At 73.8% G+C, this 112792-nt stretch carries 103 protein-coding genes, 1 pseudogene and 1 riboswitch (2 of these 105 running past the window's edge); of the genes and pseudogenes, 51 read left to right on the forward strand and 53 right to left on the reverse strand.

The window, feature by feature from the left end; genetic code table 11:
- Positions 1 to 60, forward strand: the final stretch of a protein-coding gene (locus IE287_RS18665; RefSeq protein ID WP_189850210.1) for an anthranilate synthase family protein. The gene continues 1833 nt to the left of window position 1, outside the view; 60 of the gene's 1893 nt are visible here — the last part of the coding sequence; its start codon lies off the left edge, out of view; the stop codon is at positions 58 to 60.
- Here the strand turns inward: IE287_RS18665 and IE287_RS18670 are convergent.
- The 4 genes from IE287_RS18670 to IE287_RS18685 form a co-directional block, all read right to left on the reverse strand.
- The gene (locus tag IE287_RS18670) at positions 57 to 1067 is read right to left on the reverse strand and encodes a 2-hydroxyacid dehydrogenase (RefSeq protein WP_189850211.1); all 1011 of its coding nucleotides are present in this window, start codon (positions 1065 to 1067) and stop codon (positions 57 to 59) included. The two genes, IE287_RS18665 and IE287_RS18670, sit on opposite strands and share 4 nt — an antisense overlap.
- Positions 1068 to 1146: 79 nt before the next feature.
- The gene (locus tag IE287_RS18675) at positions 1147 to 1794 is read right to left on the reverse strand and encodes a response regulator (RefSeq protein WP_189850366.1); all 648 of its coding nucleotides are present in this window, start codon (positions 1792 to 1794) and stop codon (positions 1147 to 1149) included.
- A 53-nt stretch (positions 1795 to 1847) separates the two neighbouring features.
- A complete protein-coding gene (gene macS, locus IE287_RS18680) occupies positions 1848 to 3077 on the reverse strand; it encodes a MacS family sensor histidine kinase (RefSeq protein WP_189850212.1) in 1230 nt (409 codons plus the stop codon).
- A 37-nt stretch (positions 3078 to 3114) separates the two neighbouring features.
- Complete coding sequence (locus IE287_RS18685) at positions 3115 to 3846, reverse strand: lysophospholipid acyltransferase family protein (RefSeq protein WP_189850367.1); 732 nt, start codon at positions 3844 to 3846, stop codon at positions 3115 to 3117.
- 189 nt (positions 3847 to 4035) lie between these two features.
- Between IE287_RS18685 and IE287_RS18690 the strand changes: the two genes are divergently transcribed.
- The gene (locus IE287_RS18690) at positions 4036 to 4818 is read left to right on the forward strand and encodes an alpha/beta hydrolase (RefSeq protein ID WP_189850213.1); all 783 of its coding nucleotides are present in this window, start codon (positions 4036 to 4038) and stop codon (positions 4816 to 4818) included.
- Positions 4811 to 5482 (forward strand): hypothetical protein, encoded by a 672-nt coding sequence (locus IE287_RS18695; RefSeq protein ID WP_189850214.1) that lies wholly within the window; start codon positions 4811 to 4813, stop codon positions 5480 to 5482. The genes IE287_RS18690 and IE287_RS18695 overlap by 8 nt, the downstream gene beginning before the upstream one ends.
- Before the next feature lie 18 nt (positions 5483 to 5500).
- On the opposite strand, the gene IE287_RS18700 is transcribed toward IE287_RS18695, so the two are convergent.
- The 6 genes from IE287_RS18700 to IE287_RS18725 all read right to left on the reverse strand — a co-directional run bounded on the left by IE287_RS18700 (position 5501) and on the right by IE287_RS18725 (position 10442).
- Positions 5501 to 6262: an endonuclease/exonuclease/phosphatase family protein gene (locus IE287_RS18700; RefSeq protein WP_189850215.1), complete on the reverse strand. Its 762-nt coding sequence runs from the start codon at positions 6260 to 6262 to the stop codon at positions 5501 to 5503.
- An 88-nt stretch (positions 6263 to 6350) separates the two neighbouring features.
- Positions 6351 to 7292 (reverse strand): ROK family glucokinase, encoded by a 942-nt coding sequence (locus tag IE287_RS18705; RefSeq protein WP_189850216.1) that lies wholly within the window; start codon positions 7290 to 7292, stop codon positions 6351 to 6353.
- A 67-nt stretch (positions 7293 to 7359) separates the two neighbouring features.
- Positions 7360 to 7863 carry a DUF5304 domain-containing protein gene (locus IE287_RS18710; protein ID WP_189850217.1) on the reverse strand — a complete coding sequence of 168 codons (504 nt, stop codon included), beginning with the start codon at positions 7861 to 7863 and terminating at the stop codon, positions 7360 to 7362.
- A 55-nt stretch (positions 7864 to 7918) separates the two neighbouring features.
- Entirely contained in the window at positions 7919 to 9082 is a 1164-nt protein-coding gene (locus tag IE287_RS18715; RefSeq protein ID WP_189850218.1) for an ArsA family ATPase, read from the reverse strand.
- A gap of 60 nt (positions 9083 to 9142) precedes the next feature.
- Entirely contained in the window at positions 9143 to 9583 is a 441-nt protein-coding gene (locus tag IE287_RS18720) for an SRPBCC family protein (protein ID WP_189850219.1), read from the reverse strand.
- 91 nt (positions 9584 to 9674) lie between these two features.
- Entirely contained in the window at positions 9675 to 10442 is a 768-nt protein-coding gene (locus IE287_RS18725; RefSeq protein WP_189850220.1) for a metallophosphoesterase family protein, read from the reverse strand.
- Positions 10443 to 10699: 257 nt separating this feature from the next.
- Here IE287_RS18725 and IE287_RS18730 point away from each other — a divergent pair, with 257 nt between their 5' ends.
- A complete protein-coding gene (locus IE287_RS18730) occupies positions 10700 to 12496 on the forward strand; it encodes an AMP-dependent synthetase/ligase (protein WP_189850221.1) in 1797 nt (598 codons plus the stop codon).
- A gap of 53 nt (positions 12497 to 12549) precedes the next feature.
- Here the strand turns inward: IE287_RS18730 and IE287_RS18735 are convergent, their stop codons facing one another.
- The gene (locus IE287_RS18735) at positions 12550 to 13692 is read right to left on the reverse strand and encodes a glycosyltransferase family 4 protein (protein WP_189850222.1); all 1143 of its coding nucleotides are present in this window, start codon (positions 13690 to 13692) and stop codon (positions 12550 to 12552) included.
- 96 nt (positions 13693 to 13788) lie between these two features.
- Between IE287_RS18735 and IE287_RS18740 the strand changes: the two genes are divergently transcribed.
- Positions 13789 to 15066 carry a glycosyltransferase 87 family protein gene (locus IE287_RS18740; RefSeq protein ID WP_189850223.1) on the forward strand — a complete coding sequence of 426 codons (1278 nt, stop codon included), beginning with the start codon at positions 13789 to 13791 and terminating at the stop codon, positions 15064 to 15066.
- Here IE287_RS18740 and IE287_RS38590 read toward each other — a convergent pair.
- Entirely contained in the window at positions 15027 to 15677 is a 651-nt protein-coding gene (locus tag IE287_RS38590) for an MATE family efflux transporter (RefSeq protein WP_229883572.1), read from the reverse strand. The genes IE287_RS18740 and IE287_RS38590 overlap by 40 nt on opposite strands.
- Positions 15678 to 15720: 43 nt before the next feature.
- Here IE287_RS38590 and IE287_RS38595 point away from each other — a divergent pair, with 43 nt between their 5' ends.
- Positions 15721 to 16215: a PadR family transcriptional regulator gene (locus IE287_RS38595; RefSeq protein ID WP_229883587.1), complete on the forward strand. Its 495-nt coding sequence runs from the start codon at positions 15721 to 15723 to the stop codon at positions 16213 to 16215.
- Here IE287_RS38595 and IE287_RS18750 read toward each other — a convergent pair.
- From IE287_RS18750 to IE287_RS18770, 5 genes are all read right to left on the reverse strand, one after another.
- Entirely contained in the window at positions 16212 to 17435 is a 1224-nt protein-coding gene (locus tag IE287_RS18750; RefSeq protein ID WP_189850224.1) for a hypothetical protein, read from the reverse strand. The two genes, IE287_RS38595 and IE287_RS18750, sit on opposite strands and share 4 nt — an antisense overlap.
- 60 nt (positions 17436 to 17495) lie before the next feature.
- The gene (locus tag IE287_RS18755) at positions 17496 to 18521 is read right to left on the reverse strand and encodes a C40 family peptidase (RefSeq protein WP_189850225.1); all 1026 of its coding nucleotides are present in this window, start codon (positions 18519 to 18521) and stop codon (positions 17496 to 17498) included.
- Between the two features lie 189 nt (positions 18522 to 18710).
- Positions 18711 to 19757: a C40 family peptidase gene (locus tag IE287_RS18760; RefSeq protein WP_189850226.1), complete on the reverse strand. Its 1047-nt coding sequence runs from the start codon at positions 19755 to 19757 to the stop codon at positions 18711 to 18713.
- 264 nt (positions 19758 to 20021) lie between these two features.
- Positions 20022 to 21386, reverse strand: coding sequence for an NYN domain-containing protein (locus IE287_RS18765; protein ID WP_189850227.1), 1365 nt, complete (start codon positions 21384 to 21386; stop codon positions 20022 to 20024).
- Between the two features lie 34 nt (positions 21387 to 21420).
- Positions 21421 to 21663, reverse strand: coding sequence for a hypothetical protein (locus tag IE287_RS18770; RefSeq protein WP_189850228.1), 243 nt, complete (start codon positions 21661 to 21663; stop codon positions 21421 to 21423).
- A 160-nt stretch (positions 21664 to 21823) separates the two neighbouring features.
- Here IE287_RS18770 and IE287_RS18775 point away from each other — a divergent pair, with 160 nt between their 5' ends.
- From IE287_RS18775 to IE287_RS18805, 7 genes and pseudogenes are all read left to right on the forward strand, one after another.
- Entirely contained in the window at positions 21824 to 22558 is a 735-nt protein-coding gene (locus tag IE287_RS18775; RefSeq protein WP_189850229.1) for a rhomboid family intramembrane serine protease, read from the forward strand.
- A complete protein-coding gene (locus tag IE287_RS18780) occupies positions 22555 to 22836 on the forward strand; it encodes an Lrp/AsnC family transcriptional regulator (RefSeq protein ID WP_030497568.1) in 282 nt (93 codons plus the stop codon). The genes IE287_RS18775 and IE287_RS18780 overlap by 4 nt, the downstream gene beginning before the upstream one ends.
- A gap of 164 nt (positions 22837 to 23000) precedes the next feature.
- Positions 23001 to 23282, forward strand: a complete 282-nt coding sequence (locus IE287_RS18785; protein ID WP_189850230.1) for a small hydrophilic protein — start codon at positions 23001 to 23003, stop codon at positions 23280 to 23282.
- A 59-nt stretch (positions 23283 to 23341) separates the two neighbouring features.
- Positions 23342 to 24694: a sensor histidine kinase gene (locus IE287_RS18790; protein ID WP_189850368.1), complete on the forward strand. Its 1353-nt coding sequence runs from the start codon at positions 23342 to 23344 to the stop codon at positions 24692 to 24694.
- 25 nt (positions 24695 to 24719) lie between these two features.
- Positions 24720 to 25379, forward strand: coding sequence for a response regulator transcription factor (locus tag IE287_RS18795; protein ID WP_189850231.1), 660 nt, complete (start codon positions 24720 to 24722; stop codon positions 25377 to 25379).
- Between the two features lie 80 nt (positions 25380 to 25459).
- On the forward strand, positions 25460 to 26890 hold the full coding sequence (locus tag IE287_RS18800; protein ID WP_189850232.1) for an SLC13 family permease: 1431 nt from the start codon (positions 25460 to 25462) through the stop codon (positions 26888 to 26890).
- Positions 26887 to 28088, forward strand: a pseudogene (locus IE287_RS18805) (glycerate kinase family protein); the annotation flags it as partial. The gene IE287_RS18800 and the pseudogene IE287_RS18805, both read left to right, overlap by 4 nt.
- Here IE287_RS18805 and IE287_RS18810 read toward each other — a convergent pair.
- The 6 genes from IE287_RS18810 to ctaE all read right to left on the reverse strand — a co-directional run bounded on the left by IE287_RS18810 (position 28049) and on the right by ctaE (position 35225).
- Positions 28049 to 29452: an aminotransferase class V-fold PLP-dependent enzyme gene (locus IE287_RS18810; protein ID WP_189850234.1), complete on the reverse strand. Its 1404-nt coding sequence runs from the start codon at positions 29450 to 29452 to the stop codon at positions 28049 to 28051. The pseudogene IE287_RS18805 and the gene IE287_RS18810 overlap by 40 nt on opposite strands.
- 200 nt (positions 29453 to 29652) lie before the next feature.
- A riboswitch (SAM riboswitch) is annotated at positions 29653 to 29769 on the reverse strand.
- A gap of 85 nt (positions 29770 to 29854) precedes the next feature.
- Entirely contained in the window at positions 29855 to 30919 is a 1065-nt protein-coding gene (gene trpD / locus IE287_RS18815; RefSeq protein WP_189850235.1) for an anthranilate phosphoribosyltransferase, read from the reverse strand.
- 130 nt (positions 30920 to 31049) lie between these two features.
- Positions 31050 to 32675: a cytochrome bc1 complex cytochrome b subunit gene (gene qcrB / locus IE287_RS18820; RefSeq protein WP_189850236.1), complete on the reverse strand. Its 1626-nt coding sequence runs from the start codon at positions 32673 to 32675 to the stop codon at positions 31050 to 31052.
- Complete coding sequence (gene qcrA / locus IE287_RS18825) at positions 32672 to 33724, reverse strand: cytochrome bc1 complex Rieske iron-sulfur subunit (protein ID WP_189850237.1); 1053 nt, start codon at positions 33722 to 33724, stop codon at positions 32672 to 32674. Before qcrA ends, qcrB begins: the two co-directional genes overlap by 4 nt.
- Positions 33721 to 34530: a cytochrome bc1 complex diheme cytochrome c subunit gene (gene qcrC / locus IE287_RS18830; protein ID WP_189850238.1), complete on the reverse strand. Its 810-nt coding sequence runs from the start codon at positions 34528 to 34530 to the stop codon at positions 33721 to 33723. Before qcrC ends, qcrA begins: the two co-directional genes overlap by 4 nt.
- 74 nt (positions 34531 to 34604) lie before the next feature.
- Entirely contained in the window at positions 34605 to 35225 is a 621-nt protein-coding gene (gene ctaE, locus IE287_RS18835) for an aa3-type cytochrome oxidase subunit III (RefSeq protein ID WP_189850239.1), read from the reverse strand.
- A 202-nt stretch (positions 35226 to 35427) separates the two neighbouring features.
- Here ctaE and IE287_RS18840 point away from each other — a divergent pair, with 202 nt between their 5' ends.
- Positions 35428 to 35829: a DNA-binding transcriptional response regulator gene (locus IE287_RS18840; protein WP_189850240.1), complete on the forward strand. Its 402-nt coding sequence runs from the start codon at positions 35428 to 35430 to the stop codon at positions 35827 to 35829.
- 6 nt (positions 35830 to 35835) lie between these two features.
- On the opposite strand, the gene IE287_RS18845 is transcribed toward IE287_RS18840, so the two are convergent.
- The 4 genes from IE287_RS18845 to ctaC form a co-directional block, all read right to left on the reverse strand.
- The gene (locus tag IE287_RS18845; protein WP_189850241.1) at positions 35836 to 37089 is read right to left on the reverse strand and encodes a L,D-transpeptidase; all 1254 of its coding nucleotides are present in this window, start codon (positions 37087 to 37089) and stop codon (positions 35836 to 35838) included.
- 112 nt (positions 37090 to 37201) lie between these two features.
- Positions 37202 to 37600, reverse strand: coding sequence for a cytochrome c oxidase subunit 4 (locus tag IE287_RS18850; protein WP_189850242.1), 399 nt, complete (start codon positions 37598 to 37600; stop codon positions 37202 to 37204).
- Entirely contained in the window at positions 37597 to 39330 is a 1734-nt protein-coding gene (ctaD, locus tag IE287_RS18855) for an aa3-type cytochrome oxidase subunit I (protein WP_189850243.1), read from the reverse strand. Before ctaD ends, IE287_RS18850 begins: the two co-directional genes overlap by 4 nt.
- On the reverse strand, positions 39327 to 40292 hold the full coding sequence (gene ctaC / locus IE287_RS18860; protein WP_189850244.1) for an aa3-type cytochrome oxidase subunit II: 966 nt from the start codon (positions 40290 to 40292) through the stop codon (positions 39327 to 39329). The genes ctaD and ctaC overlap by 4 nt, the downstream gene beginning before the upstream one ends.
- 356 nt (positions 40293 to 40648) lie before the next feature.
- Between ctaC and IE287_RS18865 the strand changes: the two genes are divergently transcribed.
- A complete protein-coding gene (locus IE287_RS18865) occupies positions 40649 to 42034 on the forward strand; it encodes a cysteine desulfurase/sulfurtransferase TusA family protein (protein WP_189850245.1) in 1386 nt (461 codons plus the stop codon).
- 267 nt (positions 42035 to 42301) lie between these two features.
- Here the strand turns inward: IE287_RS18865 and IE287_RS18870 are convergent, their stop codons facing one another.
- Complete coding sequence (locus tag IE287_RS18870; RefSeq protein WP_189850246.1) at positions 42302 to 43276, reverse strand: carbohydrate kinase family protein; 975 nt, start codon at positions 43274 to 43276, stop codon at positions 42302 to 42304.
- A gap of 130 nt (positions 43277 to 43406) precedes the next feature.
- On the opposite strand from IE287_RS18870, the gene IE287_RS18875 reads away from it, so the two are divergent.
- Both IE287_RS18875 and IE287_RS18880 read left to right on the forward strand, forming a co-directional pair.
- A complete protein-coding gene (locus IE287_RS18875) occupies positions 43407 to 43613 on the forward strand; it encodes a hypothetical protein (RefSeq protein ID WP_189850247.1) in 207 nt (68 codons plus the stop codon).
- Between the two features lie 67 nt (positions 43614 to 43680).
- Positions 43681 to 45159, forward strand: a complete 1479-nt coding sequence (locus tag IE287_RS18880; protein ID WP_189850248.1) for a hypothetical protein — start codon at positions 43681 to 43683, stop codon at positions 45157 to 45159.
- A 118-nt stretch (positions 45160 to 45277) separates the two neighbouring features.
- Here the strand turns inward: IE287_RS18880 and erpA are convergent, their stop codons facing one another.
- Positions 45278 to 45634, reverse strand: coding sequence for an iron-sulfur cluster insertion protein ErpA (gene erpA / locus IE287_RS18885; protein WP_189850249.1), 357 nt, complete (start codon positions 45632 to 45634; stop codon positions 45278 to 45280).
- 235 nt (positions 45635 to 45869) lie between these two features.
- On the opposite strand from erpA, the gene nadA reads away from it, so the two are divergent.
- Entirely contained in the window at positions 45870 to 47051 is a 1182-nt protein-coding gene (nadA, locus tag IE287_RS18890; protein WP_189850250.1) for a quinolinate synthase NadA, read from the forward strand.
- Between the two features lie 96 nt (positions 47052 to 47147).
- On the opposite strand, the gene IE287_RS18895 is transcribed toward nadA, so the two are convergent.
- The 5 genes from IE287_RS18895 to IE287_RS18915 all read right to left on the reverse strand — a co-directional run bounded on the left by IE287_RS18895 (position 47148) and on the right by IE287_RS18915 (position 53573).
- Complete coding sequence (locus tag IE287_RS18895) at positions 47148 to 50294, reverse strand: efflux RND transporter permease subunit (RefSeq protein ID WP_189850251.1); 3147 nt, start codon at positions 50292 to 50294, stop codon at positions 47148 to 47150.
- A gap of 158 nt (positions 50295 to 50452) precedes the next feature.
- A complete protein-coding gene (locus IE287_RS18900) occupies positions 50453 to 51133 on the reverse strand; it encodes a response regulator (RefSeq protein ID WP_189850252.1) in 681 nt (226 codons plus the stop codon).
- Positions 51130 to 52344 carry a sensor histidine kinase gene (locus IE287_RS18905; protein ID WP_229883588.1) on the reverse strand — a complete coding sequence of 405 codons (1215 nt, stop codon included), beginning with the start codon at positions 52342 to 52344 and terminating at the stop codon, positions 51130 to 51132. The genes IE287_RS18900 and IE287_RS18905 overlap by 4 nt, the downstream gene beginning before the upstream one ends.
- 139 nt (positions 52345 to 52483) lie before the next feature.
- A complete protein-coding gene (gene pspAA / locus IE287_RS18910) occupies positions 52484 to 52762 on the reverse strand; it encodes a PspA-associated protein PspAA (protein ID WP_189850253.1) in 279 nt (92 codons plus the stop codon).
- Between the two features lie 13 nt (positions 52763 to 52775).
- Positions 52776 to 53573 carry a PspA/IM30 family protein gene (locus IE287_RS18915; RefSeq protein WP_189850254.1) on the reverse strand — a complete coding sequence of 266 codons (798 nt, stop codon included), beginning with the start codon at positions 53571 to 53573 and terminating at the stop codon, positions 52776 to 52778.
- Between the two features lie 273 nt (positions 53574 to 53846).
- On the opposite strand from IE287_RS18915, the gene IE287_RS18920 reads away from it, so the two are divergent.
- The 3 genes from IE287_RS18920 (at position 53847) to IE287_RS18930 (ending at position 56552) form a co-directional block, all read left to right on the forward strand.
- Positions 53847 to 54449 (forward strand): DUF3043 domain-containing protein, encoded by a 603-nt coding sequence (locus tag IE287_RS18920; RefSeq protein ID WP_189850255.1) that lies wholly within the window; start codon positions 53847 to 53849, stop codon positions 54447 to 54449.
- A 65-nt stretch (positions 54450 to 54514) separates the two neighbouring features.
- Positions 54515 to 55291 (forward strand): class I SAM-dependent methyltransferase, encoded by a 777-nt coding sequence (locus tag IE287_RS18925; RefSeq protein WP_189850370.1) that lies wholly within the window; start codon positions 54515 to 54517, stop codon positions 55289 to 55291.
- A gap of 178 nt (positions 55292 to 55469) precedes the next feature.
- Positions 55470 to 56552, forward strand: a complete 1083-nt coding sequence (locus IE287_RS18930; RefSeq protein WP_189850256.1) for a S1C family serine protease — start codon at positions 55470 to 55472, stop codon at positions 56550 to 56552.
- Between the two features lie 42 nt (positions 56553 to 56594).
- Here IE287_RS18930 and IE287_RS18935 read toward each other — a convergent pair whose 3' ends face one another.
- Complete coding sequence (locus IE287_RS18935; protein ID WP_189850257.1) at positions 56595 to 56804, reverse strand: hypothetical protein; 210 nt, start codon at positions 56802 to 56804, stop codon at positions 56595 to 56597.
- A gap of 91 nt (positions 56805 to 56895) precedes the next feature.
- Between IE287_RS18935 and IE287_RS18940 the strand changes: the two genes are divergently transcribed.
- From IE287_RS18940 to IE287_RS18955, 4 genes are all read left to right on the forward strand, one after another.
- A complete protein-coding gene (locus tag IE287_RS18940; RefSeq protein WP_189850258.1) occupies positions 56896 to 58098 on the forward strand; it encodes a bifunctional adenosylcobinamide kinase/adenosylcobinamide-phosphate guanylyltransferase in 1203 nt (400 codons plus the stop codon).
- An 89-nt stretch (positions 58099 to 58187) separates the two neighbouring features.
- Entirely contained in the window at positions 58188 to 59267 is a 1080-nt protein-coding gene (cobT, locus tag IE287_RS18945; protein WP_189850371.1) for a nicotinate-nucleotide--dimethylbenzimidazole phosphoribosyltransferase, read from the forward strand.
- Positions 59268 to 59377: 110 nt separating this feature from the next.
- On the forward strand, positions 59378 to 61138 hold the full coding sequence (locus tag IE287_RS18950; RefSeq protein ID WP_189850259.1) for a phosphatidylglycerol lysyltransferase domain-containing protein: 1761 nt from the start codon (positions 59378 to 59380) through the stop codon (positions 61136 to 61138).
- A complete protein-coding gene (locus IE287_RS18955) occupies positions 61135 to 61848 on the forward strand; it encodes a hypothetical protein (protein ID WP_189850260.1) in 714 nt (237 codons plus the stop codon). Before IE287_RS18950 ends, IE287_RS18955 begins: the two co-directional genes overlap by 4 nt.
- Here the strand turns inward: IE287_RS18955 and IE287_RS18960 are convergent.
- On the reverse strand, positions 61785 to 62552 hold the full coding sequence (locus IE287_RS18960) for a hypothetical protein (protein WP_189850261.1): 768 nt from the start codon (positions 62550 to 62552) through the stop codon (positions 61785 to 61787). The genes IE287_RS18955 and IE287_RS18960 overlap by 64 nt on opposite strands.
- A gap of 77 nt (positions 62553 to 62629) precedes the next feature.
- On the opposite strand from IE287_RS18960, the gene IE287_RS18965 reads away from it, so the two are divergent.
- Entirely contained in the window at positions 62630 to 63394 is a 765-nt protein-coding gene (locus IE287_RS18965) for an adenosylcobinamide-GDP ribazoletransferase (RefSeq protein WP_189850262.1), read from the forward strand.
- A gap of 9 nt (positions 63395 to 63403) precedes the next feature.
- Here the strand turns inward: IE287_RS18965 and IE287_RS18970 are convergent, their stop codons facing one another.
- Genes IE287_RS18970 through IE287_RS18990 form a run of 5 tightly spaced genes read right to left on the reverse strand, consistent with a single transcriptional unit; the run spans position 63404 to position 69898 of the window.
- Positions 63404 to 64195 (reverse strand): endo alpha-1,4 polygalactosaminidase, encoded by a 792-nt coding sequence (locus IE287_RS18970; RefSeq protein WP_189850263.1) that lies wholly within the window; start codon positions 64193 to 64195, stop codon positions 63404 to 63406.
- Positions 64192 to 64812 (reverse strand): spherulation-specific family 4 protein, encoded by a 621-nt coding sequence (locus IE287_RS18975; protein WP_189850264.1) that lies wholly within the window; start codon positions 64810 to 64812, stop codon positions 64192 to 64194. Before IE287_RS18975 ends, IE287_RS18970 begins: the two co-directional genes overlap by 4 nt.
- A gap of 12 nt (positions 64813 to 64824) precedes the next feature.
- Positions 64825 to 66240 (reverse strand): hypothetical protein, encoded by a 1416-nt coding sequence (locus IE287_RS18980; RefSeq protein ID WP_189850265.1) that lies wholly within the window; start codon positions 66238 to 66240, stop codon positions 64825 to 64827.
- Positions 66237 to 67775 (reverse strand): GT4 family glycosyltransferase PelF, encoded by a 1539-nt coding sequence (pelF, locus tag IE287_RS18985; protein ID WP_189850266.1) that lies wholly within the window; start codon positions 67773 to 67775, stop codon positions 66237 to 66239. The genes IE287_RS18980 and pelF overlap by 4 nt, the downstream gene beginning before the upstream one ends.
- Positions 67776 to 67801: 26 nt before the next feature.
- Positions 67802 to 69898, reverse strand: a complete 2097-nt coding sequence (locus IE287_RS18990) for a hypothetical protein (protein WP_229883573.1) — start codon at positions 69896 to 69898, stop codon at positions 67802 to 67804.
- A gap of 295 nt (positions 69899 to 70193) precedes the next feature.
- Here IE287_RS18990 and IE287_RS18995 point away from each other — a divergent pair, with 295 nt between their 5' ends.
- From IE287_RS18995 to IE287_RS19020, 6 genes are all read left to right on the forward strand, one after another.
- Positions 70194 to 71702, forward strand: a complete 1509-nt coding sequence (locus tag IE287_RS18995; protein WP_189850267.1) for a leucyl aminopeptidase — start codon at positions 70194 to 70196, stop codon at positions 71700 to 71702.
- 312 nt (positions 71703 to 72014) lie between these two features.
- Positions 72015 to 73403, forward strand: coding sequence for a dihydrolipoyl dehydrogenase (gene lpdA / locus IE287_RS19000; protein ID WP_189850268.1), 1389 nt, complete (start codon positions 72015 to 72017; stop codon positions 73401 to 73403).
- A 62-nt stretch (positions 73404 to 73465) separates the two neighbouring features.
- Positions 73466 to 75247, forward strand: a complete 1782-nt coding sequence (gene sucB, locus IE287_RS19005) for a 2-oxoglutarate dehydrogenase, E2 component, dihydrolipoamide succinyltransferase (protein WP_189850269.1) — start codon at positions 73466 to 73468, stop codon at positions 75245 to 75247.
- 132 nt (positions 75248 to 75379) lie between these two features.
- Complete coding sequence (locus IE287_RS19010; RefSeq protein WP_031014059.1) at positions 75380 to 76003, forward strand: GntR family transcriptional regulator; 624 nt, start codon at positions 75380 to 75382, stop codon at positions 76001 to 76003.
- 262 nt (positions 76004 to 76265) lie between these two features.
- Complete coding sequence (gene aceE / locus IE287_RS19015; RefSeq protein ID WP_189850270.1) at positions 76266 to 78977, forward strand: pyruvate dehydrogenase (acetyl-transferring), homodimeric type; 2712 nt, start codon at positions 76266 to 76268, stop codon at positions 78975 to 78977.
- A 36-nt stretch (positions 78978 to 79013) separates the two neighbouring features.
- Positions 79014 to 79979, forward strand: coding sequence for a helix-turn-helix transcriptional regulator (locus IE287_RS19020; RefSeq protein ID WP_189850271.1), 966 nt, complete (start codon positions 79014 to 79016; stop codon positions 79977 to 79979).
- On the opposite strand, the gene IE287_RS19025 is transcribed toward IE287_RS19020, so the two are convergent.
- Positions 79970 to 80890 (reverse strand): SDR family oxidoreductase, encoded by a 921-nt coding sequence (locus IE287_RS19025; RefSeq protein WP_189850272.1) that lies wholly within the window; start codon positions 80888 to 80890, stop codon positions 79970 to 79972. The two genes, IE287_RS19020 and IE287_RS19025, sit on opposite strands and share 10 nt — an antisense overlap.
- A 99-nt stretch (positions 80891 to 80989) precedes the next feature.
- On the opposite strand from IE287_RS19025, the gene IE287_RS19030 reads away from it, so the two are divergent.
- The gene (locus tag IE287_RS19030; RefSeq protein WP_189850373.1) at positions 80990 to 81517 is read left to right on the forward strand and encodes a DUF4240 domain-containing protein; all 528 of its coding nucleotides are present in this window, start codon (positions 80990 to 80992) and stop codon (positions 81515 to 81517) included.
- A 60-nt stretch (positions 81518 to 81577) separates the two neighbouring features.
- On the opposite strand, the gene IE287_RS19035 is transcribed toward IE287_RS19030, so the two are convergent.
- Positions 81578 to 82372 (reverse strand): SDR family NAD(P)-dependent oxidoreductase, encoded by a 795-nt coding sequence (locus IE287_RS19035; protein ID WP_189850273.1) that lies wholly within the window; start codon positions 82370 to 82372, stop codon positions 81578 to 81580.
- A 118-nt stretch (positions 82373 to 82490) separates the two neighbouring features.
- On the opposite strand from IE287_RS19035, the gene IE287_RS19040 reads away from it, so the two are divergent.
- Positions 82491 to 83150, forward strand: coding sequence for a TetR/AcrR family transcriptional regulator (locus IE287_RS19040; protein ID WP_229883574.1), 660 nt, complete (start codon positions 82491 to 82493; stop codon positions 83148 to 83150).
- Here the strand turns inward: IE287_RS19040 and IE287_RS19045 are convergent.
- Positions 83143 to 83643 carry a GNAT family N-acetyltransferase gene (locus tag IE287_RS19045; protein WP_189850275.1) on the reverse strand — a complete coding sequence of 167 codons (501 nt, stop codon included), beginning with the start codon at positions 83641 to 83643 and terminating at the stop codon, positions 83143 to 83145. The two genes, IE287_RS19040 and IE287_RS19045, sit on opposite strands and share 8 nt — an antisense overlap.
- Before the next feature lie 58 nt (positions 83644 to 83701).
- On the opposite strand from IE287_RS19045, the gene IE287_RS19050 reads away from it, so the two are divergent.
- Both IE287_RS19050 and IE287_RS19055 read left to right on the forward strand, forming a co-directional pair.
- Complete coding sequence (locus IE287_RS19050; protein WP_189850276.1) at positions 83702 to 84616, forward strand: TIGR01777 family oxidoreductase; 915 nt, start codon at positions 83702 to 83704, stop codon at positions 84614 to 84616.
- A 277-nt stretch (positions 84617 to 84893) separates the two neighbouring features.
- A complete protein-coding gene (locus tag IE287_RS19055) occupies positions 84894 to 86234 on the forward strand; it encodes an FAD-dependent oxidoreductase (RefSeq protein WP_189850374.1) in 1341 nt (446 codons plus the stop codon).
- Positions 86235 to 86256: 22 nt separating this feature from the next.
- Here the strand turns inward: IE287_RS19055 and IE287_RS19060 are convergent, their stop codons facing one another.
- Complete coding sequence (locus IE287_RS19060; protein ID WP_189850277.1) at positions 86257 to 87795, reverse strand: NsdA family TPR-like regulatory protein; 1539 nt, start codon at positions 87793 to 87795, stop codon at positions 86257 to 86259.
- Between the two features lie 589 nt (positions 87796 to 88384).
- Here IE287_RS19060 and lipB point away from each other — a divergent pair.
- From lipB to IE287_RS19080, 4 genes are all read left to right on the forward strand, one after another.
- The gene (lipB, locus tag IE287_RS19065; protein WP_189850278.1) at positions 88385 to 89218 is read left to right on the forward strand and encodes a lipoyl(octanoyl) transferase LipB; all 834 of its coding nucleotides are present in this window, start codon (positions 88385 to 88387) and stop codon (positions 89216 to 89218) included.
- Positions 89219 to 89320: 102 nt separating this feature from the next.
- The gene (gene lipA / locus IE287_RS19070) at positions 89321 to 90289 is read left to right on the forward strand and encodes a lipoyl synthase (RefSeq protein ID WP_189850279.1); all 969 of its coding nucleotides are present in this window, start codon (positions 89321 to 89323) and stop codon (positions 90287 to 90289) included.
- A 242-nt stretch (positions 90290 to 90531) separates the two neighbouring features.
- Positions 90532 to 90753 carry an SCO2195 family GlnR-regulated protein gene (locus tag IE287_RS19075; RefSeq protein WP_189850280.1) on the forward strand — a complete coding sequence of 74 codons (222 nt, stop codon included), beginning with the start codon at positions 90532 to 90534 and terminating at the stop codon, positions 90751 to 90753.
- Between the two features lie 10 nt (positions 90754 to 90763).
- A complete protein-coding gene (locus IE287_RS19080) occupies positions 90764 to 91474 on the forward strand; it encodes a DUF4191 domain-containing protein (RefSeq protein WP_189850281.1) in 711 nt (236 codons plus the stop codon).
- Positions 91475 to 91655: 181 nt separating this feature from the next.
- On the opposite strand, the gene IE287_RS19085 is transcribed toward IE287_RS19080, so the two are convergent.
- Positions 91656 to 92123, reverse strand: coding sequence for an RDD family protein (locus IE287_RS19085; protein WP_189850282.1), 468 nt, complete (start codon positions 92121 to 92123; stop codon positions 91656 to 91658).
- A 245-nt stretch (positions 92124 to 92368) separates the two neighbouring features.
- Here IE287_RS19085 and glnA point away from each other — a divergent pair, with 245 nt between their 5' ends.
- Complete coding sequence (gene glnA, locus IE287_RS19090; RefSeq protein WP_189850283.1) at positions 92369 to 93790, forward strand: type I glutamate--ammonia ligase; 1422 nt, start codon at positions 92369 to 92371, stop codon at positions 93788 to 93790.
- Between the two features lie 169 nt (positions 93791 to 93959).
- On the opposite strand, the gene IE287_RS19095 is transcribed toward glnA, so the two are convergent.
- Entirely contained in the window at positions 93960 to 94235 is a 276-nt protein-coding gene (locus IE287_RS19095) for a hypothetical protein (RefSeq protein ID WP_189850284.1), read from the reverse strand.
- 123 nt (positions 94236 to 94358) lie between these two features.
- Between IE287_RS19095 and IE287_RS19100 the strand changes: the two genes are divergently transcribed.
- Positions 94359 to 94721 (forward strand): ArsC/Spx/MgsR family protein, encoded by a 363-nt coding sequence (locus IE287_RS19100; RefSeq protein ID WP_189850285.1) that lies wholly within the window; start codon positions 94359 to 94361, stop codon positions 94719 to 94721.
- 52 nt (positions 94722 to 94773) lie between these two features.
- On the opposite strand, the gene IE287_RS19105 is transcribed toward IE287_RS19100, so the two are convergent.
- Complete coding sequence (locus IE287_RS19105; protein ID WP_189850286.1) at positions 94774 to 95682, reverse strand: Gfo/Idh/MocA family protein; 909 nt, start codon at positions 95680 to 95682, stop codon at positions 94774 to 94776.
- A 230-nt stretch (positions 95683 to 95912) separates the two neighbouring features.
- On the opposite strand from IE287_RS19105, the gene IE287_RS19110 reads away from it, so the two are divergent.
- From IE287_RS19110 to IE287_RS19125, 4 genes are all read left to right on the forward strand, one after another.
- A complete protein-coding gene (locus IE287_RS19110; RefSeq protein ID WP_189850287.1) occupies positions 95913 to 97319 on the forward strand; it encodes a hypothetical protein in 1407 nt (468 codons plus the stop codon).
- Positions 97316 to 98518, forward strand: coding sequence for an ARPP-2 domain-containing protein (locus IE287_RS19115; protein WP_189850288.1), 1203 nt, complete (start codon positions 97316 to 97318; stop codon positions 98516 to 98518). The genes IE287_RS19110 and IE287_RS19115 overlap by 4 nt, the downstream gene beginning before the upstream one ends.
- 187 nt (positions 98519 to 98705) lie before the next feature.
- The gene (gene glnII / locus IE287_RS19120; protein WP_189850289.1) at positions 98706 to 99737 is read left to right on the forward strand and encodes a glutamine synthetase; all 1032 of its coding nucleotides are present in this window, start codon (positions 98706 to 98708) and stop codon (positions 99735 to 99737) included.
- A 376-nt stretch (positions 99738 to 100113) separates the two neighbouring features.
- The gene (locus IE287_RS19125; RefSeq protein WP_189850290.1) at positions 100114 to 100644 is read left to right on the forward strand and encodes a winged helix-turn-helix domain-containing protein; all 531 of its coding nucleotides are present in this window, start codon (positions 100114 to 100116) and stop codon (positions 100642 to 100644) included.
- A 7-nt stretch (positions 100645 to 100651) separates the two neighbouring features.
- On the opposite strand, the gene IE287_RS19130 is transcribed toward IE287_RS19125, so the two are convergent.
- Positions 100652 to 102166 (reverse strand): PepSY-associated TM helix domain-containing protein, encoded by a 1515-nt coding sequence (locus IE287_RS19130; protein ID WP_189850291.1) that lies wholly within the window; start codon positions 102164 to 102166, stop codon positions 100652 to 100654.
- A gap of 63 nt (positions 102167 to 102229) precedes the next feature.
- Positions 102230 to 102844 carry a hypothetical protein gene (locus tag IE287_RS19135; RefSeq protein WP_229883575.1) on the reverse strand — a complete coding sequence of 205 codons (615 nt, stop codon included), beginning with the start codon at positions 102842 to 102844 and terminating at the stop codon, positions 102230 to 102232.
- Positions 102845 to 103360: 516 nt separating this feature from the next.
- Between IE287_RS19135 and IE287_RS19140 the strand changes: the two genes are divergently transcribed.
- The 4 genes from IE287_RS19140 (at position 103361) to IE287_RS19155 (ending at position 108627) form a co-directional block, all read left to right on the forward strand.
- The gene (locus IE287_RS19140) at positions 103361 to 104161 is read left to right on the forward strand and encodes a tyrosine-protein phosphatase (RefSeq protein WP_189850293.1); all 801 of its coding nucleotides are present in this window, start codon (positions 103361 to 103363) and stop codon (positions 104159 to 104161) included.
- 137 nt (positions 104162 to 104298) lie between these two features.
- On the forward strand, positions 104299 to 106485 hold the full coding sequence (locus IE287_RS19145) for a hypothetical protein (RefSeq protein WP_229883576.1): 2187 nt from the start codon (positions 104299 to 104301) through the stop codon (positions 106483 to 106485).
- A 196-nt stretch (positions 106486 to 106681) separates the two neighbouring features.
- A complete protein-coding gene (locus IE287_RS19150) occupies positions 106682 to 107566 on the forward strand; it encodes a metal-dependent hydrolase (RefSeq protein WP_189850294.1) in 885 nt (294 codons plus the stop codon).
- Positions 107566 to 108627 carry a PDR/VanB family oxidoreductase gene (locus IE287_RS19155; RefSeq protein ID WP_189850295.1) on the forward strand — a complete coding sequence of 354 codons (1062 nt, stop codon included), beginning with the start codon at positions 107566 to 107568 and terminating at the stop codon, positions 108625 to 108627. Before IE287_RS19150 ends, IE287_RS19155 begins: the two co-directional genes overlap by 1 nt.
- Positions 108628 to 108641: 14 nt before the next feature.
- On the opposite strand, the gene IE287_RS19160 is transcribed toward IE287_RS19155, so the two are convergent.
- Positions 108642 to 109190, reverse strand: coding sequence for a hypothetical protein (locus tag IE287_RS19160; RefSeq protein WP_189850296.1), 549 nt, complete (start codon positions 109188 to 109190; stop codon positions 108642 to 108644).
- Positions 109191 to 109227: 37 nt separating this feature from the next.
- Here IE287_RS19160 and IE287_RS19165 point away from each other — a divergent pair, with 37 nt between their 5' ends.
- Positions 109228 to 109947, forward strand: coding sequence for a TetR/AcrR family transcriptional regulator (locus IE287_RS19165; RefSeq protein ID WP_189850297.1), 720 nt, complete (start codon positions 109228 to 109230; stop codon positions 109945 to 109947).
- Here IE287_RS19165 and IE287_RS19170 read toward each other — a convergent pair.
- Together IE287_RS19170 and pulA are read right to left on the reverse strand one after the other, a co-directional pair.
- Positions 109932 to 110264 carry a 5-carboxymethyl-2-hydroxymuconate Delta-isomerase gene (locus IE287_RS19170; RefSeq protein ID WP_189850298.1) on the reverse strand — a complete coding sequence of 111 codons (333 nt, stop codon included), beginning with the start codon at positions 110262 to 110264 and terminating at the stop codon, positions 109932 to 109934. The genes IE287_RS19165 and IE287_RS19170 overlap by 16 nt on opposite strands.
- 103 nt (positions 110265 to 110367) lie before the next feature.
- Positions 110368 to 112792, reverse strand: partial view of a pullulanase-type alpha-1,6-glucosidase gene (pulA, locus tag IE287_RS19175; RefSeq protein ID WP_189850299.1) — the 3' portion only. 2870 nt of this gene lie beyond the right edge of the window; the window shows 2425 of its 5295 coding nt (coding positions 2871-5295); its start codon lies beyond the right edge, outside the window — the gene reads right to left on this strand; the stop codon is at positions 110368 to 110370.

Consider the following 112792-nt stretch of genomic DNA (forward strand, 5'->3'; position numbering starts at 1 on the left):
GTGCTGACGCTGGAGGGCGCGGCGGTGACGGCCTCGCTGCTCGCCGGGGTGCTGGTCTAGGAGGCCCGGGAGGTGAGCCGCGGCACCAGGACGTTCTCGCCGCGCCTGCCCCGGGTGTAGTCGAGGACGTTCTGGACCGTGGTGTCGATGATCTGGCCGACCGCGTCGGTGGTGTAGTACGCCTGGTGGCTGGTGACCACCACGTTCGGGAAGGTCACCAGGCGGGCCAGGGTGTCGTCCTCGACGCCCGCGAGGGACCGGTCGAGGAAGAAGAGGCCGGCCTCGGCCTCGTAGACGTCGAGTCCGACGCCGGCGAAGCGGCCGGCGCGCAGTTCGGTGACGAGGGCCTCGGTGTCGACGAGGCCGCCGCGGCTGGAGTTGATCAGGAGGGCGTCGTCCTTCATGGCCTTCAGGGCGGCGGCGTCGATGATGTGGTGGGTGGCGGGGAGCAGCGGCACGTGGAGGGTGACGAGGTCGGCCTCGGCGAGGAGCCGGTCCTTCTCGACGTACTCCATGCCGAGCTCGACGCAGGCGGGGTTCTCGGCGACGTCCCAGCCGAGGAGCCGCATGCCGAAGCCGTGGGCGATCCGGGCGAAGGCCTCGCCGATCTTGCCGGTGCCGAGGACCCCGGCGGTACGGCCCCGCATGTCGCGGCCCATCAGCCCGTCGAGGCGGAAGTCGAAGTCGCGGGTGCGGTTGGAGGCGCGGACGATCCGCCGGTTGACGGCCATCGCGAGGGTCCAGGCGAACTCGGCGACGGAGTAGGGCGAGTAGTACGAGACGCGGGCGACGGTGAGGCCCAGGCGCTCGGCGACCTCCAGGTCGATGTTGTTGAAGCCGGTGGAGCGCTGGGCGATCATCTGCGTGCCGCCGGCCGCGAGGGTCTGGAGGACCCGGTGGTCGAGGATGGCGTTGACGCTGGTGGAGATGATCTCGTAGCCGGCCGCGATGGGGGCGGTGTCCTCGGTGAGGAAGACGTCGAGGCAGCGGACGTCGTGGTGCCCCTCGAACGCCTTCTCGATCATCGGCTTCTCGTCCGCCTGCACGCCGAATGCCAGGATCTCCACGCCAGTCCTCTCGCCGGAAGGCCGCATATGCGCCTGAATATACGGCTCCGTCCCCCGGCGCGCCCGGCGTCCGGTCCGGTCAGCCCTCGTCGAGGCCCCGCTCGATCGCGTACCGGACCAGCTCGACCCGGTTGTGCAGCTGGAGCTTGCCCAGGGTGTTCTGGACGTGGTTCTGCACGGTGCGGTGCGAGATGACCAGCCGCTCGGCGATCTGCTTGTAGCTGAGGCCCTTGGCGACCAGGCGCAGGACCTCGGTCTCGCGGTCGGTGAGGCGCGGCGCCTCCGGCTCTCCGGCGCCCGCGGCGGGGGCGGGCTCGGAGGCGAGGCGGCGGTACTCGCCGAGGACCAGGCCGGCCAGGCCCGGAGTGAAGACGGGGTCGCCGGCGGCGGTGCGGCGGACGGCGTCGATGAGCTCCTCGGCGCCGGCCGACTTCAGCAGGTAGCCGGTGGCGCCGGACTTCACGGCCTCCAGGACGTCGGCGTGCTCGCCGCTCGCCGAGAGGACCAGGACCCGCAGGCCGGGCAGCGTCCCGACCAGTTCCTTGCAGACCTGGACGCCCGGCTTGGCCGGCAGGTTCAGGTCCAGGACGAGGACGTCGGGTGCGGCGGCCGGGGCGCGGCGGACGGCCTGCTCCCCGTCGCCGGCGGTGGCGACGACGTCGAAGCCCGCCTCGGCCAGGTCGCGGGCGACCGCGTCCCGCCACATGGGGTGGTCGTCGACGACCATCACCCTGATCGTCCGCGGCGGCTCCGCGGAGCCCGTGGTGTGCTGTGCCTCGTTCACTTCCGTCCTGCCTTCCCCCGTGCGCCCCGCGGCGGTCGCGGGACCTTCAGTTCGACTTCGGTGCCCTGGCCGGGGACCGAGATCAGCTCGGCCGTGCCGCCCAGGTCGCGCAGACGCCCCCGGATGGAGAGCGCGACGCCCATCCGGCCCTCGCCCTCCGCCTCGGCGAGCCGGCCGTCCGGGATGCCGGGCCCGTCGTCCCGGACGGTGACGACGACCTCGTCGTCCCAGTCCTCGACCAGGATCCAGGCGCGCGCGTCCGCGCCCGCGTGCGCCCGCACGTTGTCCAGGGCGGCCCCCACGGCGGCGGCCAGCTCCCGGGCGGCGGCGGTGGGGAGCGGGACGGGCACGCCGGGGTCGGAGAGGGTGATCCGGGCACCGGCCCGCGGGGCGAGCAGGGTGCGCAGGTCCACCGGGGCGTCGGCGGCGGGCTCGTCGTCGACCTCGACGACCCGGACCACCGCCCCCTCGGACTCGTCCTCGGAGACGTGGCTGGTGCGGGTGAGGCCGCCGGCGACCAGGGTGCGCAGGGCGACCTCCTGCTCGCCGGCCATCCGGCCCAGCTCGGCGGCCTCGCCGCCGAGCGCGGTGCCGCGCCGCTGCACCATGGCGAGGACCTGGAGGACGCTGTCGTGGATGTCGCGGGCGAGCCGCTCGCGCTCCCGGGTGGCGGCCTCGATCTCCAGGGCGCGGGCGAGGGTGCGCTCGGAGGCGCGGGCGACCTCGACGACGTAGCCGATGGCGATGGAGGCGACCCAGACGAGGATCACGTTGTGCACGGTGTCCCGGCTGGGGTGGGCCCGCTCGACGATGTTGGCGGCGGCGACGAGGGAGGAGGCGAGGGCCGCCCAGCGCCAGCCGCCCTTGATGGCGTAGGCGAGGACCGAGCCGGCGGTCCATATGGACGGGAGCGTGGGCCCGTCGACGGACTGGGCGTGGGCGTCCGCGAGCGGGGTGAGGAGGATGCCGGTGAGGGCGAGGGCGAGGTCGGCGACGAGGAAGCGCTTGGTGCAGCTGGCCGCGTTCGCCACCTTGGGGAGGGTGGCGAGGGTCCAGACGCAGAGCACCGCCAGGTAGCCGACGGCGATCCAGGGCCGCTCGTAGCGCTCCCGGTCGGCGGCGAAGATCAGCACCGCGTAGACCATCGTCAGGACCCGGTAGCCGGTCAGCGCGCGCCACAGCGGCTGCTCGACCGACATGCGCACGACACGCTCGCGCTTGGCCATCTCCCCCACCCCCCGCCGGCACTCCCTGACGGGAGGGTCAGGCGCCGGACTCTTCCCGTGCGGCGATCTCCGCCTTCACGGCCTCCTTGGCGGCCTTCTCGGCCTCCGCGAGCTGCCGCTTGGCGGCGGTCGCGTAGATGTCCACGTACTCCTGGCCGGACAGCTTCATGATCTCGTACATGACCTCGTCGGTCACCGAGCGCAGGATGAAGCGGTCGCCGTCCATGCCGTGGTAGCGGGAGAAGTCCAGCGGCTTGCCGATCCGGATCCCCGGGCGCATCAGCTTCGGGACGATCTTGCCGGGCGGCTGGATCTTCTCGGTGTCGATCATGGCGACCGGGATGACCGGGGCTCCGGTGGCCAGCGCCACCCGGGCGAGCCCGCCGGGCTTGCCGCGGTAGAGGCGGCCGTCGGGCGAGCGGGTGCCCTCGGGGTAGATGCCGAAGAGGCCGCCGCCCTCGATGACCTCGATGCCGGCCTTGATGGCCGCCTCGCCGGCGCCGCGGGCGCCCGAGCGGTCCACCGGGAGCTGGCCGACGCCCTTGAAGAAGGCGGCGGTCAGCCGGCCCTTCACCCCGGGCGTGGTGAAGTACTCCGCCTTGGCGATGAAGGTGACCTTGCGGTCGAGGACGGCGGGCAGGAAGAAGGAGTCCGAGAAGGACAGGTGATTGCTGGCCAGGATCGCGGGACCCTCGGCGGGCACGTTCTCCAAGCCCTCCACCCAGGGCCGGAAGGCGAGCTTCAGGGACCCTCCGAGGGAGAACTTCATTGCGCCGTAGATCAACTCGCCATGCCTTCCGTGTGCCGTCGTCCCGACTTTATCCCGTGCCGACCGGCCGCCCCCGCTGCGGCCCTGGTCGGTGTCGGTCCGGTCGCGTACCGTGAAGGTCCTTCCCCCATCGCCGTACGACTCCGGCGCCCACGACGCGCCGGAGCCGCAACCGAACAGGAGACCCCGGTGCCGGTCCTTCCCGGAGCCGAGCCGTACCGCCATGAGGGCGGAGAGGTCGGCGTCCTTCTCTGTCACGGATTCACCGGTTCCCCGCAGTCGATGCGCCCGTGGGCCGAGTACCTCGCGGAGCGCGGTCTGACGGTGTCGGTGCCCCTGCTGCCGGGGCACGGCACCCGCTGGCAGGACATGCAGCTCACCACCTGGCACGACTGGTACGCGGAGGTGGACCGGGCGCTGCGCGAGCTGACCGCCCGCTGCTCCACCGTCTTCGTCTTCGGTCTCTCCATGGGCGGCGCGCTGACCCTGCGGCTCGCCGCGAAGCACGGCGACGCCGTCCGCGGCATCGTCCTCGTCAACCCGGGGAACAAGGTGCACGGCCTCGCCGCGCACGCGCTGCCGGTGGTGCGGCACCTCGTCCCGACGACGAAGGGCGTCGCCAACGACATCGCGAAGGAGGGGACTACCGAGGTCGGGTACACCCGGGTCCCGTTGCACGCGGCGCACTCGCTGCGGCAGTTCTTCCGGCTGGTCGACGGCGAGCTGCCGCAGGTCACCCAGCCCCTCCTGCTGCTGCACAGCCCGCAGGACCACGTGGTGCCGCCGGCCGACTCGGCCCGGGTGCTCAGCCGGGTCTCCTCGACGGACGTCCGGGAGGTCCTGCTGGAACAGAGCTACCACGTGGCGACGTTGGACCATGACGCGGAGCGGATCTTCGCGGAGAGTCTGGCGTTCGTCGAGCGTCTCGCCCCGGGTCTGGTGGGCGGGAAGGGGAGCAGGAGCGGTGGCTGACCAGCAGGACGGCGGCGAGCGGGAGCCGCAGCCCATCGACGAGGAGGCCGCGTGGGCCGCGATCGTCGCGGGGTACGGCGAGGAGCCCTCGGACCCGCCGGGGGCGCGGCCCTTCCGGCCGATCGAGAACCTGAGGCTGCCCGAGCCGGAGGAGCTGGAGGCCCGCGAGGCCCGGGCCGCCTCGGGCGGTGACGTGCCGAAGCCGGACAAGTCCCGGCCGGAGCCGAAGCGGGAGACCGCGCCGGCGGCCGAGCCGGAACCGGAGCCGGGCCCCGAGGCGGGCGACGGCGACGGGAAGCCGGCCCTGGGCAGTTCGGTCGTCTTCGCGCCCGGGGTGCGCCCGAGCGGCGGTCCGCGCGACTACAGCCTGGCCGAGCCGGAGGAGACCGGAGGGGGCCGCTCGGAGGAGGGGCACTTCGTGCCGCCGGAGCCGCCGCCGCTGCCGGAGGCCGACACCACCACCAAGTTCGCCTGGCTCGCGGTGGTCGGCGGCCCGGTCCTGATGCTGGTCGCGGTCCTCTTCCGGTGGGACATGACGTGGTGGCTGACCACCCTGTGCATCGGCGGCTTCCTGGGCGGCTTCGCGACCCTGGTGGCCCGGATGAAGGGCGACGACGAGGACGGCGACGGCTACGACGACCCGGGCCGCGGCGCGGTGGTGTGACCCGCCCGTCCGCGCTCCTCAGGCCCCGGCCGGAGCCCGCAGCCTGACCGCCGCCAGCACCGGGAGGTGATCGGTGGCGGCGGCCAGGTCGGCGGGGTCCGGTCCGTCCGGGACCCCGCAGCCGAGGAACTCGACGCCCTCCGTCGCGAGGACGGCGTCGATCCGGCGGCGCGGGGCGGAGCCGGGGAAGGTGTTCCCGACTCCCAGCGGTCGGGCCTCCCAGCCGTCGCGGAGGGTCCCGGTGAGCCGGGTGAAGGCGGGACCGCCGGGGTCCTCGTTGAGGTCGCCGGCGACGACGGTGTACGGGGTGCCCAGCGCGGCGACCCGGTCGAGGACCAGCCCCGCCTGGGCGTACCGCTCCTCCTTCGACAGGCTCAGGTGGCAGCTGACGAGGCCCAGCCGGGCGGCCCCGAAGCGGACGACGGCGGTGGCGAGGCCGCGCCGGTGCAGGCCGGGGGTGCGCGGCAGCAGCACGTCCTCGGTCCGCTCGACGGTGGCCCGCAGCGAGCAGAGCAGCAGCGGTCCCGCGGCGGTGGCGCCGCCGGAGAGGACGACCAGCTCGCTCCTGGCGGCGAGCCGGGCCGCGTGCTTGCGCCAGCGGAAGAAGCGCGGGGCCTCCTGGGCGAGCACCACGTCGGGGGCGCAGGCCCGGATCACCCGGGCGAGGGCGTCCTCGTCGTCGCGCATCGAGCGCAGGTTGTAGCTGAGGATCCGGACCACGGCCGAACCGTCCGGCTCGGTACGGGAGGCGGGCAGCGCGCCGATCGCGTCGAGAGCCATGGACCCAACATAGGCCGGATGCCCGCCCCGCCCCAGAGGGCGCGGCGGGCATCGACCGGTATGGACGACGGCCCCGGGGGCCGCCGGGTCAGCCCTGGCGGGCCAGGTCCGCGGCGCCGACCAGACCGGCCTTGTTGCCGAGCTGGGCGGCGAGCACCTGGGCGTGCGGACGGTAGGTGCCGCCGATCAGCCAGCGCCGGAAGGACTTCCGGATCGGGTCGAGGACGAGCTCGCCCTCGTCCGAGACGCCGCCGCCGACGATGAAGGCGGAGGGGTCGAAGAGCGAGGCGAGGTCGGCCAGGCCGGCGCCGGCCCAGCGGGCCAGCTCGCGGAAGGAGTCGATGGCGACCGGGTCGCCCGCGCGGGCGGCCTCGCTGACGTGCTTGCCCTGGACGCCCTCGGGGGTGCCGTCGCCGAGCCCGAGGAGGACCTCGGCGTTCTCGGGGGTGGCGGCGGCGCGCTGCCGGGCGTAGCGGACCAGGGCGCGGCCGGAGGCGTACTGCTCCCAGCAGCCCTGGCTGCCGCAGCCGCACAGCAGGCCGTCGGGGACGACCCGGATGTGGCCGAACTCGGCGGCGACGCCGAAGCGTCCGCGGCGCAGCTTGTTGCCGATGATGATGCCGCCGCCGAGGCCGGTGCCGAGGGTGATGCAGATGACGTCCTCGTGGCCCTGGCCGGCGCCGAAGCGGTACTCGCCCCAGGCGGCCGCGTTGGCGTCGTTCTCCACGACGACGGGGAGGCCGACGCGCTGCTCGACCTTGTCCTTCAGCGGCTCGTGCCGCCAGTCGATGTTCGGCGCGAAGAGGACGGTGGCCCGCTTGTCGTCGACGTAGCCGGCCGCGCCGATGCCGACGGCCTCGATCGCGTGCCCCTTGCCGGCCTCGGAGACGGCGGAGGAGATGGCGTCGACGATGCCCTCGGGGGTCGGCGGGGTCGGCACCGTATGCGTGTCGAGGATGTTGCCCTCCTCGTCGACCACGCCGGCCGCGATCTTCGTGCCGCCGATGTCGACGCCGATGGTGAGTCCCATGAATCCCTCAGTTTTCGGTCGAGCCCCGCTAGGGCCCACCGTACCCGAGGGGGAGGCGCCTTACTGATCAGTCCAGATCGATGGGGCGGCCGGTGACGGGGCCGTCCCCGCGGTCGTCGGGGTCTTCGCGGGGCCCGTCCGGGGTGTCGGCGGGGGTGTCGGCGGCCCTGCGGGGATCGTCCTCGGCCAGGTCGGGGCCCCGGGTCCAGCGGGTCTCGTGGGCCTCGACGGCAGAGCGGTAGGCGGCGAGGAGCTCGCTGCCGGCGGCGGCCAGGTGGTCGAAGACCTGCGGATTGCGCTCGATGACCGGCTCGACGGCGGCCTTCGCCTGGTTGACGAGGCCCTTGACGGTCTCGGCGGCCCGGTCGGCGGCCGCGGCCGCGTTCTGCCCGCCGAACAGCGGGGCGGCGGCGCCGAGTCCGCCGGTCAGCTTCTCGGCGACGGCCTCGAAGAGCCTGCGGAACTCCTCGGCGGGCGAGCCCGGCTCCTCGCCGTGCTCGGCGCGGCGGCGGGCCTTCTCCGCCGCCAGGTCCTCGGCGCACGCGTCGGCCCAGGCGTCATCGCTGCTCATGGCGTACTCCTCCGTCGCTTCCCTACCTTTCGACGGTACACGCCGGGGGCGGAGGTCAGGAGGGCCTGGGCCAGAGTCCGGGGTCGGGGGCGAAGCGGATCGCGAGGTCGCCGTCGACGAGGCCGGCGCCGGTGACGGTGCAGCGGCGCAGGACGGGCGGGAGGGGCAGGGTGCGGCGGAAGGGTCCGGCGCCGAGCAGCAGTTCGTCACCCCTGCGGACGAGGGAGAGCTCCTGCTTGACGGCGCCGGGCAGCGGCAGGTGCCAGACGAGGACGCCGTCCTCGGCGCGCCGGTCCTCGACGGACGGCGCGGGGGCCGCGGCGGGCGGGAGACCGGGGCCCGCGGCGAGCAGGGCGAGGTCCTCGGGGCCGCGGGGGTCGCGTCCGAGGTGCGGCAGCTCGTGCAGGAGGTCCCCGGCGCCGGCGCGGAGCTCCGCCAGGTGGCGGTGCTGCTGGGCGGTGAGGGCGGCGAGCCAGGGGTCCTCGGAGGCGGCGGGGAGCAGCCGGTTGGCGATCACCGCGTCGAGGGCGAGGCCCTGGAGGGCGAGGCCGAGGCGGGCGTCGCGGAGGGTGGCGGCGGCGGCCGGGCCGGGTTCGACGACGAGCCGGACGGTGGTGTCCGGGGACTCGACGACGGCCTGGACGGCGGCGAGCTCCCGCTCCCAGCGGGCGGTGGTCTCGTACAGCCACTGGGCGGGCATGGGGACGCCGGCGAGCTGGGCGAGCATCGGACGCAGCGCGCGGGCGGCCTGCCGCTCGGGCGGCAGCAGGCGGCGCAGGTAGCGGCGGAGCTGCTCGGGGAGGGCGAGGACGGTGAGCGCCTCGCGCAGCGGCGGCAGGTCGACGACGGCGAGGTCGTGGTCGCCGGCGGCGGCCTCGCGGACCGCGCGGAGCAGGGCGAACTGGCGGCTGCCGGGCAGTTCGGTGAGCTCGGCGTCCTCGAACGGCGAGGCGCCGAGGAGGTCGAGGACGGTCCCGGAGCGGGCCTGGAGGGCGAGGAACTCCCGCCGGAAGTCGCCGGCGGGGTCGGGCCGCAGGACGGTGAGCGTCCCGGGTCCGGCGGCGCGGGCCGCACCGGCGGCGGGTCCGGGGCGCGCCGGGTCCGCGTCGCCGGGGACGAGCAGCACGCGGCGGCCCGCGTGGGCCTCGGCGAGGGCGGTCGCGGTGGCGACCGTGGTGCGCCCGGCGCCGCCGGCTCCGGTGACGAGGATGATCCGCATGCGGGTGACGCTATCGCGGTCCCGCCGGGGTCCGGGCCCCGGTCCGCGGGCGCCCGGGGCTCAGGCCCGGGACTCCACGCGCTTCTTCAGGCCGGCGAGGGCGCGGTCGATGATGACCTTCTCGGCCTTGCGCTTGATCATGCCGAGCATGGGGATCTTGACGTCGACGGTGAGCTGGTAGGTGACCTCGGTGCGGTCGCCGCCGAGCGGGGTGAGGCGGTAGGAGCCGTCGAGGGAGCGCAGCATCTGGGACTTCACCAGGGTCCAGCTGACCTCGTCGGACCCGGTCCAGGTGTACGCGAGGGTGTGGTCGTCCTTGATGGCGCCGGCGTCGAGGACGAGGCGGACCTTCTCGGCGCGGCCGGCGTCGTCGGTCTCCAGGACCTCGGCCTGGGTGACCTCGCCGGTCCAGTCGGGGTAGCGGGCGAAGTCGGCGATCACACCCATGACGTCGGCCGGCGCCGCCTCGATGGTGATGCTCGAGCTGGTGTGTTCGGCCATCGCGGTGGCTCCTCCACTGTGCGGTCCGGCGGGCGTACATCGGGGCACACACGTGCCGACGGAAGGCTATCGCGCCCCCGTGTCGCCCCCGTCACCACTCCAGGGCGAAGGGCCGTCCGGTGGCGGCGAAGTGGCCGACGTTCACGCATTCGGTGGCGCCGATCCGCATCCGGCGGGCCAGCGGCTGGTGGACGTGGCCGAAGAGGGCGTAGCGGGGCCGGGTGCGGCGGATGGCGTCGAGGAGGGCGCGGCTGCCGCGCTCGAAGCGGCGGGCGACGGTGTCGTAGGTGAGGTCGGGGACGTCCGGCGGGATGTGGGAGCAGAGGACGTCGACCTCGCCGAGGGCCTCGACCTTGGCGGCGTACTCCTCGTCGGAGATCTCGTAGGGGGTGCGCATGGGGGTGCGCAGGCCGCCACCGACGAAGCCGAGGACGAGGCCGCCGAGCTCGATCCGCTGCCCGTCGAGGACGGTGGTGCCGGGGGCGGCGTACTCGGGCCAGAGGGCGGGGATGTCGACGTTGCCGTAGGTGGCGTAGGTGGGGGTGGGGAAGGCGGCGAAGAGCTCGGCGTACTGGCGGCGGACGGCGGTCTCGATGGCGGTCTCGCGGTCGACGGCGAGTCCGGCCCAGAGGCTGCGGCCCAGGTCGCGGGCCTCGTCGAAGCGGCGGGCGGTGCGCAGCTCGACGAGGCGGTCGGCGTTCGCCACGCCGAAGAGGTCGGGGAAGATGCCCCTGCTGTGGTCGGCGTAGTCGAGGAAGAGGACCAGGTCGCCGAGGCATATGAGGGCGTCGGCGCCGTCTCCCGCCCGGGCGAGGGCGTCGGAGTTGCCGTGCACGTCGCTGACCACGTGGACTCGCATGGCACCCACCTTAGGGCGTCGGACCTGCGGTTACTTGGGAGTCGGGAAAGCTGTGGATTACTGTGCGGAGAGCGCCGTCACGCTGGTGTGACGCACGGAACATCTGGCCGGGACCCCCTATCGGGAACCACGTACTGGTGGGTAACGTCCGGGCAGTCCACAGTCGTGCTCACCCCCACGAGCACCTGCCCGATCATGGACCGCACCGGTGCGTCACACAGAGCCGTGGCACCGGAGCCCGATGAGGAGCAGCAGTCTTGCGCGAGTTCAGCCTTCCGGCCCTGTACGAGGTCCCTTCGGACGGCAACCTGACGGATCTCATCCGCCGCAACGCCTCCCAGCACCCAGACGTCGCCGTGATGGGCCGCAAGGCCGACGGCGTGTGGACGGACGTCACCGCCAAGGAGTTCCTCGCCGAGGTCCGCGGTGCGGCCAAGGGCCTGATCGCGGCCGGCGTCGGGGTCGGCGACCGGGTCGCGCTGCTCTCCCGCACCCGCTACGAGTGGGTGCTCCTCGACTTCGCGATCTGGAGCGCCGGCGGCGTGACCGTGCCGGTGTACGAGACCAGCTCGCCGGAGCAGATCCAGTGGATCCTCGGCGACTCGGGCGCCTCGCTGGCGGTCGTGGAGTCGGCGGCGCACCAGGCGGCCGTGGAGTCCGTGCGCGGCGAGCTGCCGGCGCTCGGGGGCGTGTGGCAGATCGAGGACGACGCGATCGCGTCGCTGACGGCGGCCGGCGCGGAGGTCGCGGACGAGACGCTGGACGCGCGGATGTCGGCGGCGAACGCGGACGACCCGGCGACCATCGTCTACACCTCGGGCACGACGGGCCGCCCCAAGGGGTGCGTGCTGACCCACCGGGCGTTCTTCGCCGAGTGCGGCAACGTGGTGGAGCGCCTGAAGCCGCTCTTCCGCACCGGCGAGTCCTCGGTCCTGCTCTTCCTCCCGGCGGCGCACGTCTTCGGCCGGCTGATCGAGGTGGCCTCGGTGATGGCCCCGATCCGCCTGGGCTGCCTCCCGGACATCAAGACCCTCACGGACGAGCTGGCCTCCTTCCGCCCGACGCTGATCCTGGGCGTGCCGCGCGTCTTCGAGAAGGTCTACAACTCGGCGCGGGCCAAGGCGCAGGCCGACGGCAAGGGCAAGATCTTCGACAAGGCCGCGCACACGGCCATCGCCTACAGCCGCGCCCTCGCCACCCCGCAGGGCCCGTCCTTCGGGCTGAAGCTCAAGCACAAGGTCTTCGACAAGCTGGTCTACTCGAAGCTGCGGGCGGTGCTCGGCGGGCGGGGCGAGTACGCGATCTCCGGCGGCGCGCCGCTGGGCGAGCGGCTCGGCCACTTCTTCCGGGGCATCGGCTTCACCGTCCTGGAGGGGTACGGCCTGACGGAGTCGTGCGCGGCGACCGCCTTCAACCCGTGGGACCGGCCGAAGATCGGCACGGTCGGCCAGCCGCTGCCGGGCTCGGTGGTGCGGATCGCCGACGACGGCGAGGTGCTGCTGCACGGCGAGCACATCTTCACGGGGTACTGGAACAACGGGGCGGCGACGGCCGAGGCGCTGGCGGACGGCTGGTTCCACACCGGTGACATCGGCACCCTCGACGAGGACGGCTACCTCGCGATCACCGGCCGGAAGAAGGAGATCCTGGTGACGGCGGGCGGCAAGAACGTCGCCCCGGCGGTCATCGAGGACCGGATCCGCGCCCACGCCCTGGTGGCGGAGTGCATGGTGGTCGGCGACGGGCGTCCGTTCGTCGGCGCGCTGGTGACGCTCGACGAGGAGTTCCTGGGCCGCTGGGCGAGCGAGCACGGCAAGCCCACCGACGCCGGCGCCCGCGTGCTCCGGGAGGACCCCGAGCTGCTCGCCGAGGTCCAGCGGGCGATCGACGACGGCAACGCGGCGGTCTCCAAGGCGGAGTCGGTCCGCAAGTTCCGCGTCCTGGCGTCCCAGTTCACCGAGGAGGCGGGCCACATCACCCCGTCGCTGAAGCTGAAGCGGAACGTGGTGGCGAAGGACTTCGCGGACGAGATCGAGGCGATCTACAGCAAGTGAGTCCACGGGGGAGGGGCCCGGCGCGTGCGCCGGGCCCCTCCCCCGTGTCCGGGTCACAGCAGTTCTCTGAGCCGTTCCGCCAGCAGGTCCCAGCGCCACTTCTCCTCCACCCAGGCGCGGCCGCGCTCACCCATGCGGGCGCGGAGCTCCGGGTCGAGCAGGAGGGTGGCGACGCGGTCGGCGGTGTCCCCGGCGGACCCGCCGCGGACGACCCAGCCGGTCTCGCCGTCGAGGACGGCGTCGGGGGCGCCGCCGGAGTCGCCGGCGACGACCGGGAGGCCGGTCGCGGAGGCCTCCAGGTAGACGATGCCGAGCCCCTCGACGTCGAGGCCGCCGCGGCGGGTGCGGCAGGGCATGGCGAAGACGTCGCCGGCGCCGTAGTGGGCGGGCAGCTCCGACCAGGGGACGGCGCCGGTGAAGCGGACGGAGGCGGCGACGCCGGTCTCGTCGGCGAGCCGGCGCAGCTCCTTCTCGTACGGGCCGCCGCCGACGATCAGCAGCACGGCGTCCGGCACCCGCCGCAGGATCTCGGGCAGGGCCCGGATCAGGGTGTCCTGTCCCTTGCGCGGGACGAGGCGGGAGACGCAGACCACGACCGGGCGGTCGGTGAGGCCGAGGCGGGCCCGGACCCCGTCGCCGCCGGAGCCGGGGTGGAAGGTCTTCTCGTCGACGCCGGGCGGCAGCTGCACCATCCGGTCCGCGGCGGCCGGGGTGAGGGCGGAGGCGATCCGGGAGCGGGTGTACTCGCCGAGGTAGGTGATCGTGTCCGTGCCCTCGCCGATCCGGCGCAGCAGCTGCCGGGCGGCGGGCAGCTGGGCCCAGCCGGCCTCGTGCCCGTGGGTGGTGGCGACCAGCCGCTCCGCACCGGCCCGGCGCAGCGCCGGGGCCATCAGTCCGAGGGGCGCGGCGGCGCCGAACCAGACCGACGTGCAGCCGTGCTCGCGCAGCAGCGCGGTCGCCCGGGCGGTCACCCGTGGTGTGGGCAACAGCATGGTGGTGCGGTCCCGGACAACCGTGAAAGGCTGTTCCGCGTCGAACAGAGCGGTGGCCTCCGCACCTTCGCGGCCTCGCTTCCACGTGGAGGCGTAGACCACGAGCCGGTCGGGGTCCAGTCGCAACGCCATGTTGTGCAGGAACGCCTGGATTCCGCCGGGACGCGGCGGGAAGTCGTTGGTTACGATCAGGGTCTTGTGCATCGCGACAGACAGTACGTGATGGCACGCGACCGCACCCTTCGCCCGGCACCACCCCTCTCCGCGCGAGCGGACCGACAGGACAGGAACAGGACAGGTATGACGGGCGCAGTGGAGATCGGCTCGCGCACGGCTGGGCGGCTGCGGGAATTGCGTCTTCCGCTGGGTCTGTGGGCCCTGACCAGGATCATCCTGCTGGTGTGCGTCTTCAAGATCGTGGTCGTGCCCGGGCCGGACGTCACCAGCGACGTGGAGCAGATCTACCAGAGCTGGTACGAGGTCCTGAAGACCGGCACGTACCCGCAGGACGACGTCACCTGGCAGTACCCGCCGGCCGCCGCCCTCGCGATCCTCTCCCCCGCGCTGCTGCCCTTCCTCGGCTACTCGGCCGCGTTCTTCGTGCTGGCCTTCCTCTGCGACGCCCTGGTCTTCGGGCTGCTGGTGTACACCGGCGGCCGTCCGGGCCGTTCGATGCGGGGCGCGTGGCTCTGGCTGGCGGCGGTGCCGCTGATGGGCCCGACCGCCTACGCGCGCTACGACATCATGGTCACCGCGGTCGCCGTGGCGGGCCTGCTCGCCGCGATCCGCAGCCCCCGGGTGCTGGGGGCGCTCGCCGGATTCGGCGCGGTGCTGAAGGTGTGGCCGGCGCTGATCCTGGCGGGCACCCCGAAGGGCCGGGCGACCTGGCGCTCCTGGCCGGTGGCGGCCGGGACGGCGGCGGGCGTGCTGGCGCTGTGCATGGTCTGGATGCCGGGCGGGCTGGCCTTCCTCTCCTTCCAGAGCGAGCGGGGCACCGAGGTCGAGTCGCTGGGCGCGATGGTCTTCCACGTGGCCCGGCACTTCGGCTGGGACGGCGAGGCGCGGATGAACTACGGCTCGATCGAGTTCCTCGGCCCGTACGTCTCCTGGGTGTCGAAGGGCGCGATGGCTCTGACCGCGGCCGCCTTCGGCTGGCTGCTGCTCTGGCGCTTCAAGGCGCGCCGCTTCACCTCGTCGACGGTGGCGGACGCGGCCTTCGTGGCGGTGCTGCTCTTCACCGCCACGAGCCGGGTGATCTCCCCCCAGTACATGATCTGGCTGGTCGGTCTCGCCGCGGTCTGCCTGGTGTACCGGTCGAGCCGGATGCGGACGCCGGCGTACCTGATCCTGTGGGCGACGGCGGTGACGCAGTTCGAGTTCCCGGTCTGGTTCTCGCACGTGACGCAGAGCGACTGGCTGGGCATCGGCGTGCTGTTCCTGCGCAACGGCCTGCTGATCGCGGCGACCCTGATGGCCTGCCGGATCCTGTGGAAGCACACGGTCACCGAGGCCGGCACGGTCATCCCGGTCCCGGAGGGTCAGCCGGAGCCCGAGAGGGTGCTGACCCGCTCGGCCTGAGCGGCGCGGACGGCACGGCGGTGCAGCAGCGCCATCGCGCCGCCCTGCGCGCCCATGGCGAGCGTCATGGCCAGGCACACGCCGGGGAGCCCGAGCCCCGACAGGGCGAGGGCGAGCGGCAGCTGGAGGAGGACGCCGGCGACGGTGATCCCGGCCGGGCGGCGGCCCGCCCCGGCGCCCTCGAAGACCCCGGCGGCGGCGATGAAGCCGCCCATGAGGGGCAGGTACCCCACGAGGCAGCGCAGGAAGAGCGCGCCCGCCGCGGCCACCTCGGGTCCGGCCCCGAAGAGCCGCATCACCCCGTCCGCCCCGGCCCAGAGCGCCGCCGCGAAGCCCGCCCCGAGCCCGGTCCCGAGGAGGGCGGCCGCGCGGGCGACGGCCCGCCGTCCGTCCGTCCCCGCGCCGCGCAGGTGGGCGGTGTGGATGGCGGCGGCCTGGCGCACGGCGTAGAAGGCCATGGTGGCGACGTACATGCCCTTGGTGGCGATGCCGTAGGCGGCGGTCTCGGTGACGCCGAGCCGGGCGACGACGGCGACGAGGGCGAGCGCGCCGCCCATCCGGACGGTGAAGTCGGCCGCCATCGGCAGTCCGGTGGCGGCCGTGCGGCGCACGGCCGCGGCGAGGCTCCCGGCCCGCGGGGCGGCCCGGGCGGCCCTGAGCAGCGGGTGGGCGGCGGAGCGCGGCCGCTCCGGCGGCGAGGGCGGCGGTGCGGCCGAGGACGGCACCGGCGCCGCCCCCCGCCGCACCCTCTCGCTCACCCCCGGCGGCCGCGCCGAGCTGCTCGCCCGGCTCCGCTCCCCCAAGGACGCCGAGATCACCGACGGCCAGCGCTTCTTCACCGTGCTGACCTTCCTCGGCCTGCTGCCGGACCCGGCCGCCCAGGCCGCCGTCCTCCGCCGCCGCCAGGCCTTCCTGCTCACCCCGGCCAGCTTCTTCTACGAGGACGGCGCCCCGGCCACCGTCGAGGCGGAGCCCGACCTCTTCCGCCGCGGCATGCTCCGCGTCGCCCGCGCCACCGGCACCGAGGAGAAGGCCTGGCTCGCCGAGGCCCTCGCCGAACTCGACGCCCGGACCGCCGGCCCGTCCGGGACCCAGGCCGTCCCCTCCGGGTCCCGCGGGCCGGGCAGGGCCCGGAAGGGGACGGTCTAGCCCAGCTCCTCGCGCAGATACGTCCGCCAGTCGGCGGTGAACTCCTCCGCGCTCGTGTCCAGCACCTTCCGCAGCGCGCTCTCCACGGCGCCGTCCCGGCCCGGGTGGGCGCCGACCTCGCGGTAGAAGGCGGCCAGCCGCTCCTCGCCCCAGCGGTCGGCGATCATCGCGCAGGCCAGCCAGCCGGTCTCGTAGGCGCGGGCCAGCGCGCCGGAGTCGCCGGAGAAGGCGAAGTCGGCGTCCTCGGGGAGGGCGGCGGGCGGATCGCCGGCCTCGACGGCCCGCCGCAGCTCGGGGGCGGCCTGGGCGGGGGTCCGGTCGCCGCCGCGGTAGGCGACCCAGTCGGCGAAGCCCTCGGAGAGCCAGACCGGGGTGGACGGCGAGGTGTGGGCGCGGGTGGCGACGTGGACGGTCTCGTGGGTGAGGATCAGCCCCCGGCCGAAGTCGCCCAGCACCCCGTACGCCTCCGGGTTGACGATCACCCGGTCCGCGGGCGAGGTCGCCCGCCGCTCGGTCTCGCCGGTGGTGACCGCCGCTATCCCCCGGTACTGCGAGCCGTCCTGCGCGAGGAGGCCGCCCATGTCGTCGAGGGAGGCGGGGACGAGGACGAGGACCCGGCGGGCCCACTCGGGGCTCCAGACCGCGTCGACGGCGGGCACCGCCCGGTCCGCGAGGCGGGCGATCTCCGCCAGCCGGTCCCGGTCCTGGCCGACGCCGAGGACCAGCGAGCGGGCGCCGCGCACCGCCGTGACCTCGCCCTGGTCCCAGAGCCGCACCGGGGCGCCCTCGGCGGCCCGCTCCCCCGTCACGTACCAGCGCCCGTCGCGCTCGGCCAGCTCCACGACCCGGTCGGCGCCGAGGACGCCCCGGTCGTACCCCGCGATCCGGTGGCCGCGCTCGACGCGGGCGGTGATCCGGCCCTCGCCGGTCCGGTCGACGCCGGTGACACGGTACTCCCAGCCGGCCAGCGGCACCCCGGCGAGCCGGCGGAACTCGGTGCGGGCGGCGGCCGTGTAGGAGGGCGCGGCGGCGGCGAGCCAGGCGGTCTCGTCGCGGTCGAGGAGCGCCTCGGCGTGCCGGTCCAGGAGGGCCTGGACCTCGCGGAGGGCCGGGTCGGCGGGCCGGGCTGCGGTGCCGCAGCCGACGAGGGCGGCGAGCGCGAGGAGCAGGGCGAGCAGCGCTCCCCCCGGCCGTCGCGCGCCGCACCCCTGTTCCACCACGCCTCAGATCGTACGGAAGGGTGACGGCGTCACGCCTCCCGGAGCCGCGGGGCGGCGGGCTCAGAGCCGGGTCACCGTCACGTGGGACATCATGTTCACCGGGTCGTAGCGGACCCGGGCGCCCGGGTAGGGGGCGTGGATGACCTGCCCGTTCCCGGCGTAGATGGCGACGTGGCTGGCATCGCCGCGGTAGGTGACGAGGTCGCCGGGCCGGGCCTGGGAGAGCGGCACCTGCCGGCCGGCGTACCGCTGGGCGGACGAGGTGCGCGGCAGGCTGACGCCGGCCTGCCGGTACGACCAGACCATCAGCCCCGAGCAGTCGAAGCCGGAGGGGCCGGTCGCTCCCCAGACGTACGGCTTGCCGACGGCGCTGCGGGCGGCCATCACCGCGGCCGCGCCGCGCGGGTCGCCCGGTCCGAGGTCGGCCGGCGGCGGCAGCTCCTCGCCCGGGCCCGCGGAGCGGCCGCCGGAGCGGGACGCCCGCTCGTAGTCGGCGCGCTCGGCGGCGGTGAGGGAGGCGAGGACCCGGCGGGCCTCGGCGAGCTTCCGCTCCACCGACCGCTTGTGGCGGGCCACCTCGGCGCGGCTGCGCTCCAGCTCGCCGAGGGCGGTGCGGGCCTCGGCCCGCTCCTGGTCGAGCCGGCGGCGCTCCCGCTGCAGCTCGGTGAGGGCGGCGCTCTGCCGGGCGGTGGCCCGGTCGAGGGCGGAGGCCCGGTCGAGGTAGCTGTCGGGGTCGGAGGAGAGCAGCAGGACGAGCGCCGGGTCGAGCCCCCCGGAGCGGTACTGGGCGCCGGCGAGCGCGCCGAGCGCGCCCCTCATCCGGTTGATGCGCTCCTGGCCGCGGGCGAGGCTGTCCTGCGCCCGGCCGACCTTGCGCCGCAGGGCGTCGGCCTTCTCGTCCGCCTGGTTGAAGCCCTCGGCGGCGCGCTCGGCCTCCTCGTAGAGGCGGTCGACCCTGGCGCGGGTGGCCTCGGTGCCGGCGCCCGGGTCGGCGCTCGCGGGGACGGCGCCGAGGGAGGCCGCCGCGGTGGCCACGGCGGCGGCGGTCAGGACGGTGACCCGGGCGGGTCGGCGGTGGGAGGCCACGGCGCGCGCTTCCTCTCGTTCGTCTCGTGCGACTGGCGCGGCAGACAGTAGCCGCTCACCAGGTCGCGTCCAACGAAGGCGCCGGGCACACAAAATGACGCCCCGCCGGAGATCACGAGGTCACCGGCGGGGCGTCAGGTCAGCGAGAGGTGGGGCGAACCACCCGTTCGGGCGGCACGTCCGGGCGGGTCAGCCGCCGATGCGGACACCGAACTGGAAGGTGCCCATGTAGTCCATCGACTCGTAGCGGACGCTGGCACCCGGCTTGGGGGCGTGCAGGATCGTGTTGTTGCCCGCGTACAGGCCGACGTGCGACAGGCTGTTGAAGAAGACCAGGTCGCCCGGCTTGAGCTGGCTGCGGCCGATCTTGGTGCCGTCGTTCTGCTGGGTGTAGGTGACCCGGGAGAGCTTGACGCCGGCCTTGCCGTAGGCCCACTGCGTGAGGCCGGAGCAGTCGTAGGCGTACGGACCCTCTTCGCCGGACTGGTACGGCTTGCCGATCTGGGTGGCGGCGGCGGCGAGGGCGGCGGCGCCCAGACCGTTGGCGGCGACCTCGTTGCCCAGGTCGACGCGCTCGCCGGCGGCGCGGCTGGCGCGCTGCGCCTTCTCCTGCTCCTCCTGCTGGATTCGGGCGCGCTCGGCGGCGGTGAGGGTGCCGAGCAGCTTGCGCGCGTCCGTGAGCTTGCTCTGGATCTTGGCCTTCTTCTCGCCGAGCGTCTTGCGGACCTCTTCGAGGTCGGCGAGCTTGGCGGTGGCCTCGGCGCGCTGCTGGGCGAGGGTGCGCTGCTTGTCCTGGATGGTGGCGAGGACGTCGGCCTGCTGGTCCGTCACGCGGCCGATGGCGGACGCCTTGTCCAGGTAGTCCTCGGGGTTCGAGGAGAGGAAGAGCTGGAGCGCCGGGTCGATGCCGCCGGAGCGGTACTGGGCGCTGGCGACCGAACCGATCTGGTCCCGGAGGGTGTTCAGCTCCTGCTGACCACGCGCCACCCGGTCCTGGATCTGGCCGATCTCCTTCTGCAGCTTGCCGCGGCGCTCCTCGGCGAGGCTGTGCTGCTCCGTGGCCTCCTCGGCCTCGTGGTACAGGTCGTCGACCTTGGCCTTGACCTCGTCGATCTTCGGCTTGGGGGCCGCCTGGGCTCCGGTCTGGGCGGAGAACGCGACGGCGGCGGCCGCGGTCGCGGTGAGCACGGTCACGCGGGTGCGGCTCGGCTGCTTGGGTCGACGGTGGGACGCCACGAAGGCGAGCTCCTCTTCCTCGAGCCGCCCGGCCGGTCAGGGGCAGGCGGTTCCTCCACGGATCGCCCGGGTGGGTGATCAACCGCGCGAAGGTTCGAGGCTCGACCCTAGTGACCAAGTTGTGATCAGTTCAAATCCCGCTGGCAAAAAACTCGCCCACGCAGCACTTTATTTACACGCATCACACGGCGCGTGACGGGCACTTGACGGTCCGCCGTCCATAAAACGGGCATAGGGCGCAAGAGTTGCGACCCGGGCGAGTCGTTACGAGAGACGTGAAAGGCGCTTCAGGAGCAAGGCCGACGCCACCGGTCGCGCACCGGCCTTCGCGACGCCGTCCGCCACCTCGCGGTCGGTCGAGACCACGACCACCGGCCGCCCCGGCGGCTCCGCCCGTACCAGCTGGCGGATCAACTCGTCCGCCGTGACACCGGGCTTGGAGAAGAGCACCCGCACCCCGCGCGGCGGCGCGAGGAGGACCGGCGCGGCCAGCTCCGCCCCGTCGAAGACGCAGGTGACCTCGGCGCCCGAGCGGGCCGCGAGCGCGGAGAGCCCGCCGAGCAGCCGCAGCCGCTGCTTCTCCAGCGGCATCGTCGGATAACCGGTCTTGGTGACGTTGTAGCCGTCGACGACGAGATGGGTCTGCGGCAGCGTCAACAGCTGGTCGAGCAGGGCGGGATCGGTCTCCGACAGCGCGCGGGTCGCGATGTCCTTCGGGGACATCCGCCCCGGCTCCACCGCGTCCACGGTGTCGGCGGGGTGCACCGACACCGGGGGCAGGGCCAGTTCGCGCCGCAGCCCCTGGGCCGCGTCGAGGACCGTGTCGAGCAGCAGCCGCAGCCGCATGTCCTCCACCGAGCGCCCCTCGCGGGCGGCCCGGCGGCTCGCCTCCAGGGCCGCCTCCACCTCGCCGAGCCGGGCCTTCAGGCGCCGCGACTCGCTCTCGGCGGCGGACACCTGGGCCGCCGACTCGGAGCGGGCGGCCTCGAACTCGGCCTGGAGGCGGCGCACCGCCGCCTCGCCGCGCTTCACGTCGCTCTGGGCGCTGCGCAGCTTGCGGTGAAGCGATTCGGCTTCCCTGCGGGTGGCCTCCAGGTCGTGGCGGAGCTGCTCGGTCTCGCCCCGGGTCCGCTCGCGGGCGGCGGCCAGCTCCTCGCGGAGCCGCTCCACCTCGCGCCGGCCCGCCTCGTCGGCGCGCTCGGCGTCGGCCCGCTGGACCTCCTCGCCGGCGGCGGCCACCAGCTTGGCCCAGCCCGGCGGCCGGAGCACGTACGCCGCCGCGGCCACGTCGACGGGGTCGGCGGCGGCGGGCGGGGTGCCGGTCTCGACGGAGGCGGCCAGTTCCGGCTGGGCCTGCCTGAGCCGTTCCCCGATCCGCTGCCGGAAGAGCGGATCGCCCTCCAGGGCGGCGGCCATCGCGTTGCCGGCGAACTTGGCGCGCCGGCTCGCGGTGAAGCGGGCGTACTGGCGCAGGGGGGCGGGCAGCTCGGCGACGGTGAGGCCGCCGAAGGCGTCGGCGACCAGCGCGATCACCCGCCGCCGCACCCCCTCCGGCAGGGGGTGGTCGAGCGTCTCGGCAGCGTCACCTGCCGCGCCGGCCGGTTCGCCACCGTGCGCGGGCTGCTCCACGATCCGTCACCCCTACTGTCGTCGGCGCCGTCCCTCAGGACTCGACGCCCGGCTTGTCCACGAGTTCGATCTGGTCCACCGCGTTGCACCAGCGGCAGCGGACCGACTCGATGGTCTCACTGAGCACCTCGCGCTCCTCGACCTTGGGCTCCCCGGAGAGGTCCAGATGGACGTACTCGACGACCTTGGACGAGCGCGTGACGTCGAAGCGGGTCAGGTTGCCGCAGAGGGTGCAGCGCCAGCGGGTGTCGGCGGTCGGCAGGGGAACCGTCGTCATGGTGGCCGTCCTTCTTCCTGTCGTGGTGGTACCGGTGCGGGAGCCGCGGTGCGCCGTCGGACTGCGGTGCTCGATCCCGTAACCCTACGGCCTCACCACAGGCCCCCCGGCCCGGCGAGGCGCTCTGTCCACTTCGTCCCTTCTGGGCCATGATCTGTCCATGATCGACTGGCGAGGCACGGCCCTGGGCGCCTACAGGGGCGTCCGTACCGGACCCGCGGTGACCTACGGGCTGATCGCCGCCTGCTGTCTCCTCTTCATTGTCAGCCCGGTCTCCGGACTCAACCCGTCGTACGGCACCGGCGACGAGCTCCTCTCGGCGCAGAGCGCCTACTTCCGGAGGTGGGGGGTGGTGCCGGCCGAGCTGATGCGGGGCGACCCGGGCGCGCTGCTCACCCCCTTCACCGCCCTCTTCGTGCACGGCGGCTGGCTCCACCTGCTCGGCAACATGCTCTTCCTCTGGGTCTTCGGGGCGATGGCCGAGGAGCGGATGGGGCACGCCGAGTTCGCCCTCTTCTACCTGGGCACCGGCTACGTGGCGCTGCTCGGCTACGCGGCGGCGCACGCCGACAGCGAGCAGACCCTGGTCGGGGCCTCGGGGGCGATCTCCGCGGTGCTCGGCGCCTTCCTCTTCCTCTTCCCCCGGTCCCGGGTGACCAGCCTCTTCCCCTTCCTCTTCTTCCTGCCGCTGCGGTTCCCGGCCTGGGCGGTGCTCGTCTTCTGGTTCACGCTCCAGTGGCTGGCCGCGCGGACGGCGGGCGCGGGCCCGGGGGTCGCCTATCTGGCCCACGTCGTGGGGTTCTCCGTCGGCTTCCTCTACGCCTGGGTGCGGTTCCGGGGTGGGGATAGAGTGAAAACCCCAGCAGCGGCGACCGAGGGAGACAGCCAGCCGTGATCACCGCGATCGTCCTCATCAAGACCAGCGTGGACCGCATCCCCGAGATCGCGGAGTCGATCGCCGCGCTCGAGAACGTCAGCGAGGTCTTCTCGGTGACCGGCACCTACGACCTCATCGCGATGGTCCGGGTGCCGCGCCACGACGACCTGGCCGAGGTCATCCCCGGCCGGATCAGCAAGATCCCGGGCGTCGAGGCCACCGACACCCACGTGGCCTTCCGCACCTACTCGCAGCACGACCTGGAGGCGGCCTTCGCCATCGGCCTGGAGTCCTGAGGCCGGGCCCCGCACCGGGGGCTCCGTGCCCGGGACTCCGTGCCCGGGACCCCGTACGGAGGACACCGCGTCACCGCGCCGGGGGGGGCGGCGCGGCGCCCGGATGAAGGAATCCTCATCCGGGCTTCATCCGGGCGCCCGCCTCCGGGCCCCACCCTGACGCCATGTCCTTCACCCACCGCATGGCCGGCCTCGTCGCCGTCGTCGCCGTCCCGCTCGGGATCGCCGCGACCAGCTACGCGCTGACCGACGAGCCGGAGGCACCGCGGGTCCCGCCCGCCGTGCACCTCTCCACCACGCCGACCCCGGCGGGAACCGCGCCGACCGGTCCCGCGACCCCGACGGCCTCCCCCGCGTCGCCGTCCTCCCCGACGCCGCCGCCCTCCGACTCCGTCGTGCCCGGCCCCTCCGCCACGGGCGACGACGACGATGACGACCACGAGTGAAACGCTCCGAACACCGCCTCTCCGCCCGCGTCCGCATCCTGCTCTGGCTGCTGCTCGTCATGGGCGTCGCGCTGGCCGCGGTCGCCGTGGTGACCCGCACCCTGCTGCTGCGCGACGCCGACCACCGCATCAACCAGCTGCTCACCCAGGAGACCGGGGAGTTCGCCAACTTCGTGGCCCAGGGCGTCGACCCGGACACCGGCCGCCGCTTCACCGACCCCGAGGCGCTGCTGCGGGTCTTCCTCCAGCGCCAGTACTCCGACCCGGACGAGGAACTGCTCGGCCTGGTCGGCACCGGCGGGCCCGCCCCGCGGGTCGTCCGGCAGTCCCGCGACCTGCCGAGCGGCCTCCCCCTCCACCGCGACCGGCCCTCGCTCGTCGCCGTCGCCGCCGCCCGGGAGCCCTCGGGCCGGATCGACCGGCGGCAGGGCGAGGTGCGGTGGGCCAAGGTGCCGATCGAGACCGGCGGGCCGCCGTCCGCCTTCGTCGTCGCCTTCCACGCCGACCGGCAGCAGGCCATCGCCGACGAGGCCTTCCGCATCCTGCTGGCCATATCGGGAGTGGCGCTGCTGCTGACCACCGGTGTCGGCTGGGTGGTCGCCGGCCGCATCCTCGCCCCCGTACGGGTGGTGCGGACGACCGCCGCCGAGCTGACCGAGCGGGACCTCACCCAGCGGATCCCGGTCCAGGGCAAGGACGACATCGCCGCGCTCGCCGAGACCTTCAACGCGATGCTCGACCGGCTGGAGCGGGCCTTCGCCGGACAGCGGCAGTTCGTGGACGACGCCGGGCACGAGCTGCGGACCCCGATCACCATCGTCCGCGGGCACCTGGAGCTGATGGGCGACGACCCGGCCGAGCGGGCGGAGACGGTCCGGCTCGTCACCGACGAGCTCGACCGGATGAGCCGCATCGTGGAGGACCTGCTGCTGCTCGCCAAGGCCGAACGGCCGGACTTCGTGCGGACCGGGCCCGTGCAGCTCGGCGAGCTCACCGCCGACGTCTTCGTGAAGGCCCGGGCGCTGGGCGACCGCGACTGGGTGCTCGACGGGGTGGCCGACCGGGAGGTCTCGCTCGACGCCCAGCGGATCACCCAGGCGATGGTGCAGCTGGCGCAGAACGCCGTCCAGCACACCGTGCCGGGCGACCGGATCGCGATCGGCTCGCGGACCGCCGGCGGCCGGATCGAGCTGTACGTGGCGGACCGGGGCCCCGGCGTCCAGGAGCAGGACGCCGCGGTGATCTTCGAACGCTTCCGCCGGGGCACCGCCCGGCGCGGGGCCCGCACCAGCGGCGCCGGGCTCGGACTCGCCATCGTCCGGGCGATCGCCGAGGGGCACCGCGGCGGGGCGGTCGAACTGCGCCCGACCGAGGGCGGCGGCGCCACCTTCGCACTTGTCTTCGAGGAATGAATCCTCGGTTCCCAGAGGAGGGACCATGAACCGCGTCCTGATCGCCGAGGACGAGGAGCGCATCGCCTCCTTCGTCGAGAAGGGCCTGCGCGCCAACGGCTTCACCACCACGGTGGCCGCCGACGGCGACGCCGCGCTCGCCCTGGCGCTCACCGGAGGCTTCGACCTGATGGTCCTGGACATCGGCCTGCCCGGCCGGGACGGCTTCACCGTCCTGCGGGAGCTGCGCGAGGCCCGGGCGACCCTGCCCGTCCTCGTCCTGACCGCCCGCGACTCGGTCCGGGACACGGTCGCCGGTCTGGAGGGCGGCGCCGACGACTGGATGACCAAGCCCTTCCGCTTCGAGGAGCTGCTGGCCCGGATCCGGCTGCGGCTGCGGACCGCCGCCCGCGCCCCCGAGGTCACCGTGCTCCGCAGCGGCGACCTCGGCCTGGACCTGCGGACCCGCCGGGCCCGGGCCGGGGAGCGGACGGTGGACCTGACCGCCCGCGAGTTCGTGCTCCTGGAGCTGTTCCTGCGCCACCCCGGGCAGGTGCTCTCGCGGGAGCAGATCCTCTCCCACGTCTGGGGGTACGACTTCGACCCCGGCTCCAACATCGTGGACGTCTACGTCCGGGCCCTGCGGAAGAAGCTGGGCGCGGAGCGGCTGGAGACGGTGCGGGGCATGGGGTACCGGATGCCGTGACGGCTCCGGCCGGAGGTACGTGAACCTTCCTTCATGGAGGGCTCATCGACCGCTCACCGGCCGGCCGGAGGGTGGTTCCCGTGAACCCCTCCCTCCGACAGACGGTGTGGCTCTGCCTCGCGCTCGGCGCCTGCGCGGTGCTCGCCGTCCCCGGCACCGCCCCCGGCCTGGGCGGCGAGGCCCGGCTGACCCTGGCCGTCTTCGCCCTCGCGACCTGCGCCTGGATCGCCGCCCCGGTCGACGACACCCACATCGCGCTGGGCGCCGGACTCGCCCTCACCGTCACCGGGGTGATCAGCGCCGACACCCTCTTCGCCACCCTCGGCGACGCCACCGTCTGGCTACTGATCTGCGCCTTCGTCCTCGCGGCGGCGGTGACCCGGACCGGGCTCGCCGGCCGGGCGGCCGCCTTCCTCGTCACCGGGGCCCGCTCCGTGCGCCGGCTGGTCCACCTCACCACCGCCGCGCTCGTCGTCACCGCCTTCGCCGTGCCGGCCACCTCCGGGCGGGCCGCGCTGGCCCTGCCGGTCTTCCTCGCCCTCGCCCACGCGCTGGCCGGACGGCGCCGGCTGGTGGTGATGCTGGCCCTGCTCTTCCCCACCGTCGTCCTGCTGTCGGCGGTCGCCACCCTGATCGGCGCGGGCGCCCACCTGATCACCGTCCGGGTGCTCCTGGAACAGACCGGCGAGTCCCTCGGCTTCGCCCGCTGGCTGGTGCTCGGCCTCCCGCTCGCGGTGGCCGCCTCCCACCTGGCGGCCGAGACCGTGCTGCTCACCGCCACCCGCCGCGAGGAGCGCCGGGAACCCGTCCGGATCACCGTCGCCGCGCTCCAGGAGCACTCCGCCACCCCGGTGTCGGGCCCGCTCTCCCCGCCCGAGCAGCGCTGCCTCCTGCTGCTCTGCACGGTGGTGGCGCTCTGGTGCTCCGAGCCGCTGCACGGCGTCTCGCCCGCGGTGGTCGCGCTGATCGGCGCGGTGGTGGCCTCCTCCCCCGCGCTCGGCACGGTCCGGATGAAGGACGGGCTGCGGTCGGTGCCCTGGGCGATGCTGCTCTTCATGGCGGCGACCACCGCGATGGGCGTGGCCCTGGTCGACTCCGGCGCGGCCGGGTGGCTGGTCGGCGGGATGCCGGTCGGGCTGCCCCCGTGGGCGTTCCTCGCCGTCGTCGTCGCCGTGAGCACCGCCGCCCACCTGGTGCTCCAGTCCCGCTCGGCCCGCTCCTCGGTCCTGGTGCCGCTGGTGGTGGCCGCGGCGGTGGGCGCCGGGATCAACCCGGTGGCCGCCGCGCTCGCCTCCACCGCCGCCGCGGGCTTCTGCCAGACGCTGCCGGCCTCGGCGAAGCCGGTCGCCCTCTTCGCCGAACCGCCGGACGGGGTCCCGACCTTCACCCCGCGCCACCTGCTGCGGCTCTCCGCCGTGCTCGCCCCGCTCAGCGCCGCCCTGGTGCTCTGCTTCGCCCTCGTCGTCTGGCCGCTGCTCGGCGTGCCCGTCCTTCAGGAGTCCCGGCCGTGAGCCTTCACATCGCCGTCGCCCCCAGCGGCTTCAAGGAGTCCCTCTCCGCGCCCGAGGCCGCCGAGGCCATCGCCGAAGGGCTGCTCCGGGTCCGCCCGGACGCCGTCGTCGACCTGATACCGCTGGTCGACGGAGGCGAGGGCACCGCGCAGGCGCTGGCCGCCGCGACCGGCGGCAGGCTGCTGCCCCGGATCGCGACCGGCCCCGTCGGCTTCCCGGTCCGCACCCACTTCGCGCTGCTCGACCGCTCCTCCGCGGTGGTCGAGATGGCGGCCGTCGCGGGCCTCTCCCTGGTGCCGGCCGACCGCCGCGACCCGGGTTCCACCACCACGTACGGGGTGGGCGAGCTGGTCCGGGCCGCGCTCGACGCCGGAGCCCGCCGCATCCTCGTCGGCTGCGGCGACTCCGGCACCTCGGACGGCGGCGCGGGTGCGCTCCAGGCCCTCGGCGCCCGGCTCCTGGACGCCGAGGGAGTCGAACTCCCCCTCGGAGGAGTCGCGTTGAGGCGACTCGCACGGATCGACCCGGCCGGGCTCGACCCCCGGCTCGCCTCCTGCGAGCTGCTGGTGGCCTGCAATCCGTACAACGTGCTGTGCGGCGAGCGGGGCGTGGCCCGGGTCTTCGGTCCGCAGAAGGGGGCGGGCCCCGAGCGGGTCGAGGAACTGGCCGCCGCCCTGGACCACTGGGCCGCGCTGCTCGTACGGGACCTGGGCGCGCCCGCCGGGCTCGGCGGGGCTCCGGGGTCCGGGGCCTCCGGCGGACTCGGGGCGGGCCTCGCCGCGCTCGGCGCCCGGCTGCTCCCCCGCTTCGAGGTGCTGCTCGGCCACGTCGACCTGGACGCCCGGCTGGCCCGCGCCGATCTGGCGATCACCGCGGAGGGCGCCCTGGACGGGCAGACCGTGCGGGGCAAGGTCCCGGCGGAGGTGGCGCGCCGGGCCCGGGCCCACGGGGTGCCGGTCCTGGCCCTGGCCGGGACGCTCGGGCAGGGCGCCCACGAGGTGCGGGCGGTGGGGGTCGACGCCTACGGCTCGATCCTGCCCGCGCCGGTGGCCCTGCCCGAAGCCCTGGACCGGGGCGCCGAGTTCCTCGCGGACGCGGCCGAGAGGGCCCTGCGGATGGTGCTGGTGGGGACCCGGCTCGCGGCCTGACCGGTCCGGCTCAGCCGCGGTCGGGGACGCAGCGGCCGTCCTCCGTGCGGTACTTCCACTGGGCGCCGTCGCGGACGAGCTCCTTCACGGCGCCGACGAACCGCTCGACGTGCTCGTCCGGGGTGCCGGCCCCGAAGCTGACGCGGATGGCGTTGAGGGAGCGCTCGCCCGGGGCGGCGGGCTCGGGGGCGCCGCACTCGCCCGGGTCCTGGGCGTCGGAGCCGAGCAGGGTGCGGACGAGCGGGTGGGCGCAGAAGAGGCCGTCGCGGACGCCGATGCCGTACTCGGCGGAGAGGGCGGCGGCGAAGTGGGAGCTGTTCCAGCCGTCGATGACGAAGGAGATGACCCCGACGCGGGGGGCGTCGTCGCCGAAGAGGGAGAGGACGCGGACCTCGGGGACCTCGGCGAGGCCGGCGCGGACGGTGTCGATGAGGTGCTGCTCGCGGGCGACGAGGGTGTCGAAGCCGGCCTCGGTCAGCGCCTTGCAGGCGGAGGCGATGGAGTAGACGCCGATGACGTTCGGGGAGCCGGCCTCGTGGCGGGCGGCGGTGGTGTGCCACTCGACGTCGACGCCGCCGTCGGCGCGGCGGGCCACGGTGCGGGAGGCTCCGCCACCGGCCAGGTAGGGCTCGGCGGCCTGGAGCCAGTCGGCACGGCCGGCGAGGACGCCGGAGCCGAAGGGCGCGTACAGCTTGTGCCCGGAGAAGGCGACCCAGTCCACGTCGAGCTCCTCGACGGAGACCGGGTGGTGGGGGGCGAGCTGGGCGGCGTCGAGGACGATCCGGGCGCCGTGCGCGTGGGCGGCGGCGGCCAGTTCGCGCACCGGCCACAGCTCGCCGGTCACGTTGGAGGCGCCGGTGACGCAGACCAGGGCGGGGCCGTGGGGGTCGCGGTCGGCGAGGGCCCGCTCCAGGGTGTCGACGGCCTGGGCCGGGGTGCGGGGCGCGTTCAGGTAGGTCACCTGGGCGTCGCGCCAGGGCAGCAGGGAGGCGTGGTGCTCGGTCTCGAAGACGAAGACCTGGCAGTCGGCGGGGACGACCTGGGCCAGCAGGTTGAGCGAGTCGGTGGTGGAGCGGGTGAAGACGACCTGGTCGCCCTCCCGGCAGCCGAGGAACTCGGCGACGGTGGCGCGGCTCTGCTCGAAGAGGTCGGTGGAGAGCTGGGAGAGGTAGCCGGCGCCGCGGTGGACGCTGCCGTAGTACGGGGCGTAGGCGGCGACGTCGTCCCAGACCCGCTGGAGGGCGGGGGCGCTGGCCGCGTAGTCGAGGGCCGCGTAGCTCACCTCGCCGCCGGTGACGAGGGGGACGGTGACGTCGCGCCCGAGGACCGGCAGCGGGCCGGTGCAGCAGGCGTCGGCGGAGTCGGCGGCGGTGGCGGTGGCGGTCTCGGTGGCGGCGTGCGGGCGTGCGGACATGGCGGATTCTCCCGGGAGGGCGGGGCGAGTGGCGTGAAGGCCCGCAGGACGGCACGAAGGGGCCGGTCGCGTACGGGTGTTGCCTCGACGCGCGACGAGAAGGGTGCCGCACGGAGGGGAAGAGGGGCCGGAGGCCCTAGCGCATTCGCTTGCTCACGAGACCGCTCCCTCGAGGACCAGGACCCCAGGGATGGCGCAGGGGTCCGCGCTTGCCGAGGACCTTGCTGTCCACGGCCTGGTCTTCACCCGGGGCACCCCGCCACGGACGGAGGGTTGCCGGACAGCCAGCCGGGGCTTGAGGGCTGTCACTCATGACCTGTTGCAGAACGTATGCCACCGCTCGCGATCCGCGCAACCCCGTCCGCATTCCGGGACGGGACCGCGCGGACCGCGCGGCGCGCGTCAGGCGTTGCTGGCGGCGATCCAGCGGTCCAGGGCCGCGCGGGCGGAGCCGGAGTCGATCGACTCGGCGGCCCGCGCCATCCCGGCCCGCAGCTGCTCCGCGAGGGTGCCCTCGCCGGGCTCCAGCGCGGTGAGCGCCGCCGCCGCGTTGAGCAGCACCGCGTCCCGTACCGGACCGGTCTCGCCGGCCAGGAGGCGGCGGGCGACGTCCGCGTTGAAGGAGGCGTCGGCGCCGCGCAGCGCCTCCAGGGGCGCGTACGCGAGGCCGACGTCCTTCGGGTCGAAGACCTCCTCGCGGACGGAGCCGTCGCGGACCACCCACACCCGGGAGGTGCCGGTGATGGTCAGCTCGTCCAGGCCGTCGTCGCCGCGGAAGACCAGGGCGGAGTTGCCGCGCTCGGCGAAGACCCCGGCGACGATCGGCGCCATCCGCGGGTCGGCGACGCCGACGGCCTGCGCCTTCACCCGGGCCGGGTTGGTGAGCGGGCCCAGCACGTTGAAGGTGGTGCGGATGCCGAGCTGGCCGCGGGCGGGGGCCACGTGCCGCAGCGAGGGGTGGAACTTCACCGCGAAGCAGATGGTGATGCCGGCCTCCTCGGCGACCTCGGCGACCCGGCGCGGGGTGAGGGAGAGGTTGATGCCGAGCTTCTCCAGGACGTCGGAGGAGCCGGAGGCGGAGGACGCGGCCCGGTTGCCGTGCTTGACGACCTTGGTGCCGGTGCCGGCGACGACGATGGAGGCCATCGTGGAGATGTTGACCGTCTTGGCGCCGTCGCCGCCGGTGCCGACGATGTCGACGGCCGGTCCGGGCACCTCGATCGTGTTGGCGTGCGCGTACATCGTCCGGACGAGCCCGCTGATCTCCTCGACGGTCTCGCCCTTGGCCCGGAGCGCGACCATGAAGCCGGCGATCTGGGCGTCGGTCGCCTCGCCGCTCATGATCAGGTCCATCGCCCAGGCGGTGTCGTCGGCGGAGAGGTCCTTCCCCTCCAGCAGGCCGTTCAGGAGGACGGGCCAGGAGCGGCCCGCCGTGGTAGGTCCTCCAGCGGGGGTCACAGCGCTCATGGCAGCTCCTGATGATCGTGCGTCGGATACGGGGTCCAGCCTATCGATCCGCGGGAACGGCAAAGAGCCCCGTCCATCGAATGGACGGGGCTCTCGCCGTGGCGACCTGCGTCAGGAGGTCGGGAGGGTCTCAGTGGTGGCCGTGGCCGCTCTGGATCTCCTTGTACTCCTCCAGGGTGGGCTTGGCGACCTGGTTGTCGTCGCCGTAGTAGCCCTTGTTGAGCTTGACCCGGAGCTTCTCCAGCGCACCGACCTTCCGCTCGACGCCGTTCTCGTCGACGGCCGGCGGCAGCGCGGCGGGCTCGTACTGCTCGTGCGCCGTGAGGCGGTACAGCTCGCCCTGGCTGAGCGGCTCGTGGACCTCGACGAACTCACCGTGCGGCAGGCGCTTGATGATGCCGGACTCGCGCCCGTGCAGCACCTTGTCCTTGTCCCGGCGCTGGAGGCCGAGGCAGATCCGCTTGGTGACGATGAACGCGATGACCGGGCCGGCGAAGAAGAAGATCCGCACGAACCAGGTGATCGAGTTGATCGACAGGTGGAAGTGGGTCGCCCAGAGGTCGTTTCCACCACCGATGAGCATGATCATGTACGCGGTGATCCAGGCGACGCCGAAGGCGGTGCGCGTCGGAGCGTTGCGCGGGCGCTGCGCGATGTGGTGCTCGCGCTTGTCGCCCGTGATCCAGGACTCGATGAACGGGTAGACCGCGATGGCCGCGAGGACCGCCGGGAAGATCGCCAGCGGGATCATCACGCCGAGGACCAGCGTGTGGCCCCACAGGTTGATCTCCCAGCCCGGCATGACACGGATCAGGCCCTCGGCGAAGCCCATGTACCAGTCGGGCTGGGCGCCGGTGGACACCTGGTCCGGACGGTACGGGCCGAGCGCCCAGATCGGGTTGATCGAGGCGACCGCCGCGATGACCGCGATGACGCCGAAGACCAGGAAGAAGAAGCCTCCGGCCTTCGCCATGTACACGGGCAGCAGCGGCATGCCGACGACGTTCTTGTTCGTCCGGCCGGGGCCCTCGAAGTGCGTGTGCTTGTGGACGAACACCAGGATCAGGTGCGCGACCACCAGGCCCAGCATGATGCCGGGGAGCAGCAGCACGTGCGCCGAGTAGAACCGGGCGACGAAGTCGCCGCCGGGGAACTCGCCGCCGAAGAGGAACATCGACAGGTAGGTGCCGACGATCGGCACCGACAGGATCGCGCCCTGCATGAAGCGGACACCGGTGCCGGAGAGCAGGTCGTCCGGGAGCGAGTAGCCGGTGAAGCCGGTGAACATGCCCAGGAAGAACAGCAGGAAGCCGAACAGCCAGTTGATCTCGCGCGGCTTGCGGAAGGCGCCCGTGAAGAAGACGCGCATCATGTGCACGAACATGCCGGCGAGGAAGATCAGCGCCGCCCAGTGGTGGATCTGCCGGATGAGCAGACCACCGCGCACCTCGAAGGAGATGTGCATGGTCGAGTTGAACGCCTCGGACATCAGCTGTCCCTGGAGCGGGACGTACGAGCCGGCGTACTCCACCTCGTTCATCGACGGGTGGAAGAACATCGTCAGGTAGACGCCCGTCAGGATGATGATGAGGAAGCTGTAGAGGCAGATCTCGCCCAGCATGAAGGACCAGTGGTCCGGGAAGATCTTCCGCATGTTGGCCTTGGCCAGCGTGTAGATCCCCAGGCGTCCGTCGGCCCAGTCGGCGACCCGCTCACCGGCGGGCGCCTTCTTCTGCGTGTTGGTCACAGTGCTCATCCGCGCTCCCAGAAGGCGGGACCGACGGGCTCGTCGAAGTCGCCGTGCGCTTCGAGGAAGCCCTTGTCGTTCACGCCGATCCGCAGCTGCGGGAGGGCGTGACCGGCCGGGCCGAAGATGACTCGGGCGCCGTCGGACAGGTCGAAGGTGGACTGGTGGCACGGGCAGAGCACGTGGTGCGTCTGCTGCTCGTACAGCGAGATCGGACAGCCGACGTGGGTGCAGATCTTCGAGAAGGCGACGATGCCCTCGTGCGACCACTCGAGCTCGCGCTTGTCCTTGATGTCCTCCGGCTGGATCCGGACGATCATCAGGGCGGCCTTGGCGATCTCCACCTGGAAGTTGTGGTCGTGCTCCGAGAGGCCCTCGGGCATCGCGAAGGTCAGCGAACCGACGGCGACGTCCTCGGGACGCAGCGGCTCGTGCGTGTTCATGTTGATGAGCAGCTTGCCCTTGGCCCACAGCGTCGTGCGGAGCTTCTTCTCGGGCAGCGGACCCATGTCACGCAGCAGCACGACGCCGGAGAGCGGCACCATGGCCAGCGCGCCGAAGAGCGTGTTGCGGATGAGCTTGCGACGGCCGAAGCCGGACTCGGCGGCACCCTGGGCGAAGTCGGCCATGACCTGCGCCTTGACCTCGGGGGTGGCCGCGATCGGGTGACGCTCGTCCGCCATCTCGACGTCGGACATCAGGGTGCGGGCCCAGTGGACCGCGCCCGCGCCGATGAAGAAGAGGGCGAGGCCGAGGGTCCAGCCCAGCGCGAAGTTGAGCGCGGACACGTGGCCGAAGGGCCAGATGTACACGTTCTTGTCGACCGGGAAGATCACGTACGAGGCGATGAAGCCGACGGTGGCCAGCATCGACAGGATGAACATGTACGCGACGGCGCGCTCGGAGCGCCGGGCGGCCTTCTCGTCGATGTCCTGGACACGCGGCTTGTGGGGCGGGAGGCCCGGGTCGGCGAACGGGTTGTCCGCGACCTTCACCGCGCCGTGCGCGGTGTCCTGCCCTGCCGGCAGGTTCTCTTCTGGAATCTCTTGGGTACTCATGACTTCTTGGCCTTAGCGGTGTGGGCCGCGACCCAGATGGCAACTGCGATCAGCGCACCCAGGCCGAAGACCCAGGCGAACAGGCCCTCGGAGACGGGGCCGAGACCACCGAGCGAGAGGCCGCCCGGGCTGACGGTCTTCTCGCCGTTGACGGCCTGGACGTACGCGATGATGTCCTTCTTCTCCTTCTCCGGCATGGTGGTGTCCGGGAAGGAAGGCATGTTCTGCGGGCCGGTCTGCATGGCCTCGTAGAGGTGCTTCGGGCTCACGCCCTCAAGGCTCGGGGCGTACTTGCCGTGGGTCAGCGCGCCACCCTCGCCGGTGAAGTTGTGGCACTGGGCACAGTTGGTGCGGAACAGCTCGCCGCCCTTGGCGACGTCGGCGCCCGCGGGGTCGACCTGGCTGTCCGTCGGCGTGATCGGGCCGGCACCGAGGGAGGCCACGTACGCCGCGAGCTGGTCGATCTCGGCCTGCGAGTAGATGACCTTCTTCTTCGGGACCTGGGCCCCAGGCTGCTGCGCCGGCATACGGCCGGTGCCGACCTGGAAGTCCACGGAGGCGGAGCCCACGCCGACGAGGGACGGGCCGTCAGAGGTGCCCTGACCGCCGGTTCCGTGGCAGCTGGCGCAGCCGACGGAGTAGAGCTTCTTGCCCTCCTCGATGGCGAGGGACTGGGCGGTTTCATCGGCCTTCGCCGTGCCCGCGGGCGCGAACGCGGCGTACAGCCCCCCCGTGGCCGCCAGCGCGAGAAGTAGGACGACGACCGCCGCCAGCGGATGGCGTCGTCGTGCGGAGAGCTTTTTCACGGATTACCCCGGTGTCAGGATCTTCTGCGTCGATGCTTGCTGGATGTCGGGCCGCCGCGACGGGCGGTGACCGACTACTTGATCATGTAGATCGTGGCGAAGAGGCCGATCCAGACGACATCGACGAAGTGCCAGTAGTAGGACACGACGATGGCGGCGGTTGCCTGCTCGTGAGTGAACCTCTTGGCGGCGTACGTCCGGCCGAGGACCAGCAGGAAGGCGATGAGACCGCCCGTCACGTGCAGGCCGTGGAAGCCGGTGGTCAGGTAGAACACCGTGCCGTACGGGTCGGACGAGAGCGAGAGGCCCTCGTGCTTGACCAGCTCGGTGTACTCCAGGACCTGGCCGCCTACGAAGATCGCACCCATCACGAACGTGATGATGAACCACGTCCGGAGCTTCTTCACGTCGCCCCGCTCGGCGGCGAAGACGCCGAGCTGGCAGGTGAGGGAGGAGAGCACCAGGATCGTGGTGTTGGTCGCCGAGAACGGGAAGTTCAAGGCGTCGGCCTTTTCCGTCCAGAACTCGGGACCGGTCACCGATCGCAGGGTGAAGTACATCGCGAAGAGGGCCGCGAAGAACATCAGCTCGGAACTCAGCCAGATGATGGTTCCGACGCTGGTGAGGTTCGGTCGATTGACCGACGGGTGCGCGTGCCCGGTATCTACTGTCGTTACTGTCGCCACGACCGACATTATGTCGGTCGCTTATCCCGCCCTCACTCCGGGGGGTGCCGTTCGGAGTGTCAGGGGGGTGTGTCCAGCCCGAACGGCCCATCGCGGGGGCCTCCCGACACCCTTCGAACAGGTGTTGAACGGGTGTTGACGGGGTGTGGACCGGAGTAGCATCCCGCGCACCGGTCGAGGACGGCCGGCCCGCCTTCCGGACGGAGGAACGATGCAGTCGAGTGCCACGGTCCTGGTCTACAGCGACGACGCGAACACCCGGGAGCAGGTCCGGCTCGCCGCCGGGCGGCGGCCCGCGGCGGACGTGCCCCCGGTGGAGTTCGTGGAGTGCGCGACGCTCCCGGCCGTGCTGAAGCGGCTGGACGAGGGCGGGATCGACGTCTGCGTGCTGGACGGCGAGGCCGTCCCGGCGGGCGGCATGGGCGTCTGCCGGCAGATCAAGGACGAGGTCTTCCGCTGCCCGCCGGTGCTGCTGCTGATCGGCCGCCCGCAGGACGCCTGGCTGGCGACCTGGAGCCGCGCGGACGCCGCGGTCACCCTTCCGGTGGAACCGGTCGAGTTCGCGGCGTCCCTGGCGGGCCTGATCCGCTCCCGCCTGTCGATCGACGCGTAGCCGCCCCTAGAGGGTCGGCCGGAGGCGCGCCTTGGCGTCCTCGGTGGCGGTGGGGTCGCCCTTCTCCGCCACCAGGGCGCTGCCCCGGCGCCACTTGTCCCAGGACAGGTTCCAGTCGCCGAAGCCGTTGCCGAAGGGGTCCATCGTCTCGCCGATGCTGTTGACGGTCTTGACGATGTCGCCGGGGCGGACGGTCTCGTAGAACCAGGCGGCGTTGCCGGTGGACATGCCCACGCAGCCGTGGCTGACGTTGGCGACGCCCTGGGAGCCCACGGACCAGGGGGCGGCGTGCACGTACTCGCCGCTCCAGGTGACCCGGGTGGCGTAGTACACCGGCAGGTCGTACGACTCCGAGCTGCCCTCGGCGATGCCGATGCTGGTGCCGCGCATCCGGACGTAGTACTCCTTGCCGAGCACCACCTTGATCCCGTTACGGGTGGAGAAGCCCGGTTTTCCGGTGGTCACCGGAATGGTATTGATCACTTCTCCGTTGCGGCGGACCGTCATGTGGTGCGACCCGGCGTCGGCGACGGCCTCGATCCGGTCGCCGATCTTCAGCCGGAGCGGGGCGGACGGGCCGCCGTAGAGCTTGTCGCCCACGCGCAGCCCGTCGAGGTTGCCGCTGACCGAGACGAGCGTGCCGGCCGGCCAGTACTCCTTGGGCCGGAAGTGCAGCGTCTTGTCGTCCACCCAGTACCAGGAGCCCTCGACGGCGGGGGTGGAGCGGACCTTGAGGGCCCGTTCGACGACCGCGCGCGCGGCCCGGTCCTTCACCGGGAGGCTGAGGGCGGCGGTGATCGGCTGTCCGACGCCGTAGGTGCCCGCCTCCGGCCCGAAGGTGGCGGTCAGGGCCCTTTTGGCCGGGGCCGTCTCGAACGTGTACGTACGGGCGCCAGGGGCCCCGCCCTCGTCCTCCGTGGCCACCCTGACGGTGTAGCGGGTCCCGGCGGCCAGGGAGGCCGTGGAACGCCACGTGCGCCCGTCCGCGGTGAGCTCGCCCGCCAGGTGGCGGCCGGCCGCGTCGGTGGCGGTGACGTCGGTGATCCGCCCGTCGTCGCCCTTCGCACTGATCTCCAGCGGCTTCTCGGGGTTCAGCCGGGTGCCGTCGGCGGCCGCGAAGGCGATCTGGTCGGCCGCGTCGTAGGGGCTCTCCGACAGCGGATGCCCGTCGGAGCCCGCGCACGCCGTCACACCGGCGGTCACGGTGAGGGCCAGAAGAGTGCAGCTCAGAACAGTCCGAATGCGCGGCGTGTCGTTCATGACCTCACGCTAAGGACAGTTCCGCCCGCGGGCGCGCCGAGCGCGGCAAAAGAGGGGCCCGGCCGCTTCGCGTACGAAGTGACCGGGCCCCTCGGGGTGTTGCGGGGTGCTGCTACTGGTTCTGGTTCTCACCGCGGTAGAACTCGAAGACCCAGCCCCAGATGCCGACCAGGATCAGCGGGGCGGAGAAGTACATGATCCACCAGCCCATCGCGACCGACAGGAAGGCGAGCGCTCCGCCGGCGGCCAGCGAGAGCGGCTGCCAGCTGTGGGGGGCGAAGAAGCCCACCTCGCCGGCCTCGTCCGCGACGTCGGCCTCCTTGTCGTCCTGGGCCATCGCGTCGACACGCTTGGCCGTGAAGGCCAGGTAGTAGCCGATCATGATGGAGAGGCCGAAGGCCAGGAAGAGCGCCGTCGTACCGACCGGCTCCTTGCTCCAGACGCCGTACAGGATCGCCATGGCAAGGATGAAGACGCTCAGCCAGATGAACATCTTGCCCTGGATCTTCACTTGCCGGCCTCCTTGCTGCCCGTGAGGGCCGCGGCCTCGTGCGGCTTGTTCTCGAGCTGGTCGACCGCAGCGATCTCAGGGTGGTGCAGGTCGAACGCGGGCGATTCCGAACGGATCCGCGGCAGCGTGAGGAAGTTGTGCCGCGGCGGCGGGCAGGACGTCGCCCACTCGAGCGAGCGGCCGTAGCCCCACGGGTCGTCGACCTCGACCTTCTTGCCGTACTTGGCGGTCTTCCACACGTTGTAGAAGAACGGCAGCATCGACAGGCCGAGCAGGAACGACGAGATCGTCGAGATCGTGTTCAGCGCGGTGAAGCCGTCGGCGTCCAGGTAGTCCGCGTAACGACGCGGCATGCCCTCGGCGCCCAGCCAGTGCTGCACCAGGAAGGTGCCGTGGAAGCCGATGAACAGCGTCCAGAAGGTCATCTTGCCCAGGCGCTCGTCCAGCATCTTGCCGGTGAACTTCGGCCACCAGAAGTGGAAGCCGGCGAACATCGCGAAGACGACGGTGCCGAAGACGACGTAGTGGAAGTGCGCCACCACGAAGTACGAGTCCGAGACGTGGAAGTCCATCGGCGGCGAGGCCAGGATGACGCCGGTCAGACCACCGAAGGTGAAGGTGATCAGGAAGCCGATCGTCCAGAGCATCGGCGTCTCGAAGGACAACGAGCCCTTCCACATCGTGCCGATCCAGTTGAAGAACTTCACGCCGGTCGGTACGGCGATGAGGAACGTCATGAAGGAGAAGAACGGCAGGAGCACGCCGCCGGTGACGTACATGTGGTGCGCCCACACGGTCACGGACAGACCGGCGATCGCGATGGTCGCGGCCACCAGACCGATGTAGCCGAACATCGGCTTGCGGCTGAAGACCGGGATGACCTCGGAGACGATGCCGAAGAACGGCAGCGCGATGATGTACACCTCTGGATGCCCGAAGAACCAGAAGAGGTGCTGCCAGAGCAAGGCTCCGCCGTTGGCCGCGTCGAAGACGTGGGCACCGAACTTGCGGTCCGCCTCCAGGGCGAAGAGCGCCGCCGCGAGGACCGGGAAGGCGAGCAGGACCAGGACACCGGTCAGCAGCACGTTCCAGGTGAAGATCGGCATGCGGAACATCGTCATGCCCGGAGCGCGCATGCAGATGATCGTGGTGATGAAGTTGACCGAGCCGAGGATCGTGCCGAAGCCGGAGAAGGCCAGACCCATGATCCACATGTCGGCGCCGACACCCGGCGAGCGGACCGCGTCCGACAGCGGGGAGTAGGCGAACCAGCCGAAGTCGGCCGCACCCTGCGGGGTGAGGAAGCCGGCCACCGCCATGATCGAGCCGAAGAGGTACAGCCAGTAGGCGAACATGTTCAGCCGCGGGAACGCCACGTCGGGCGCGCCGATCTGCAGCGGCATGATCCAGTTCGCGAAACCGGCGAACAGCGGCGTCGCGAACATCAGCAGCATGATCGTGCCGTGCATCGTGAACGCCTGGTTGAACTGCTCGTTCGACATGATCTGCGTGCCCGGACGGGCCAGCTCGGCGCGCATGAAGAGCGCCATCAGGCCGCCGATGATGAAGAACACGAACGACGTGACCAGGTACATCGTACCGATGGTCTTGTGGTCGGTGGTGGTCAGCCACTTCACCACCACATTGCCGGGCTGCTTGCGGCGGACGGGCACCTCGTTCTCGTACGAGTCCTCAGCCGCGGCACCCTTGGTTTCGTTGGGGATGCTCACAGTTGGTTCTTCTCCGCGTTCCTGGCCGGGTCCGTCTGCTCGATGCCGGACGGGATGTAGCCGGTCTGACCCTTCTCGGCCAGCTCCTTCAGGTGCGCCTGGTAGCGCTCCGGGGAGACCACCTTGACGTTGAAGAGCATCCGGGAGTGGTCGACACCGCACAGCTCGGCGCACTTGCCGAGGAAGGTGCCCTCCTGGGTCGGCGTGACCTCGAAGACGTTGGTGTGCCCCGGAATGACGTCCTGCTTGAAGAGGAACGGAACCACCCAGAAGGAGTGGATGACGTCACGCGAGGTGAGGACGAACCGGACCTTCTCGCCCTTCGGCAGCCACAGGGTCGGGCCCGGGTTGCCGGTCTGCGGGTTGCGGTCGCCCGGGATGCCGGCGACGTAGACGCCGCCCGCGTTGTCCGGGAACTCCTCGATGTACTTGTCCGGAATGGACGCGAGGTTCTTGTCCGTCTTCGCGTCGCCCTCGACACCCGGCACGTTCTCGATGTAGTTGAAGCCCCAGCTCCACTGGTAGCCGACCACGTTGATCGTGTGGGCCGGCTTGTCCGAGAGGGCAAGGAGCTTCGACTCGTCGCGCGCGGTGAAGTAGAAGAGCACCGAGACGATGATGAGGGGGGTGACCGTGTACAGCGCCTCGATGGGCATGTTGTAGCGGGTCTGCGGAGGTACCTCGACCTTGGTCCGGCTGCGCCGGTGGAAGATGACCGACCACAGGATGAGGCCCCACACCAGGATGCCGGTGAGGAGCGCGGCGGCCCAGGACCCCTGCCACAGGGAGAGGATCCGAGGCGCCTCTTCCGTGACGGGGGTGGGCATGCCAAGGCGGGGGAAGTCTTCCCAGTTGTACGAGCAGCCGGTGGCTGTCGCCAGGATCAGGCCCGCAGTCAGCACCTGCGGCAGCTTCCGCCGCATCGGGCGCCGCGACGAGCGGTCGGAGCCGTTGGGACTCACGTAGCGCCTTCCCGAGAGTCTCGGCCCGCGTTGGTCGGCCACGGCCGTCCGTCTCGCTGGTCGGTCGCCGCCCCGGCCGCGGGCAGGGGTTTGGATGTTTATGCGGACCAAACCCTACTGGACGCTATTTGGGGTCGCGCGGGGAGGGTGCCCAACGCGCCGTCCGAGTCCCCGAAGGGGTGGACCCGGAGGTTCCGCGGAGGGCGGGGAAGCGCCCGTTCGGGCGTCTGACGGCGGACGCGGGCGCCCTCCTGACACCTCCTCACCCCGGTCGGCCGACGCCCGCCGCCCGACCCTCCCCCGCGGCCCGCGGGCCGCGGGGGAGGCCACCGGACCGCAGGCCCTACCGTGGGCGGATGCCCTACTTCGACGCCGCGTCCGCCGCCCCCCTGCACCCCGTAGCCCGCCAGGCGCTGCTCGCCGCACTCGACGAGGGGTGGGCCGACCCGGCCCGGCTCTACCGGGAGGGGCGGCGGGCCAGGCTGCTGCTCGACGCGGCGCGGGAGGCCGCGGCGGAGGCGGTCGGCTGCCGCCCCGACGAGCTCGTCTTCACCCCTTCGGGGACGCGCGCGGTCCACTCGGGCGTGTCGGGGGCGCTCGCCGGGCGCCGCCGGACCGGCCGGCGCCTCGTCGTCTCGGCCGTCGAGCACTCCTCCGTGCTGCACGCGGGCGGGGCGCACGCGACGGCCGGCGGGGAGGTGACGGAGGTTCCGGTCGGCCGGAACGGGGCGGTGGACCCGGACGCCTTCGCGGCCGAGCTCGGCGAGGGGGTCGCGCTCGCCTGCCTCCAGTCCGCCAACCACGAGGTGGGCACCGAGCAGCCGGTCGCCGAGGTCGCCGGAGCCTGCCGGGAGGCCGGGGTGCCGCTGCTCGTGGACGCGGCCCAGTCACTGGGGTGGGGGCCGGTGCCGGAGGGCTGGTCGCTGCTGACCGCCAGCGCGCACAAGTGGGGCGGACCGGCCGGCGTGGGGCTGCTGGCCGTACGGAAGGGGGTGCGGTTCGCGCCCCAAGGCCCTTCCGACGAAAGGGAGTCGGGCCGCGCGCCCGGCTTCGAGAACCTCCCCGCGATCGTCGCGGCGGCCGCCTCGCTGCGGGCGGTGCGGGCCGAGGCGGCGGCGGAGGGCGCCCGGCTGCGGGGCCTCGTCGACCGGATCCGGGCGCGGGTGCCGGAGCTGGTGCCGGACGTGGAGGTCGTCGGCGACCCGGTGCGGCGCCTCCCCCACCTCGTCACCTTCTCCTGCCTGTACGTCGACGGGGAGACGGTCCTGTCGGAGCTGGACCGGGAGGGTTTCTCCGTTTCGTCCGGTTCCTCCTGCACCAGCTCGACGCTGACGCCCAGCCACGTGCTCCGCGCGATGGGCGTGCTGAGCGAGGGGAACGTCCGGGTCTCCCTGCCCGCCGGCACGGAGGAGGCGGACGTGGACCGCTTCCTGGAGGTGCTGCCGCGGGTCGTCGCGTCGGTGCGGGAGCGGCTGGGCGGGGGCGGCCCGGCCGGGGGCGGGGGCGGGGAGAGGGGCGACCTGGTCGTCGACGCGCTCGGGAAGCGGTGCCCGATCCCGGTGATCGAGCTGGCGAAGGTGATCGGGACGGTGCGGGTGGGAGGGACGGTGACGGTGCTGTCGGACGACGAGGCGGCGCGGCTGGACATCCCGGCGTGGTGCGAGATGCGGGGCCAGCTGTACGAGGGCGAGTCGGCGGGGCCCGGCGGGGGGCGCGCCTACGTCGTCCGCCGCGCCTCCTGACCCTGCCGCGCGCGGGGGACGGAACCTTGCCGCGCCCCTCGCGCGTGCCCGCGCCCTGCGGGGCGGCGCCCTCCGTTGCACCCCGTGCGGGCAGGCGTCCCCCTGGGGCGATGGGTGACCCCCATCGCCCCGGCGGAACGACCGCCCGCAACGGAACGGCGGGCGCGGAACGCGCGCACGCGACGGTGGCGCGGCGGCACCGCGGCCCGGGCGCGGGGGCCCTGCGGGGGGGGCGGCCCAGGGGCGGTGCGGCGGTGCGGGGTGGGGTCAGGAGAGGTGGGACCGGACTTCGGCGGCGGCTTCCTCGCCGTACGCCTTGGTGAAGCGGTCCATGAAGTTGGCGCGCCGCAGGGTGTACTCCTGCGTGCCGAGCGTCTCGATGACCAGCGTCGCCAGCATGCACCCGACCTGTGCGGCGCGCTCCAGGCCGACGCCCCAGGTGAGACCGGTCAGGAAGCCCGCGCGGAAGGCGTCGCCGACGCCGGTGGGGTCGACCTTGGCCTCCTCCTCCGGGCAGCCGACCTCGATCGCCGGCTCGCCGACGCGCTCGATGCGGACGCCGCGCGAGCCGAGCGTGGTGACGCGGTGGCCGACGCGGGAGAGGATCTCCTCCTCGGTCCAGCCGGTCTTCGACTCGATGAGGCCCTTCTCGTACTCGTTGGAGAAGAGGTAGGTCGCGCCGTCGAGGAGGGTGCGGATCTCCTCGCCGTCCATGCGGGCGATCTGCTGCGAGAAGTCGGCCGCGAAGGGGATCGAGCGGGCCTTGCACTCCTCGGTGTGGCGCAGCATCGCCTCGGGGTCGTCGGCGCCGATGAGGACGAGGTCGAGACCGCCGACGCGGTCGGCGACGGCCTTGAGCTCGATGAGGCGGGCCTCGCTCATGGCGCCGGTGTAGAAGGACCCGATCTGGTTGTGGTCCTTGTCCGTGGTGCAGACGAAGCGCGCGGTGTGCAGGACCTCGGAGATGCGGACCGAGCCGGTGTCGACGCCGTGGCGGTCGAGCCAGGCGCGGTACTCGTCGAAGTCGTAGCCGGCCGCGCCGACCAGGATCGGGGTGCCGCCGAGCTGGCCCATGCCGAAGCAGATGTTGGGGCCGACGCCGCCGCGCCGGACGTCGAGGTTGTCGACGAGGAAGGAGAGGGACACCGTGTGGAGCTGGTCGGCCACGAGCTGGTCGGCGAACCGGCCGGGGAAGGTCATGAGGTGGTCGGTGGCGATGGAGCCGGTGACTGCGATACGCACGGCTGGGTGCTCCTGCGGGTGGAGGGTGATGACGATCCACGGTAGCCGCTGCCGGGGCCGCTGCCGAACAGTGGAAACTACCCCAGAGTAGGTCTTTTCTCCGGAGGCGGGTGGTGCATACGGTGCGCCCATGACCACGTACCCCGCTCCGCGCGAGCGACACGAGTCCGAACTGAGCCTCGCCGAGCTGCGCGGGGCCAGTGCCCGGATGGTCCCGCACTGGGTGACGCCGGCCGATCCGGCGCCCGCCCCCGTCTCCCCCGCCTCGATCCACGGGGTGGTCGTCCCGGACTCCTCGGCGCGGCTGATCGCCGCCACCGCCGAGTACGGCGGCTGAGGGGACGGAACCGTCCGACCGCCCGCCCCGTCCCACCGGTGTCCGATCGACACGAGGGAGCGTTGCGGTGAGCGGTACGGAGAACGGACGCGGACGGCGGACCGCGCTCGTCGCCACGGTGGCGGCGGGTGTGCTGCTGGCCGGTGGCGGCGGGCTGTATCTGACCGCCTCCGGTGACGACGGCGGCGGGCGGGACGCGGCTCCGCGGGCCGCGGGCGCGCCCGCGCCGCCGCCCCTGCGGCTCGGGGGCGGGGACGGCGGCGCGGGTACGGGCCCGGACGCGGGGATCGCGCCGGGCGAGCCGGACCCGGGCGGCGGCCCGAGCGGGACGGTCTACAGAGCCGAGGGCCCACTCCCCCAGGGGCCCTCGTCGGCCGCAGTCCACCGGCCGTCGGGCCTGGTCACCTCGGAAGAGGTGGCCAGGCTGGCCGGGGTGCTGGGCATCGAGGGGCGGCCGGCGCTGGTCGGCGACGTGTGGACGATCCGGCCCGAGAAGGACGGCCGGGGGCCGCGGCTCGACGTGTCGCGGCAGGCCCCGGGGAACTGGACGTACTCCTGGTACGACGGCGGTCCGGCCGGCGACACCTGCCTGAAGGGCAGGGCCTGCCCGCCGCCGGGCGAGGCGACGCCGCCCGCGAAGGGCTCCCCCGTGAGCGAGGCCGCGGCGAGGGCGGCGGCGGCACCGGTGCTGAAGGTGCTGGGACAGGACGACGCCAAGGTGTCGGCGACGCAGGTCATGAACGGGTCGGTGCGGGTGGTGAACGCCGATCCGGTGATCGGCGGGCTGCCCACGTACGGCTGGTCGACGGGGCTGCACATCGGGCCGGACGGGCGGCCGGTGGCTGGCAGCGGGACGCTGAAGGAGCCGGTGGGCGGCGAGACGTACCCGGTGGTGTCGGCGGAGCGGGCGCTCGCGCGGCTGAACGAGGAGTCGAAGGGCACGGGCCCGATCGGGATCGGCGGCTGCGCCACGGACCCGCCGGCCGCGGAGCCGCCGGCCTCCGGCGAGCCGGGGAAGGACGCCCCCTGCCAGACGATCGTGGACGCGGCGCCGCCGCGCGAGGTGCCGGTGACGGGTGCGGAGCTCGGCCTGGCGGCGACGGAGACCCCGGACGGGCGGGCGCTCGTGCCGGCGTGGCTCTTCACGGCCGACCCGGCGGACTCGGCGCCCTACACGGTGACCTCGACGGCGGTGGCGCCGGAGTTCCTGGTGCCGCCGGCGACGCCGTCCCCGGCGCCCACGCCGAGCGCGGCGGAGCCCTCCGACGGTGCGGTGCCGGTGCGGCGGATCGAGTCGTTCACGGTGCGGCCCGACGGGCGGACGCTGGCCCTGACCTTCTGGGGCGGGGTGTGCAGCACCTACACGGCGCACGCCGCCGAGGATCCGCGGCAGGTGCGGGTGCGGATCGACGAGAAGCCGCAGGACCCGGGCCGGGCCTGCATCCTGGTCGCCCAGGAGATCACCGTGGAGGTGACGCTGGAGGCGCCGCTGGGCGACCGGCCGGTGGTGGACGCGGTGAGCGACGAGGCCCTGCCGCGGAGGTAGGCCGCGGACGCCTCCGGAGACCGCGGGAGCGCGCACCGGAACGGCACGGAGAAAGGGCGGTGGCCCGGGAGGTCGGTCTCCCGGGCCACCGCCCTTCGGTCGTCGCTCGCGCGACGGCCTAGCTGAACGAGTCGCCGCAGGCGCAGGAGCCGGTGGCGTTCGGGTTGTCGATCGTGAAGCCCTGCTTCTCGATGGTGTCGACGAAGTCGATCGAGGCGCCGCCCAGGTACGGGGCGCTCATGCGGTCGGTGACGACCTTGACGCCGTCGAAGTCCTTGACGACGTCGCCGTCGAGCGAACGCTCGTCGAAGAACAGCTGGTAGCGCAGGCCGGAGCAGCCGCCGGGCTGGACGGCGACGCGCAGCGCCAGGTCGTCACGACCCTCCTGCTCCAGCAGAGCCTTGACCTTGGCCGCGGCGGCGTCGGTGACGATGATGCCGTCGGTGACGGTGCCGGTCTCGTCCGATACGGACATCTACATCTCTCCCGGGTTGTACGGAGACTGCTTGCCGACGGTTGCAACCGACGGTGTCCCGGATTCATTCCGGGCCGAGTGGGATTTCCCTCCTTCATGCTCGCACACCCGGCACCGAGACGCGGAGGGCGAATGCGTCACATCGACACTATGGCCATCGTCAGGATGACGTGAAGGGGTTATGATAGATAGCGTCATTTAGACGAAAAGGTTCCCCGAAGAAAGGGTGCGTGACGTGACCACCGCCCAGACCCCCCTGGACGTCCAGCCGACGCCGCTCGCCCTGCTGCTGCTCGGCCGCGAGGCCGACCCGAAGAGCGAGCGCGGCGTGGAGTGTCCCGGCGATCTGCCGTCTCCCTCCGACCCCGACCTGGTGGAGCGTGCCCGCGCGGCCAAGGAGAAGCTCGGGGACAAGGTCTTCGTCCTCGGCCACCACTACCAGCGTGACGAGGTCATCCAGTTCGCCGACGTCACCGGCGACTCCTTCAAGCTCGCGCGCGACGCCGCCGCCAGGCCGGAGGCCGAGTACATCGTCTTCTGCGGCGTGCACTTCATGGCCGAGTCCGCGGACATCCTCACCGGTGACGACCAGAAGGTCGTGCTGCCCGACCTCGCGGCCGGCTGCTCGATGGCCGACATGGCCACCGCCGAGCAGGTCGCCGAGTGCTGGGACGTGCTGACCGAGGCGGGGGTCGCGGACGTCACCGTGCCCGTCTCGTACATGAACTCCTCGGCCGACATCAAGGCCTTCACCGGCAGGCACGGGGGCACGATCTGCACCTCGTCCAACGCGAAGAAGGCGCTGGACTGGGCCTTCGAGCAGGGTGAGAAGGTCCTCTTCCTGCCGGACCAGCACCTGGGCCGGAACACCGCCGTCCGCGACATGGGCATGTCCCTGGACGACTGCGTGGTCTACAACCCGCACAAGCCGAACGGCGGCCTCACCGCCGAGCAGCTGCGCGCCGCCAAGATGATCCTGTGGCGGGGACACTGCTCGGTGCACGGCCGCTTCTCGCTGGAGTCGGTCGAGGACGTGCGCGCCCGCATCCCCGGCGTGAACGTGCTGGTCCACCCGGAGTGCAAGCACGAGGTCGTCGCCGCCGCGGACCACGTGGGCTCGACCGAGTACATCATCAACACCCTGGAGGCCGCCCCGGCCGGCTCGAAGTGGGCCATCGGCACGGAGCTGAACCTGGTCCGCCGCCTGGCGAACCGTTACGCCGACCAGGGCAAGGAGATCGTCTTCCTCGACAAGACGGTCTGCTTCTGCTCGACCATGAACCGGATCGACCTGCCGCACCTGGTGTGGACCCTGGAGTCGCTGGCCGAGGGCAACCTGGTCAACCGGATCGAGGTCGACAAGGAGACCGAGGCGTTCGCCAAGCTGGCGCTGGAGCGGATGCTGGCCCTGCCGTAACGGTTCTCCCCGCCGGGACGGTTCTCCCGCGCGCACGCCGGAAGGGGCGGCCCCACGAGTCCGTGGGGCCGCCCCTTCCGTCCGTCACCCGGGACCTCAGTCCCGGGCGTCGAGCAGGGCCGCGTCCAGCGGGCCGGCGTCCGGCTGCTCCGGGACCACCACCGGATCGCCCTTCTCGCCGTCCTTCTTCGCCGCCTTCTTCTTCGCGCGGCGCTCCTTGCGGAGCTCGACCATCGCGTAGAGCGTCGGGACGAGCAGGAGGGTCAGCAGCGTCGAGGTGATCAGACCGCCGATCACGACCACGGCGAGCGGCTGGGCGATGAAGCCGCCCTCGCCGGTGATGCCGAGGGCCATCGGCAGCAGGGCGAAGATCGTCGCGAGCGCGGTCATCAGGATCGGGCGGAGCCGGTGCCGGCCGCCCTCGACCACCGCTTCGACGACGCCGTACCCCTGCGCCCGGTACTGGTTGATCAGGTCGATCAGGACGATCGCGTTGGTCACGACGATGCCGATGAGCATCAGCATGCCGATCATCGCCGGGACGCCCATCGCGGTGCCGGTGGCGACCAGGAGGCCGATGGCGCCGGTGGCCGCGAACGGGATGGAGACCAGCAGGATCAGCGGCTGGATCAGCGACCGGAAGGTCGCGACCAGCAGCATGAAGACGATCGCGACGGCCGCCAGCATCGCCAGGAACAGGTTGAGGAAGGCCTCGTTCTGGTCCTCGGAGACGCCACCGACGGAGGCGGAGGCGCCCTCCGGCAGGTCCAGGGCGCTGATCTTCGACTGGAGCGCGGTGCCCACGGCACCGGTGTTGTCGGTGGTCGGCTTGGCCGTGATCGTCGCCGCGCGGGCGCCGTCGATCCGGGTCATGGAGACCGGGCCGGGGACGAGCTCGACGGTGGCGATGTCCCCCAGCTTCACCGGGCCGAGCGGCAGCGCCTTCAGCTGGTCGAGGGTGGTGGCCGGGGTGGCCGAGGTGATGAGGACGTCCCGCTCGGTGTCGTCGAGGGTGGCCCGGCCGGCCGGGGTGCCGCGGACGGCCTGGGCGACGACCATGCCGAGCGTGGTGTCGTCGAAGCCGGCGTCGGCCGCCTTCTCGTTGGCCCTCACGGAGATCCGCGGGACCGACTGGGACAGGTCGCTCTGGACGTCGGTGACGTCCTTCAGCTCCGCGACCGCCTTGCGGACCTGCTCGGACGCCTGCTGGAGCAGCTCCCGGTCGCCGGCCTTCACCACGACGCTCAGGTCCTGGCTGGCGAAGCCGTCGCCGGCCGCGATCGAGGTGTCGCCGATCCCGTCGAGCTTCCCGAGGCCCGCCTCGATGGCGTCGCGGGTCCTCTCGTACGAGGCGGAGTCCTCCAGCGTCACCTGGAACGACGCCTGGTTGGCGCCGGTGCCGCCGCCGAAGGCCGCCATGAAGCCGGAGGAGCCGACGGTGACCTGGTAGTCCTTGACGCCCTCGGTGTCCGCGAGGACCTTCTCGATCTTCTTCGCGGCCTCGTCGGAGGCGTCCAGGGCGGTGCCGGGTTCCAGCTTCTGCTTGACCGTCAGGACCGGCTGGTCGCCCTGGTCGAAGAAATTGGTCTTCAGCAGGGGCGCCATGCCGAAGGTGACGACCAGGACGACGAGGGCGATGGCCACGCTGGTGAGGCGGCGGCGGGTGGCGAACCGCAGCACCGGCACGTACGCGCGCTGGAGACGGCTGTTCGCCTCCTTCTCCTCGGCGGCCCTGCGGGCCTCGCCCGGGTCCTGGGAGGTGCCCTTCGGGGCGCGGAGGAACCAGTACGAGAGCACCGGGACGACGGTCAGCGACACCAGCAGCGAGGCCAGCAGGGCGGCCGTCACGGTGAGGCTGAAGGAGCCGAACAGCTCGCCCACCATGCCGCCGACCAGGCCGATCGGGAGGAAGACGGCGACGGTGGTGAGGGTCGAGGAGGTGACCGCGCCGGCCACCTCCCTGACGGCCGTGATGATCGCGGACTGGCGGTCCTCGCCGTAGCCGAGGTGCCGCTTGATGTTCTCCAGCACCACGATCGAGTCGTCGACGACCCGGCCGATGGCGATGGTGAGCGCGCCGAGCGTCAGCACGTTGAGCGAGAGGTCGCGGGTCCACAGCACGATCAGGGCGAGGACGACCGAGAGCGGGATGGAGACCGCGGTGACCAGGGTCGAGCGGATCGAGGCGAGGAAGACCAGGATCACCAGGACGGCCATGACCAGGCCGAGGGCGCCCTCGGTGGTGAGGCCGGAGATCGACTTGGCGACCGCCGGGCCCTGGTCGGAGACGACCGTCAGCTCGGCGCCCGCGCCCAGCTGCTTGCGCAGCTCGGGCAGCTTCTCCTCGACGGCCTCGGAGATGGCGACGGCGCTGCCGTCCTTGTCCATGGTGGCCATGACGGCGAGGCTGGGCTTGCCGTTGGTGCGGGTCAGGGAGACCCGGGCGGACTCCTCCTGCTCGACGGTGGCGACGTCGGCGAGCCGGACGGCCCGGCCCTGCGCGGGCTTGATCCGCAGGTCCTGGATCTGCTGGAGCGAGGTGTAGCCGCCGCCGACCTGCACGGTGCGGCTCTTGCCGGCCTCGGAGAAGGAGCCGGCCGGCATGGTGGCGCCGCCGGCCTGGAGGGCCTGGGCGAGGTTCATCGAGGTCAGGCCGGCCGCGGCGAGCTTGCGCTCGTCGGGGGTGACGGAGACCTGGAGGGCCTGGACGCCGTCGACGCTGACCTGGCCGACGCCGTCGATGTCCTCCAGGGCGGGCACGACGGTCCGCTCCAGCTGGTCGGCGAGGGCCTGCTGGTCCTTGCCGGAGGTGGCGGCGAGGACGACGGTCGGGATGTCGTCGGTGGAGCCGGCCACCACCTGCGGGTCGACCGACTCGGGCAGCACCGCGCGGGCGCGGTTGACGGCCTGCTGCACGTCGGCGACGAGCTGCTTGGTGGACTCGTCCCCGTAGTCGAAGGAGGCCATGATGACGGCGCTGCCCTCGGAGGCGGTGGAGGTGATGCCCTTGATGCCGTCGACGGCCTTGAGGTTGTTCTCCAGCGGCTCGACGACCTGCTTCTCGACCACGTCGGGAGAGGCGCCCTGGTAGGGGGCGATGATCGAGACCATCGGGAGCTCGATCGACGGGAACAGCTGCTGCTTCAGCTGGGGGATCGCGATCAGTCCGAAGACGATGGCGACGATGGACATCAGCCCGATCAGGGCCCGTTGCGCGAGGCTGAATCTGGACAGCCAGGACATGGGGTCTCTCTTCTGTGGCGTACGCGTCGGCAGGCGGCGGGCAGCCAGGAGCGCCCCCCAGCCCCCAGGATCCGCCATCGGGACGGCGAAGTCCTCGGCCCCCGGGCCCGTTTCCGGGCCGGGGGCGTACCGCGTCTGGAGTACGCCGCCGGCCGGGGTCACTCCCCCCGCGGGCGGACCAGTCCGGTCTCGTAGGCGGTGACCACCAGCTGGGCGCGGTCGCGGGCGCCGAGCTTGGCCATGGCCCGGTTGACGTGGGTCTTGACGGTGAGCGGGCTGACGTCGAGCCGTTCGGCGATCTCGTCGTTGGAGAGGCCTCCGCCGACCAGGACGAGGACCTCGCGCTCCCGGGCGGTGAGCGCGGCGAGGCGCCCGGCGTCGACCCGGGCGACCGGGTCGGCGGGGGCGCTCTGGGCGAGGAAGGTGGCGATCAGGCCCTTGGTGGCGGCCGGGGAGAGCAGCGCCTCGCCGGCGTGCGCGATCCGGATGGCGCCGAGCAGCTCCTCGGGTTCGGCGCCCTTGCCGAGGAAGCCGGAGGCGCCGGCGCGCAGCGACTCCACCACGTACTCGTCGATCTCGAAGGTGGTGAGCATGACGATCCGGACCCCGGCGAGCTCGGGGTCGGCGGTGATCGCCCGGGTGGCGGCGAGGCCGTCGGTGCCGGGCATCCGGATGTCCATGAGGACGACGTCGGGCCGTTCGGCCCGGGCGAGGGCGGCGGCCTGGGCGCCGTCGGCGGCCTCGCCGACGACCTCCATGTCGGGCTCGGAGTCGACCAGCACGCGGAACGCGCTGCGCAGCAGGGCCTGGTCGTCGGCGAGCAGCACCCGGATCGTCATCTGTCGTCCTCCCCCGCCTCCCGGGCGGTCCCGGGGGTCAGCGGCAGTATCGCCTGGACCCGGAAGCCGCCGCCGTAGCGGGGTGCGGCGGTGAGGGCGCCGCCGAGGGCGCCGACCCGCTCGCGCATGCCGAGCAGGCCGTGGCCGCCGGAGGGTTCGGGGGCGGGGACGGCGGGCGGGACGCCGTCGTCGAGGACGGTGATCTCGACCGTGCGGCCCACCAGGACCACGCTCACCTCGGCACGGACGTCCGGTCCGGCGTGCTTGCGGACGTTGGTGAGGGCCTCCTGGACGATCCGGTACGCGGCGAGGTCGACGGCGGCGGGGAGCTGGCGGCCCCCGTCGGCCCGGGCCAGCGAGACGGGCAGGCCGGCCTTGCGGAAGCTGTCGAGGAGCCCGTCGAGGACGGCGAGGCCGGGGGCGGGCTCGGTGGGGGCCTCGGGGTCGCCGGACTGGCGGAGCAGGCCGACGGTGGCGCGGAGCTCGTCGAGGGCGGAGCGGCTGGCCTCGCGGACGTGGGCGAGGGCCTCCTTGGCCTGGTCGGGGCGCTTGTCCATGACGTGGGAGGCGACCCCGGCCTGGACGTTGACCAGGGCGATGTGGTGGGCGACGACGTCGTGGAGGTCGCGGGCGATGCGGAGGCGCTCCTCCGCGACCCGGCGGCGGGCCTCCTCCTCGCGGGTCCGCTCGGCGCGTTCGGCGCGCTCCCGTATGGCATCGACGAAGGCCCGGCGGCTGCGGACGGCGTCGCCGGCGGCGGCGGCCATGCCGGTCCAGGCGAAGACGCCGAGGTTCTCCTGGGCGTACCAGGGCGTCGGGCCGAAGGCCATGGCGGCGACGGCGAGCGCGGTCATGGTGGCGAGGCCGACCCGCCAGGTGGTGGGGCGGTCGGTGCGGGAGGCGACCGTGTAGAGGGCGACGACGGCGCTGATGGTGACCGGGGCGGGCCGGACGTCGCCGAGCAGCTCGACGAGGCTGAGGACGCCGGTGAGGCCGAGGACGGCGAAGGGCCGGCGGCGGCGGAGCACGAGGGCCACGGCGGCGGCGGTCATCATCCCGACCCCGGCGAGGGTGGGGGCCCGGTCGCCGAAGGTGGGGCCGGTGACGCTGCCGTGGGGGTCGGTGAAGGAGGCGGCGATCATCGTGACCAGGACGGCGAAGGCCAGGAGGGCGTCGAAGGCCAGGGGATGGTCGCGGAAGCGGGTGCACAGGCGTGCGGCGAGGCCGCCGGGGGCGGGTGCGGGCGCTGCGGGTCCTGTGCGGGTCACCCGGAAACGGTACGGCCTGCTGCCGGACCGCAGGAACGGCGCGGACCCGCGGGGGCGGGCGCCGGGGGCGCCCGCCGGTGCGTCAGCCGGGGATCAGGCCGTCGTCCGAGAGCATCTCCCGGACCTCGTCCAGGCTCGCGTCGGGCGACGGGAGGATGAGCTCGGAGGGCGCCAGGGCGTCGTCGGGCAGGGGCGTGCCGAGGCGCCGGACGGCGGTGAGGAGAGCCGTCAGGGTGCGGCGGAAGCCCTCCTCGTCGCCCGACTCCATCTCGCCGAGCAGTTCGCCGTCCAGCTCGTCGAGCTCGGCGAAGTGGCTGTCGGCCAGCTCGCGCTGGCCCTCCCCCATGATCCGCACGATCATGACGCCGTCCTTGCTACTGCTTGTCGAAGCGGGGGTGGGACTGCTGCTGGTTCTGCTGGGGGGCGCCGGCCGCGCCGCCCTCGATGGCCTGCTGCTGCGCGGAGGGGCCCCCGGCCAGCTCGGCCTTCATGCGCTGGAGCTCCAGCTCGACGTCGGTGCCGCCGGAGAGGCGGTCCAGCTCGGCCTGGATGTCGTCCTTGGCGAGGCCCGACTGGTCGTCGAGCGCGCCGGAGGCGAGGAGCTCGTCGATGGCGCCGGCCCGGGCCTGGAGCTGGGCGGTCTTGTCCTCGGCCCGCTGGATGGCGAGGCCGACGTCGCTCATCTCCTCGGAGATCCCGGAGAAGGACTCCGCGATCCGGGTCTGGGCCTGGGCGGCCGTGTAGGTGGCCTTGATGGTCTCCTTCCGGGTGCGGAAGGCGTCGACCTTGGCCTGCAGCCGCTGCGCGGCGAGGGTCAGCTTCTCCTCCTCGCCCTGGAGGGTCTGGTGCTGCACCTCGAGGTCGCTGACCTGCTGCTGGAGCGCGGCCCGGCGGGACAGCGCCTCGCGGGCGAGGTCCTCGCGGCCGAGCGCCAGCGCCTTGCGGCCCTGGTCCTCCAGCTTGGCGGACTGGCCCTGCAGCTGGTTCAGCTGGAGTTCGAGCCGCTTGCGGGAGGTGGCGACGTCGGCGACGCCCCGCCGCACCTTCTGCAGCAGCTCCAGCTGCTTCTGGTAGGAGTAGTCGAGGGTCTCGCGCGGGTCCTCGGCCCGGTCAAGGGCCTTGTTCGCCTTCGCGCGGAAGATCATCCCCATACGCTTCATGACACCGCTCATGGGCTTCGCGCGCCCCCTTCTGACGGACTTGGCACCAGCTCTTCGTCAGGATCCACAGTACGGTCCCTGTCTCCATTACCGCACTGTTCGGAGCGGGATGCGCTCCTCCCCAAGGACGACTGCGCCCCCCGCCGTCTCCGGCGGGAGGAGTAGGGGGATCTCCGGGAGACCCCTGGTGTCCTCGTGTGCGTACCGGCTACGACGCCGGCTGTGAGCGGATCGTTCCCTCCCGGACTGGGGTTCCATGCCCGCCACCCCGTACCCTTGGGTTTTGTGTTCCGTAGCCGTTCGAAGGATGAGAAGGCCCCCACCGAGAAGGTGACGGCGGACCTCTCCAAGCAGCCCCGCGACCCCGAGGCCCCCAAGGGCCGCCCGACCCCGAAGCGGAGTGAGGCCCAGACGCAGCGCCGTCGTGCGCAGTCCGTCCCGCTCGACCGCAAGGAGGCCGCCAAGCGCCAGCGTGAGGCGCGGCGAGCCGACCTGACCCGTCAGCGCGAAGCGCTGAACAGCGGTGACGAGCGTTATCTGCCGGCCCGTGACAAGGGCCCGGTCCGCCGTTTCGTCCGCGACTTCGTCGACTCGCGCTTCGCGATCGCCGAGTTCTTCCTGCCCATGGCCGTGGTCATCCTGGTGCTGTCGCTGTTCGGCAACGCCAACCGCGCGCTCCAGAACATCTCGCTGCTGCTCTGGCTCGGCGTGATCATTCTGATCATCATCGACTCCATCGGCATCTGGATCCGTCTGAAGAAGCAGCTCAACGAGCGCTTCCCGGACACGCCGAAGCGCGGCGCGATCGCCTACGGCCTGATGCGCACGCTCCAGATGCGCCGTCTGCGGCTGCCCAAGCCGCAGGTCAAGCGCGGAGAGCGGCCCTGAGCGCGGACGGCCCGGTCTCCGGCGGACACGCCTTCGGCGTGGACGCCACCGGGGTGGGCGGTCCCGTGCTGCCCGCCGTCGTCCACTGGCCCGCCGGTCACGGCGGGCTCCGGGACACCATCCGGCAGGAGATCGTCGCCCGCCAGGTCGACGAGCAGATAACCGGCCGCTACCCGGTGGGGCAGCGGCTGAGGATCCTCGACGCGGGCATGGGGGCCGGCACGCAGGCCCTGCGCCTGGCCCGCGCCGGGCACACCGTGACCGGCCTGGAGGCCGATCCCGAGCTGCTGAAGGCGGCCCGGGAGTCGCTGGCGACCGAACCGGCCGGGATCCGCGAGCGGGTCCGGCTGGTCGAGGGCGACGGACGCGAGACAGGCGTCCACTTCCTGCCGGGCAGCTTCGACGTGGTCCTGTGCCACGGCGTGCTCATGTACGCCGACGAGCCGGACGCGCTCCTCGCGGGCCTGGCCCGGATGCTGGCCCCCGGCGGCCTGCTCTCCCTGGTGGTACGGAACGCGGACGCCCTCGCCATGCGGCCGGGGCTCGCCGGGGACTGGGCGGGAGCGCTGGCGGGCTTCGACACGGACGTCTACCAGGACGACGACGGCGTGAAGGTGCGGGCCGACCGGCTGGACGCGCTGACGGCGACCCTCGCGGGCATCGCGGCCCCGCTGCACGCCTGGTACGGGGTGCGGGTCTTCACCGACGGCGTCCCCGCGGAGGCGGGGCTGCCGGCCGCCGAGCAGCTGGACCGGCTGCTGGCGGCGGAGGAGCGGGCCGGACGGACCGATCCGTACCGGCGGGTGGCGGCGCTGCTGCACCTGTGCGGGGTGCGGGGCTGAGGCCCTCCCCGACGACACCTCACGACACGGCCAGGGGGCCGGTGCGCCGGAACGGCGCGCCGGCCCCTTCGCGCACCGCCCTCTCGCCGCCCCTTCCCCTGCCCCGTCCGGCGCGGGGTACGCCTGATCGGCGGCCTCCGCCGGGACGGGGCACCGGGACGGAACGGATACTCCGGACATGGATGCCTCCCGCGCCCGCTCCCGTACCCGCCGACGCCTCGCCGTCCCCCTCGCCGCGGGGGTCTGCGCCGCCGCGCTGACCACCGGCTGCTCCGCGGACTCCGGCACGGCCGCCGCGCCCGAGCGGGCCACCACGCAGGCGGCGGCGCCGCTCGCCGCCAACGAGCTGGAGGAGGACTACCAGGCCGTGATCAAGGACGTCCTGCCGTCCGTGGTGCAGATCGACGCCTCGGAGAGCCTGGGCTCCGGGGTCGTCTACGACGGCCGGGGGCACATCGTCACCAACGCCCACGTGGTCGGCGACGAGACGGCCTTCCGGGTCACCGCCGCCACCGGCGGGCAGCCGGTGGCGGCCCGGCTGGTCGCCGCCTACCCGGAGCAGGACCTCGCGGTGATCCGGCTGGACTCGGTCCCCGACGGCCTGAAGCCGGCCCGCCTCGGCGACTCCTCGACGGTCGTGATGGGGCGGATCGTGCTGGCGATGGGATCCCCGCTGGGGCTGTCCGGCAGCGTCACCCAGGGCATCGTCTCGGCCACCGGCCGGACGGTCAGCGAGGGCCGGACCGGCGGCGGCACGGGCGCGACCATCGCCAACATGGTGCAGACCTCGGCGGCGATCAACCCCGGCAACAGCGGGGGCGCGCTGGTCGACCTGGACGGGCGGGTCATCGGCATCCCGACGCTGGCGGCCTCGGACCCGGAGACGGGCGGGGGCTCCGCCCCCGGCATCGGCTTCGCCATCCCCGCCTCGACGGTGAAGACGATCGCCGACCAGATCATCGAGGACGGCAAGGTCACCGACTCGGGCCGGGCCGCGCTCGACATCACCGGCCGCACGGTCCTGGACGACGCCTACGAGCCGGCCGGGGTGGCCGTGGTGGAGGCCGAGGCGGGCGGCGCCGCGGCGGACGCGGGGCTGCGGGCGGGCGACGTGATCACCCGGCTCGCCGACGACGACATCACGACGATCACCTCGCTCGCGGAGTCGCTGGCGGACCGGAAGCCCGGCGACGAGGTGCGCGTCACCTACGTGCGCGGCGACGACACCCGCACGGCGGACGTGACGCTCGGCGAGATGTGAACCGGGAGGGGGCGGGAGCCCTGGGGCCCCGCCCCCGTGCCGTCAGGCGCCTTCCGCGTCCAGCGGCATCGGACCGTAGATCTTCGTGGTGTCCTCGGAGAGGGTCACCTGGTCCGCACCGCCGGCGAGGAGGTCGCGCCAGTTCTCGCCGAGCCAGCTCTCGGCGTCGCCCTGGGTGCCGAACTCCTCCGGGGTCACCACCGGCACGACCTCCGTGCCGTCGGACTTCTCGAACCGCCACGTCCACGCCATGTCCGCCTCCTGGAGCTCACCGGATGATCGGTTTCCTGCCCGCAGAGTAGCCGGGCGAGCACCGCGCGCGGGGGCGCGGGAGGATCAGTGCGTGGAACTGACTCTGCTCGGCACCGGCTCCCCGCTCGGCCTGCCCCGCCCCGACTGCCCCTGCGCGGTGTGCGCGCGCTCCCGAGGGACCCGTGCGCGGGCCGCGACCGCGCTCCTCGTGGACGGGGCCCTCCTCCTCGACCTCACCCCGGGGGCGGCGCTCGCCGCGGCCCGCGCGGGCCGCTCCCTGGTGGGGGTGCGCCAGGTGCTCCTGACCGCTCCGCACGACGGTCCGCCGGTGGAGCTGCCGGCCGGGCTGCCGACCGCCGGGCGGGTGCCCGACGGTCGGGAGCTGACGCTGATCAGCGGCCACCGGGTGCGGGCGGTCCCGATGGACTCCCCCGGGACCGGGTACGAGGTGGTCTCCCCCGACGGCGAGCGGCTGCTGTACCTGCCGCGCGGCGGGGCGCCGGCCGGGCTCGCGGAGAACCACCAGGAGCCCTACGACCTGGTGGCGGCCGACGTGACGGGCCGGCCGGACGCGCTGGCGCGGCTGCGGGCGTCCGGCGCCGTGGGACCCGGCACGGAGGTGATCGCCGTCCACCTCGACCACGACGCGCCGGCCGGCGCCGAGCTGGACCGGCGGCTCGCGGCGGCCGGGGCGCGGGCGGTGCCGGACGGGACGGTGCTGTACCCGGGCGAGTACCACGAGCTGCCCGAGGTGCCGCGGCGGACGCTGGTGACCGGCGGCGCGCGGTCGGGGAAGTCGGTGGAGGCCGAGCGCCGCCTGGAGACCTTTCCCGAGGTGGTGTACGTGGCGACCGGCGGGACCCGCGAGGGCGACCCGGAGTGGGCGGAGCGGGTGGGGCTGCACCGGGAGCGGCGGCCGGGCTCGTGGCGCACCGCGGAGACCACCGACCTGGTCCCGCTGCTCGACGGGGAGGGTCCGGCGCTGCTGGTCGACTGCCTGTCGCTGTGGCTGACGGACGCGATGGACCGGGTGGGCGCGTGGGACGACGACACCTGGGCGGAGAGCGGGCGGGCGGCGCTGCGGGAGCGGACGGCGGAGCTGGTGGCGGCGGTGCGGGCGACGCGCCGGACGGTGGTGGCGGTGACGAACGAGGTCGGCTCGGGGGTGGTCCCGGCGACGGCCGCGGGACGGCGGTTCCGGGACGAACTGGGGCGGCTCAACGCGGCCTTCGCGGAGGAGTGCGAGCAGGTGGTGCTCGTGGTCGCTGGTCAGCCGCTGGTGCTGCGCGGGTAGGGTGCTGATCCCGATGGGCCTGTGTGCCGAACCTCGCTGATGTCACAAGGCGGAAACCCCCGATGGACCCTCTGCACCCCCTGCACCCCCTGAATCTCGACGACTTCTCCGACCTGATCGAGCGCCCCGACGGCGGGATCCGGCGCGACGCCGAGGAGCGCCGGGAGCGGCTCTCCGTCCGCCCGGGCGCCCTCGGGCGTCTCGACGAACTGGGCGAGTGGCTCTCCGCGGCCCAGTCGGCGGTGAGGGTGCGGGCGATCGAGCAGCCGAAGGTGGTCGTCTTCGCCGGCGACCACGGCATCGCCGCCCAGGACGTGTCGGGCCGGCCGGCCGGCACCGCCCACGCGCTGGTCCGGGAGCTCCTCGACGGGGCGAGCCCGCTCGCGGTGCTGGCCCGCTCGATGGAGGTGCCGGTCCGGGTGGTGGACGCGGGTCTGGACTGCGACCCGGAGCTGCTGCCGGAGTCGGTGACCCGGCACCGGGTGCGGCGCGGCAGCGGCCGGATCGACGTCGAGGACGCGCTGACGCCGGAGGAGACCGAGGCGGCGGTGCGGCTCGGGATGGCGATCGCCGACGAGGAGGCCGACGCGGGCACCGACCTGGTGGTGCTCGGCGACCTGAGCGTGGGCGGTACGACCCCGGCGTCGACGCTGGTCGCGGCGTTGTGCGGGACGGACGCCTCGGTGGTGACCGGGCGCGGCGGCGCGGGGATCGACGACCTGGCGTGGATGCGCAAGTGCGCGGCGATCCGGGACGCGCTGCGGCGGGCCCGGCCGGTCCTCGGCGACCAGCTGGCGCTGCTCGGAGCGGTCGGCGGGGCGGACCTGGCCGCGACGACCGGCTTCCTGCTCCAGGCGGCGGTGCGGCGGATGCCGGTGATCCTGGACGGCGTGGTGGGCGCGGCCTGTGCGCTGGTGGCGCAGCGGGCGGCCTTCCGGGCGCCGGACTGGTGGCTGGCGGGCCAGGTGTCCGGGGAGCCGGCGCAGACGAAGGCACTGGACCGGATGGCGCTCAACCCCCTGCTCGACCAGGGCGTCCTGGTGGGTGAGGGAACCGGGGCACTGCTCGCGCTTCCCCTCGTCCGGGCCGCGGCGGCCCTCGCCGCCGAACTGCCCGAGCGTCCGGAGCCGACCACTGCGGACGGGGCCGGCCCGGTCGGGGCGGTCTGACGGGGAGGCGCACTCGGATCGGTGGGGCCCGGAGGCGGCCGCCCGCGACGCGCGGGCGGCCGCCTCCGGCGTCGCCGCACGGGAAGCGATGCCCCATATGATCGCTTTTCATGGGAGAGGTCCTTTTGTCCGCCGAAGCAACGCCCCGGGGCACCGACCGCTCGCGGCGGAGTGCCGCGTTCGCCGTCTGGTACCTCCGCGTCGTCACGTTCATCAACCTCCTGAGCGCCGTCTGGGTCTCCTTCGGACAGGACCTGCGGCGGCACAACGAGGACGACTACTTCACGCCGTACATGCTCACGGCGGGCTTCGCCTCCGGGGTCTTCACGCTCTTCCTGGCGGTCACCATGCGCCGCCGCAAGCGGGCCGCCTGGATCCTCAACACCGTGCTGAGCGGGCTCTTCCTGCTGCTCTTCGCGCTGGTGATGGCCTTCCCCGAGATCCGGCAGCACGCCCAGAACTGGATCTCGCTGGCCCTGACCGCGCTCTTCTTCACCGCACTGCTGCTGGGGCGCAAGGAGTTCTACGCGAAGGGCGACCGCTCCAACCCGCTGCTCGCCGCGGTCGTCGCGGTCGGCGGCCTGCTCGTCACCTCGCTGCTCGCCGCCCTCCTGGTCACCGCCACCAACACCGCCTCCGGGCACGCCACCTTCCTGGAGCGCTGGCGGTACGGCGTGATGCGGCTGATCACGCTGGCCACCGACGACTCCCGCTTCCCCACCATCACCACCCCGGGCTGGGTCGACGTGGTCATCAACGTGATGTCCACGCTGCTGCTCTTCGCGGTCCTCTTCGCCGCCTTCCGCTCCCGCCGGGCGGTCGACCCGCTGACCGAGGAGGACGAGGAGCGGCTGCGGGCGCTGCTCGACAAGCACGGGGACCGGGACTCGCTCGGCTACTTCGCGCTGCGCCGCGAGAAGAGCGTGATCTGGTCGCCGAGCGAGAAGGCCGCCGTCGCCTACCGGGTGGTGGGCGGGGTCTCGCTCGCCTCCGGCGATCCGATCGGCGACCCCGAGGCCTGGCCGGGCGCGATCGAGCCGTGGCTGGCCGAGGCGCGCGAGCACGGCTGGATCCCGGCGGTGATGGGCGCGAGCGAGGAGGCCGGCGTGATCTACGCCCGGCACGGACTGGACGCCCTGGAGCTGGGCGACGAGGCGATCGTGGAGACCGACGAGTTCACCCTGGACGGGCGGGCGATGCGGACGGTCCGGCAGGCGTTCAACCGGGTCAAGCGGGCCGGGTACGAGGTGCGGATCCGGCGCCACGACGCCATTCCGGACGAGGAGATGGCCGCGCTGCTGCGGAAGGCCGACGACTGGCGGGACGGGGCGACCGAGCGCGGCTTCTCGATGGCGCTCGGGCGGCTCGGGGACCCGCGCGACGGGCGCTGCGTGATGCTGGAGTGCACGGACGGGACCGGTGAGCTGCGGGCGCTGCTCTCCTTCGTGCCGTGGGGTCCGAAGGGGCTCTCGCTGGACCTGATGCGACGGGACCGCGACTCCGAGAACGGGCTGATGGAGTTCATGGTGATCGAACTCCTCCAGCGGGCGAAGGAGATCGGGATCACGCAGGTCTCGCTGAACTTCGCGATGTTCCGCTCCGTCTTCGAACGCGGCTCGAAGCTCGGCGCGGGGCCGGTGCTGAGGCTGTGGCGCTCGCTGCTCAGCTTCTTCTCCCGCTGGTGGCAGATCGAGTCGCTGTACCGCGCCAACGCCAAGTACCGACCGATCTGGGAGCCCCGCTTCATGCTCTTCGAGAAGAGCGCCGACCTGCCGCGCATCGGCCTCGCCGCCGGACGGGCGGAGGGGTTCCTGGAGGCTCCCGGCCTGCCGGGGTGGATGCGCCGCGAGCACCTGGCGGGCGGGCGTTGAGCGGCGCGGTCCGCGGTTTCGCCCGCCGCGAGTGGGGGCCGCTGTGCGGCACGCTGCGGCGGGAGGCGGCCGGGCGCGGGTGGCGGGCCGTCCCCCTGACCCTGGCGGCGGTCTGCCTCACCGCCCTCTTCCACTTCGCCCAGAACCAGGACTGGGGGTACGGGCCGGTGCAGGCGGTCGGCGCGGTGCGGGCCGAGGACCCGCTCTGGCTCGCCCTGCTCCGCACCCCGCTCTCGCTCTTCGTCCCCGCCCTCGACCTGCCCGTCTGGGGCGCGCTCGCCCAGGTCCTGCTGGTCTTCGGCATCGCCGAGCTGTGCCTGGGCCGGCGGCGGACGCTCGGGATCGCCTACCTGGCGACCCTGTGCGGCACGCTGTACGCGCGCGTGGGCATCGCCCTGGGCCCCGGCACCCCCTTCGGGCTGCCGGCCTCCGACGCGCAGGTGGTGGACACCGGCCCGTCGGCGGCGGTGGTGGGCCTCGCCGTCTACGTCTGCTGGCGCCTGCGGGCGTACTGGACGGGCGCGGCCGTGGTGGTGGCGATGGTGGTCGAGGTGATCGTGAAGCCGAACCTCGCGGGCAAGGAGCACCTGGCGGCCATCGCGGGCGTCCTGGCGCTGATGGGGTGGCAGGCGCTGCGCGGGCGCCGTCAGGACGGCGGGGTGGGGCCCCGGCCGGGCACGCGCTCCTGGAAGCCGCCGATCAGGTCCTGAACCCTCCGCCGCAGCCGGGTCCAGCGCTTGTCGTGCCGGTAGGCGCGGACCGTGCCGCGCGCGCGGGCCCGATGGCGGCGCCGGTAGAGGTGCCGCCACCACCACGAGCCGGGGCGGGCGAGGCGGACCGCGCCGACGATCGCCAGGAAGGGCACGAAGACGCCGAGCAGCCCCATCCGCAGCTTGCCCTTGGCCAGGGTGACCAGGATGAAGAGGAAGTTGAGCGCCAGGGTGAGGACGAAGCTCACCCGGTCCTGGCGTTCCTCCGCGGTGACGTCGTCGACGCCGAGCGGGGAGAAGCCGCTGAGGGGCAGCAGCATGAGGGCGGCGGTGAGCACGACGACCTCGACGCTCTGCCGTCCCTCCTCCGACCAGTACACGTCGTCCAGGTGGAGGATGAGCGCGAACTCGTCCAGGACGAGGCCGGCGCCGATCCCGAAGACCACGGCGAAGGCGCACGCGCCGAAGCCGTGTCGGCCGCTGGCGACCGCGCCGAAACCGCCGAGCACGGTGAGCACCACGCCGGGCACGACGTGATGGATGTGCAGCCCTCCGGAGGAGACGTTCCGGAAAGGGCCCCGGCCGGCCCGGATGAGCCGGGTGACGGTGCGGGTGACCAGGAAAGTGACGACGAAGGAGGTCAGCGCGAGGAGCATCGGGAGTTTGCCCGGCTCCAGGATGTTGCGGGAGAACCAGTGACCCATGCCACCCCGTTCCGATATGCCCGATATGTACCCGAGTGTGCAATCTACCGCCCCGGCCCGGCGATTACCCTGCCCGGATGGACGGCCTGCGTTTCGCCTTCGGGACCCTCACCGTGTTCCCCGCCCGCATCACCCGCTGGGACCGGGACGCGGCGCGCGCCGGCATGCTCTGCGCCCCCGCCGCCGGACTCGCCGTCGGTCTCGTCGCCGCCGCGGTCGGCGGCGTGCTCCTCCCCCTCGGTTCCGGCCCGCTGGTCGCCGCCGTGGTCACCGTCGCCGTCCCCGCCGTCCTCACCCGGGGCCTCCACCTGGACGGCCTGGCCGACACCGCCGACGGACTCGGCAGCGCCAAGCCCGCCGAGGACGCGCTGCGCATCATGAAGCAGTCCGACATCGGCCCGTTCGGCGTCATCGCCCTGGTCCTCGCCCTGCTCGCGCAGGTCGCGGCCGTCCACGAGCTGTACGGGGAGGGGTGGGCGCACGGCGCGGTCGCCGTCGTCCTGGCGGCCACGGTCGCCCGGCTGGCCCTCACCCACGCCTCCCGGCAGGGCGTCCCGGCGGCCCGGCCGGAGGGCCTCGGCGCGATCGTCGCCGCCACGGTGCCGGTCCGCTCGGCCACCCTCGTCACCGCCGCCGTCCTCCTCCTCGCCGCCGGCACCGGCCTCCTCCTCTCCCCGTACGACGCCGTCCACGCCGTCCTCGCCGCGGGCGCCGGCCTCGCCGCCGCCGCCCTCCTGCTCCGCCGCTGCGTCCGCCGCTTCGGCGGCGTGACCGGCGACGTCTTCGGCGCGGTGGAGGAGACGGCGGCGACGGCGACCCTGGTGGCGCTCACCCTCGGCTGAGCCGGCGGTCTAGCAGGTGCGGCGCCAGGCGCCGAGCGCGTACTTCTTCTGGAGCGAGCTGAGGCCCAGTTCGCGCGACCCGGGACAGAACTGACGAGGCGTCAGTTCGTACTCGGCGTGGAAGACGGGCTTGTCCGCGGCGATGAAGGGGGCGAGGCGGTGGCACTCGTCGTACTCGGCGCACTGCTCGTTGACCGCGAAGTCGAAGTCGGCGAGGAGCTGGGGGATCTGGTCGAGGTCGTTCTTGAGGCCGACGGCCAGGCCCCGGTCGTGGGCGAGGCGGGCGATCAGCCGGTTGTAGCGGAGCTGGTCGGCGGCGGTGAGGGGGAAGCCGGTGCGGTTGCGGTAGCCGTCCATGTTGTCCGGCTCCACCGCGTCGAAGCCCTTGTCCCGGCACATGTCGATCCGCTCCGCCATGAGGGGTTCGAGGATCTCGGTGCGCCGGATGTCGAGCCAGCGCTCGCCGTCCCAGCCGTTGCCCCGGCCGAGGACCGACTTCGGGAAGCGGCCGGCGTCGGGGCGGAAGTCCTCCCAGGCGCCGGTGGAGAGGTAGCAGATCACCTTCCGGCCCCGGCGGTGCAGATCGGCGACGGTCGCGGCGGAGTGGTCGAAGCCGTCGATGTCGTACACGGGCACGTCGACGGTCGGGTCCAGCTTCCCGCTCAGCTGCCACTGCCACGCCAGGCCCGCCTTCGGGCGCCAGCGGCCCTCGTCCGGCTTCGGGTCGGGGGCGGGGGCCGCGGTGCAGGCGGTGACGAGGAGCAGGAGCGCCCCCGCGAGGAGGAGCGGCAGGCGTCTCATCGGGCGGTCTCCGGGAGGCCGTGCGGCAGGGTGCCCCAGGGATGGGCGCCCGCGCCGGGGACCGCGCAGTGCACCTCGGTGGCGGGGCGGAAGCCGGGCGGGGCCGCGTAGACGAGGTGGCAGTGGTGCGGGGCGGCCTCCGGGCCGAGGGTGCGGTAGGTGTCCCAGGGGCCCTCGAAGGTGACCAGCAGCTCGGCCAGTTCGGCGTACCGCTCGTCGGGGCGGGCGCCGTGGTTGAGGACCAGGGTCGCGGCCCCGGCGGCGCGGGCGGCGACGGCGAGCCGCCGGTAGTGCGGCAGGGCGTCGGGGGCGGTCGCGACCTGGTCGAGGAAGGCCCCGTCGGCGCCGTACCAGTCCCGGTGGCGGAGCAGGTCGGCCACGACGTCGGCGTGCGGGCGGCGGCCGTAGTCGGTGTCCGCGTAGCCGAGGATCCGCACGCCCGCGGCGCGCAGCCGGTCCGCGACCTCGGCGAAGGCCGGGTCGGCGGCCTCGCCGGCGCCGTTCGCCGGGTTGAGGACGACCCCGTGGAGGGCGGGCGCGGCCGCGACCAGGGCGGCCCAGCCCTCCGGGCGGTCGGCCGGGTGCTCGTAGTAGGGCACCAGGAGGGAACGTTTCACGGGGAGTGCCTCCTAGACGCGGTGGGTGGTCGGTCGTACCAGCAGAACACGGCTGAGGACGGCCAGCACGGCCGCCGCTCCCCCGGCGGCGAGCGGGCCCGCCGCGGGTTCGAGGGTCTGCGCGGCGGCGGCGAGGAGGCAGACGGCCGCCGCGCCGAGGACGGCGCCGAAGGCCTGGAGCAGCAGGCCCAGCCAGAGCACCGTGCCCACGAGGAGGAGGACCAGGAGCCGGTCCGGGGCCGGCCAGAGGCTCCCCGGCCAGAGCAGCGTCGCGGCGAGGGTGAGGCCGAGCAGCGCCGCCAGGTAGCCGCCGAGGCACAGGACCAGGGTGCCGGTGACCGCGCGGCGGAAGGCGCGGGCGGTGGTGAGGGTCCGCAGCCGGGCGAGGCTGCCGCCGCGGAAGCGGTGCAGCAGCCATTCGGCGGGCCCCATGGAGAGGGTGAGCGCGACGACCGCGCCGGTGCCGGCGGCGAGGGACTCGCCGAGCCCGGCGTGCAGCACCAGCACGCCGCTGCCGAGCCCGAAGAGGCCGTACGGGAGGGAGGCGGCGAGCGGCGGTCCGCCCCGCCCGGCGGCGCCGCGCGCGGTCCCGGGGCGCAGCGTCCGGGCGGCGACCAGGCAGGCGGCGGCGAGCGAGAGGAGCGGCAGGCCCGCGCGCAGCGGGTCGGGGAGGTCCCAGCGGAGGGCCGGGAGGGCGCCGAGGAGCGGCAACAGGGAGGCTAGGAGGGCCCGTTCGCGTCCGAGGACGAGGAGGACGGTCGCGGCGGCGAGGTAGAGGGACTGCCCGGCGGCGAAGACGGCGGCGGGCAGTTCGCCGCCGCGGGCGACCGCGAGGGCGACGGCGGTGCCGGCGAGCGCGCCGGCCGGGGCGCCGGTGAGCAGGGCGCGGGCGGCGGCGGCCCGGTCGCCGAGGCCGAGCCAGGTGTGGGCGCGGTGGGAGAGGGCCTGGTTCCACACCCAGCCGGTGACCGCGCCGGCGAGCAGCGGGACGGTGCCGGCGGGGAGCCCGTGCCGGCCCGGGGCGCCGGCGAGCAGCGGTCCGGCGAGGACGTAGGCGAGTCCGGGGAGCGCGAAGACGAGGCCGCGCAGCAGGCAGCCGCCGAGCCCCTCGGAGCCCGCCCGGCCGCCCCGGCTCCTGCGGGGCGGCTCGGGGTGGCGCCGCTCCACCCGCGCGTACAGGTCCTCGGCGAGCGTGAAGGAATCGTTCCGCCCGTAGGCGAGCCGGATGTGGTCGTCGGTCATGCCGTCCGACTCCAGGAGCGCGGCGATCTCGTCCGGATGGACCGCCTCGGCGACGAACGCGTCGAGGCGGAGGGCGAGTTCGTCGATCGGGTCGGCGGCGGTTCCCGTCGGGCGGGGCGCGGGGCGGGGCGGCTCCGGCAGGGTCGGGGTGGCGCTCGGGGGTTTCAGCCACAGGGAGCCGCTCATGCCGGGGTGCCTTCCGGGACTCGGGACGCGCCGCGGCGCGGGGACGGGATGCTGACGCGCAGCGGCGGGACGGTGACGGCGGGCCCGGCGGTGCGGGGGGCGGCGAGTTCGCGGTAGATGCGGCGGAAGCCGTCGACCGAGCGGTGCAGGGTGAACTCGTCGATGACCCGCTGCCGGGCCTGCCGGCCGAGCGCGGCGCGGCGGGCGTCGTCCCGCAGCAGGGCGGAGACGGCGGCGGCCATGACGGCCGGTTCGCGGGGCGGGACGACGACGCCGGCGTCGCCGACCGCCTCCCGCACGCCGCCGACGTCGGTGGAGACGGTGGCCCGGCCGCAGGACATGGCCTCGATGAGGGAGAAGGGGAAGCCCTCGCTGATGGAGGAGAGCATCACCACGCTCCCGGCGGCGTAGGCGGAGGGCACGTCGGAGACGCGGCCCTCGAAGGAGACGCCGTCGGCGACGCCGAGTTCGGCGGCGAGCTTCTCCAGGCGGGTGCGGTAGTCCTCGTTCCCGGCGGGGACCGGGCCGAAGAGGCGGAGCCTCAGCTCGGGGAGCTCGGCGCGGCAGATCGCGTACGCCCGGATCAGGGTCTCCAGGTCCTTGATGGGGTCGACCCGGCCGCACCAGCTGAGCGTGGGGGTCTCCGGTTCGGGTCCCGCCTCGGGGAAGAGGGCGGGGTCGACGCCGTTGTAGACGGTGCGGATGCGGTCGGCGGGGGCTCCGCCGCGCTCCTCCCAGCGCCGGTTGTACTGGTTGCAGGGGGTGATGAGGTCGGCCTGGCGGTAGCCGAGGGAGTTGAGCTCGCGGTAGAAGCCGAGCATGAGGGCCTTCACCGGCCAGCGCTGGGCCTCGGTGCGGTAGCCGAGGTAGCGCTCGCGGAGGTAGATGCCGTGTTCGGTGAGGAGGAAGGGCACCCCCTCGAAGTGCTGCGCGGCGAGCGCGGGCAGGGTGGCGAGGCCGCTGGAGACGGCGTGCGCCACGCTGCCGGGGGCTATCCGGGCGCCCAGCGGCCGCAGGGCGTGTTCGAGCAGGTCGGTGGCGGTGAGGGCGTCGTGGACGGTGGGCCCGGCCGCACGCGTCGGCAGGTGCGGCATGGTCCAGATCCACATGAGGGAGCGGAGGGCCTCCTCCGAGCGCAGGACCGGGGTGAGCCGGCCCTCGCGGGCGAGGGCGGCCAGCTCGTAGAGGCTTCCGCCGAGGTCGTGGCCGGCCTCCGGGTCGAGGAGGGCGAGCAGGAAGTGCTCGTAGGAGGCGAGGAAGCGGCGGCGTTCCCGCCCCCGCGGGGGCCGGCTCGCGCGCCGGGGCGCGGCCGGTCCCCGCGGGTGGCCCCAGAGGGGGAACGCGGTGTGCCGGGTGATGTTGGGCGGCAGCTCCCAGGTGACGGGTTCGCGGCCGCTGCCGGTGAGGGCGAGGATCTCGAAGGTGACCTCGGGCATGCCCCGGACGAGCTGGTCGCACCAGGTGCTGACGCCGCCGTGGACGTGCGGATAGGTCCCCTCGGTGAGCATGGTGACGTGACGGCCACTGCTCGGCATGTGCGTGTCCCCCCAGAACGTGCTGGTCAGGCGGTCGGGAGCTGGAGCGTGACGGCGGTCTGGAGCAGTTCCGGCGCGGTCCAGGCGGAGCGGCTCCCGGCGTAGGCGGCACCGAAGGCGGTGGTGCCGAGGAGGAGCTGCTTGCGGGTGCCCTCGGGGGCGGTGACGGGGACCTGGACGCCGGAGGGCGCCTTGACGGTGACGGTGGAGCCGATGCGGTAGGCGGTGACCTTGCCCGCGGCGAGGGCGGCGTCCCAGGCGTCGCGGCGGGTCAGCTCGGTGCCGGCGTCCTTCTGGCTGGGGTTCACCAGCGGGGTGTTCCCGGCGAAGAGCCCCTTGTAGTCGGCGAGGATCCGGTCGAGGACCGGGTAGAGGAGGCGCTCCTCGGCCAGGTTGGACTGGTGGACGTAGTGCGGGCGGGGGTCGTTGGCGACGACGTGGCCGAGGGCGATGCGGGCCTCCTGCGGGACGATGTACGCCGCGTAGCCGGTGGCCGGGTCGAGCGGGGCGGGCAGGCAGGTGGAGGCCGGGTTGTCCTCGCAGGCGCCGCTGCCGCCGTCGGCGCGGGAGGTGTAGATCCAGTTGTACTCGTCGGCCATCTCGGCGGCGGTGCCGACGTTGTAGTAGACGTTCATCGGGTGCCGGGGGACGGTCTTCGCGGCGCCGACCGCCCGCTGGCGGGGCTCGCGGGAGTTGTCGCTCGCCGTCCACTTCACCCCGTTGTCGGCGAGGGCGCCGGCGAGATGGGGGTTGTCGACGGGCTGCTGGGGCAGGGTCTTCAGGCCGGAGTGCTCGCCGGTGACGAGTTCGGAGCGGTCGACGGAGATGCCCTTGCCGGACGCCCAGTTCAGGTTGTCGCGGATCTGGGCGGAGAGCTCGGCGCGGCCGACCCAGAGGGTGGATCCTGAGGCGTCGGTGGCGCACCGCCAGGGGACGGTGGTGTTGTCCTGGACGCAGCCGAGGAAGGGGTGGGTGTAGGTGTGGTTGATCCAGCGGTACTGGGCGCGGTCGGCGATCAGCCGGGCGGCGAGCGGGTCGCTGCCGCCGTGCTCGGTCTTCCACTGCTCGCCCTGGCCGCCGTTGTAGACCATGTCGAGCGTGAAGCCGGAGGCCTTCTGCCAGGCGGCGGCGTAGGAGGCGTCGGCGGCCGTCATCCGGATGGGGTTCTCGGCCTCGCCGTCGCCGCCGACGCAGTCGAGGTCGCCGGGGGTGCAGTTGCGGGCGGTGTCCCAGCGGGCGTCGGGGGCGAAGACGTCGTCGACGTGGACGGAGAGGTAGTTGCGGGACCGGCCGAGGTGGACGCCCTGGGTGAGCCACTCGACGATGCCGCGGGCGAGGGCCCGGAACTGCCGCTGGTGCTGGTTGTAGGCGAAGGTGACGACGAGCTCGCGGCGCCCGTCGGCGGCGTACTCGCCGACCAGGCTGGCCCGGGAGCCGTCCCCGGCGCCCGCGACGGGGACGTCGACGTAGCTGGTGAAGCCGGCCCGGGGGCGGCCCGCGTAGCCGTAGCTCTCGGAGATCGCCGGGTCGTTGTCCTCGAAGGTCAGGCTGCCGGCGAGGTAGCCGAAGGGGCCGGACCTCCCGGCCGGGGTGACGCCGGCGGTGACGCCGTCGAGAACGCCGGACCAGCCGCCGTCGGTGGTGTAGTCGAGGCCGACGCCGGGGTGGGACCAGGTGTACGCGTCGACCTGCGGGATGCCGAAGGTCCGCTCGTACGCCTGGAGGGCGGTGTGCTCGGCGGAGTCGGGGCCGAAGGCGGTCTCGTGGGGCAGGACGACGCCCTGGTACCTGGCGCGGGGCCGGCCGTCGACCGTGTCGCTGAGGAAGGCCGGGGTGAGGACGGGCCGGTTCGGGTCGTTCAGGTCGAGGGTGCGGTACGGGACGCCGGAGCCCTTCAGCTCGGCGGTGATGGCCTCGACCGCGCTGCCGCCGTCGTCGACGACCAGGACGGTGAGGTCGATCCGGGGCGCGGGGGCGGCCGCGGCCTGCGCGGACGGCACCACGGTGGCGAGGAGCGCGGCGGCGGCGAGCGCCCCCGCGGTGCGGCCGGCGCGGCGGGTCACCCCCTGGTTTCCGGACTTCCTCGGCGCGGTCGCGGGCGTGCGGGATCTGTTGCCGTGCATGGTGTGGTGTCCCCCCTCGGCAGGCCTCCGGACGTGGGGGAGACCTGTGGAGATGAAGCGAAGGCGCGAGTGCCGCCCTTGCGTGAATGAGGCGAGTGTGGCGCCGGTGGTGGAGCCGGAAGGACAAACATGAAAGAGACACCTCGGATGAGTGAATCGAAGCCGCGGTGAGCGAACCGGGTGAGCGAGCGTAGGCTCGTTCTCGGCGCTCATCGGGCCGAAATACGATGCGGCGGGCTCGGTCGGCCCATCCCTCGACCGCCACAGAACTCAATGGAAGCGAGATTTCACCACCGTGACTGCTCTCACTCTCAGCACTGCCGGAGCGGCGACGCTGCGTGCCGACGCCCTCGTCGTCGGTGTCGCGAAGGCCGGGAAGACGCTCGTCGTCGCCCCGGGCGCGGAGGCCGTCGACAAGGCGTTCGACGGCCGGCTCGCCGCCGTCCTGGAGACCCTGGGCGCCTCGGGTGGAGAGGGTGAGGCGACCAAGCTGCCCGCGCCCGCCGGCCTGAAGGCCCCCGTCGTGCTCGCCGTCGGCCTCGGCTCCGCCCCCGAGGACGGCGAGGCGTACGCCCCCGAGACCCTGCGCCGCGCCGCCGGCACCGCCGCCCGCGTCCTCTTCGGCTCGAAGAAGGCCGCGTTCGCGCTGCCGGTCGCCTCGGCCGAGGACGCCGGCGCGATCGCCGAGGGCGCCCTGCTCGGCGCGTACTCCTTCGACGCCTGGAAGGAGGAGGTCAAGGACGCGAAGAAGCCGCTGGCCGAGGTGGCGCTGCTCGGCGCCAAGCCGCGCGACAAGGCCCACAAGGCCGCCGCGGACCGCGCCCTGGCCGTGGCCGAGGAGATCAACCGCGCCCGCGACCTCGTCAACACCCCGCCGAACGGCCTCACGCCGGCCGGCTTCGCCGCGATCGCCCAGGCCGCCGGCAAGGAGCACGGCCTGAAGGTCCAGGTCCTCGACGAGAAGGCGCTCGCCAAGGGCGGCTACGGCGGCATCCTCGGCGTCGGCGCCGGCTCGGAGAACCCGCCGCGCCTGGTCAAGGTCACCTACACCCACCCGAAGGCGGAGAAGTCCCTGGCCCTGGTCGGCAAGGGCATCACCTACGACTCGGGCGGCATCTCCCTGAAGCCGGCCGGTCACAACGAGACGATGAAGTGCGACATGGCCGGCGCCGCCGCCGTCCTCGCCACCGTCGTCTCCGCGGCCCGCCTCGGCCTGGAGGTCAACGTCACGGCGTGGCTCGCCCTCGCCGAGAACATGCCGTCCGGCTCCGCCACCCGCCCGGGTGACGTGCTGCGCATGTACAGCGGCAAGACCGTCGAGGTCCTCAACACCGACGCCGAGGGCCGGCTCGTCCTGGCCGACGCGCTGACCAGGGCGTCGGAGGAGCACCCGGACACGATCGTCGACGTGGCGACCCTGACCGGCGCGATGATGCTGGCGCTGGGCAACCGCACCTTCGGCATCATGGCCAACGACGACGAGTTCCGGACCTCGCTGCACGAGGTCGCGGAGGAGGTCGGCGAGCAGTCCTGGCCGATGCCGCTCCCGGCCGACCTGCGCAAGGGCATGGACTCCCCCACCGCCGACATCGCCAACATGGGCGAGCGGATGGGCGGCGGCCTGGTGGCCGGTCTCTTCCTCAAGGAGTTCGTGGGCGAGGGCATCACCTGGGCCCACCTGGACATCGCGGGCCCCGCCTTCCACGAGGGCGCCCCGTACGGCTACACCCCCAAGGGCGGCACCGGCTCCTCGGTCCGCACCCTGGTGCGTCTCGCCGAGCTGACGGCGGCCGGCGAGCTCTGAGCCCGCAGGTCCCGCGCGAAAGGCCCCGGAGCCCCGGCTCCGGGGCCTTCCCGTTCCCGCCCCGGCGGCTGTTCGCTGCCGACGAAACTGCGACGAAATCCGTAGGTTCGTACGCCCTGGTGGACGTCCGGACGGACGATCGCCCGGTCTCATCCACCGGCCCCGCGTCCCGCCATCCGTCAACAAGTGCGAAGATGGGTTCTCGGCAGGACAGGGCCCCCACCACAGGGCCGACATAATGCGGCCGGACACCGGAGCCGCCGCCTGGTCATCGACGACCGGCGACGAGCGCACATGCATGGAGGACGTGACGTGGCGAACGACGCCAGCACCGTTTTCGACCTAGTGATCCTCGGCGGCGGTAGCGGCGGTTACGCCGCGGCGCTGCGCGGAGCGCAGCTGGGCCTGGACGTCGCACTGATCGAGAAGAACAAGCTCGGCGGCACCTGCCTGCACAACGGCTGCATCCCGACGAAGGCCCTGCTCCACGCCGGCGAGGTCGCCGACCAGGCGCGCGAGGCGGAGCAGTTCGGTGTCAAGGCCTCCTTCGAGGGCATCGACATCAAGGCCGTGCACAAGTACAAGGACGACGTGATCTCGGGCCTCTACAAGGGTCTGCAGGGTCTCGTCGCCTCCCGCAAGGTCACCTACATCGAGGGCACCGGCCACCTGTCCTCCCCGACCTCCGTCGACGTCGACGGGCGCCGGGTCGAGGGCCGCCACGTCCTCCTCGCCACCGGTTCCGTGCCGAAGTCCCTGCCCGGCCTGGAGATCGACGGCAACCGCATCATCACCTCGGACCACGCCCTCACCCTGGACCGTGTGCCGGAGTCCGCCATCATCCTCGGCGGCGGCGTGATCGGCGTCGAGTTCGCCTCCGCGTGGAAGTCCTTCGGCACCGACGTCACGGTGATCGAGGGCATGAAGCACCTCGTCCCGGTCGAGGACGAGAACAGCTCGAAGCTCCTGGAGCGCGCCTTCCGCAAGCGGGGCATCAAGTTCAACCTCGGCACCTTCTTCCAGGGCGCCGAGTACACCGAGAACGGCGTGAAGGTCACCCTTGCCGACGGCAAGACCTTCGAGGCCGAGGTGCTGCTCGTCGCCATCGGCCGCGGTCCGGTCTCGGCCGGCCTCGGGTACGAGGAGCAGGGCGTCACGATGGACCGCGGCTACGTCCTGGTGGACGAGTACATGCGGACCAACGTGCCCACGATCTCCGCCGTCGGCGACCTGGTCCCGACCCTCCAGCTCGCCCACGTCGGCTTCGCCGAGGGCATGCTGGTGGCGGAGCGGCTGGCCGGTCTGAAGACCGTCCCGATCGACTACGACGGCGTGCCCCGGGTGACGTACTGCCACCCCGAGGTCGCCTCCGTCGGCATCACCGAGGCCAAGGCCAAGGAGGTCTACGGCGCGGACAAGGTCGTCGCCCTCAAGTACAACCTCGCGGGCAACGGCAAGAGCAAGATCCTGAAGACCGCGGGCGAGATCAAGCTCGTCCAGGTCAAGGACGGTGCCGTGGTCGGCGTCCACATGGTCGGTGACCGCATGGGCGAGCAGGTCGGCGAAGCGCAGCTGATCTACAACTGGGAGGCGCTGCCGGCCGAGGTCGCGCAGCTCATCCACGCCCACCCGACGCAGAACGAGGCGCTCGGCGAGGCCCACCTGGCCCTGGCCGGCAAGCCTCTGCACTCCCACGACTGACGCTCACGTCATCACAGGGCGCGACGACCAACTTCCGCAATTCGTTAGGAGCAACTGAAACCATGTCGGTTTCCGTAACCCTGCCGGCGCTCGGCGAGAGCGTCACCGAGGGCACCGTCACCCGCTGGCTCAAGGCCGAGGGCGAGCGCGTCGAGGCGGACGAGCCGCTGCTCGAGGTCTCGACCGACAAGGTCGACACCGAGATCCCCGCCCCCGCCTCCGGCATCCTCGCCTCCATCAAGGTGGCCGAGGACGAGACCGTCGAGGTCGGCGCCGAGCTCGCCATCATCGACGACGGCACGGGTGCCCCGGCCGCTGCCCCGGCCCCCGCCGCCGAGGCCGCTCCGGCCCCCGCCGCCGAGGCCCCCGCCCCGCAGGCCACCCCGTCCACCGAGGTCCAGGAGCCGGCCCCGGCCCCGACCGCCGAGGCCGCCGCCGGCGGCGGCTCCGCCGAGGGCACGGACGTCGTGCTGCCCGCGCTGGGCGAGTCCGTCACCGAGGGCACCGTCACCCGCTGGCTGAAGTCGGTCGGCGAGACCGTCGAGGCCGACGAGCCGCTGCTCGAGGTCTCGACCGACAAGGTCGACACCGAGATCCCCGCCCCCGTCTCCGGCGTTCTCCTGGAGATCGTCGTCGCCGAGGACGAGACCGCCGAGGTCGGCGCCAAGCTGGCCGTCATCGGTGCCGCGGGTGCCGCTCCGGCCGCCGCCCCGGCCCCGGCTCCGGCCGCGCCCGCCGCCGCTCCGGCCCCGGCCGCGCCCGCCGCCGCTCCGGCTCCGGCCGCGCCGGCCGCTCCGGCGCCGGCCGCTCCGGCCGCCGCCCCGGCTCCGGTGGCTCCGGCCGCCCCGTCGATCGCTCCCGCGGTCGTCACCCCGGTCCCGGCGACCCCGGCCCCGGCCGCCGCCCCGGCTCCCGCCGAGGACGGCGCCTACGTGACTCCGCTGGTCCGCAAGCTCGCCACCGAGAACGGTGTCGACCTGGCGGCCGTCAAGGGCTCCGGCGTCGGTGGCCGCATCCGCAAGCAGGACGTCCTCGCGGCCGCCGAGGCCAAGAAGGCCGCTCCGGCCCCCGTCGCCGCCGCTCCGGCCGCCGCCGCGAAGGCCCCCGCCCTGGAGGTCTCCCCGCTGCGCGGCCAGACCGTCAAGATGACCCGCATGCGCAAGGTCATCGGCGACAACATGATGAAGGCGCTGCACACGCAGGCCCAGCTGACCTCGGTCGTCGAGGTCGACATCACCAAGCTGATGAAGCTGCGCGCCCGCGCCAAGGACGCCTTCGCCGCCCGTGAGGGCGTCAAGCTCTCCCCGATGCCGTTCTTCGTGAAGGCGGCGGCCCAGGCGCTGAAGGCCCACCCGGTCATCAACGCCCGGATCAACGAGGACGAGGGCACGATCACCTACTTCGACACCGAGAACATCGGTATCGCGGTGGACTCCGAGAAGGGTCTGATGACCCCGGTCATCAAGGGTGCGGGCGACCTCAACATCGCCGGCATCTCCAAGAAGACCGCGGAGCTGGCGGCCGCCGTGCGCGCCTCCAAGATCACCCCGGACGACCTGGCCGGCGCGACCTTCACCATCTCCAACACCGGTTCGCGCGGTGCGCTCTTCGACACCGTCATCGTCCCGCCGAACCAGGTCGCCATCCTGGGCATCGGTGCCACGGTGAAGCGTCCGGCCGTCATCGAGACCGCCGAGGGCACGGTCATCGGCATCCGCGACATGACCTACCTGTCGCTGTCGTACGACCACCGTCTGGTGGACGGCGCCGACGCCGCCCGCTACCTGACGGCCGTCAAGGCGATCCTGGAGGCCGGCGAGTTCGAGGTGGACCTCGGTCTGTAAGGACGCGTGAGCCTCTGCGCCTCCGAGGCAACGTAACGAGCCTCACCAGCGGTGTCCCCGTCCGGATGTGTGTCCGGGCGGGGGCACCGCCGTATTGTCTAAGGGTCACGAAACTCCCGGAGGAGCCGCTCAATGACCGTCCCCGTCGTCCACTCGCTGCGCGAGCAGATCCGCGAGCACATCGTGGAGGGGATCGTCAGCGGCCGCTGGAAGCCGGGCGAGCGCATCGTGGAGCGGCGGATCGCGACGGAGCTGGAGGTCTCCCAGACCCCGGTGCGCGAGGCGCTGCGCGAGCTGGAGTCGCTGCGGCTCATCGAGTCCGCGCCGAACAAGGGTGTCCGGGTCCGCAACCTCACCGCGGCCGACCTGGAGGAGAGCTATCCGGTCCGGGCCGGCCTGGAGCAGATCGCGGCCGAGCTGGCCGCGCCCCGGCTCTCGGCCGACTGCTCGACGCTGGAGCCGCACGTGGCGGCGCTGTACGAGGCGGACGCGACCTCCGACGGCACGGCGCAGGTCCGGCACACCGTGGCCTTCCACCGCGAGCTGGTGAAGGCCGCCGGGAACAGCGTCCTGCTGCACACCTGGGAGGGGCTGGGCATCGAGGTCTTCACCGCCCTGTCGATCCGCTGGCTGGGCACGGTCCAGAAGTCCTACGCGGAGGAACACCAGGAACTGGTGGAGGCCTTCCGCCGGGGCGATCCGAACATCGGGGCGCTCGTCAAGGCCCACGTGCTGGGCTGCGCGCCCCGCGCCTGAGACGTTCTCGCAGGTGGGAGCCCCGCTTCGGCGGGGCTCCGATCGTTTCCCGATCGTTCGAAAAGTCGGCACCGGGTGCCCGTTTCCGCGGCACCCTGTGCCGACTTTCTCGATTTGGAGAGGTTTCCGGCTTCAACCCTTTGATCGATCATCGATCGGCGGTTTACAGTCTTCGGCGGGCCCCACCCGGCCCTTCGCCCTGTCCTGCCAGACAAGGCCCCCGTTTTTATCTCCACCCCCATCTGTCCGGAAGGCGGCGATCATGACCGATCCCGTAGGCAAGATTCCGAGCGAGCTCGACCAGCTCCCGGACCGTGACACCGAGGAGACCGCCGAGTGGGCGGCCTCCCTGGACGCCGTCACCAAGGCCGCCGGCCCCCACCGGGCCGCCTACCTGATGCGCCGCACGCTCCAGCACGCCGAGGGCGCGGGCCTGGCCCTGCCCAAGCTGCTGGAGACGGACTACCTCAACACCATCCCCACCTCGGCCGAGCCGTCCATCGGCGAAGCGGGCGGCGACGAGGAGCTGGAGCGGAAGATCACCGCGTGGAACCGCTGGAACGCGGCCGCCATGGTGACCCGCGGCTCCAAGCACGGCGTCGGCGGCCACATCGCCACCTTCGCCTCCGCGGCCTGGCTCTACGAGACCGGCTTCAACCACTTCTTCAAGGGCAAGGAGGCGGACGGCTCGGGCGACCAGCTCTACATCCAGGGCCACGCCTCCCCCGGCATCTACGCCCGCGCCTTCCTCGACGGCCGCCTGGACGAGTCGCACCTCGACAACTTCCGGCAGGAGTCCGGCGGCAACGGCCTGCCCTCCTACCCGCACCCGCGCCGGCTGCCCTGGCTGTGGGAGTTCCCCACCGTCTCCATGGGCCTCGGCCCGCTCTCCGCGATCTACCAGGCGCGCTTCAACCGCTACCTGACCAACCGCGCCATCAAGGACGTCTCCGCCTCGCACGTGTGGGCGTTCCTCGGCGACGGCGAGATGGACGAGCCCGAGTCGACCGCCGCCCTCGCCCTCGCGGCCCGCGAGGGTCTGGACAACCTGACCTTCGTCATCAACTGCAACCTGCAGCGCCTCGACGGCCCGGTCCGCGCCAACTTCAAGATCGTGCAGGAGCTGGAGGCCCAGTTCCGCGGCGCCGGCTGGAACGTCGTCAAGACGCTCTGGGGCAACGCCTGGGACGAGCTCTTCGCGCTCGACACCACCGGCGCCCTGGTCCGCCGCCTCCGCGAGGTGCCGGACGCGCAGGTCCAGACGTACCAGACCCGCGACGCCGCCTACATCCGCCAGGACTTCTTCGGCAAGGACCCGGCGCTCGTCGCGATGGCGCAGCTGCTCTCCGACGACAAGATCCTGGAGTGCTTCCACCTCTCGCGCGGTGGCCACGAGCCGCGCAAGGTGTACGCCGCGTACAAGGCCGCCCTGGAGTTCAAGGGCGCCCCGACCGTGATCCTGGCGCAGACCGTCAAGGGCTTCACCCTGGGTGAGGGCTTCGCGTCGAAGAACGCGAACCACCAGATGAAGAAGCTCACCACCGACGAGTTCAAGAACATGCGCGACCTCCTCGAACTCCCCATCTCGGACGCGCAGTTCGTCGACGGCGTGGTGCCCTACGGCCACCCCGGCGCCGACTCCCCCGAGGTCCGCTACCTCCAGGAGCGCCGCGCGGCCCTCGGCGGCCCCGCCCCGGCCCGCCGCGTCCACCCCGTCGCCCCGCTCCCGGCCGCGCCGGAGAAGGCCTTCGCCTCCTTCGACAAGGGCTCCGGCTCGCAGTCGGTCGCCACCACGATGGCCTTCGTCCGCCTCGTGAAGGACCTGGTGCGCGACAAGGAGACCGGCAAGCGCTGGGTCCCGATCGTCCCGGACGAGGCCCGCACCTTCGGCATGGAGTCGCTCTTCCCCTCGCTCGGCATCTACTCGCCGAAGGGGCAGACGTACGAGCCGGTCGACCGCGACCAGCTGATGTACTACAAGGAGGCCGTCAACGGCCAGATCCTGAACGAGGGCATCACCGAGGCCGGCTCGATGGCCGACTTCATCGCCGCGTCGACCGCGTACTCCACGCACGGCGAGACGATGATCCCGTTCTACATCTTCTACTCGATGTTCGGCTGGCAGCGGACCGCCGACCAGATGTGGCAGCTCGGCGACCAGCTCGGCCGCGGCTTCCTCGTCGGCGCCACCGCCGGCCGCACCACCCTGACCGGTGAGGGCCTCCAGCACGCCGACGGCCACTCCCCCGTCATCGCGGCCACCAACCCGGCGGCGCTGACCTACGACCCGGCGTTCGCCTACGAGGTCGCGGCCATCGTCAAGGAGGGTCTGCGCCGGATGTACGGCGAGGCCGCGCCGGGCGAGGACCAGGACGTCTTCTACTACCTGACGGTCTACAACGAGCCGATGCCGCAGCCGGCCAAGCCGGGCCACGCGGGCGTCGACGAGGGCATCGTCAAGGGCCTCTACCGCTTCAACACCGCCGAGTCGGCCGGCCTGACGCTGCCCGCCAACGCGCCGCGGATCCAGCTGATCGGCTCCGGCACCGCGATCCACTGGGCCCTGGAGGCGCAGAAGCTGCTCGCCGAGGAGTGGGGCGTGGGCGCCGACGTGTGGTCCGCCACCTCCTGGACCGAGCTGCGCCGCGACGCGCTGGAGGCGGACGCCGCCCTCCTGCGCGGCGAGGAGCGCGTCCCGTACCTGCGCCGGGCCCTCGCGGGCGTCGAGTCCCCGGTCCTCGCGGTCTCCGACTACATGCGCCAGGTCCCGGACCAGATCGCGCAGTGGGTCGAGCAGGACTACTCGTCGCTCGGCGCCGACGGCTTCGGCCTCTCGGACACCCGCGCCGCCGCCCGCCGCCACTTCGGCGTCGACGCGCAGTCGATCGTGGCCGCCTCCCTGGCGCAGCTCGCCCGGCGCGGCGAGGTCCCGGCCGCCTCGGTGAAGGAGGCGCGCGAGCGCTACGGCCTGTAGGCCGGTGTGTCGGTGGGGGCGCGCATGATGGGAGTCATGCGCGCCGCCCGACTCATCAAGATGGTCCTGCTCCTCCAGAACCGCCCGTCCATGACGGCGGCCGAACTCGCCGCCGAGCTGGAGGTGTCGGAGCGGACCGTCACCCGTGATGCCCTCGCCCTCTCGGAGGCGGGGGTTCCGGTGTTTTCGGAGCGGGGCAGGGCCGGCGGGTACCGGCTGGTCGGCGGGTACCGCACGCGGCTGACCGGGCTCGCGAAGGACGAGGCGGAGGCGCTCTTCCTCTCGGGACTGCCGGGCGCGCTGCGGGACATGGGGCTCCAGGACGCGGCCTCGGCGGCCCGCCTGAAGGTGTCGGCGGCGCTGCTGCCCTCGCTGGCGGACGCGCCGGGTTCGGCCGCCCGCCGCTTCCACCTGGACGCGCCGGGGTGGTACCAGGAGCCGGTGACGCCGGAGCTGCTGCCGGCGGTGGCGGAGGCGGTCTGGGACGACCGGCTGCTGTCGGCGCGCTACCGGCGCGGGGACGGCGAGGAGGTCGAGCGGGAGCTGGAGCCGTACGGGCTCGTCCTGAAGGCGGGCGTCTGGTACCTGTGCGCCCGCGCGGGGAGCTCGTACCGCACCTACCGGGTGGAGCGGTTCACGGCGGTGGCGGTGGGCGGGGAGCGGTTCGACCGGGACCCCGGCTTCGACCTGCCCGTCTTCTGGGCGGAGCGCGCGGCGGAGTTCGCGCGCTCGCTGCTGCGGGCCGAGGTGGAACTGCTGCTGACGGAGGCGGGGGCGCGCCGGCTGCCGCACGTGACGGACCGGGCGGCGGCCGGGGAGGCGCTGGCGGCGGCGGTCGCGGAGGACGGGGGCCGGGTGCGGGCGGTGCTGCGGGTGGAGAGCGAGGAGGTGGCCTTCGCGCAGCTGCTGTCGCTGGGCCCGGAGGCGGAGGTGGTGGCCCCGGCCGCGCTCCGCGCGCGCTTCGCGGAGGCGGCCCGGGGGATGGCGGAGCGCTACCGGTAGTCGGCCGGGTCCGGCTTTCCGGTCTCGCCCGCGACGATGAAGCCCCAGGCGTCCGGCCGGGAGCCGTCCGCGTCGGTGAAGCCGTACTCCCGCGCGAGGCCGCCGCTGGAGAGCGACCGTCCGGTCCAGCGGTGCCGGTCGGGGTCGGCGGCGAGGGCGGCGACGGCCCGGCCGACCAGGACGGGCGATTCGGAGATCGCGAAGTCGGGCGTCGCGGCGGTGGCGTCGCGCCAGTTCTCCTCGGTGACGCCGAAGGCGGCGAGCATCTGCTCGGACCTGAGCCAGCCGGGGGTGACGGCGACGGCCGTGCCGCCGTACTCCTCCAGCTCCTTCGCGAGGCCGAAGGCCATCCGGATCGGCGCGTTCTTGGCGAGGTCGTAGTAGAGGTTCTCGCGGAAGCGGGTGCCGTTGTAGGCGGCGGTGCCGTCGGTGACCTCGACGACGAGCCCCCCGCGGTCGCGGATCAGCAGCGGGAGCGCGAGGTGCGAGGTGATGGCGTGGGTGCGCACCCCGAGTTCGAGCATCCGCAGGCCGCCGGCGAGGTCGTTCTCCCAGGTCCTCTTCCCGAAGACGAGCAGGTGCTCGCCGCCCCACACGTCGTTGACGAGGACGTCGAGCCGGCCGTGGTCGCGGTCGATCCGGTCGACGAGGGCGCGGACCTGGCCGGGGTCGAGGTGGTCGGTGGGGACGGCGACGCCCTCGCCGCCGGCGGCGGTCACCAGTTCGGCGGTCTCCTCGATGGTCTCGGTGGCGCGGCCGACCTCGCTGACCTTCTCGCGGGTGGTGCGGCCGGTGGCGTAGACGGTGGCGCCGGCGGCGCCGAGCTGGACGGCGATGGCCCGGCCGGCGCCCCGGGTGGCACCGGCGACCAGGCAGATCCGTCCCCGCAGCGGCTTCGTTTCGGTGGTCATGTCCCCCAGACTGACAGCGATACCCGACATCTTCTGTCCGGATGCAATCCGGACTTTCCGGGTGCGTCGCCGTCACGGAGACAGGATGCTGGTCCCGTGATGGACGAGACCGAGTTCTGGGAGATCATCGACGCCACCCGCGAGGACGCCGAGGGCGATTCCGAGGAGCAGGCGGATCTGCTCGTGGAGCGGCTGACCCGGCTGGATCCGGACACGGTGCTCGACTACGCGCGCCATTTCGAGGCCCGGTTCAACCGCGCGTACCACTGGGACGTGTGGGGTGCGGCGGCGGTGCTGCTGGACGGGGCGGGGGCGGGCGAGGAGGGGTTCGACGCGTTCCGCTGCTGGCTGATCGGCCAGGGCCGGGAGGTGTACGAGGGCGGTGTCGCCGATCCGGACGGGCTGGCGGAGCTCCTGGCGGAGTTCGATCCGGAGCTGGACGGGGACGGCGAGGAGCTCGGTTTCGCGGCGGACGAGGCGTACGAGACGCTGACCGGGACGGAGACCCCGGAGCTGGGGATCGTGATGCCGGACGGGGAGCCGGAGGGCGCGCCGCTGGACCTGGCGGACGAGGCCGCGCTGGCGGCCCGGCTGCCCCGGCTGTGGGAGCGGTTCGGGACGGGGTGAGACCCGGGGCCCGGGGGCCGCGCGGGCCCCGGCGGAGGGGGTGCCGGGGCCCGCGGGACGTCAGAAGTGGGTTCCGCCGTCGACGCGGACCTCGGTGCCGGTGAGGAACTTCCCGTCCTCGGAGGCGAGCATCGCGACGACGCCGGCGACGGTCTCGGGGCCGGCGAAGCCCTGGCCGAGGGCGGGGGCGAGCTTCACGAAGAGGGACATGTCGGCGTCGGCGGGGAGGCCGGGGCCCACCGACTGCCGGCTGGCGCCGGTGCCGTCGGTCATGCCGGAGGAGATGGAGCCGGGCTGGACGGCGGTGAAGCGGATGCCCCGCTTGGCGTACTCGGCGGCGAGGGCGTGGGTCATGGACTGGATGCCGCCCTTGCTGGCCGCGTAGGCCGCCATGTAGGGGTGGGCGAACATCGCGGAGGTGGAGGAGAAGTTGACGACGGCGGCGCCGTCGCCCTCCAGGAGCGCCGGTATCGCCTCGCGGATCATGAGGAAGGTGCCGGTCAGGTTGATCCGGAGCACCTGCTCGAAGGAGTCCAGGCTCGTCTCGTGGGTGTGCGAGGAGCGGAGCACTCCGGCCGCGTTGACCAGCACGTCCAGGCCGCCGAGGGCGGTGACGGCGGCGGCGACGCCGGCGCGCACGGACTCCTCGTCGGCGACGTTCACGACGACGGTGGTGAGGCGGTCGGCCGCGTCGCCGGCCTTGGCCGCGGTGTCCCGGAGGCCGTCCTCGCTGATGTCGGCGGCGACGACCCGGCCGCCCTCGGCGAGCATGCGCAGGACGGTGGCCTGGCCGATGCCGGAGCCACCGCCGGTGACGAGCGCGCGACGGCCCTGGTAACGGGTGAGCTGGTTCATGGCGGCAACCTCTCGATGTCAAGCTTCCTTGCTTGATGGCAACCGTACGCCTGGGTGGCACGTTTTGCCACACCTGCACAACGCGCACTCTCCGTCGCCGCGGGCGTACCCTCGTACGGTGACCAACCGACCCGGGCCGGCGCCCGCGACGCCCTCCCTGACCCAGCGCCGCAAGGCCGCCACCCAGCTGGACATCGCCCGCGCGGCGGCCGAGCTGTTCACCGAGGTCGGCCCCGACGGCACCACCGCCGAGTCCGTCGCCCTGCGGGCCGGGGTCGCGCTGCGCACCTTCTACCGCTACTTCCGCTCCAAGCAGGACGCCGTCGCCCCGCTCCTCGCGGGCGGCGCCGACCGCTGGCGCGCCTCGCTCGCCGCCACCGGCCCCGGCACCCCGCTGAAGGAGGCCCTGGAGGGCTCGGTCGCCGCCTCCCTCACCCCGGTGGACGAGACGGCGGCGGAGGGACTGCGCTGGACCCGCGGACTGCTGCGCGCCTCGGCCGAGGACCCGGCGCTGCGGGCCGTCTGGTACCGGGTCAACCAGGAGTCCGAGGAGCGGCTGCGGGAGGTCCTGGCCGGGCTCGCGGGACCGGCGGCCGACCCGCTGGAGGTCCGGCTCGCCGCGGCGGCGGCCACCGACGCGATCCGGATCGCCCTGGAGGGCTGGGCGGAGTCCGACGCCCCCGTGGACGGGCCCGGCTCGCCCGCCGCCCTCGCCCTGCGCTGCCTGCGCGCGCTGCTGGACGGGGTGGCGCTGGGGAACGCGGAACCGGCTAGCTGAGCGACCGGCCCATCAGGACGTCGTCGACGGGCGCGCCGGCGAGGACGAACTCGCCCGGCAGCACCCCCTCGACCACGAAGCCCTCGGCCTCGTAGAGCGCGCGGGCCGGCACGTTGTGCCCGAGGACCCGCAGGGTGATCCGGGTGGCGCCGTCGGCGCGGGCCTTCGCCAGGGCGGCCCGCAGCAGGGCCCGCCCCACCCCCTGGCCGCGCGCCTCGCCGGCGACGGCGAGGCCCTGGATCTGGCGGACGTGGCCGTTGGAGTCGAGCGGGGTCGGCCGCGCCACCCGCACGTACCCCAGGAGGAGGCCGGCCCGCTCGGCGACGAGGTACTCCGCGGGCCGGTGGCGCTCGTCGAAGAAGGGCTCGTACGGCTCCGAGGGCGGCGGCAGCACCGCGTGCAGCGGCGACCAGGCCGCCCGGTCCAGCAGGCCCAGCGGCTCGGCGTCGCCCGCCCGGGCGCCTCGGATCACGACGGTCTGCGGCACGGTCATGACCGCCACTGTGCCACGCCCCCGGCACGCGCGGGCGATCAGCGGGCAGGATGGGCGCATGCAGCCTTCCGCCCTCCGCAAGCGCGTCGCCGTCACCGGGGCCTCCGGACTCATCGGCGCCGCCCTCGTCCGCTCCCTGCGCGCCGACGGGCACGACGTCCTCCGGCTCGTCCGCCGGCCCGCCCGCACCGCCGACGAGGTCGAGTGGGACCCGCGGCGGCTGTACGTGGACTCCGCCGGTCTCGTCGGCGTCGACGCGGTGGTCCACCTGGCGGGCGCCGGCGTCGGCGAGCGCCGGTGGACCGAGGCGTACAAGAAGGAGATCCGGGACAGCCGGGTGCTCGGCACCACCGCGATCGCCCGGGCCCTCGCCGGGCTCGCCGAGCCCCCGGAGGCCCTGGTGTGCGGCACCGCCCTCGGCTGGTACGGCGACACCGGCAGCCGGGCGGTCGACGAGAGCGCACCGGCCGGCACCGGCTTCCTGCCCTCGGTCTGCGTGGAGTGGGAGGCCGCCGCGGCCCCCGCCGAGGAGGCCGGGATCCGCGTCACGTACGCCCGCACCGGGCTGGTGGTGGCCCGCCAGGGCGGCGCGTGGGGACGGCTCTTCCCCGTCTTCCGGGCCGGACTCGGCGGGCGGATGGGCGACGGGAGCCAGTACTGGTCCTTCATCGCGCTCCACGACGAGGTCGCCGCCCTGCGGCACCTGATGGACACCCCGTCGCTCTCCGGTCCGGTGAACCTGACCGCCCCCGAACCGGTCACCAACCGCGAGGTGACCGCGGCGATGGGCCGGGTGCTGCGCCGGCCCACGCCCTTCCCGGTCCCCGCGGCCGCCCTGAAGGCGGTCCTCGGGGACTTCGCGGCGGACGTCCTCGGCAGCCAGCGGGTGCTCCCGGAGCGACTGCTGTCCTCGGGCTTCACCTTCGCCTTCCCCACCATCGACGCCGCCGTCCGGGCGGCCGCGGCGCGCTGAGCGGGGGGTCTGCGCTCCCTGCGCTCCCCCGTGCTGCGGCAAGCCCGTCGCGCGCGGGGCCCGCTGCCGTGGGAGCGCTGCCTACCCTCGGTGCCCACCAGTCGACACGGATCGCGAACCCGGGCATTCCGGGGGCCCGTTGGGGGCATAGGCCACCAACAGGCGGCGCAGACCTGGGGAGGGGCACGTGCTCAGTACCGCACGCAGCGCACAGCAGGCACAGCACGCGGACGGCGTCACGGAGGTCGCCTCCGTGCCGGAGGCCGCGCGGGGCACGGTGGTCCCGCAGCCCCGGCAGGCGGCACGCACCGGGGACGCGGAAGGCCCCGCGGAGGTGGACGTGGTCGTCGTGGGAGCCGGGATCGCCGGACTCGCGGCGGCCCGGCGGCTGACCGGGGCGGGGCTCTCGGTCGCCGTCCTGGAGGCCGCGGCGACCGTCGGCGGCCGGCACGCCACCGACCTGACCGACGGCTTCCGGCTCGACCGGGTGGGGCGGCTGCTCACCCTCGCACCGGAGGAACTGCGGGCCCTCCCGGGCCTCGGCGGGGTGGTGCCGCGCCCGTTCGCCCCCGGGGTGCTGATCCACTCCGACGGGCGGTACGCGCGCTGGGGCGCCCCGCACCCGCGCAACCGCCGGGGCGCGCTCACCGTGGCGCGCGCCCTCGCGAGCGCCCCCCGGCATCCGGCGTCCTCGCTGGACCAGGCCCGGCTCGGCGCCTCGCTGGTGCGGCTCGCGGCGACCCCGACCCAGCGGCTGCTCGCCCGACCGGAGCGGACCGCCCGGGAGGCGCTGTCGGGCCGGCTGCCGGCCAGGACCGTCCAGACGGTGCTGCGGCCGCTGCTCGCGGCCCTCCTCGCCGACCCGGACCTGGCGGTGTCGAGCCGGCGGGCGGACCTGGCGCTGCGGGCCTTCGCGCGGGGCCGGGTGTCGGTGCCGGAGGGCGGCTCGGCGGCGGTCCCGGAGCGGCTGGCGGCCCTGCTGCCGCCGGGGACCGTGCGGACCGGCGTCCGGGTCACCGAGGTGTCGGCGGCGCGGGTCCGCACCGCCGAGCACGGCACGGTCGGCTGCCGGGCCGTGGTCCTCGCCACGGGGGCCCGGACGGCCGCCGGACTGCTGCCGGGCCTGCGGGTCCCCGCGTACCACCCGGTGACGGTGCTGCACCACACGGCGCCGGTGGCGCCGACGGCGGACCCGACGCTGCTCCTGGAGGCCGACCCGGGCGGGCCGGTGGCGCACACGGCGGTGATGAGCGCGGTGGACCCGACGCGGGCGCCGGCGGGCCGGCCGCTGATCACCTCGACGGTCCTCGGGGCGCCGCCGGACGACACCGAGCGGCGGGTCCGCAAGCACCTCGCGGCGCTGTACGGGACCTCCACCGACGAGTGGGAGCTGCTGGCCCTCCACCACACCCGGGACGCGGTGCTCGTCACGCCCCCGGCCCACGACCCGTGCCGCTCGGTGCGGCTGCTCGCGGGCCTCTACGTCTGCGGCGACCACCGGGGGGCGGGCACCCTGCGCTCCACCCTGGGCTCCGGGGAGCGCGCCGCCGGCGCCGTCCTGGCGGACCTGGGCCTGCGGCCTCCGGTCCCGGAGGAGGCGGAGGAGGAGGCCGCCTGACGGGCGCGCGGCGGGCGGCGGGTCAGCCGAGGGCGGACACCCGGTCGCGGTAGGTGCGGACGGGCGGGGCGTCGCGGTAGGGCTCCAGGCGGCGCTCGAAGTCGCGGACGTACTCGATCGCGCGGGCCGAGCGCATCTCGGCGGCCTGCTGGGCGGCCTCGGCGCCCAGCGCGCAGGCCTGGTCCAGCTCGCCGAGGGCGAGCCGGGCGGTGGCGAGGACGACCCGGCAGAAGAGCCGGCTGCGGGCGTAGCCGGGGGCGCGGAGCTGGAGCGCCCGCTCGGCGTGCTGGGCGGCGGGGCGGTACTGCTGGAGGTCGCGGTGGCAGTGGCCGAGCTCGTCCGCGAGCTGGGCCTCGTCGAAGGGGCGGGCCCAGGAGGGCACCTCGTCGCCGGGCCGGGCGGCCTCCAGGGCGCGCTCGGCCCGGACGAGGGAGGCGCTGCACGCGCGGGCCTCGGAGAGGACCGCGTGGCCGCGGGCCTCGACCGCGTGCAGCATGGCCTGGACGACGGGCGGCGCGGCGGAGCCGACGCCCTGCTGGGCGACCCGGGCGAGCTGCACGGCCTCGCGGCCGTGCCCGAGGTAGACCGCCTGGCAGCTCATGGTGAGGAGCACGTAGGAGCCGTACGCCCGGTCGCCGGCGGCCTGGGCGAGGCGCAGGGCCTGCACGAAGTAGCGCTGGGCGAGGCCGTGGGCGGCGATGTCGTACGAGGTCCAGCCGGCGAGCCGGGTGAGGTCGGCGGCGGCGGCGAAGAGGCGCCGGCCGGTGGCCTCGCCGTAGGCGCCGCGCAGCATGGGCTCGGCCTCGTGCTCCAGGTAGCGGACGAGGGCCTGGCGGGCGTGGCCGCCGCCGTAGGCGTGGTCGAGCGTGCGGAAGAGCTCGCCGACGGAGCGGAGGGCGGCGATGTCGCCGGCCGTGACGCGCTGCCCGGGGCCCCGCTCCGTGCCGCGCTGGCGGGGCACGGAGAAGCGGCCCTGGAGGGGCACCCGGGGGTCGGCGGCGACCGCCCGTCCGGGGCCGCCGGGACCGGGCCCCGCGGGGCCGTGGTGGCCGCCGGGACCGTGGTGGCCCCCGGGGCGGACCACCGGCACGGGGGCGGCCGGCTCGCCGCGGGCGACGCGGTCGTCGGCGCGGCCGATGAGCCAGTCGCGGCTGGGCACGACGAGGCCGGCCGGGGTGAAGGCGATCTTGCGGAGCTCGGCGTGGCTGCCGGAGTCCTTGCGCCAGAGCCCGCTGACGATGTCCACGGCCTCCTCGGGGGTGGCGGCGAACTCCAGGCCCGCGTAGACGGGCGCGCAGGCGTCGAGCCCGAGGTCCTGGGCGGAGAGGCGGCGGCCCAGCCGGCGGGTGAAGACCTCGGCGATGAGGGCGGGCGTGGTGCCGCGCGGCTGCTGCCCGCGCAGCCACCGGGTCACGGAGGTCTTGTCGTACCGCAGGTCGAGCCCGTGCTCCAGGCCCAGCTGGTCCACCCTTCTGGCGAGCCCCGCGTTGGAGAACCCGGCTTCGGCGATGAGCGCGGCGAGCTGGCGGTTCGGGACGCGCTGCGGTGGTCGTTCCGTCATCGGCTGTGCGGTCTCCTGCCTTCCGGGCGCAGGTGGCAGCCCGTTTCGACCCTCATGGAACGGCGTGAATGTAGCGGTCATCCCGGCCCGTACCGCCAGCTTCGCCCCACATTCATCCGATCGTGTGAGGAACCGGAACCGTGGTTGTCGCTTCGCGCTGACCGGAGCCCTCCCCGCCGGACGGAGGCCCAGCCCTCCGCGGGGGGCTCCGCGCACGTCCCGCACGGCTTCGGTCCCAGCGGCTCCCGCCGCGCCTCCTCCTCCGGCACCGCCGCCCGCTCCCCTCCGGCCGCGAGCCGCCCGGCGAGCCGCGGACGGGTGCCGTCCGCCCGGCGGGCGGTCCGGTGGACGCCCACCCGGTACATGACGGTGCGCACGGCCGCCCTCCCTGACGCGTCCGGTCCCCTCGGCCGGCGGGGCCGAGCCACCGCCCGGCCCGGGAGGAGCGGGCGCCCTCCACCTGCCCGAAGGTTTCCCGGCGTGTCGCCGTACAGTGGCATGGGCGCGTAAGACGCAGGGTGCCGGGCCGGCTCCCGCCCCGGGACGATCCCCGGAACCCGGCCGCGGGCACCCAGGAGGAGGCATGGCCGTGAGTGAGCTGCAATTCGTCCGCCTGGGCTTCGGCGAGGACGCCGTCGAGTACCGGGCGGCCTGGGACAAGCAGCGCGAGGTGCACGCCGCGCGGTTCGCCGACGAGACCGGTGACACCTGTCTCCTCCTGGAGCACCCGCCGGTCTACACGGCCGGCCGGCGCACGGCGGAGAACGAGCGGCCGCTCGACGGGACCCCGGTGGTCGACGTCGACCGCGGCGGCAAGATCACCTGGCACGGCCCCGGCCAGCTCGTCGGCTACCCGATCCTCAAGCTGCCCCGCCCGGTGGACGTCGTGGCCCACGTGCGCCGGCTGGAGGAGGCGCTGATCCGCACCGCCGCCGAGTTCGGCGTGGCGACCACCCGGGTCGAGGGGCGCAGCGGCGTCTGGGTGCTCGGCGACCCGGTCGAGCAGCGGCCGTCCGTGGGCGGCCTCTCGCTGGACTTCGACCCCCGGCTGACGGACGACGAGTTCGACCCGCGCCTGAACGGCCCCGAGTACGCCCCGTCCAACGCCGGCCAGCGCCGCGAGGACCGCAAGCTCGCCGCCATCGGCATCCGGGTCGCCAAGGGCGTCACGATGCACGGCTTCTCCTTCAACGTGAACCCGGACAACGCCTGGTTCGACCGGATCATCCCCTGCGGCATCCGCGACGCGGGCGTGACCTCGCTCGCCAACGAGCTGGGCCGCGACGTCACCGTCGAGGAGGTCCTCCCGGTGGCCGAGCGGCACCTGCGGGACGTGCTGGAGAACGCGGAGCCCAGACCGCGGGAGATCGGGCGCGACGGCGCGGTCCCGGAGGCGCGGCCGGCGCAGACCGCGTCCGCCTGAGGAATGCCGGGCTCTGGCCACGGGTTGGCCAGACGTAGCAAGGCATGGAAGCAACGGGCGTACCCTGGTGTGCGCCGAAGAATCGAAGCTACAGGAGCCGATGTGTCCGCAGTCGCACCCGACGGACGCAAGATGCTGCGCCTGGAGGTCCGGAACGCCCAGACCCCCATCGAGCGCAAGCCCGAGTGGATCAAGACCCGCGCGAAGATGGGTCCCGAGTACACGAAGATGCAGAGCCTCGTGAAGAGCGAGGGCCTGCACACGGTCTGCCAGGAGGCGGGCTGCCCCAACATCTTCGAGTGCTGGGAGGACCGGGAGGCCACCTTCCTCATCGGCGGTGACCAGTGCACCCGGCGCTGCGACTTCTGCCAGATCGACACCGGCAAGCCGGAGGCCCTCGACCGCGACGAACCGCGGCGCGTGGGCGAGTCGGTCGTCACCATGGACCTCAACTACGCCACCATCACCGGCGTCGCCCGCGACGACCTGGAGGACGGCGGCGCCTGGCTGTACGCCGAGACCGTGCGGCAGATCCACCAGCAGACCGCGCAGCGCGCCGACGGCCGCACCAAGGTCGAGCTGCTCGCCCCCGACTTCAACGCGGTGCCCGAACTCCTGGCGGAGGTCTTCGCCTCCCGCCCCGAGGTCTTCGCGCACAACGTCGAGACCGTCCCGCGGATCTTCAAGCGGATCCGCCCCGGCTTCCGCTACGAGCGGTCGCTGGAGGTCATCACCAAGGCCCGCGACTACGGCCTGGTCACGAAGTCCAACCTGATCCTCGGCATGGGCGAGACCCGCGAGGAGGTCAGCGAGGCGCTGAAGCAGCTGCACGACGCCGGCTGCGAGCTCATCACGATCACCCAGTACCTGCGCCCCTCGCTCCGGCACCACCCCGTGGAGCGCTGGGTCAAGCCGCAGGAGTTCGTGGAGCTCAAGGACGAGGCCGACGAGATCGGCTTCTCCGGCGTCATGTCGGGCCCGCTGGTCCGCTCCTCGTACCGCGCCGGCCGCCTCTACCAGCAGGCGATCGAGAAGCGGGGCACGACGGTGGAGGCCGTCCAGGCGGTGTGAGTCGCCGCACAAGCGGCTACCCGCCGGTACTCCACGGCGGGAGGGCGGCCCGTACGGCCCCGCAGTTCAGCGGGGCGGTACGGGCCGCTCCGCCGTACGGGGGGGCCCGCATCGGCGTTTCATCAGGGTTTGACCGCCGAGTCATGCGCTGGTAACACCGTTCTGTGAGCATGGTTCCACGCACCGCCACCATGAGCTCCCTCCCCCACCTCGTCTCCTCCGCTCCCGAGAGAGGACCCGTCATGCCGGCCGCAGCAGCGCCGACCCACCTCCGCGCCCGCGCCCTCCCCTCCGTCACCGGCGCCCTGCGCGCCGTCGAAGGGCTGCTCCTGGGCGCCGGACAGCGCACCGCACGCCGCAACGCCTGGACCTCCGTCCTGGAGGACCGCCGCCGCGCCAGGGACCGCATCGAGGCCCAGCACGTCCTGGAGGCCGCGTCCGGCCGGGCGTCGCGGGCCACGTAGACTTCAAGGCATGGCGAGGAAGGCAAACACGGGCGGCGCTGACGCCGCGAACCCCGGGCGACTGAAGCAGATCGCCCTCACGTACAAGATGACCCGCAAGGCCGACCCCAAGGTCGGGCTCGTCGTCGCCGGCGTGGGCATCGTCGTGCTCGGTGTCCTCCTCGGTATCGGCTTCCTGATCGGACACCCGGTCTACCTGGGCATCCTGGGCTTCGTCCTGGCGCTCCTGGCGATGGCGATCGTCTTCGGACGGCGCGCCGAGCGGGCGGCCTTCGGGCAGATGGAGGGACAGCCGGGCGCCGCCGCGGCGGTGCTGCAGAACATCGGGCGCGGCTGGACCGTGACCCCGGCGGTCGCGATGAACCGCAACCAGGACGTCGTGCACCGGGCGGTCGGCCGCCAGGGCATCGTCCTGGTCGGCGAGGGCAACCCGAACCGGCTGAAGCCCCTCCTCGTGGCCGAGAAGAAGAAGATGGCCCGCATCCTGGTCGACGTGCCGGTGACGGACATCATCGTCGGCAACGACGAGGAGCAGGGCCAGGTCCCGCTCAAGAAGGTCCGCACCAAGATGCTGAAGCTGCCCCGGCTGCTCAGCGGCCCCCAGGTGACGGCGGCCAACGACCGCCTGCGGGCGATGGGCGACCTGATGAGCAACATGCCGCTGCCCAAGGGCCCGATGCCGAAGGGCATGAAGATGCCGCGCGGCGGAAAGATGCGCTGACGCGCGCGAGACCGGAAACGGCGGTGCCCCGGACCTGCGAGGTCCGGGGCACCGCCGTTTCGGCTTCCGGGGCCGGGCCCGGGCCCGGGGAGCCGTCCGGGCGTGGGCCGGGCGGCCGGGCCGGGGAGCGGTCCGGTCGTCGACGGGCGGCCGGGGCGGACGCGGGGCGTGGGGCGTGGGGTCAGACGCGGACCTGGACCGCGCCGGAGAAGCGGTCGTGGAGGCCGCGGCCGTCCCGGTCCCAGACGAGCGCGGGGATCGCCAGGCAGGTGAGGGCGGCGCGGAGCACGGCGCGGGGCAGCGAGAGCCGGCCCCCCTGGACGGAGACGACCCGCAGGCGGAAGAGGAGCTTCCCGGGGGTGGCGCCGACGGTGCCGACGGTCAGGGCGTTCAGGACGAAAAGGATGAGCAGGGCCCAGTTGCTGGTCGCCTGCCCATAGCCGTCGGTGATGAGACCGTATGCGATCAGCAGGCACAGACCCCAGTCCACGGCGAGCGCGCCGAGCCGCGCGCCGGGGCGGGCGATCGAACCGGGCCCCTCCTCGGGGAGGCCCAGCTGCTTCCCCCGGTAGCCGAAGTCCACGCCTGCTTGCTCCGCCGCGGCACGAGGGCCGGAGAGCCACGATCCGAGTGCTTGCCTGTTGTCCACCCGACCACCGTACTGCGCCCGATTTCGATCACTTCGGTCCGGGTACGGATGGGGGGTGGCGCGGAGACGGCCGAGGGTGCGACACGGAGCGTCGCCACCCGCCCCGGTTAACTTCGACGAAACAAATGGGTCATGCTTGAGAAATCCCGACTGCCTAGGGTCGGGTCCGAGCGTGCGCCACCGCACTGGCCGCATCACCGAGCTGCAACCCCGCCCCTCCCCGGGCCGGGAGTAGGAGGAGTTGGATGTCCAAGCACGGGTTCCAGAACGCCGAAGAGGTCGCGAAGTTCATCAAGGACGAGGACGTCAAGATGGTCGACGTCCGCTTCTGCGACCTTCCCGGCGTGATGCAGCACTTCTCGATCCCGGCGACGGCCTTCGACCCGTCCGAGGAGCTGGCCTTCGACGGCTCGTCGATCCGCGGCTTCCAGGCCATCCACGAGTCCGACATGTCGCTGCGCGCGGACCTGTCGACGGCCCGCCTGGACCCGTTCCGCCGCGACAAGACGCTCAACATCAACTTCTTCATCCACGACCCGATCACGGGCGAGGCCTACAGCCGTGACCCGCGGAACATCGCGAAGAAGGCGGAGGCGTACCTCGCCTCCACCGGCATCGCCGACACCGCGTACTTCGGCCCCGAGGCCGAGTTCTACGTCTTCGACTCGGTCCGCTTCGAGACCTCCGCGAACCAGGGCTTCTACCACATCGACTCCGAGGCCGGCGCCTGGAACACCGGTGCGGAGGAGAACAACCGCGGCTACAAGGTCCGCTACAAGGGCGGCTACTTCCCGGCCCCGCCGGTCGACCACTTCGCCGACCTCCGCTCGGAGATGTCCCTGGAGCTGGAGAAGGTCGGCCTCCAGGTCGAGCGCCAGCACCACGAGGTCGGCACCGCCGGCCAGGCCGAGATCAACTACAAGTTCAACACGCTGCTCGCCTCGGCCGACGACCTGATGCTGTTCAAGTACATCATCAAGAACGTCGCCTGGCGGAACGGCAAGTCCGCGACCTTCATGCCGAAGCCGATCTTCGGCGACAACGGCTCGGGCATGCACGTCCACCAGTCGCTCTGGTCCAACGGCGACCCGCTGTTCTACGACGAGGCCGGCTACGCGGGCCTCTCGGACACCGCCCGCTACTACATCGGCGGCATCCTCAAGCACGCCCCGTCGCTGCTCGCCTTCACCAACCCGACGGTGAACTCCTACCACCGCCTGGTCCCGGGCTTCGAGGCGCCGGTCAACCTGGTCTACTCGCAGCGCAACCGCTCCGCCGCCATGCGCATCCCGATCACGGGCTCGAACCCGAAGGCCAAGCGCGTCGAGTTCCGCGCGCCGGACCCGTCCTCGAACCCGTACCTCGCCTTCTCCGCCCTCCTCCTCGCGGGCCTCGACGGCGTCAAGAACAAGATCGAGCCCATGGAGCCGATCGACAAGGACCTGTACGAGCTCGCCCCCGAGGAGCACGCGAGCGTCCCGCAGGTCCCGACCAACCTGGAGGCCGTGCTCAAGGCCCTGGAGGAGGACAACGAGTACCTCCAGGCCGGCGGCGTCTTCACCTCGGACCTGATCGAGACCTGGATCGACTACAAGCGGACCAACGAGATCGCCCCGATCCAGCTCCGCCCGCACCCGCACGAGTTCGAGCTCTACTACGACCTCTAGACCGCGAGGCGCACCCGCACCACCGCTGAGGGCCGCCGCCCCGGAACCACTCCGGGACGGCGGCCCTCGCCGTCTTCCGCGGCCTCCCCGCCGGGAACGCGACCGCCGCCCCGGAGGCACCGGGGCGGCGGGACGGCTCGCGCGCCGCGTCAGCGCCGTGCCGGGCGGGTCAGCGGTTCTGGCGGATGAAGGTGCGGACCAGGCGGCAGGTGGTGTCCGACGGGGGGTGGATGCCTATGCGGGCGGCCATGGTGCGGATGGTCGCGTCGGTGGCCTTCGAGGGGACGTAGACCCCGGTGTCGAGCAGGGCGATCGCGAGCCGCATGGCCTTGAGGCGGCGGTTGTGGACGACGTACCACTCGCGCGGGCGGCCGGCCGGGAGGGGCTTCTTCAGGAGCGGCGTGAAGGGTTCGATGGACGGCCTGCGGATCACGGCAGTTGCCATGGGCTACCTCCTGGCGAACGGTGGCGGGGGCCCTCCCCGGGGCCCTTGCCTTCGACTCCCATTTTAGGCGCTACCACTGACAATCGGACCTGGTCGGACGGGGTCCGGGGGTAATTTGGGGGGATGGAGATCTGGATCAATCCCGCCTGTTCCAAGTGCCGTGGCGCCCTCACCCTGCTCGACGCGGAAGGGGCCGGTTACACCGTCCGGAAGTACCTGGAGGACGTGCCCTCCGCGGAGGAGATCCGGGCCGTGCTCGGCCGGCTGGAGCTGGAGCCGTGGGACATCACGCGGACCGGGGAGGCCGAGGCGAAGGAGCTCGGCGTGAAGGAGTGGGGCCGGACGGCGCAGGACCGGGAGCGGTGGATCGAGGCGCTCCGCGCCCACCCGAAGCTGATCCAGCGGCCGATCATCACCGCCGACGACGGCAGCGCCGTCGTCGCGCGGTCGGAGGAGGCCGTGCGGGACGCCCTCGGGCGGAAGTAGCGCGAGGGCGGGGCCGGGAGGGCGGGAGCGGGGCGGGAGGGGCTCAGGCGCCTCAGGCGCCGGCCGCCCGGGCCTCCGCCTCGGTGAGGAGCTCGGTGAGGCGGAGGGCGAAGCGGGCGTCGCAGGGGTCGGGGGTGCCGGTGCGGGCGGCGGCGAGGAGGGCGTCGACGGCGTGGCCGTACGCCTCCGTCGCGCCGTTCCACGCCGGCAGCTCGGCGCGGCCCGCGGTGCCGTGCAGGGTGATCGCCGCGCCGGCCGCCGCGGGCGGGGCGCCGAGGGTCAGGGTCGCCGTGCTGCTCGCGCCCGAGGCGTGGCGGAGGATCAGGTGGTGGGTGTCCTCCGGGCCCCTCGCCGCCGTCAGGGACGTCACCTCGCCGAGGATCGGCAGGAGCACGGAGAGGACGTGCGGGCCCACGTCCCACAGCCCGCCCTTCTCGCGCCGCCACGGCGACTCCGCGTAGGGGCTGGCGGAGCCGGGGCCGTAGAGGGAGCCGAGCCAGCGGGCCTCGCCGACGTACCAGCCGCCCTCGGCCCGCCGCTCCTCGATCCAGCGGGCGGTCTCCGGGGCGAAGCGCAGGGTGCAGAAGACGACCGAGGCGACGCCCGCCCCCTCCGCCGCCTCCGCGACCTCGCGGGCCGCGCCGACCGTGGTCGCCAGCGGCTTGTCGAGGAGGAGGTGGCGGCCGGCCCGGGCGGCGCGGACGGCGACCTCGGCCTGGACGTCCGGCGGGAGCGCCACCGCCACGGCGTCGCACTCGGCGAGGAGGTCGTCGAGGTCCTCGTAGGCGCGCGTGCCGGAGGCCTCGGCGAGCGCGGCGGCCGCCTCCGGGCGCCGGCCCCAGACGCCGGCGAAGTCGACCCCCGCGTGGGCGGCGATCGCCGGGGCGTGGGTGCGGGCGGCCCAGGGGCCGGTGCCGACGAGACCGATGCGGGGGCGCTGGTGCGCGGGGAGGATCGCCATGGGACCAGTCTGCCGGGTCCGGGACGCGCCTTCGCACCCGGTGCCCGGGCCGCGGGCCGGGGTGCGCCGTATATCGGTGGCACCGCTCCCCCGGGCCGGTGTTAGCGTGCTCGGGTGCCGGCCGCGGGACTTCGGTACGACTTCCGGAACCTGCCTCGTAAAGCAACGTCTTCGCTGATCGTGCTCCCTCTCCCCGGCCGGCACGCCGACACGCGGAGAAGGGGGACGCCGTGTCCGAGCTCGTCGCCGCGGAGGACGTGCTGCTGTTCGTCAACGCGGCCGTGACCGCCACCGGACAGCGGGAGTTCCGCTCCTCGGCCGCCGAGCAGCGTCTGTCGCTCGGCTTCCTGCACGAGTACGTGCGGGTCAACTACCGCCCGCTGTACGCCTCCTGCCTCGCGCTCGACATCAACGACCACAACGCCGCGCTCGTCGTCGAGCAGCTGCTGCGGACGCCGGGCGAGGCCGGGGACGGGGAGGGGCGGCTGGTCGCGGCCCGGCTGGCGCGGATGGCGCCGCAGCGGGTGTACCGGCTCTTCGGGCGGCTGCGGGAGGCCGGGGTCAACAACCGGCGCACCCGCGCGATCGTGCGGGAGTGGCTGGCCGCGCGGCCGGATCCGGCGCTGGACGCCGTGAAGTACCGCAGCGGGGTGAAGGGCGCCCTCCGCCACGCGCACCTGCCGCCCGCCGACGCCGAGACGGGCGACTTCCTCTTCGCGCCGGGGAAGCGGGTCCGGTACGGGAACCCGACCCTGGAGGCGTACCGGCGGGCGCACTACGACGAGAGCGCGGTGTACGCGCTGCCGTTCAGCGTCGCGGAGGGGTTCGCGGCGCGCCACGGGGTGGACCGGAAGGTGTTCCTGGAGCGGATCGCGCCCCGCATGACCCGGCTGGAGCGGCTGCGCACCACGCGGACCGCCGGACCGGGCGCCGACCTGCGCGGGATGCCGCTGACCCGGCTGGCGCTCCACGTGCTGGCGCTGCCGTTCGCGGAGCGGGCGGAGCGGCGGGGCGAGCTGACCGGGGCGCTGCGCGCGGCGGCGCTGCGGGCGGCGGGGCCGTACGCGGGGAGCTGGGGGCGGGTCGCGGCGGTGCTCGACGACAGCTTCTCGTCGTCGGGTTCGGCGGTGAAGCGGCGCCGGCCGCTGGCCGTGGCGCTCGGCTGCCACTTCCTGCTGGAGGCGCTGGCGGCCCCGGGGGCGTACACCGGGCTGTGGACCTCGGGCGGTACGGATCCGCTGCTGGTCAGACCGGACGGGCCCACGCCGCTGGGGCTGCGGATCCTCGACGCGCTCGACGGCGGGCCGGAGCGGCTGGTGATCGTCTCGGACGGCTGGGACAACGCGCCTCCGGGGCTCGCGGGCGAGGTGCTGCGGGTGTGGCGGTCGCGGCTGGATCCGGAGCGGCGGACGGCCGCGGTGCACGTGAACCCCGTATACGACGCGGGCGTGTTCGACGTGCGCCGGCTGGGGCCCTCGGTGCCCGCGGTCGGCATCCGGGACGCGGAGGACCTGCCGGCCCTGGTGGAGATCGCCGGGTTCGCCGAGGGGCGGACCGGGCTGACCGAGCTGCGGACCTATCTGGACCGGCGGGTGGCGGACTTCCTCGCGGGACACGGCGAGGGGGAGAAGGCGTGACGCGGATCGATCTGACGGGGCTCGGCGTGCGGCCCGCGCAGGTGTGGGGCGGGGTGCGGCTGGTGCCGCTGGTGCGGGCCGAGCCGGTCGGGGGGCTGCGGCTGCACCGGGAGGCGTACGGGAGCGGGGTCCGCCGGGACGGCGGGGGCCGGGACGGCGGGTACGTCTCGCACCTCTCGGCGCCCTCGTCCGTGGACGCCGGCGACGGCACCGTCTACACCTCCTACATCCCGCACGGCTTCGTCGCGGACTGGTCGGGGACGGACCGGGAGGAGGCGGTCTACGGGACCCGGCTCGGGGACGGGCCGCCGGCCACCGTGCCGCTGCGGGCCCCGCACCACCGGTTCGCCAAGCGGCGCCGGGGCGAGCGGCGGCTGCGGTTCCTGCCGCTCCACCTCGCCCTGGACGGCTATCTGTCGCTGCACTTCGGCGGGCCGCCGGTGCTGTGGGAGGAGTGGTCGCGCGACGCGCTGCGCCGGGGCCTTTCGCCGCGGGCGGAGGCGGCGTACGCCGGGGTGGAGGTGCCGGGGCTCGCGGAGGCGCTGCGGATCTTCGAGCTGCACCCGGGCCAGTGCGGGGTGCTGGTGTACGCGGCGGACGCGCTGGCCGGTGCCTTCGTCGTCCCGCACCCGGAGGACTACCGGCTGCTGCACCCGACGCTGGTGGAGGACCTGTACGGCGAGCAGGTGCACCAGTACGCCCACTACGGCGCCCCGGTGCCCGACTTCACCGCCCGGATCCGGGACGGCGCCGGCGGCATCCGGAACCTCGCGGACCTGCGGGCGGCCGCCCGCGAGCAGGAGCGGCGCTGGGCGGAGGCGCACGACGGGCTGATGGCGCGGGACCTGCTGGAGACGCCGTACGCCTTCGAGCGGGTGTACCGGATGGGGTCGTTCGCGCTGTACCGGTTCCTGCCGCCGTTCCTGCGGGACGGACGGGAGCAGCACATCGGGGAGCTGATCACCGACCACAAGGGCCGCACGGCCTATCTGAAGACCTTCCGGCTCTCGGACGCCCAGGTCAGGCGGGGGTACCTGCTCCGCCGGCTGGCCTCCTGCGACTGGCACGTCGGCCGTGCCGCGGAGGCCCTGGGGACCGCGCCCGAGGAGCTGGTCCGGCGCATCCGCGCGGCCGGCTTCGGCGAGCTGCTCGACGCGCACGGTCTCGCACAGGCCCGGAGGAAAAGACAGGAAGGCTGAGTAACACGGGGTTCACAAACGGGCAACCGAAGGGAAATCCCGTGTTGCGAAGCTGCGGTCAGACGAAAGGCTCCAGACGGCAGGCCGGGCACCGGCCGGGCGTCCGGGGCCGACACCGCAGCTTCTCGCAGCGCCGCGAGCCGCCGCGGACACCCGCAGCAGCACGCCACGCCCTAAGGATGACCCCGTGACCTTCAAGGCTGAGTACATCTGGATCGACGGCACCGAGCCGACCGCGAAGCTTCGCTCGAAGACGAAGATCATCGCGGGCGAGGTCCTGCCGCTGGCGGAGCTGCCGATCTGGGGCTTCGACGGTTCCAGCACCAACCAGGCCGAGGGTCACGCGTCGGACCGCGTCCTCAAGCCGGTCTTCTCCTGCCCGGACCCGATCCGCGGCGGCGACGACATCCTGGTGCTGTGCGAGGTCCTCAACACGGACATGACCCCGCACTCCTCCAACACCCGCGCCGCGCTGGTCGAGGTCGCCACCAAGTACGCCGCCCAGGAGTCGATCTTCGGCATCGAGCAGGAGTACACCTTCTTCGAGGGCACCCGCCCGCTCGGCTTCCCGGTCAACGGCTTCCCGGCCCCGCAGGGCGGTTACTACTGCGGCGTCGGCGTGGACGAGATCCACGGCCGTCCGATCGTCGAGGCGCACCTGGAGAACTGCCTCAAGGCGGGCCTGGGCATCTCCGGCATCAACGCCGAGGTCATGCCCGGCCAGTGGGAGTTCCAGGTCGGCCCGCTGGCGCCGCTGGAGGTCTCCGACCAGCTGTGGATCGCCCGCTGGCTGCTGTACCGCACGGCCGAGGACTTCAACGTCTCCGCGACGCTGGACCCGAAGCCGGTGAAGGGCGACTGGAACGGCGCCGGCGCGCACACCAACTTCTCCACCAAGGCGATGCGCGAGGGCTACGACGCGATCATCACCGCCTGCGAGGCGCTGGGCGAGGGCTCGAAGCCGCTCGACCACGTCAAGAACTACGGCGCCGGCATCGACGACCGCCTGACGGGCCTGCACGAGACCGCCCCGTGGGACCAGTACTCCTACGGCGTCTCGGACCGCGGCGCCTCGGTCCGCATCCCGTGGCAGGTCGAGCAGGACCGGAAGGGCTACATCGAGGACCGCCGCCCCAACGCCAACGTGGACCCGTACGTGGTGACCCGCCTGATCGTGGACACCTGCTGCGAGGCCCTGGCCAAGGCCGGCCAGGTCTGAGCGACCCGCTGACGCACGTCCCGCGAAGGGGCGCCCACCGTTCCGCACGGTGGGCGCCCCTTCCGTCATGTGGGATGCGCGACAACGGTTTTGGGCGTTCCGGGGCTGCCCGGAGCCCTTCCCTCCTGGTTTAATAGGGATATGGCCAGCATGGAGCGGAACGACAGCGCGCGGGGTCGCCACGACCTCGAGCCGTTCTGGCCTTCCCGTCAGCACCACGACTTCGACCGGTGCTGTCGGCGCGTGAGGAACGCGTCGGCCCTCTAAAGCCCCGACCGGGCGGATTCCGGTCCCCGGCCTTCGGCCGACGCGCACGACGCATGACGTACGACCACGAACGGTCCGTCCGCACCTCGCGCGAGAGAGCTGAGTCCTCATGGCCCACACCCAGGCTGCCGCCACCCCGCTTGCCGCTCCCCGTCCCCGGCTGCGCGCCGTCGCCCCCGACGAGGTCGCCGGGCTGGCCCGGGTCGCCGACTTCCTGCCGCCGGGCGCCACGCTGCTGCCGGCGCCCCCGCACGCCCTTCCCGTCCTGCCGGGCCGGCCGCCGATGGTCGGCTACCTGGTGCTGCTCCCCGCCGACCAGCAGCCGCCCGCGCCCGAGCCCGAACCCGGGGCCGCCGCCGAGGGGCCGGTCGGCATCGACGCCGAGCGGCGGATCGCCACCGTCGACGGGCGGGCGCTCGACCTGACCTACCTGGAGTTCGAGCTCCTCGCCCATCTGGTGGCCCACCCGCACCGGGTCCACACCCGCGACCAGCTGGTGCAGACGGTGTGGGGGTACGGGCACGTGGGCGACGGGCGCACGGTCGACGTCCACGTCGCCCGGCTCCGCCGCAAGCTGGGAGCCGCGCACCGCCACACGATCCAGACCGTGCGGCGGGTCGGCTACAAGTACCTGCCCTGACCGCCTCCTAGGAGGCGGTGCTCCGCCGCGTCCTCGCCCTGGCCACCAGGGCGAGGACGGCCTCGGCGGCGAGGAGCACCAGCAGGCCGGCGCCGAGCAGCGGGACGGACCAGCCGACGAGCGCGGTCGCCGCGGCGAGCGGCAGCAGCAGCGTCACCGGCACCTTCCGCCAGGCGCCCCGGCCCACCGGGCGGCGCGGCCGGCGCAGCCACCACATGCGGTAGCCCCAGAGGATCATCAGGGACAGCGCGAGGGCGAGGGCCGCGAGGACCAGCTGGTTGAACAGGCCCAGGAAGACGCCCATGTGGGCGTCGATGCCGATGCGGGTCAGCTTCGCGAGGAGCGGGTACTCGTCGAAGGCGAGCAGGTCGAGGACGGTGCCGTCGGCCGGGTCCACCGCGACCTGGTCCAGTGCGAGCGGGAACTGCTTGTCGGTCTCCTTCACCACGTAACCACTGCCCTCGGAGGGCAGGGTGACGGCTATCCAGGAGCTGTCGAGACCGGCGGCGCGGGCGGCCGCGACGGCCCGGTCGACGCCGATGTCGGCGGTGGCGGGGGCGGGGTCGGCGGGCTGGTGGCCGGTGCCGTGGCCCGCGTGCTCGCCGCCCGCTCCCCCGGCGGCACCCGCCGAGAGGGCGGGGGTGGCGCCGCCGAGCCGGTCCTGGAGGATGCCGATGTTCTCGCCGGCGTACCGCGACCAGGTCAGGCCGGTCGCGGAGAGCAGCAGCAGGCCGAGCGCCGCCCACAGACCGACGGAGCCGTGCCAGGAGAGGGTGCGGCGGCGGGACTTCGGGCCGCCCTCGGGGAGCAGCAGCGCGCGCCGCCGGGTGCGGCGCCGGGCGAACCAGAGGACCAGACCGCCGAGGACCAGCACCCCCAGCCAGCTGGCGGCGAGTTCACTGTAGATCCGGCCGGGCTCACCGAGGTGCAGGTCCCGGTGGAGTCCGTCGATCCAGGTGCGCAGCGGCAGGGCGCCGCTGCTGCCGTAGCTCGGCAGCTCCCCGCGCACCTCGCCGGTGTACGGGTCGACGAAGACGGCCAGCGAGGTGCCCTCGGGCGCCTCGGGGTCGGCCATCAGGACGCGGGTGGTCGCGCCCGGTTCGGCGCCCGGCCAGACGGCGGTGACGGTGCCGGCCGGGTTCGCCTCGCGGGCGATGCCGATCTGGCGGTCCAGCGGGAGGACCCGGTCGCCGACCGGAACCTCCAGCTCGTGCGCGTAGACGACCTTCTCCGCCTGGTAGGAGAGGGCGTAGAGCAGGCCGCTGAGCGCGGCGACGAGGAGGAAGGGGGCGGTGAGGAGGCCGGCGGTGAAGTGGAGCCGGAGCAGGAGGGGCCGCAGGGCGGCCCAGGCGCCGGGGCGGCGCGGGGCGGCGGGCGTCGCGGTGGCCGTCGCGGTGGCCGGTCCGCCGGCTGCTTCGTCGGGCGTTTCGGTGGGCGGTCCGTCGGCCGTTTCGGTGGCCGTCGCGGTGGGCGGTCCGTCGGCCTCGGGGGTGCCGGGGCGTGCGGGATCGTCGATGGTCATGACTGTCCTCGGAGTCTCGTGAGGGGTCTGCCGTCGGGCAGGGGGAAGCGGCCCCCGGCGGCGTCAGACGAGCGGACCGAGGACCGTGGCGCGGGGAACGGGCGGCCGGGGCGGGCCGCGCCGGGAGAGGACGTGCGCGAGGACGACGACGTGCGGGCGCCGGGCGTTCCGGCGCGGCCGGCGCACCGGGCGGCACGGGTCGGCGGGGGCCGCGAGGGGGCCGAGCGGGACGGCGAGGAGGTGCCGCAGCGGGGTGAGCGCGGCCTCCGCGAGCGCGAAGAAGGCGGCCTCGCCGCGCGCCAGCCACAGCCCGCAGACCAGCGCGGCCAGGAGGTGGACGGCGAGCATCCCGGGTCCGCCGCCGGCGACGGGACCGAGGAGCGCGGCCAGGCCGTCGCCGGCGGCGACGGCGTCCGACGGGTCTGCGGGGCCGCCGTGCGCCGCCTGCGCCGCGTGTCCCCCGTGCGCGGCCGGGTGGGCCGTGGCGGCCGCCGGGCCGGCGGCCGGGGAGTGGGCGCCGGTCAGGGAGAAGGCCAGGTGGAGGACGCCCTGGGCGACGAGGGTGCCGCCCGCGCAGGCGGCGGGGCCGCGGCGGCGGCCGGCCGCGCACCAGGCGACGCCGCCCGTGGCGGCCAGGGCGACGAGGACGCCGAGCGGGTCGAGCGAGTGCGCAGACATGGACGAATGCCCCACCGCCGCCAGTGCGACGCACACGACCGCGAACAGGGCGGCTCTCAGGGCGCGCAGAGGCGACCGGGTGTGCGTCATCGGGGTCATGGTGCCACCCGCGGCCGACCGGGGACAGAGCGCCTCCCGGTGGTACGGAACGGACTGCTTTCCGGGCCTCCCGAACGGCCGGGACGAACCGGTCCGCCGGGTGACGGGGCGGACGGGAGGGGCGGTTCGGGCGGGCGGGAGAGGCGGTTCCGGCGGACTTCCGGGCGGGGTGCGCGGTTCCGGCGGGCGGGTGGGGCAGGCGGTTCCGGCGGGTGGTCGGAACGCGGCCCCGACAGGTGGCCGGGCGGGCGGACGGGCGGGCGGTTCCGGTGGGCGGGTGGTTCCGGTGGGCTCGGCGCCGTGGGGGGCGGGGTGGTCTCCGGCCGCGGGGCGGGCCGCGGGGCGGGCTTGTGGTGCCGAGTCGGGGCGGGGCCCTTACCGTCGGGGGAGAGCCACGCAACGGGAGGAGCCGCGTCCATGGCCGCGATACCCGCCGCCTCCGTCGCCAACCTGCGGGACCTCGGCGGTCTGCCGCTGGGCGAGGGGCGTTCCGTACGGTCCGGACTCGTGCTGCGGTCGGCGCAGCTCGACCGGCTGGAGCCGGAGGAGGAGGCCGTGGCCGGGCTGAAGATCCGCACCGTCGTCGACCTGCGGACCGCCGCCGAGCGGGCCGACCGGCCCGACCGGCTGCCGGACGGGGCGCGCGCGGTCGTCGCGGACGTGCTCGCCGACCACCTGGCGGCGAGCGGGCTGCCGCCCGCCGCGCGGCTCAAGACGCTGCTCGGCGACCCGGCGCTCGCGGAGCGGCACCTCGGCGGCGGCCGGATCGTGGACGCGATGCGGGCCACCTACCGCGCCTTCGTGGCGAGCGACTCGGCCCGCACCTCCTACGGCGCCCTCCTCACCGAGCTGGGCACGCCCGGCGCGGGACCGCTGCTCTTCCACTGCACGGCGGGCAAGGACCGCACGGGGTGGGCGGCGACGGTGGTGCTGGCGCTGCTCGGCGCGGACGAGGCGGTCCTCCGGGAGGAGTACCTGGCGGTGAACCCGGCGGTGCGGCACGCGTTCGCGCCGATGATCGAGGGCTTCATCGCCCAGGGGGGCGACCCCGACCTGGTCCTCGCGATGATCGGCGTCCTGCCCGGGTACCTGGACGCGGCGCTGGAGGAGGTCGCGGAGCGGCACGGGTCGATGGAGGCGTACGTACGCGACGGCCTGGGCGTCCCCGACGAGGTCACCGGCCTGCTCCGCGAGCGCCTGACGGTGTACGCGGCCTGAGGCCCCGGCGGGTGCGGAGGGGCCGCGCCTCTCCGGGCGGCCGGCGGGTGCGGAGGGGCGTCCGCCGGGGCGGCCGGTGGACGCGGACCGCGCGCCCGCCAAGGTGACCATCGGAAGAATCGCTCGTTCTGCTGAACGTGAGCACCCAGGATCTCGTTCCCTCGCCCGTGGGCCCCGTCGACGTCGAGCAGGCCGAGGCCGCCCTCGTCGAGCGCTACCCGCGCCTCGTGCGCATCGCCTATCTGGTCCTGCCCCCGACGATGGGCCGCAACCGGCGGGTGCTGACCGCGCACGCCCTCGTCCAGCGGGCCCTGCCGCGGCGGCGGGTGCCGGGGCCGGCCGTGCCGGAGCCCCGGCGGCCGGAGGACGCGGTGGATCCCGGGTACGCCTACGTGCGGGGCGAGGTGCTGCGGCAGGCGCTGGTGGCGGGACTGCCGCTGCGCCGGCTGGCCGTGCCGCGCCGCGCCCAGCTGCCGCCGCTGCTGCCGCAGGTGTGGGGGCTGCGGCTGTTCCCCCGGGCGGGCGGCGCGGACGAACTCGCCCTGGACCAGCTGCTCTCCCGCCTCTCCGCCCCGGCCCGCGCCGCGTACGTGCTGCGCGGCCTGGAGCGCCAGGGCGACGCGGAGGTCCTCCGGGTGCTCGCCTCGGTGGGCGCAGGGGACCCGGAGTCGGCCCTCGCCGAGCTGGCCGCCCTGGAGGACGAGCCGCCCCCGGGCGGGGCGCCGGCCGGGGCCCGGCCCGCGCCCGCGGCCGGACCCGCCGCGCCGCCGGACGCCCGCACCGCGCCGGCGGGCGGCCGCGGGCGCGCCGAGCGCGTCGCCGAACAGGCCGGACCCGGCCGGACCCGAAGCGGCGGCCCGCTCCCCGGCTCCCCCGGCTCGCCCGGCTCCCCCGGCGCTCCGGAGGAGGCCGACGCCGGGGGTCCGACGGGTCCGGGGGACGGTCGGGACGGGAGGCACCGCGGGGCGCGGCTCAGCGGGGCGTCGCTGCTGGAGTCGGCGGAGTTCGACCCCTGCACCCTGCAGGCCCGGCCGGGAGACCTGCTGCGGCGGCGGCAGCACGGGCGGGCCGCGGTGGTGGGGGCGGTGGCCCTGCTGGTGTGCGGGGCGCTGCTGGGGCTGCCGGGGGACGGATGGGGCAGAAACGGTGCTGCGGCGCCGAGTTACGCCCGTAACCCCGCCGCCGAGTCCGCGCTCGACCCGGCGAAGGTGCGGCGGGTCGGCGCGGGCGTGTGGCCGGGGGCCGTGCGGCGGGACTTCTCCGTGTGGCCCGCGCGCGGGGAGCTCGCCGGGGACACCGGGCTGCTGCGGCGGGCGCTCGCCGTGTGGGCGCGGCCGGGCGGGGCGGTGGAGTCGTCGGCGACGCCGGGCACTCCGGTCGGGCCGCCCATGGGGCCGCCCCAGTTGCTCTTCGCGGGGCGGGTGGACGCGGCCCGGGTGGTGCTCCTCCACGACGGGCTGCGGATCGTGCGGTACGCGGAGCCGGTGGAGGGGACGGCGGGCGCCGCCCTCGACTTCGCCAGGACCGACGCCGCCGAGGGGCCCGGTGCCGCCGCCGTGGTGGTGACCCGGGCGGCCGGGAACGTGCGCTATCTGACCGCGCCGTGGGTGACCGGCGCCTCGGTGCGGGACCTGCTGATGCCCGGCAAGGAGCCGTGGCGGCTCGGCCGGGACGCGCGCGGGGTGACCGACGCCGTGCCCAGTCCCGCGCTCGCGAAGGAGTGCGCGCGGTGGAACACCCTCCAGCTGAAGGACGACACGGGCAGCCGGCTCCTCGGCGACCTCGGCGAGCTGGTGCCCGCCCGGCTGCTGTGGGGCGCGCCCGGCGCGGCCGTCGAGGCGACCGGCCGGGAGGCCCGGGCAGTCTGGGCGCGGACGGCGTGCCAGCTGACGACGGTCCTCGGGCAGGGCGTGCGCTCGGTGCGGGCCTGGCGGTTCGCCCGGCAGACGCTGCCGGAGGGCGCCGGACGGGCGGCCTGGGTGTGCACCCGGGCGGAGACCTGGCGGGGCACCGGCAGCCGGGTCCTCGCGCAGTTCCTGTCGCCGGACCCCGAGGCTCCGGCCGCGCTCGCGGCCCGCGCCCAGGACGTTCCGGCGTGCGGGGAGCGGGAGCCCCGGGTGCTGGCCGGGGCGCTGTGGCAGGCGCCGGGCGGCGGCTGGTACGTGCTCGGGGCGGGCGGCCCGGACGTGGCCTCGGTGGAGGTGAAGGGCGGGGTGGCGGCGCGCGCCGAGGGCCCGGTCCTCGCGGCGGCGGCGCAGGCGGGCGCCCGCGCGGAACTGAGCGCCACCCTGGAGGACGGCCGCCGGATGCCCGCGCTGAAGTAGGGGCGGGCGGCAGGCCGGAGGGGGATCCCGGACGGAGCAGGGACCCACCCGGGACGGACCCGGGAAGGGCCCGGGACCGCCCCGGGACGGACCCGGGGCGGGTCCCGGGACGGGTCCGGCGGCAGGTCTCGCGGCGGGGCGAAAAAGGCGGTGCACGGCTCTGTTCCCCGTGCTTACCCCTCAGTACATTGACGGCATGTCTAATACGCAGCCTGCACCGGTGGCGTCGGAACACGTCGAGCTCAAGGCCCGCAAGGTCGCCTTCGACTGGCAGGAGACCCCGCTCCACTGGGTTCCCGGCGACCCCTTCACCACGCACACGATCAACGTGCTGCACCTGCTCCTCCCGGCCGGCGAGCGGTGGTTCGTGCACGTCTACCAGCAGGCGCTGCCGTACATCACCGACGACCGGCTGCGCGAGGACGTCATCGGCTTCATCGGCCAGGAGGCCGTGCACTCGCAGGCGCACGACGACGTCCTGCCGCACCTGCGCGCGCAGGGCCTCGACCCGACGCCGTACACCGCGCAGGTCGACTGGTTCTTCGAGAAGCTGCTCGGCGACCGGACGCTGCCGCCGGGCCGGGCCCGCCGCTGGTGGCTGATGGAGCGGGTCGCGATGATCGCCGCGATCGAGCACTACACCGCCTTCCTCGGCGACTGGGTGCTCAACGCCGAGGAGCTGGACCGGCGCGGCGCCGACCCGATGATGATGGACCTGCTGCGCTGGCACGGCGCCGAGGAGGTCGAGCACCGGGCCGTCGCCTTCGAGCTCTTCATGCACCTCGACGGCGGCTACCGGCGGCGCGCCCGCACCTGGGCGCTCGCCTTCTCCGCGCTGGTCTTCCTCTGGCAGCGCGGGGTCCGCTTCTTCCTGGAGAACGACCCCAGCCTGCTCGACCCGAAGGCCTCCTGGGCGGACTTCTACCGCCGGGGCCGCGAGGGCGTGCTGCCGTCCACCCCGGCCATGCTGCGCTCGATCCCCCGCTACCTGAGCCGCGCCTACCACCCCTCGCAGGAGGGCGACACCGCGCAGGCCGTGGCCTACCTGGCCGCCTCCCCCGGCGCCAACGGAGGCCGCTGATGCCCCGGTTCGCCACCGTCGCCCTCGCCGCCGGCGCCGCCCTGCTGGTCCGCCGGGCGGTCCGCTCCCGCATGACGCGCGCCCCGCTCTGGCCGCTGCCGTCCCTGGAGGTGCCGGTCTCCGGGTACGGGCGCGGGGCGACCGTCCCGCGCCGGGTGCTGGTCACCGGCCGGGCCGTTCCGGCGGAGGGGGTCGTCGAACTCCGCCTGGAGGGCGAGCGGCTGCCGTCCTGGGAGCCGGGGGCCCACCTCGACGTGGTGCTGCCCTCGGGGCAGGTCCGGCAGTACTCGCTCTGCGGCGACCCGGGCCAGGCGGACGTCTACCGGATCGCGGCCCGGCTCGTCGAGGAGGAGCGGGGCGGCCGGGGCGGCTCGCGCGAGGTCCACGAACAGCTCCACGAGGGCGCCGAGATCGAGATCCGGGGCCCCCGCAACCGCTTCCCGCTGGCCCCCTCCCCCGGATACGTCTTCGTCGCCGGCGGCATCGGGATCACCCCGGTCCTCCCGATGGTGCGGGCCGCCGAGGCGGCGGGCGCGGACTGGCGGCTCGTCTACTGCGGCCGGTCCCGCGCCACCATGCCGTACCTGGCGGATCTGGTCCGGCTCGGCGGGGACCGCGTGACCGTGGTCGCGGAGGACGAGTCCGGCTACCCGGACCTGTCGTTCCTGGGCTCCGTGCCGGACGGGACGGCCGTCTACTGCTGCGGGCCGGACGGGCTGACGGACGCGGTGACCGCCGCGATGCCGGCGGGCCGGGTCCCGCGCCTGGAGCGCTTCTCGGGCGTCGCACCGGCCGGCGGCACGCCCTTCGAGGTCGAACTCCGGCGCTCCGGGCGCACGGTGGCCGTCGCCGCCGGCCAGTCGGTGCTGGCGGCGGTCCGGGAGGAGGTGCCGGACGTCATGTACTCCTGCACGCAGGGCTTCTGCGGCACCTGCCGGCAGACCGTGCTGGACGGCGAGGTCGAGCACCGGGACGAGCTCCTGACCGACGCGGAGCGGGCGGGCTCGATGCTGATCTGCGTCTCGCGCTGCGCCGGCGGGAAGCTCGTCCTCGACCTCTGACCCGCCCCGGAAGGTCAGGGCAGGATCAGCCAGTCGAAGGCGAGGGCGGCGGTGAGGCCGCCCACGAGGAGCCAGGTGCCCAGCCGGGTGCGCCCGTTGCGGGCGAGCTCGATGACGATCCCGCAGAGGATCATGGCGAGCCCGTAGACGCCCACGACGAGCACGGAGGTCCGGCTGGCGAGGCGGATCACCAGGACCACGCCCATCACCACGAGCAGGACCGAGGCGGCCGCCACGCGCAGCCGCCTCGCCTGCCTGGGCGTCATGCCGTCGCCGAGCTCCGCGTCCTCGTCGTCGTCCTCGTCGTCCTCGCCGGCGTCGTCCTCGCCGGATACGGATCCGGAGTCGGTACCGGCATCGGAGTCGGCATCGGCATCGGAGTCGGAGTCGGAGTCGGCTTCCTCACCCCCGCCCCCGCCCCCGTCCGCCGCGCCGCGCTGCTCGTCGGGCCCGTCGGCCCCGGGCCCGCCGGGGGTCGCGGTCCCGCCGGGCCCGTCGGTCTCGTCGGGCTCCCCGGCCGCGGGGCTCTCGGTGGCCGTGGTGGACTGGTCGGAAGCGCTCATGGACGAGGAGCGTAACGGACCCCGATAGGCTGTTCGTATGACGACCGGTGTACGGCGCAGGATGGGCGTCGAGGAGCGCAAGCAGCAGCTGATCGGGGTGGCCCTCGAACTCTTCAGCAGCCGCTCCCCCGACGAGGTCTCCATCGACGAGATCGCCGCCGCCGCGGGCATCTCCCGGCCACTGGTCTACCACTACTTCCCCGGCAAGCAGAGCCTGTACGAGGCGGCGCTGCGGCGCGCGGCGGACGAGCTCGCGGCCCGCTTCCTGGAGCCGCCGCAGGGCCCGCTGGGGGCGCGGCTGCTGCGGGTGATGGGCCGGTTCTTCGACTTCGTCGACGACCACGGCCCGGGGTTCGCGGCGCTGATGCGGGGCGGCCCCGCGGTGGGTTCGTCGACGACCAACGCGATGATCGACGAGGTCCGGCAGGCCGCCTACGAGCAGATCGTCGCCCACCTCGGGGTGGCGGAGCCCTCGCCGCGGCTCGAACTGGTCGTGCGGTCCTGGGTGTCGCTCGCGGAGTCGACGGCGCTGCTGTGGCTGGACGGGCGGCGGGTGCCGCGCGCGGAGCTGGAGCAGAAGCTGGTGCACGACTTCGCCGCCCTGACGGCGGTGAGCGCGGTCTACGACGCGCAGGCGGCGGCGGTGCTGGCGGCGATCCTGGCGGAGGAGCCGGCGGACGGGCCGTTCGCACAGCTGGTGGGCCGGCTCCTGGAGCTGGCCCCGGCCGCCGCCGTACCGGATCAGCGCTTGCGGTAGGAGTTCTCCAGGTCGCGCACCTCGACCGAGAGGCGGACCCCGTCCGTCGTCTTGAGGTGGCGGGGCAGCAGGGCGAGCACGGCCTCGGCGAGCCGGGCCTTGGCCGCGTCGGTGCGTCCGAAGAGCAGGGCGATCTCCACGTGGACGACGACGTCCTGGGTCGACCCGTCGCCGACGACGGTCTCCTCCACCTCGCGGAAGCGGGTCTTGCAGGAGTCGAGCGCGGTGTCGACGGTCTCGACCAGCAGGGCGTGGAGGTCGAGCGCGAATCCGCGCCGGTCCAGGGGCGCGGAGTAGTCGACGGTGATCTGCGGCATGACGGTGTCTCTCCTGCTGGTACGGGATGTCGGGCCACAGCTTTACGGCGCGGGCCCCGGCCGCACAAGTGGCGACCGGGGCCCGCTCCGCGAGGAGGATCCGTCAGCCGGCGGTCCGGAAGACGGCGACCGTCCGGGCCGGGACCGTGAAGGTGCCCGAACCGGCCTCGTACGAGGCGGTCTTGGCGGTGGCGTCGGAGCCGTTCGCCTGGACGGGGTGGAGGGCGTAGGCCTGGCCGGCCAGCCCGCCGACCGTCTGCTTCCGCTCGCCCGGGGTCGCGTTGAACACGACCACGAGGTCGCCGAGGCGCATGGTGATCACGCCCGGGGTCTCGTCCGTCCCGGAGAGCGGGAAGGAGAGGGCGGACTGCACCTGGCCGGCCGTCGCCAGGGAGAAGGCCGGCTCGGTGGCGCGGATCTTCTGGAGGTCCCGGTAGGCGGCGGAGGCGCCGTCGATCTCGGCGCAGCCGGGCGTCAGGTTCGGGAGGGTGAGGAGCGGCTTGCCGAAGCCCCACTTGGCCTTGTTGTCGGCGGCCGGCGGGAGGCCGATGCCGAAGCCGTTGCCGTCGCGGCAGTCCCAGTGGATCGCGTTGAACCAGTCGCCGCTGTCGTAGGAGTTGCGGTCGAGGGACTTGGAGCGGAGCAGGTCGGAGCCGGCCTGGGAGAGCGCCGGGCCCTGGGAGAGGGTGGCCGTGGCCATGGCGAGGACCTGCATGCGGGCCCGGTCGGCGGCGGAGGTGCCGGCGGGGAGCTTGAAGGCCAGGGCGTCGTAGAGGGTCTCGTTGTCGTGGGCGTCGGCGTAGGCGAGGGCGTCGCCGGGGACGGCGGCGTAGCCGGCCGGGGAGCCGTTGTAGTCGACCTCGGAGCCCTTGACCGGCCGCCCGGAGGTGTCGGTGAAGGTGTAGTCGGCGAGGTTGCCGGTGAGGCCGACCTTGATGAGGTCCTGGTAGTGCAGGAGGCGGGCCTTCTGCTGCTCCGGGGTGCCGTTGGCGGTGGAGGCGTTGGGGTCGGTGTAGAGGCCGGAGGCGAAGCCCTGGACGCCGGGGTCCTCGTCGAAGGGGCCGCCGCCGCGGACCGCGTCGCGGGCCCGGTCGGAGAAGGTGGCGACGCCGGTGCCGGCCATGTTCTTCTGGGTGGCCTGGACGAAGCGGGCGTCGTCGGCGATCTCGCCGAAGTTCCAGCCCTCGCCGTAGAGGACGATCGCCTTGCCGTCGACGCCGTCCTCGGCGACGGTCAGGGCGTCGAGCGCCTCGCGGACGGCGAGGATGTTCTCCTTCGGGTGGTGGCCCATGAGGTCGAAGCGGAAGCCGTCGACCTTGTACTGCTTCGCCCAGGTGACGACCGAGTCCACGACGAGCTTGCCCATCATGGCGTTCTCGGGCGCGGTGTTGGCGCAGCAGGTGGAGGTGGCGACGGAGCCGTCGGCCTGGAGGCGCTGGTAGTAGCCGGGCACGATCCGGTCGAGGACGGACTTGTCGGACTGTCCGGCGGCGACGGTGTGGTTGTAGACGACGTCCATGACGGTGCGCAGCCCCTGCCCGTTGAGGGCCTGGACCATCTGCCGGAACTCGACCGTGCGGCGGGTGCCGTCCGGGTCGGTGGAGTAGGAGCCCTCGGGGACGGTGTAGTGCAGCGGGTCGTAGCCCCAGTTGTAGGCGTCCTTCGCCGCGGCGGCGGCGACGCAGGCCTGCTGCTCCTCGGAGTCGGGGGCGTAGACCTTCAGGTCGCAGGCGGGCGCGGTCTGGCCGGACTTCTTCTCGGGGATGGTGCCGATGTCGAAGGCCGGGAGGAGGTGGACGTAGTTGGTGCCGGATTCGGCGAGGGCCTTGAGGTGCTGCGAGCCCTTGCTGCCCTTGTCGGTGAAGGCGAGGAAGGTGCCCCGGTGGTCGGCCTTCGCGGTGGGGTCGGCGATCGAGAAGTCGCGGACGTGGAGTTCCTGGATCCGGGCGTCGCGCAGCGGCACGGCGGCCGGCTTCTCCAGGCCCTTCCAGCCGGCCGGGGCGAGCTTCGGGTCGGAGAGGTCGACGACGAGGCTGCGGGCGGAGTCGGCGGTGAGGGCGGTCGAGTAGGGGTCGGTGACGCGGTTCTCGACGAGCTTCTGGACGGTGGGCGCCCAGACCTTCACGACGTACCGGTAGGGCTTGCCCGCCCAGGACTTCGGGCCGGTGGCCCTCCAGACGCCGGAGGCGTCGTCGCGGCGCATGGGCACGGTCCGGCCGTCGATCTCCAGGGCGACGGAGTGCGCGGTGGGCGCCCACAGGGAGAGGGTGGGGCGGCCCCGGTCGAAGACCGGTCCGAGGTCGGCCCGCACGGCCTTCGCGGCGTACAGGTCGTCGAGGACGCCGGCGGTCTGGACGCCGGTGGCGGCGAGCAGGGCGCCGTTGGCGGCGCGCTGGGTGGCGATCAGCTGGCCGCGCAGGGAGGCGCGGACCCGGTCGGCGTCGCGCGCGTCGACGGTGAAGGCCGGGTAGTCCTTCAGGTGCGGGAACTTCGCCTTCTGGGCGTCGGTGAGGGCGCCCGCGTTCAGC

The sequence above is a fragment of the Streptomyces omiyaensis genome (assembly GCF_014650895.1).
Taxonomy (GTDB): domain Bacteria; phylum Actinomycetota; class Actinomycetes; order Streptomycetales; family Streptomycetaceae; genus Streptomyces; species Streptomyces omiyaensis.

Excerpts from the sequence above, each read along its gene's own strand:
- IE287_RS18675 (WP_189850366.1), bottom strand. The coding sequence starts at position 1,794 with ATGGTCGTCGACGACCACCCCATGTGGCGGGACGCGGTCGCCCGCGAC.
- macS (WP_189850212.1), bottom strand. The coding sequence starts at position 3,077 with ATGGCCAAGCGCGAGCGTGTCGTGCGCATGTCGGTCGAGCAGCCGCTG.
- IE287_RS18685 (WP_189850367.1), bottom strand. The coding sequence starts at position 3,846 with ATGAAGTTCTCCCTCGGAGGGTCCCTGAAGCTCGCCTTCCGGCCCTGG.
- IE287_RS18700 (WP_189850215.1), bottom strand. The coding sequence starts at position 6,262 with ATGGCTCTCGACGCGATCGGCGCGCTGCCCGCCTCCCGTACCGAGCCG.
- IE287_RS18705 (WP_189850216.1), bottom strand. The coding sequence starts at position 7,292 with ATGGGACTCACCATCGGCGTCGACATCGGCGGCACGAAGATCGCGGCC.
- IE287_RS18710 (WP_189850217.1), bottom strand. The coding sequence starts at position 7,863 with ATGAGCAGCGATGACGCCTGGGCCGACGCGTGCGCCGAGGACCTGGCG.
- IE287_RS18715 (WP_189850218.1), bottom strand. The coding sequence starts at position 9,082 with ATGCGGATCATCCTCGTCACCGGAGCCGGCGGCGCCGGGCGCACCACG.
- IE287_RS18720 (WP_189850219.1), bottom strand. The coding sequence starts at position 9,583 with ATGGCCGAACACACCAGCTCGAGCATCACCATCGAGGCGGCGCCGGCC.
- IE287_RS18725 (WP_189850220.1), bottom strand. The coding sequence starts at position 10,442 with ATGCGAGTCCACGTGGTCAGCGACGTGCACGGCAACTCCGACGCCCTC.
- IE287_RS18735 (WP_189850222.1), bottom strand. The coding sequence starts at position 13,692 with ATGCACAAGACCCTGATCGTAACCAACGACTTCCCGCCGCGTCCCGGC.
- IE287_RS18740 (WP_189850223.1), top strand. The coding sequence starts at position 13,789 with ATGACGGGCGCAGTGGAGATCGGCTCGCGCACGGCTGGGCGGCTGCGG.
- IE287_RS18770 (WP_189850228.1), bottom strand. The coding sequence starts at position 21,663 with ATGACGACGGTTCCCCTGCCGACCGCCGACACCCGCTGGCGCTGCACC.
- IE287_RS18775 (WP_189850229.1), top strand. The coding sequence starts at position 21,824 with ATGATCGACTGGCGAGGCACGGCCCTGGGCGCCTACAGGGGCGTCCGT.
- IE287_RS18785 (WP_189850230.1), top strand. The coding sequence starts at position 23,001 with ATGTCCTTCACCCACCGCATGGCCGGCCTCGTCGCCGTCGTCGCCGTC.
- IE287_RS18790 (WP_189850368.1), top strand. The coding sequence starts at position 23,342 with ATGGGCGTCGCGCTGGCCGCGGTCGCCGTGGTGACCCGCACCCTGCTG.
- IE287_RS18795 (WP_189850231.1), top strand. The coding sequence starts at position 24,720 with ATGAACCGCGTCCTGATCGCCGAGGACGAGGAGCGCATCGCCTCCTTC.
- IE287_RS18810 (WP_189850234.1), bottom strand. The coding sequence starts at position 29,452 with ATGTCCGCACGCCCGCACGCCGCCACCGAGACCGCCACCGCCACCGCC.
- trpD (WP_189850235.1), bottom strand. The coding sequence starts at position 30,919 with ATGAGCGCTGTGACCCCCGCTGGAGGACCTACCACGGCGGGCCGCTCC.
- qcrB (WP_189850236.1), bottom strand. The coding sequence starts at position 32,675 with ATGAGCACTGTGACCAACACGCAGAAGAAGGCGCCCGCCGGTGAGCGG.
- qcrA (WP_189850237.1), bottom strand. The coding sequence starts at position 33,724 with ATGAGTACCCAAGAGATTCCAGAAGAGAACCTGCCGGCAGGGCAGGAC.
- ctaE (WP_189850239.1), bottom strand. The coding sequence starts at position 35,225 with ATGTCGGTCGTGGCGACAGTAACGACAGTAGATACCGGGCACGCGCAC.
- IE287_RS18840 (WP_189850240.1), top strand. The coding sequence starts at position 35,428 with ATGCAGTCGAGTGCCACGGTCCTGGTCTACAGCGACGACGCGAACACC.
- IE287_RS18845 (WP_189850241.1), bottom strand. The coding sequence starts at position 37,089 with ATGAACGACACGCCGCGCATTCGGACTGTTCTGAGCTGCACTCTTCTG.
- IE287_RS18865 (WP_189850245.1), top strand. The coding sequence starts at position 40,649 with ATGCCCTACTTCGACGCCGCGTCCGCCGCCCCCCTGCACCCCGTAGCC.
- IE287_RS18875 (WP_189850247.1), top strand. The coding sequence starts at position 43,407 with ATGACCACGTACCCCGCTCCGCGCGAGCGACACGAGTCCGAACTGAGC.
- erpA (WP_189850249.1), bottom strand. The coding sequence starts at position 45,634 with ATGTCCGTATCGGACGAGACCGGCACCGTCACCGACGGCATCATCGTC.
- IE287_RS18895 (WP_189850251.1), bottom strand. The coding sequence starts at position 50,294 with ATGTCCTGGCTGTCCAGATTCAGCCTCGCGCAACGGGCCCTGATCGGG.
- IE287_RS18900 (WP_189850252.1), bottom strand. The coding sequence starts at position 51,133 with ATGACGATCCGGGTGCTGCTCGCCGACGACCAGGCCCTGCTGCGCAGC.
- pspAA (WP_189850253.1), bottom strand. The coding sequence starts at position 52,762 with ATGATCGTGCGGATCATGGGGGAGGGCCAGCGCGAGCTGGCCGACAGC.
- IE287_RS18915 (WP_189850254.1), bottom strand. The coding sequence starts at position 53,573 with ATGAGCGGTGTCATGAAGCGTATGGGGATGATCTTCCGCGCGAAGGCG.
- IE287_RS18930 (WP_189850256.1), top strand. The coding sequence starts at position 55,470 with ATGGATGCCTCCCGCGCCCGCTCCCGTACCCGCCGACGCCTCGCCGTC.
- IE287_RS18935 (WP_189850257.1), bottom strand. The coding sequence starts at position 56,804 with ATGGCGTGGACGTGGCGGTTCGAGAAGTCCGACGGCACGGAGGTCGTG.
- IE287_RS18950 (WP_189850259.1), top strand. The coding sequence starts at position 59,378 with ATGGGAGAGGTCCTTTTGTCCGCCGAAGCAACGCCCCGGGGCACCGAC.
- IE287_RS18960 (WP_189850261.1), bottom strand. The coding sequence starts at position 62,552 with ATGGGTCACTGGTTCTCCCGCAACATCCTGGAGCCGGGCAAACTCCCG.
- IE287_RS18965 (WP_189850262.1), top strand. The coding sequence starts at position 62,630 with ATGGACGGCCTGCGTTTCGCCTTCGGGACCCTCACCGTGTTCCCCGCC.
- IE287_RS18970 (WP_189850263.1), bottom strand. The coding sequence starts at position 64,195 with ATGAGACGCCTGCCGCTCCTCCTCGCGGGGGCGCTCCTGCTCCTCGTC.
- IE287_RS18980 (WP_189850265.1), bottom strand. The coding sequence starts at position 66,240 with ATGAGCGGCTCCCTGTGGCTGAAACCCCCGAGCGCCACCCCGACCCTG.
- pelF (WP_189850266.1), bottom strand. The coding sequence starts at position 67,775 with ATGCCGAGCAGTGGCCGTCACGTCACCATGCTCACCGAGGGGACCTAT.
- IE287_RS18990 (WP_229883573.1), bottom strand. The coding sequence starts at position 69,898 with ATGCACGGCAACAGATCCCGCACGCCCGCGACCGCGCCGAGGAAGTCC.
- sucB (WP_189850269.1), top strand. The coding sequence starts at position 73,466 with ATGTCGGTTTCCGTAACCCTGCCGGCGCTCGGCGAGAGCGTCACCGAG.
- IE287_RS19010 (WP_031014059.1), top strand. The coding sequence starts at position 75,380 with ATGACCGTCCCCGTCGTCCACTCGCTGCGCGAGCAGATCCGCGAGCAC.
- aceE (WP_189850270.1), top strand. The coding sequence starts at position 76,266 with ATGACCGATCCCGTAGGCAAGATTCCGAGCGAGCTCGACCAGCTCCCG.
- IE287_RS19020 (WP_189850271.1), top strand. The coding sequence starts at position 79,014 with ATGCGCGCCGCCCGACTCATCAAGATGGTCCTGCTCCTCCAGAACCGC.
- IE287_RS19025 (WP_189850272.1), bottom strand. The coding sequence starts at position 80,890 with ATGACCACCGAAACGAAGCCGCTGCGGGGACGGATCTGCCTGGTCGCC.
- IE287_RS19030 (WP_189850373.1), top strand. The coding sequence starts at position 80,990 with ATGGACGAGACCGAGTTCTGGGAGATCATCGACGCCACCCGCGAGGAC.
- IE287_RS19035 (WP_189850273.1), bottom strand. The coding sequence starts at position 82,372 with ATGAACCAGCTCACCCGTTACCAGGGCCGTCGCGCGCTCGTCACCGGC.
- IE287_RS19045 (WP_189850275.1), bottom strand. The coding sequence starts at position 83,643 with ATGACCGTGCCGCAGACCGTCGTGATCCGAGGCGCCCGGGCGGGCGAC.
- IE287_RS19050 (WP_189850276.1), top strand. The coding sequence starts at position 83,702 with ATGCAGCCTTCCGCCCTCCGCAAGCGCGTCGCCGTCACCGGGGCCTCC.
- IE287_RS19060 (WP_189850277.1), bottom strand. The coding sequence starts at position 87,795 with ATGACGGAACGACCACCGCAGCGCGTCCCGAACCGCCAGCTCGCCGCG.
- IE287_RS19075 (WP_189850280.1), top strand. The coding sequence starts at position 90,532 with ATGCCGGCCGCAGCAGCGCCGACCCACCTCCGCGCCCGCGCCCTCCCC.
- IE287_RS19080 (WP_189850281.1), top strand. The coding sequence starts at position 90,764 with ATGGCGAGGAAGGCAAACACGGGCGGCGCTGACGCCGCGAACCCCGGG.
- glnA (WP_189850283.1), top strand. The coding sequence starts at position 92,369 with ATGTCCAAGCACGGGTTCCAGAACGCCGAAGAGGTCGCGAAGTTCATC.
- IE287_RS19095 (WP_189850284.1), bottom strand. The coding sequence starts at position 94,235 with ATGGCAACTGCCGTGATCCGCAGGCCGTCCATCGAACCCTTCACGCCG.
- IE287_RS19100 (WP_189850285.1), top strand. The coding sequence starts at position 94,359 with ATGGAGATCTGGATCAATCCCGCCTGTTCCAAGTGCCGTGGCGCCCTC.
- IE287_RS19105 (WP_189850286.1), bottom strand. The coding sequence starts at position 95,682 with ATGGCGATCCTCCCCGCGCACCAGCGCCCCCGCATCGGTCTCGTCGGC.
- IE287_RS19125 (WP_189850290.1), top strand. The coding sequence starts at position 100,114 with ATGGCCCACACCCAGGCTGCCGCCACCCCGCTTGCCGCTCCCCGTCCC.
- IE287_RS19130 (WP_189850291.1), bottom strand. The coding sequence starts at position 102,166 with ATGACCATCGACGATCCCGCACGCCCCGGCACCCCCGAGGCCGACGGA.
- IE287_RS19135 (WP_229883575.1), bottom strand. The coding sequence starts at position 102,844 with ATGTCTGCGCACTCGCTCGACCCGCTCGGCGTCCTCGTCGCCCTGGCC.
- IE287_RS19140 (WP_189850293.1), top strand. The coding sequence starts at position 103,361 with ATGGCCGCGATACCCGCCGCCTCCGTCGCCAACCTGCGGGACCTCGGC.
- IE287_RS19150 (WP_189850294.1), top strand. The coding sequence starts at position 106,682 with ATGTCTAATACGCAGCCTGCACCGGTGGCGTCGGAACACGTCGAGCTC.
- IE287_RS19155 (WP_189850295.1), top strand. The coding sequence starts at position 107,566 with ATGCCCCGGTTCGCCACCGTCGCCCTCGCCGCCGGCGCCGCCCTGCTG.
- IE287_RS19160 (WP_189850296.1), bottom strand. The coding sequence starts at position 109,190 with ATGAGCGCTTCCGACCAGTCCACCACGGCCACCGAGAGCCCCGCGGCC.
- IE287_RS19165 (WP_189850297.1), top strand. The coding sequence starts at position 109,228 with ATGACGACCGGTGTACGGCGCAGGATGGGCGTCGAGGAGCGCAAGCAG.
- IE287_RS19170 (WP_189850298.1), bottom strand. The coding sequence starts at position 110,264 with ATGCCGCAGATCACCGTCGACTACTCCGCGCCCCTGGACCGGCGCGGA.